The following is an 84,498-nucleotide window of genomic DNA, read 5'->3' as shown; positions in this document are numbered from 1 at the left end:
GAAGGCGATCCTGACTATAAAGTTAACTGCATATCACAGGCCTATAAGTATTTGTTTTGTAGGCAAAAAACTATTTTTAATTTTTAACAAAATGTTCACGATCTCGCCCTGAGCGAAACACTTAGCCGCTGAAAACAACTTTGATATGGCAATGACCATTATCATTTGCTTTAAACCCACAGCACTTTCCCTAGTATCTGGCAAAGGGATAACAGCAAACTGGCCTTTTGTGTTCATAGCGTGACTTGTTTCGTCTTTTATTTGTTGCAGAGTAGGATGCTTCATTTTGCACAAAAGTTTATAGTTGTGATAACAAAGCCTCCACGCTTGTTCAAAGTCTTTGCCACTTGGAGGATTGTTTTTTATTTCATCAAATAAATCTCTTTGTGCAGCCATCTTGGATAGCAGTTGAGGCTTCCATGGAACATCACCATTTTTATCGGCAAGAATTTCTTCGGCTAAATCATCTCTGCCGCTAATACAATTTACTACAAGAGCATTTTCATAAAGAGAGGACGCAACACATGCAGCTTGATACGGATAACCCCAATTAATAAGTAACCAAACCCCTCTGAAGTCACTCATTACTCTCTTTAGAAAAGCCGCAGCCAATTTAAGAGATTTACTGCCAGACTCTTCGCCTTTTAAAAATGGTGCTTTGATAGCAAGATTCATACATTTTTCGGCAAGCTCATCCCAAGGCTTTAAGGCGTGGTGATTTTTATCAATTGCATGAACCTCTAGCTGAGCAAGGTAATTCCAATAATGATCTGGCCAATTATCTGGTGTAATATCCATTTTTGAAAATCCTTTAAACCACTCTAGGCCACATAACAGTGATTAGATAGAAGGCGGCACTAATCTGATAGCAGAGCCTTCCATATAACTCCACTCTGCCCTGATAGTTGCCGCGATAATAATCAAATTAAATCAGAGCATTACCAATTTGATTCTGATGCATGAATATGCTCGTTTGACCCCCCTTGTTTAATGCTTCCATTGCCTTTTTATAAAGAAACAGTTCAGGAGCCGGCTACGGCAAATTCCAGCAAGGCTACCGCCCCTGAGTTCCAGCCCCCAGTTCGCTGCTTTTCACCTGCGAGATAGCAACCATCGCTGCCATGACGCCCTCCTGAGAGATGGATTGTTGTTTGGCCATCTTAAGGGGCCGGATTGAGACATGGAAAGAGGAAGTTGATAGAAACCTGAGCTGGTTCAACCAATTAGTGATGAACAGCTGCTTTGAGTGGGCTCTTGGGTTAGCAGAGGATGCAGATATTCCCCTCACCCCAACCCTCTCCCAAGGGGAGAGGGAGCTTGTCTGGGGTCAGACGGAGGCTGCGGGTTGGCACGGTGTTGATCCCTCTCTTATTCGCTGAGGTGAGCCCTCTTGTCCAGGCCGCGAGGAAGGATGCCGAGCGAGCGGCGTTGGGCCATGGGCAAAATCGGGAAAGGGCGAGCACAGCTCGACCCGATTTGGCGCGAGAACATGGATGTTCGAAGCGGGCTTTGGGCGAAGCCATGGATGGCGGAGGGCAAAGGCCCATCGGCGCGTGCCGTTGGACAAGAGGGTGAGCCGAAGGTACCCGACGTCAGTCGGGCGAATAAGCGGGGGTGGCCTTTCTTTTGGTGACTTTTCTTTGGCCACGCAAAGAAAAGTCACTCGCCCCGGCCCGAAGGGCGGGCGAAACCCCGTCGAGGGCAGGGCCCTCGCGTTCCATGCGGCGCAGCCGCATCAAGGGGCCTACCGCTGGCTCGAGCGTTCGGATTAACTCCGCCCGAATCGCGAACGTCCGAATACGCGACCCTATTCGAACCAAATCAGGGGAAATCCTGATTGCCCTCACCCTGACCCTCTCCCGGAGGGAGAGGGGACAAAGTGATAGGAAGCAAAAGAGATAAATAGAAAAGGGAGCCCAAGTGGGCTCCCATTATGCTGGCTGGCTGGCTGGCTGGCTGGCTGGCTGGCTGGCTGGCTGGTCAGGGTCAACGGCATCTGACCCCAAATCCAACCTTATCTATTGGTCGCGGCCTTCATCCCTTCCACAAACTCCTTCAGGCGAGTGAGCATATGCTCCGGGTTCTTGTGGTGGGTCTCGATGATCTTGACCACGGCGGAACCGGAGATGGCGCCGGCGGCGCCGGCCTTGATGGCCTCACGCACCTGGGCCGGTTCGCTGATGCCAAAGCCGAGCAGGGCGGGGGGAGCATTGAACTCGCGCAGGGTGTTGATGAGGCCATCCACTGGCATGCCGGCCTTGGTCTCTGCGCCGGTGACGCCGGCGCGGCTCACCAGATAGGTGTAACCGCTGCCAAGCTCGGCAACTGCCTTGAGCGTCTCGGTGTCACCGTTGGGCGGGGCGATAAAGATGCTGTCGATGCCGAACTTGTCGGCGGCCGCCTTGTAGGGGGCGCACATCTGCACCGGCACGTCGGCCACCAGCACCGAGTCCACCCCTGCCTGCTGGCACTTCTCGTAGAAGCCGTCGATGTGGCGCACATAGACCAGGTTCGCGTAGACCAGCAGGCCAATGGGGAGCTCTGGGTACTTGGCGCGGATTCGGGCAAGCAGGCCGAAGCAGTCGTCCGGGGTGGTGTGGCTGGCAAAGGCCCGCAGGGCGGCACCCTGAATGGTGGGGCCGTCCGCCACCGGATCGGAGAAGGGAATGCCGAGCTCCAGGGCATCGGCGCCCCCTTCGACCAGGGCATCGACGATGGCCAGGGACAATTCGGGGGTGGGGTCACCCAGCATCACGAACGGCACGAAGGCGCCCTGATTGGCCTTGTCCAGACGGGAGAAGAGTTGTGCGTAGCGATTCATGACAAGGTTCCTTCTTTCTCGAAAATGTCGGCAACGGTGAAGATGTCTTTGTCGCCACGGCCGGAGAGGTTGACGATGAGCACCTGCTCTTTCTCCGGTTCACTGCGGGCCATCTTGAGGGCGTGGGCCAGGGCGTGGGAGGACTCCAGCGCCGGTATGATGCCTTCGGATTTGGCCAGCTCCTGGAAGGCGTCCAGCGCCTCCTTGTCGGTCACCGAGGGGTACTCGGCGCGGCCGATGGCGGCCAGGTGGGCGTGCTGGGGGCCGACGGAGGGGAAGTCGAGACCCGCCGAGACGGAGTAGGACTCCTGGATCTGGCCCTGAGTGTCCTGCATCAGGTAGGAGTGCATGCCAAAGAAGACCCCCTTGCTGCCGTGGCCGAGCGGCGCACCATGCTCGCCGCTCTCGATGCCGTGACCACCCGGCTCGACCCCGATAAGGCGCACTGACGGCTCATCAATAAAGTCGGCAAACATGCCGATGGCATTGGATCCGCCGCCGACGCAGGCGATCACCGCATCGGGCAGGCGCTCTTCCTTCTTGAAGCACTGGGCCTTGGCCTCTTCCCCGATCATCTTCTGGAACTCCCGCACTATGGTGGGGAAGGGGTGAGGGCCGGCGGCGGTGCCGAGCAGGTAGTGGGCGCTGTCGTAGTTGGCGGCCCAGTCGCGCAGCGCCTCGTTGCAGGCATCTTTGAGGGTGGATGAGCCCGAGTGCACCGGAATGACGGTGGCCCCCATCAACTTCATGCGAAACACGTTGGGCTTCTGGCGCTCGCAATCCTTGGCACCCATATAGACCCGGCACTTGAGGCCGAGCAGGGCGCAGGCCAGCGCCGTCGCCACACCGTGCTGACCGGCACCGGTCTCGGCGATGATCTCGCTCTTGCCCATGCGCTTGGCGAGCAGGGCCTGGCCCAGCACCTGGTTGGTCTTGTGGGCGCCGCCGTGCAGCAGATCTTCACGTTTGAGGTAGAGCCGGGTCTTGGTCCCCTTGGTCAGATTGCGGGTGAGGGTCAAGGGCGTCGGGCGACCGGCATACTCGGTCAGCAGGGTCTGAAATTCGGCAATGAAGGCCGGGTCATCCTTGGCATCGACGAAGGCCTTCTCCAGCTGGAGCAGGGCGGGGATGAGGATCTGGGGCACATACATGCCACCAAATTCACCAAAAAACGGGTTGAGCAGGGTCATGGTTATCTTCCTTTACATTCTGCAATTGAGATCAGGTATGAGCCTTGGCGGGCTGAGGCGTATGGCTGGGGCACATACATGTCATCGACGAAATTCACCGAAAAACGGATTGAGCAGGGTCATACATTATTCCTTGTGCTTATAGGCAAACGCAGTTCATTAATTTGGTACATGTCACTAGAGGGTTCGCAGAGCGGCAAAGGCCGCCGCCAGCTTGTGTGCATCCTTCTGGCCCGGGGCACTCTCCACCCCGGAGTTGAAATCAAGGCCGAGGCAACCCACCCGGGCGGCCTGCAGGGCGTTGTCGGGATTGAGCCCCCCCGCCAGCATCAGCCTGGCTTTATCGAGACTTCCCAGCAGGGCCCAGTCGAACGCCTGGCCGGTGCCGCCGCTCTGGTTGCCCACTTTGGTATCGAGCAGCAGGCGATCCGCCGGGTAGTCGAGGGAGGGCAGGGGATCGCCGCTTGTGATGCCGACCGCTTTCCAGATCTGGCAGCCTGCCGGCAGCAGGGGGCGCAGGGTCTCGATATAGGCGGCGTCCTCATCCCCGTGCAGTTGCACCGCGGCCAGTCCCAGAGCTTCCACCGTCTTGGCGATGGTCTGGGGCTGGGCATTGCGAAACACCCCCACATAGGAGAGCGGCGCACCCGCCATGACGGCGCGGGCGGCGGGAATGTCCACGTAACGCGGGCTCTTGGCGACGAAGATAAGGCCACCGAACACGGCCCCCGCCTGATGGGCGGCGGCGGCATCCTCGGGGCGGGTGAGGCCGCACACCTTGTTCTGGCCGAGCACCAGCTTGCGCACCGCCGCCTCCAGATCCGGCTCGCTCATCAGGGAGGAGCCCACCAGGAAGCCCTTGGCATGGGCGCGCAGATCCGCCACCTGGGCGCGGTGGTTGATGCCGGACTCGCTGATGACCACCCGATCGGCGGGGATCTCGGCCGCCAGCTGCTTGGTGCGGGCGAGATCCACGCTCAAATCCCGCAGATCCCGGTTGTTGATGCCAATCACGGGGGCGCCGAGGGCGACGGCGCGATCCCGCTCCTCTGCATTGCTCACCTCGGTGAGCACCCCTAGACCTAACTCTTTCGCCACCTTGAACAGGGCGCGATAGCCCTCGTCGGTGAGCACGGAGAGCATCAGCAGGATGGCGTCTGCCTGATAGTGGCGGGCCAGATAGACCTGATAGGGGTCAATCATGAAGTCCTTGCAGAGTACCGGCTGCTTGACCCGGCCGCGCACCCTGGGCAGGAAGGCAAAATCCCCCTGGAAGAACTGCTCGTCCGTCAGCACCGAGATGGCGGTGGCGTAGTTGCCATAGATGTCGGCGATGGCCTCGGGGCTGAAGTCGTCGCGGATCAAGCCCTTGGAGGGGGAGGCCTTCTTGCATTCGAGAATGAAGCGGGTGGAGCCTGCACGCAGGTCCCCCTCGAAGTCCCGATCGCTTGGCACCAAGGCGCCCTGGAAGCTCTCCAGGGGCTGGGCCAGCTTGCGGGCCGCGACCCACTCCTGCTTGGCGGCCACGATTTTGCCGAGAATGGTCTGGTTGATGGACGCCCGATTCAGGAAGGCATCGGGGGAGGAGAGGGGGTCGAGCATCTCGATATCCTTGCTAAGAGTGGTACTGCCTTGTTGGCTGCCGTGAGTACTGACTGACATCATGCCTCCTGATGGCTCAGGGTGGCGAGGGCCTGGGCAAGCAGGCGGGTTTCACCGCTTGCAAGCTTGGCCAGCACCTGCGCGGCCGCCTGCTTGAAGTCCGGGGCCTTGCCCGCCATCACCAGCAGCGGCGCCACGTTGGCGGCGATGGCGGCGTTGTGGGCCGCAGTGCCTTCCCCTGCCAGGATGGCGTCCGTGATGGCGCGGTTCTCTTCCGGCTCCCCCCCTTGAATGGCGCTGACCGGGTAGGTCTCGAGGCCAAAGTCTGCCGGGGTGAGCAGGTATTCGCGAATTTCGCCGTCACGGATCTCGGCCACCTGGGTCGGACCGTGAATGGCCACTTCGTCCAGCCCGGCGCCGTGTACCACCATACCGGTTTTCAGCCCCAGTGCCAGCAGGGTTTCGGCGATGGGACGCACCAGCTCGGGGGCATAGACCCCCATCAGCTGGTAGCTGGGGCGGGCGGGGTTGATAAGCGGCCCCAGGACGTTAAACAGCGTCCTGGTTTTCAAGGCCTGGCGCACCGGCATGGCGTGGCGCACCCCGGCGTGGTACTGGGGGGCGAACAGGAAGCAGATGCCGAGCTCGTCCAGACAGCGGCGAGCCTGGGCCGGGCTCATGTCGAGCTTGATCCCCATCTTGTCCAGCAGATCGCTCGAACCGGACTTGCTCGAGACGGAGCGGTTGCCGTGCTTGGCCACCTTGAGGCCGCAGGCGGTGGCCACCAGGGCCGAGGTGGTGGAGACGTTGATGGTGTTGAGGCCATCGCCACCGGTGCCGACGATGTCGCAGAACCCATAGTCCGGGCGCGGGAAGGGACGAGCCTCCGCCAAGAGGGCCTCGGCGGCGCCGGCGATCTCCTCCGGGGTCTCCCCCTTGAGCTTGAGGGCGGTGAGCAGGCTCGCGAGGACGATGGGATCCACTTCGCCACGGACCACCTGGCCGAAGGCGTCGCGGGCGGCGTCGCGGGTGAGAGACTGCCCCTGATAGAGGGTGTTGAGATGTTGATGCATGGGGTCTCCTTACCGCGCGTCGCTTCGTGAGAAAAGGCTTTCTGGACGACAGATATGGGCGAGGGCCTGGGTCAGCAGGCGGGCCCCTTCCGAGGTCATGATGGATTCCGGGTGGAACTGGAAGCCCAGCACCCGCTCGTCCCGTTGCTCTATGGCCATGGGCATGCCCTGATAGTGGGCAATCACCTGCAACTCCTCCGGCACATAGGTCGCCACCAGGGAGTGGTAGCGGGCCACCGGCAGCGGGCTTTGCAGCCCCGCGAAGGCGCCGTGACCGTTGTGCTCAATCAGCGAGCGCTTGCCGTGGACTATCTCGCCCGCCGCCCCGACGGTGCCGCCGTAGGCTTCGCACAGGGCCTGATGACCGAGGCAGATGCCGAGGATGGGCACCCGGCCGCGGGCCAGCTTGATGAGATCGATGAGGCAACCGGCCTCATGGGGGGCGCCCGGTCCCGGGGAGAGCACCAGCACGGCGTCACCGTCGCAGGCTTCTATCTCCTGCATGATACGGGTCGCCGGCAGGCTGTTGCGGTAGATGCGCACCGGATAGCCCAGGGTGCGGAACTGGTCGACGAGGTTGTAGGTAAACGAATCGAAGTTATCGAGCAGGAAGATGTTAGTCATGGTGCTGCTCCTTCGAAGTGCGGAACTGATCGGCCAAGGCGCTGTAGGTAAAGGAGTCGAAGTTATCGAGCAGGAAGATGTTAGTCATGGCTCACGTCCTTATGTTGCTCCTGCTGGGCGCTCAGGGCTTGCAGGGAGGTGCCATGGCTGGCGGCGATGGCGGCCAGCACGGCGGCCGCCTTGGCGCGGGTTTCGTCCGCTTCGGCCTGGGGCTTGGAGTCATAGACCACGCCGGCACCGGCCTGGACATGGGCCAGACCCGCTTTCACGAAGGCGGAGCGGATGACGATGCAGGTGTCCATCTCCCCCGCGCCGTTGAGGTAGCCCACGGCGCCGCCGTAGCTGCCGCGGCGCTTGCCTTCCACCATGCGGATAAGCTCGCTGGCCCGCAGCTTGGGGGCGCCGGTCAGGGTGCCCATGTTCATGCAGGCCTGATAGGCGTGCAGGGCATCGAGATCCGAGCGAAGGCGGCCCACCACCCGGGAGACCAGGTGCATCACGTGGCTGTAGCGATCCACTTTCAGCAGATCCTTCACGTAGCGGGTACCGGGCTCGGAGATGCGGGCGATGTCGTTGCGACCCAGATCCACCAGCATCAGGTGCTCTGCCACCTCTTTCTCGTCCTGGCGCAGTTCGAGCTCGATGCGGCCGTCCAGATCCAGATTGATGCTGCCATCGGGGTTGAGGCCACGGCGGCGGGTGCCGGCGATGGGGTACATCTCCACCTGGCGGCTGGCGGCGCAGAACTTGACCGCGCTCTCCGGGGAGGCGCCAAACAGGGTGAAGCCCTCATCCTGCACATAGAACATGTAGGGGCTGGGGTTGGTCTGCTTGAGGCGGCGATAGGCGGCCAGCGGGTTGGGGCAGGGGAGGGAGAAGCTGCGGGACGGCACCACCTGGAAGATGTCGCCGCGGCGAATGAAGCCCTTGAGCTTCTCCACTTCGGCGCAGAACTGCTTGTCGCTCTTGTCGATATGGAGGTTGCCGGTGAGGGGCTTGGCGCCCTGCGCCACCGGTTGCGGCTGCTGGCAGGCCTGCTTGAAGGCCTCGAGGCGCGCAGTCAGCTGTGCGTAACGCTCATCGAGCTGGCTCTCGTCCTGCTCGCCGCCAAAGAGGCAGGCCAGCAGCGCCGTGCTCTGCTTGATGTGATCTATGGTGATCAGGGTCTCGGCCACATAGAAGCAGTAGTCGGGGCAGTCGTTGCTCCCTTCCGGCACCTCGGGCAGATCCTCAAAGGAGGCGATGAGGTCGTAGGCGAAGCTGCCTCCCATGAAGAGGGCCTCTTTACCCTGCTGGCACTGGAGCTCCTGTTGCAGGGTGCGCAGCACGTCCAGCACGCTGCTGCCCTTGAGGCGGCTGTCTTCATCAAGGGTGCGATCGGAGGCCGGGAAGTCGAGTTGCAGCGCGTCCGCCACCCGGGTCTGGGTGACGACGGCGCTCAGGCGCTGCTCGAGCAGGCGCTGCAGCGCGGCGCCGTTGCTGGTGAGGGCGCGAACCCGCACAGTGCGGCCACGGCACTCGATGCGCAGGCAGGCATCCACCAGCAGCAGGCTCTGGGTGCCGGCCTTTGAGTCGATCTCCACCGATTCCAGCAGCAGGTTGTTGGGGCTGTCCTGGCAGAGCCGAGTGTAGAGCGCCAGGGGATCTGTCACATAAGGGGCATTGAGCCTGATGGTATCGAATTCGCCCAGGGGTAACCGGGTCTTGTTGCCTGTCATAATGCCTTCCCTTGCATGTGTTGTGTGTAACCGATGGTCATGGCGTTTCTCTCGAATTGGGATTGGATTTTCGTCACGTCAGCGAGTTCGCCATCGCCATGTCAGTGCACTTGTCTGAATTGTCGGTTTCATCACAGGTCCATTTGCCGGATAATAAAAAAGCCCGCTGGGGTCAGCGGGCTTTTTCTTTGGGTTCTTAATTTGCTGTCAGATTACAGGTACAGCAACGACCACACGCCCGCATGTCAGGGAGTGTGCCACCACCAGATGGTCAGGATGGAAGTCGTTTGCATGATAGCGTCCTGTAAAAAGATGTTTGCAATGAAGTGCCTACAGAAAACGATAAAGCCGCGGCCAAGTCAAGTCGCTTTTTTGCCTTCTTTTCCCCAAGCAGGCCCCCTGATGAGAGCGAAACAAGCCGATGAGATTCGATCTTCACTGTCATACCACGGCCTCGGATGGCGTGCTGAGCCCCGCCGATCTGGTGCGCCGCGCCGCCGAGAAAGGGGTGGAGGTGTTAGCGGTCACTGACCACGATACCCTTGACGGGCTTGATGAAGTCCGTCAGACGATCCAGAACGAACAGTTGCCGCTGCGACTGGTGAGCGGGGTCGAGATCTCCACCGGGTGGGAGCACCACGAGATCCACATAGTGGCGCTCGGGGTGGATGAAAAAAATCCGCAGCTGACTGCCTTCCTGGCCGGCCAGCGGGCCCGCCGGGAGGCGCGTGCCCAGGAAATAGGGCGCCGTCTGGAAAAGTGCCAGATCCCGGGCACCTATGAAGAGGCCAAGGCCCTGGCCGGCGATGCCGCCGTGACCCGCGCCCATTTTGCCCGGGTGCTGGTGGCGCGCGGGGTGGCCGACAACATGCAAAAGGTATTCAAGAAGTACCTGAGCCGGGGCAACAAGGGCTATGTGCCCGCCGAGTGGCCCGAGATGGGGGAGGCTATCACCGCCATTCACGCCGCGGGCGGGCTGGCGGTGCTGGCCCACCCGAGCCGTTACGATCTTACCGCCAAGTGGATCAAGCGGCTGCTGGTGGCCTTCAAGGCGGCCGGTGGCGATGCCATGGAGGTCTCCCTGCCCCAGCAGAGCCCACAGGAGCGGGCCAACCTCGGTCAGTGGGCCAAGGATCACGACCTCTATATCTCGGTGGGGTCCGATTTTCACTTCCCCTCCAACTGGACCGAGCTGGGCCGCCATCTGTGGCTGCCCAAGGAGGGCATGCCGCTCTGGCTCGGACACCCCGATCACTTCGGGCTCAGCCAGGAGCAGCATGCCAGCCTGCTGGCCAGCCGCTGAGCACAATGGGCGGGCACGGATCTTTGGTACGGGCGAGTCTGTGCCAAACAGGTTAAGGTAGTGTCATGGGCCAAGGGGCCCGTGACCATGAGCGGGCACCCGGCGTGCCCCTATCGCGAGAAGAGCATATGAGTCAGCATTTTTACGTACATCCGGACAATCCCCAGGTTCGCCTCATCGGTCAGGCGGTGCAGATATTGCAAAGCGGCGGCGTCATCGTCTATCCCACCGACTCCGGCTATGCCCTGGGCTGCCAGATGGGCAACAAGGACGCGCTTGAGCGCATCTGCCGCATCCGCCGCATCGATCCGACCCACGACTTCACCCTGGTGTGCCGGGATCTCTCGGAGATCTCCACCTACGCCAAGGTGGACAACACCGCCTTCCGGCTGGTGAAGAACAACACCCCAGGGCCCTACACCTTCATCTTCAAGGCCACCAAGGAGGTGCCGCGCCGCCTCATGAACGAGAAGAAGAAGACCATCGGCATCCGGGTGCCCGCCAACAACATCGCCCTGGCCCTGTTGGAGGCGCTCGGTGAGCCGCTGCTCTCCACCACCCTGATCCTGCCGGGCTCCGAGATGGCGGAATTCGACCCCGAAGAGATCGCCGACAAGCTCGGCAAGCAGCTGGATCTGGTGGTCAACGGCGGCTATCTGGGCGAGCAGCCCACCACTGTGGTGGACTTCTCCGACGACGAGCCCGTGTTGCGCCGTCGCGGTGCCGGGGATCCGACGCCGTTTGAGTGATACTGCCGAGCCCGTACCCGAGGCGGTGATCGCGCCGGGTGCGACGGGGGAGGCCCTGCTTCCCCCGCCCATCGCGAAAGTGCTGGGGCAGCCCTACCATGAGCTGCCCCAGGATCTGTTTATTCCGCCCGATGCGCTGGAGGTGTTTCTCGACACCTTCGAGGGGCCGCTGGATCTGCTGCTCTACCTCATCCGCCGTCAGCAGCTCGACATCCTGAACCTGCCTATCCTGCAGATCACCGCCCAGTACATGGAGTACGTGGAGCTGATGCAGGGGCTCAATCTCGAGCTGGCGGCGGAATACCTGCTGATGGCGGCCTGGCTCGCGGAGATAAAATCCCGCCTGCTGTTGCCCAAGGCCCCTGAGCTGGAGGACGAGGAGGAGGGGGAAGACCCCCGCGTCACCCTGATCCGCCGGCTGCAGGAGTACGAGCGCTTCAAGCTGGGCGCGGAGCGGGTCAACGCCCTGCCGAGGCTGGAGCGGGAGATCTTCATCGCCACCGCCTTGCCACCGGATTTTGGCGCCTTGAAGCCGCTGGCCCCCGATGTTTCGCTGGTTGAGCTCGCCCTTTACATGCAAAGTGTGGTAAAACGCGCGACTCATTTTGAACATCACCAGATCCGCCGCGAGCAGATCCCGACCCGGGTGCGCATGGCGGAGATCCTCGCCATGCTCTCCCTGGGCCAGACCCTGCGCCTTGAGCAGGTGCTGCGGGCCGAAGAGGGACGCATGGGGGTGCTGGTGACCTTCCTGGCCCTGCTGGAGCTGTGCAAGGAGCAGCTTATCTGGATCCTGCAGGCCGAGCCCTTGGGGCCAATCCATTTTGCCCTGGCGAGCCAGGGGGAAGGGGGGGAGCATGAGCAGGTACACTGAGTGGCGGTTCGCCTCGGGCAGTCTGGACGGGGAGGGCAACCGTGGTGCTGCCCACTGAACGACTCAATACCCTGATTCAGGGAGGGATGCGTGATGGCGCTGCCTGCTGAACGTTTAAAAACTCTGATCGAGGCGGCGTTGTTCGTGGCCGGTCGTCCGCTCAATGTGAGCGAGCTGAAAAGCGGCGTGCTGGCCGATTATCCGGTGACCAGCCGCTATGTGCAGCTGCTGCTGGCGGAGCTCAGGCAGGACTACAGCGAGCGGGGGGTGGAGCTCAAGGAGGTCGCCTCCGGCTGGCGCTTCCAGGCCCGCCAGGAGTACGCCGAGGAGCTGTCGCGCCTGTGGAGCGAACGGGCGCCCCGCTATTCCCGTGCCGTGTTGGAAACCCTGACCCTGATTGCCTATCGTCAGCCCATCACCCGGGCCGAGATAGAAGCCATCCGCGGGGTGGCGGTATCGAGCCAGATCATCAATACCCTGAAAGAGCGCGGCTGGGTGCGCAGCATAGGTCACAAGGAGGTGGTGGGTCGCCCCGAGCTGCTCGCCACCACCCGAGAATTTCTGGACTATTTCAATCTGCAGAGTCTGGAGCAGCTCCCCGAGCTGGATCCCGAACTGCACTCCCCCTTGCCGGTCATGCTGGGCGAGGGGAGCGACGGTCAATAAGCGGCAGGCCGTCTTGAGAATGAACGTGGTGACGATGCCCGAGGGCGCGTCACAGGAGTCAATGTTGTCCGCTATGTCAGCGGGCAGCGATCAACAATCAGGTAAACCCGATGAGTGAAAAACTGCAAAAAGTATTGGCCCGCGCGGGTCAAGGCTCCCGTCGTGAGATGGAGGCCCTGATCACCGCAGGTCGGGTCAGCGTGGATGGCAAGGTCGCCATGCTGGGGGATCGCGTCGAAGTGAACGCCGTGATCCGGGTGGATGGTCACCAGGTCAAGACCCGTGCGGCCGAGGAGCAGATCTGCCGCGTGCTGGCGTACCACAAGCCCGAAGGGGAGATGTGTACCCGTCACGATCCGGAAGGTCGTCCCACCGTGTTTGATCGTCTGCCCAAGATGGACGGGGCCCGCTGGATTGCGGTGGGCCGCCTCGACGTCAACACCTCCGGCCTCTTGCTGTTCACCACAGACGGCGAGCTTGCCAACCGGCTGATGCACCCGAGCCACGAAGTGGAGCGGGAATACGCGGTGCGCGTCTTTGGCGAGATCACCGAAGCCATGCTGCAGCGCCTGCGCAAGGGCGTGCAGCTGGAAGACGGCATGGCCAGGTTCAACAAGATCAAGCCGGCCGGCGGTGAAGGGCTGAACCAGTGGTTCAACGTCACCCTGACCGAGGGTCGCAACCGTGAAGTGCGCCGCCTGTGGGAATCCCAGGAAGTGCAGGTGAGCCGCCTGATGCGTATTCGCTACGGTGACGTCACCCTGGATCGCGGCATCCCTCGCGGTGGCTGGCAGGAGCTCAAACTGCCCGAGGTGAACTACCTGCGCGGCCTGGTCAATCTGCCCAACGAGACCGAGTCCAAGGTCGACCTGCAGCAGGATGGCAAGAGCACCCGCCACAAGCAGGCCGCCCAGATCCGTCGCGCCGTCAAGCGCCACAAGGACATGCAGGGCAAGGAGCCGCGCGCCCGCAGCACCACGGCCCGTCGCAAGCCGCAAGCCTCGACTCGCAACTCCGGCACCGGCAGCAAGTAAGCCGCCGCCGTGGCCTGACATGGTCGGTCAAGGCAAGCCAAGAGCCCGCACCCCATGGTGCGGGCTTTTTGTTTGCGGCGATGCTCCTCCCCCTTTTGAAGGGGGAGGTCGGGAGGGGGTTGCTGTGGTTTACGCTGAAATGGTTTGTAGCCAAAGGAGCACAACTATGGGCGAGAGGCCAATCCGCATTTTCAACCGCGAAGCCACGCTGGACAAGCGGCGTGAGCAAAGAGGCAATTCGACAGCGCCCGAACGGCGACTGTGGCAGGTGCTGCGGGCTGGGCAACTGGGAGTCAAGTTTCGCCGTCAGCAGGGCATAGGCCCATACATTGCGGATTTTTACTGCCCCGAGCGGTTATTGGTCATAGAGGTTGATGGTGACAGCCATTTCGACGAGCAGGGCTTGAGCCATGACAAGCAACGGGATGCCTATATGGCGGGCCTGTCGTTGACGGTACTGAGATTTAGCAACAGGGAGGTGATGCAAAATCTACCCGGGGTGGTGGTATCGATTCGGGCATGGCTTGAGCACGTCTGACCCCACCCCAGCCCTCCCCTTGCCAGGGGAGGGGGCCAGAGTTGCCTCTTGGTGGGGAGGTGGTCGGTATTTTCCTCCCGTTGGTGAAGGGGGATGCAGCCAGAGTTGCCTCTGTGTGGGTTGGAGATCGGCATACTCCTCCCCCTTTTGAAGGGGGAGGCCGGGAGGGGGTTGCTGCTGTGGGATGTGCATCAGGATGGTTGCCCTGGCGGGGCGGGCTTGTTAGCCTTTCCCGCACTGAATACAGGAGATAAGAATGAGCAAGGTACTGGATGAGCTGCTGGCACTGCTGGCGCTGGAGAAAATAGAGGAGGGCCTGTTTCGGGGCCAGAGCCAGGATCTCGGTCTGCGGGCCGTGTTTGGCGGACAGGTAATGGGGCAGGCCTTGTCAGCTGCCAAGCAGACGGTGGCCAGCGATCGCCAGGTCCACAGCTTCCACTCCTACTTCCTGCGCCCCGGGGATGTGACTCGTCCCATCGTTTATGACGTAGAGAATATCCGTGACGGTCAGACAGTCTCCACCCGCCGGGTCAAGGCCATTCAGGGCGGCAAGCCCATCTTCTACCTCAACGCCTCGTTTCAGGTGGAGACCAGCGGCTTCGAGCATCAGGCCCAGATGCCGGTGGGGATCACCCCGCCTGAACTGCTCAAGAGCGAGCTGGAGCTGGTGCGTCCCTACGAGCAGCTGATCCCGGCCTCCCTGCGCGACAAGATCCTCTGCGAGCAGCCCATCGAGATCCGCCCGGTGACCCTGGTCGACCCCATCCGCCCGGCGATAGAGGCGCCCCTGCGCCACGTCTGGTTCAAGGCCAATGGGCAGATACCGGATGACCAGCGGGTGCACAACTACCTGCTGGCTTATGCCTCTGATTTCAACTTCCTGTTGACCGCCCTGCAGCCCCACGGGGTCTCCTATTGGGAGCCGGACATGCAGGTCGCTACCATAGATCACTCCATGTGGTTCCACCGGGAGTTCCGGCTGGATGACTGGCTGCTCTACGTGGTGGACAGCCCGAGCGCCAGCGGCGGCCGTGGTCTGGTACGCGGTCAGTTCTTCACCCGTGACGGCGTGCTGGTGGCGAGCACAGCGCAGGAGGGGGTGATCCGTCGCCGGGGCTGAGCCTTCCTTCACAGGCAGTCCATCGACAAAAACGGGAGCCAGTGGCTCCCGTTTTTTTATTGCGGCGCAGGCCCTCAGGCGGCGTCATGCTGCGGGGCGGCCAGGGTCTCTTCACCCCGGGCGAAGCGGTCGGCCCAGAGGGCGATGACGCCGTCACCGGTGACGTTGCAGGCGGTGCCGAAGCTGTCCTGGGCCAGGTAGAGGGCGATCATCAGGGCGATGGAAGCCTCCCCGAAGCCGAGCATGGAGGTGAGCAGGCCGAGCGCCGACATGACGCCGCCGCCGGGGGCGCCCGGCGCCGCAATCATGATGACGCCGAGCATCATGATGAAGGGCAGCATGGTGCCATAGCCCGGGATGGCCAGGTGCTCGGAGAGGAACATCACTGCGGTGGCGCAGGTCACCAGGGTGATGGTGGAGCCGCACAGGTGAATGGTGGCGCACAGGGGCACGGTGAAGTTGGCGATGCCGTCGCTCACGCCGTTGTTCTTGCTCGCTTGCAGGGCCACCGGGATGGTGGCGGCGCTGGACATGGTGCCCAGCGCGGTGAAGTAGGCGGGCAGCATGTTCTTGATGAGCATGGCGGGGGAGCGGCCCAGCGCCAGCCCGGTGCCGATGAAGAGCACGGAGAGCCAGAGCCAGTGCATGACGATGGCCATCACCAGCACCACGCCGAAGGTCTTGAGGGTGGCGAAGACGGTGCCTTCCACCGTCATCTCGACGAAGACGCCGGCGATGTAGAAGGGCAGCAGCGGGATGATCACGCGGGCCAGCAGGCGGTCGATGATGTCACGGCCCTGATCGGCGACCCGGCGCAGGTCGGTGGCCTGGGTGGCGCTGATGCCGATGCCGAACACGAAGGCAGCGGCCAGCGCCGACATCACCCCGAACAGCGGCGGGATCTCGAGATTGATGTAGGAGCTGAGCTTGATGGCGGCCTGGGCCGTGGGCTCGGCGGCCGTGGTCAGCTGCGGGATCAGCTGGCTCGCCACCGTGAAGGCGAACAGGCCGGCCAGTATGGTGGAGCAGTAGGAGAGGGCCACCGTCTTGCCGAGCAGCTTGCCGGAGTTCTTCGGCAGGCTGGCGATGCCGCTCATGATGAAGAACAGGATGATGAGCGGAATGGTGAAGGTGATCAGCTGACCTATCACTGTCTTGGCCGTGAACAGCCCCCGTGCGACCCATTCCGGGGCGTAGAGACCGAGCAGGAGACCGGCGAGGATGCCGGCAATCAGATTGAGGACGAGTTTCATGGGTAAATCCAGGTGTTAGTGTCTGATTTGTTATTTAATTTTGATTTTAATGCCGCTTTTTAACACAAATGCCGCATCTTGTCTGCCATCACCTGGTTAACTCAGAGTTAAATATTGTTATCTGGATGCTGAATCGCGTCGGGCACCCTGTCTGGATCGACGGCCGCGATATTGATTGATTGTGGCGGGATTGGGGTCGCGGATCAGCAGAGCATGGAGCCAGCGGCCGTGCACGGCATCGTCGCTGCACCAGCGCTGATGCAGCTCAAACGGCAGGGGGGCGATCAGTTGCTGCAAGCGGGCCTCATCGAGCCGGGTCAGCAGCGGGTATTCGTCCTGTGAGGGGGACAAGGGGCTGGCGGGTTCACTCTCGCCATAGGGGAAGGAGCAGTAGAGCGGCCCCTGGGGTTTGAGCAGGGCGGCGAGGTGCATCAGGGCGGGGGCAAGCTCATCCTCTGTCAGGCAGGGCAGCGAGCCGCTGGCCCAGATGCCGTCATAGGGCAGCACGTTGTGCATCTGCTCGAAGCGGCAGACCCGCACCGGCTGGCCGCACAGGCGCGAGGCGGCGCTGGCCTGGCTCAGGCTGGCATCGAAGGCGGTGACCATGAACCCCAGCTCCCGAAAATAGTGGAGATCTTCCCCCGCGCCGCAACCGGCTTCCAGCAGGTGAGCACCCGGCTGCAAGCGTGCCAGGAAGGGGGAGTGGGCCTGGCCGATGAGAGCGGGGCGCGGCGCCAGCGGGGCAGCGTTTTGAGTGTCTGGGGCGGGTGACTGTGACAGTGGCATAGGGCTCGTCTCTAAGGTGGGCGGCTACTCTAGCAAATTTGCCCCCTGATGTTCAGATCTGCTGAGGATCCTTCCCGGCCCTGCGTGGCATCAGGGGCGGCGCAAGAGCGAGGGAGAGGGGTTGGCGAGCAGACTGAACAGGGTGTCGAGCAGGAAGTCGGCCTCCCGAATCAGGTTGATGCGCTCCGGGAAGTGCAGCCAGTTGATGATGTAGCCGTCCAGAGTGCAGTGCAGCAGGGTGGTGGCACGGCGCAGATCCAGCCCCTGGGGCAGGTGGCCGAGGCGCACGGCGTTGCCCAGGGTGATCTCCAGATCCCGGAAGAAGTTGACCGATTGCAGGCGCATGTGATCCCTCAGGGCTTCGGCCTCTCCCTCCAGAGGCTCCAGGTTGAAGATGATGGTGAACATCTGCTGATGGGCGGGTTCTGTGCTGATCTTGCACATCACCTCCTTGAGGAAGATGCGCAGCTTGCCGAGGGGATCCGGCTCCTGCTCATCGACACAGGCATCGAGCTGGTGGGAGAGGGGGGCGCACAGCTCCTCCCACAAGGTGACGAACAGCTCCTCCTTGTTCTTGAAGTGCCAATAGATGGCGCCCCGGGTCAGGTCTGCCGCCTTGGCGATGTCGGTCAGGTTGGTCTTCGCCAATCCCTGTTGGCAGAACAGATTCAGGGCCGTGCTCATGATGTGGCAGCGGGTCTGCTGCGCTTCTTCTTTGGTTCTTCTGGCCATCGGATCTGTACCTGTTAAAAGGGGAAAAAGTTACTTACATACATTTATGAATGTATGTATATTGCCTCATCTTCGCAGTTTTACCAACAGGGGCCCTACAAACCCTGTGGTTTTGTGATTTTTTGTTTGAAACAGAGGCTCAGAAACTCCATGCATAAACACATTCTCGCACGTTCGGTGGGCCTTGCCTTGTTGGCAAGCGGTCTGCTGGCTGGTTGTGGCGACAAGGGCGAGGCCGGGCAAGGGGCGGGCGAGATGCCGCCTGCCGCCGTGGACGTGGTCACCCTCCATGCCGCACCGCTGCAACTGATGTCAGAGCTCACCGGTCGCACCGCCCCCCTGCGGGTGGCCGAGGTGCGCCCCCAGGTTAATGGCATCATCCTCAAGCGCCTGTTCACCGAAGGCAGCGACGTCAAGGCCGGTCAACTGCTGTACCAGATCGATCCCGCCGTCTATCAGGCTGCCGTCGCCAGCGCCAAGGCGAACCTGGCCAAGGCGCAGGCCAACGAGCAGAGCGCCCGCCTCAAGGCCCAGCGTTATGCCGAGCTGGTGAAGGTGAAAGCCATCAGCCGTCAGGAGTATGACGACGCCGACGCGGCCTGGAAGCAGCAGGTTGCCGAGATCGGGGCCGCCAAGGCCGCCCTGCAGAGCGCCAACATCAACCTGGCCTATACCAGGATCACCGCCCCCATCAGCGGCCGCATCGGCAAGTCTGCGGTGACCGAGGGTGCCCTGGTCACCGCCCAACAGGCGGACAGCCTCACCTCCATCTCGCAGCTCGATCCCATGTACGTGGACGTGCGTCAGTCCACCGCCGATCTGCTGCGCCTCAAGCGCCAGGTCGCCGCCGGCAAGCTGACCCAGGGCAAGCAGGATGGTGCCAAGGTCAGCTTCCAGCTGGAAGATGGCAGCCAGTACGGCGAGCAGGGGACCCTGCAGTTCTCCGACGTGACAGTGGACGAGACCACCGGCATGGTGACCCTGCGGGTCCTGGTCCCGAATCCCCATGATCTGCTGCTGCCCGGCATGTTCATGCGCGCCACCCTGCAGGAGGGCGAGCGCCCAGAAGGCCTGCTGGTGCCACAGACCGCCGTGACCCGCACGCCCAAAGGCGGTGCCACCGTCATGGTGGTGACCGCGGACAACAAGGTCGAGCTGCGGGAAGTGCAGCTCAGCCGCGTGGTCGGCGACAGCTGGGTGGTGGAGTCCGGCCTCGATGCCGGCGAGAAGGTGATAGTGGCCGGTCTGCAGAAGGTCAAACCCGGTGCCCTGGTGGCGCCCGCTGAGCGCACCAGCACCACCACGACCACACAGGCCGATCAGACCCCGGTCACCAAGCAGTAGGATGGAGTAGTCGCCTCATGGCACGATTTTTCATAGACAGACCCATTTTCGCCTGGGTAATCGCCCTGGTGATCATGCTGGCCGGGGCCATGGCCATCATAGGCCTGCCGATCGCCCAGTACCCGACCATAGCCCCGCCGGCCGTTGGCATTTCCGCCAGCTACCCGGGGGCGTCCGCCAAGACGGTGGAAGACTCGGTGACCCAGATCATCGAGCAGAACATGACGGGGCTGGATCACCTGCTCTACATGTCTGCCCAGTCTGATTCGTCCGGCAACGTCAGCGTGACCCTCACCTTCAAGCCGGGTACCGATCCCGACATCGCCCAGGTGCAGGTGCAAAACAAGCTGCAACAGGCCATGTCGCTCCTGCCCCAAGAGGTGCAGCAGCAGGGTGTGCGGGTCCAGAAGACCTCCAGCAGCTTCCTGATGGTGGCCGCCTTCATCTCCACCGACGGGTCCATGACCAACGATGACCTAGCGGATTACGTGGTGGCCAACATCAAGGAGCCCCTGAGCCGTCTGGACGGCGTGGGTGACATCACCTTGTTCGGCAGCCAGTACTCCATGCGTGTCTGGCTGGATCCCCACAAGCTCAACCGGGTGCAGATGACCCCGGGAGACGTGCAGGCCGCCATCCAGGCCCAGAATGCCCAGGTGGCCTTCGGCAAGCTGGGGGGCACCCCTGCGGTGAACGATCAGCAGTTCACCGCCACCATCATGGGGCAGACCCGGCTCTCCACCCCGGAGGAGTTCAACAACATACTGCTGCGGGTGAACCAGGATGGCTCCAAGGTGCTGCTCAAGGACGTGGCCCGGGTCGAGCTCGCCGGCGAAAACTACGATGCCTCCGCGCTCTACAACGGTCAGGCCACGGCGGCGGTCGCCATCAAGCTGGCCACCGGTGCCAATGCGCTGGATACCGCCGAGATGGTGCGGGCCAAGCTGGGTGAGCTTTCAGCCTATTTCCCGGCCAACATGGAGATCGTCTACCCCTACGACACCACGCCCTTCGTGAAGATCTCCATTGAGGAGGTGGTGCAGACGCTGATCGAGGCGATCTTCCTGGTGTTCTGCGTCATGTATCTGTTCCTGCAGAACTTCCGGGCGACCCTGATCCCGACTATCGCCGTGCCCGTGGTGCTGCTCGGTACCTTCGGGGTCATGGCGGCCTTCGGCTTCTCCATCAACACCCTGACCATGTTCGGTCTGGTGCTCGCCATCGGCTTGCTGGTGGATGACGCCATCGTAGTGGTGGAGAACGTGGAGCGCCTGATGAGCGAGGAGGGGCTCTCCCCGCTTGAAGCGACCCGCAAGTCCATGACCCAGATCACCGGCGCCCTGGTGGGCATCGCCCTGGTACTGTCTGCCGTGTTTGTGCCCATGGCCTTCTTCGGCGGCTCGACCGGCGCCATCTATCGCCAGTTCTCCCTCACCATCGTCTCGGCCATGGTGCTCTCTGTGCTGGTGGCGCTGATCCTGACCCCGGCGCTCTGTGCCACCCTGCTCAAACCCATGAAACACGGGGAGTTCGGTGCCCAGCGCGGCTTCTTCGGCTGGTTCAACCGCTTCTTCGACACCAATGCCAACCGTTACCAGAACGGCGTGCGCAAGGTGATCAAGCAGGGGACCCGTTACAGTATCATCTACCTGGCCATGCTGGCGGTGCTGGCGGTGCTCTTCATGCGCCTGCCCACCTCCTTCCTGCCGGAAGAGGATCAGGGGGTCATCATGTCCATGGTGCAGCTGCCGGTGGGGGCCACCAAGGAGCGTACCGAGGTGGTGCTGGCCGACATGCGCGACTACTTCCTCGAAAACGAGAAGGAGAACGTCGACTCCGTGCTGACGGTGGCGGGCTTCAGCTTCGCCGGTAGCGGCCAGAACAGCGGCATGGCCTTCATCAAGTTGAAGGACTGGAGCGAGCGTAAAGGCGAGGAGCGCAGTGCCAATGCCATCATTGGCCGCGCCATGGGCTATCTGTTCAGCATCAAGGAGGCCCAGGTGTTCGCCTTCAACCTGCCCCCCATCCCGGAACTCGGCACGGCCACCGGCTTCGACTTCTTCCTGCAGGACCGCGGTGGTCTGGGGCACGAGAAGCTGATGCAGGCACGCAACCAGCTGCTCGGCATGGCGGCGCAGGATCCCAACCTGGTGCGGGTACGCCCGAACGGGATGGAAGACACCCCCCAGCTCGACATCAAGATCGATTACGAGAAGGCGCTGGCCCAGGGGCTCTCCATCAGCGACATCAACAACACCCTGTCGGCGGCCTGGGGCTCCTCCTATGTGAACGACTTCGTCGACAGAGGCCGGGTCAAGAAGGTCTACCTGCAGGCGGATGCCCCCTTCCGGATGAACCCGGAGGATCTCAAGTTGTGGTACGTGCGCAACAGCGCGGGCCAGATGGTGCCCTTCTCCGCCTTCGCCAGCACCGAGTGGAGCTTCGGCTCGCCCCGTCTTGAGCGTTACAACGGCGTCTCCGCCATGGAGATCGTCGGTGAAGCGGCCCCCGGCAAGAGTACCGGTGACGCCATGGCGGCCATAGAGCAGATGGTGAAACAGCTGCCGGAAGGCATCGGCATCGAGTGGACCGGACTCTCCTTCCAGGAGCGTCAGGCAGGCTCCCAGGCGCCGGCGCTCTACGCCATCTCGCTGTTGGTGGTCTTCCTCTGTCTGGCGGCCCTCTACGAGAGCTGGAGCATTCCGTTCTCTGTCATGCTGGTGGTGCCGCTCGGGGTACTGGGCGCCATATTGGCGGCCACCATGCGTGGCCTGGAGAATGACGTCTATTTCCAGGTGGGCCTGCTCACCACTATCGGGCTCTCGGCCAAGAACGCCATCCTCATCGTGGAGTTCGCCAAGGAGCTCCACGACAAGGGGATGAAGCTCGGCGATGCGGTGGTGGAAGCCTCCCGCCAGCGTCTGCGTCCGATCCTGATGACGTCCCTTGCCTTCATCCTCGGCGTCTTGCCGCTGGTGATAAGCACAGGTGCCGGCGCCAGCAGCCGCAACGCCATCGGCACCGGCGTCATGGGGGGGATGATCACGGCCACAGTGCTCGCCATCTTCTTCGTGCCGCTCTTCTTCGTGCTGGTGATGCGTTACTTCACCAAGCAGAGTTCAGCCGAGGAGCGCGCCGCGCTGACCAAGGAGACCCAACATGACTAAGACCCTGGTCGCCCTGAGTGTGACGCTGCTGCTGGGGGCCTGCTCCATGGCCCCCGATTACCAACGCCCCGAGGTGCCGCAAGGCGCCTCCTGGCAAGAGAACCTCGCCACCCAGGGGGCGCTGGCACCCTGGCAGCAACAGTTCCTGGACCCGGCGCTGCAAAAGCTGATCGACACCGCCCTTGAGAACAACCGGGATCTGCGGCTCGCGGCCCTCAACGTCGAGGCCTATGAGGCCAGATACCGGATCCAGCGGGCGGCCCAGTTGCCGACCCTGGCCGCCAGCGGCTCCGGCACCCGTCAGCAGGGATCCGACGATCTCAGCAGCACGGGGCAGGGGAGCATCAGCAGCCAGTACGGCGCCGACATCGGCATCACCGCCTATGAGCTGGATCTGTTTGGCCGGATCCAGAGCCTGAAAGATCAGGCACTGGAGAACTACCTGGCGCAAATCGAGACCCAGCGCAGCACCCAGATAGCGCTGATCGCCTCGGTGGCGAATGCCTACCTCACCCTGCTGGCGGATCAGGAGCTGCTGGCGCTAAGCCAGGCGACGCTGGCGACCGAGCAGGAGAGCTATGCCCTGACCCAGCACAAGTACCGGCTGGGGGCGGCCTCCGAGATGGAGCTGGCGCAGGGGCGCACGGCCCTTGAGAACGCCCGGGTCAGCCAGGCGCAATACCAGCGCCAGGTGAAACAGGACAGAAACGGTCTGGCCCTGCTGCTCGGCACAGAGGTGCCGGTGCTGGAAGGGCAACCGGCGACCCTGGCCGAGGTGCAACTGGCCGCCATCCCGGTGGGGGCCCCCTCCAGCCTGCTGCAACAGCGGCCAGACATACTGGCGGCGGAGCACAACCTGAAGGCGGCCAACGCCAATATAGGCGCGGCCCGCGCCGCCTTCTTCCCGACCATCTCGCTGACCGCGACGGCGGGCACCGCCAGCAACCAGCTGAGCGGGTTGTTTGACGGTGGCACCGGCACCTGGACCTTCATGCCCCAGATAAACCTGCCCATCTTCGACGGTGGCAAGCGCGTGGCGGATCTGGACGTGGCTGAGGTCGGCACCAAACAGGCGGTGGCGAGCTACGAGAAGAGCATCCAGACCGCCTTCAAGGAGGTCGCGGATACGCTCGGCGCCCAGGCGGACTACCAGCAGCAGCTGCAGGCTCAGCAGGATCTGGTGGATGCCAACCAGACCTACTTCAAGCTGGCAGAGTTCCGCTACGAGCAGGGGGTGGACAGCTATCTCACCCGCCTCGATGCCCAGCGCTCCCTGTTCAGCGCCAGACAGGGGCTGATCAGCACCCGCCTGGCCCAGCTCAGCAACCAGGTCGCCCTCTACAAGGCGGTCGGTGGCGGCTGGCAGGCACCCAAGGAGGCCCCGGCGGCCTCCGAAGGGCAGGGCTAGTCTCTCTCGCCGACAACGTCACAGCCACAGGGCGAACCATCTGGTTCGCCCTGTTTTTTTAGGTGCGATTGACCATGCAAACCCCATCCTGGTTGCGGGGAGAAACCCGCCCAGACCGGGAGCAAGCGAGCACAGACGCTATCGATAATGTGCCCCTGCCGCCATCACTGGCCAGAGAAAACCGGCGGCCTAATCGCAGCCAACATTCGGCTCGTTCGCTGAGTCCTACCGAGGGGATGCCATTAATCGCATAAGCTGCGCACTAATTATTCTTTCAAAGAATAAGTGGGTGGCTCTTATAGTTGGTCACTCGACTCTCATTCCAAGGACGTGCAATGAAACGACTCGTGCCCGCCACCCTGTTCGCCGCAGGACTGGCCCTGGCCCCGCTGGCCCAGGCCGCCACCCTGCTCAACGCCTCTTACGACGTGATGCGTGACTTCTACAAGGACTACAACGCCGCCTTCCAGAAACACTGGCAGGCGGAAGGCGGCGAGCCGCTGCAGATCAATATGTCCCACGGCGGCTCGAGCAAGCAGGCGCGCGCCGTCATCGACGGCCTGCCCGCCGATGTCATCACCATGAACATGGCCACCGACATCAATGCCCTGGCCGAGCATGGCGGCCTGGTCCCGAAAGAGTGGGCGGCCCGCCTGCCGGACAACAGTGCGCCCTTCACCTCGGCCACTGTGTTCATCGTGCGCAAGGGCAATCCCAAGGGATTGAAGGACTGGCCTGATCTGCTCAAGGAGGGGGTGCAGGTGATAGTGCCCAACCCCAAGACCTCGGGGAACGGCCGCTACACCTACCTGTCGGCCTGGGGCTATGTACTGGAGCAGGGGGGCGACGAGAAGGCGGCCAGGGCGTTTGTCGGCAAGCTGTTCAAGCAAGTCCCCGTGCTCGATACCGGTGGCCGTGCGGCTACCACCACCTTCATCCAGAACCGCATAGGCGACGTGCTGGTCACCTTCGAGAACGAAGCCGAGATGATCGCCCGCGAGTTCGGTCGTGGCAGCTTCGAGGTGGTCTACCCGAGCGTCACCGCCGTGGCCGAGCTCCCGGTGGCGGTAGTCGACAAGGTGGTCGACAAGCAGGGCACCCGCAAGGAGGCCGAGGCCTACCTGACCTACCTGTGGTCTGACGAAGGCCAGCGCATCGCCGCCAACAACTACCTGCGTCCGCGAAGCCCGGCTATCCTCGCCGAATTTGCCGACCGCTTCCCGAACGCCACCTTCCTCAACGTGGTGAAGACCTTTGGCGAGTGGCCTGTTATCCAGAGCACCCACTTCAAGGAGGGCGGGGTGTTCGACCAGATCTATGCCGTGCGGTAAGAGGCGCCCGAGTGGCCAAAGCCCGGCCAGGTGCCGCCATCTTGGGGCCATTCGTCTTGGGCTCACGACTTGACTGCTCTGCCTCCCGGTTGGCGTGTCAGGGGCAGAATGGAAGAACCGGACATCGCCGATATATGAAAGAAATGGGCTGGGCGCTCGCGGGGACAATCAGGGGCCCTGGCGGGGGCCCACATCACAAAAAGCACAAAGGGTTAGCGTCTGAACGAAGCTAACCCTTTGTTTTACCTGGTGCCGGAAACAGGAGTCGAACCTGCGACCTTCGCATTACGAATGCGCTGCTCTACCAACTGAGCTACACCGGCTTGCCCCTAGATTCCCGAAAATGTGCAGGCAAGTCAATGATACCGGGCTGTTTTTATGAGCCTGCTCATGGAGTTACGGGTACACCTCAGAGATCGACGAATTCCGGAATGTGGGCGCGGCCACGGCTTTCGAGAAACGCGAGCAGGGCGCGGGGGGAGCGAGCCAGGATCCGCTCTTCTGGGAAGCCTGCCTCGGTCACCAGCCGGTGGCAGTGGTCAAAGTCCCCCAGGCTGAAGGCCACGTGGGAGTCGGAGCCAAAGGTGAGGTAGGCACCGAGGTCGCGCGCCGCCTCGACGATGGCGCGGCAGTTGCCCTCACTGCCCGGACGGGAGTGACTGAAGGAGGAGTTGTTGATCTCCAGCGCCACCCGGTATTCGGCGGCGGCCCTGACCACTGCCTGGATGTCGATGGGGAAGGCGGGGTTGCCCGGGTGGCTTATCATGTCGACCCGGCCGCTCTTGATGGCGTTGATCATGGCCTGGGTATGGGTTGCCTGATCGCAAGGGGGGAACACGGGCTCATGGAAGCCGGCCATGATCATGTCGAGGCGCGACTCGTAGCGCTCGGGGAAGTCTATTTCGCCGTCTATGTTCTTGATGTTGGCCTCGATGCCGCGCAGTATGCCGACCCCGTCCACCACCCGCGGCAGGACGTGCAGGTTGACGAAGTGCCAGAAGTGAGGGGCATCGGCCATGTCGGGGCCGTGATCCGTGGTGGCGAACAGCTTGATCCCCTTGGCCCTGGCAATGGGCAGGTAATCGTGAATGGTGCTGTAGGCGTGGGTGCTGGCGACGGTGTGCGTGTGGGTATCGACCTGGTACTTCATCTTCTCTCCCCTCTGGCATGAGGCGCCAGCATAGCAAAATTGGCGGACTCGGGCCATGTGGCGGCCTGCCATACTTTGTCACAAATTACGCCAGGACTGACAAAGTCTGACCACCTTTGTCTGCGAGCATAGCCCCATCGATGCAAGCCTGAACTCTCATCGATGAGTCGAAACTGGATGATTCGACTCACTTTTCCCCACCGTCGCCCCTGCGACGGTTTTTTTTCGCCCGCAATCTTCGCCGCCATCCGGATAAAAAAATGCCCAACTAGCATGGTGCAAGTTGGGCGAGACTTAATGTTTAATTGCAGTGGCATAGATATAGAGTCCGGCCTGGCCGCTAAGTTCCCATCTTGTTCCCGCTTTTTTGGTTGAAAACATTTCGCCAACACCTGTTCACATTCTCTTGACATGACTGGGCGTGAAACGTACTTTTTAAACATTCGTTTAAGTGAGGTGTCCAGTGAGTAAAATCGATACCAAAAACCGTATTCTCGATGCTGCCGAGGTGCTGTTTGCCGAGCGGGGATTCGCCGATACCTCGTTGCGTCTGATCACCAGCGAGGCCGATGTGAACCTGGCCTCGGTCAACTACCACTTCGGCTCCAAAAAGGAGCTGATCCAGGCTGTGCTCGATCGCTACCTTAGCCTCTTCATGCCGGCGCTGGATGCGCGCCTGCAGACCCTGATGGCGCAGGAGCAGCTGACTCTGCTGCAGGTGTTTGAAAGCTTCGTCGATCCCCTGATGAAGCTGGTGGCGGTGCGGGCCAACGGCCCGGCGCTCTTCATGCAGTTGCTGGGGCGCGGTTACATCGATAGCCAGGGCCACCTGCGTCGTTTCATCACCACCCACTACGGGGCGACCCTGCACGGGATCACCCAGGCGATTTCCAAGGCCAACCCGGCCCTGTCGCCGGCGGATCTCTTCTGGCGCCTGCACTTCACCCTGGGCACAGTCGTGTTCACCATGGCTTCCGCCGATGCCCTGCGGGACATCGCCCAGGCCGATTTTGGCCAGCAGCTCGATGTGGAAGGGCTGGTGCGCAACGTTATTCCTTATCTGGCGTCCGGTGTCGGGGCGCCCGTGGAGTCGACCAGGCTCTCCCTGGCCGTGTAACAACCAACAATAATCAACGGAAACAGTGAAATAGAAGGAACTTCGGTATGATCACATTGCTTGTCCTGCTGGTGCTGGCGATAGCCGTGGTGCTCGGCGTGCCCGCCATCCGTAAAAAGGTGGTAACCCGTCCTGTGTTCGGCATCTTCAAAAAGATACTGCCGCCCTTGTCGGCTACCGAGCGGGAGGCCATGGAAGCCGGCTCCGTCTGGTGGGATGGCGAGTTGTTTCGCGGCAACCCCGACTGGAAAAAACTGCACGGCTACGGCAAGGCCGAACTGAGCGCCGAAGAGCAGGCCTTCATCGACAATCAGGTCGAAACCCTGCTCGCCATGGTCGATGACTTCAAGATCGTCAACGAAACCAAAGACCTGCCGGAGCCGGTCTGGGACTATCTGAAGAAGGAAGGCTTCTTCTCCCTGATCATCCCGAAATCCTACGGCGGCCGTGAATTCTCGGCGATTGCCAACTCCACCATAGTCACCCGCATCGCCACCAAGAGCCTGAGCGTGGCGGTCACCGTCATGGTGCCCAACTCCCTCGGCCCGGGCGAGCTGCTGATGCACTACGGTACCCAGGCCCAGAAGGATTTCTGGCTGCCGGGGCTGGCCAACGGCAAGGAAGTCCCCTGCTTCGCTCTGACCGGTCCGGAGGCGGGCTCCGATGCCGGCGCCATCCCTGACAAGGGGATCGTCTGCAAGGGGATGCACAAGGGTGAAGAGGTGCTGGGTATTCGCCTCAACTGGAACAAGCGTTACATCACCCTGGCGCCGCGCGCTACCGTGCTGGGTCTGGCGTTCAAGCTGTATGACCCGGAAAAACTGCTGGGTGACAAGGAAGAGCTCGGCATCACCTGCGCGCTCATCCCCACCAGTCACCCTGGGGTGCGGGTTGGCGATCGCCACTACCCCATGGGTCTGGCGTTCCTGAACGGCCCGACCTTCGGCAAGGATGTGTTCATTCCGCTCGACTGGATCATCGGCGGCCCGGATTACGCCGGTCGTGGCTGGCGCATGCTGGTCGAATGCCTCTCCGCCGGTCGCGGCATCTCGCTGCCAGCCCTGGGTACCGCCTGTGGTCACATGGCGAGCCGCACCGTGGGGGCCTACTCCTACGTGCGCAAGCAGTTCGGCATGTCCATCGGCAAGTTTGAAGGTGTGCAGGAAGCGCTGGCCCGCATCGGCGGCCTCACCTATCAGCTGGAAGGGGCCCGTCGCATGACCGCAGGTTCGCTGGACTTGGGTCAGGCGCCGGCCATCGTTACCGCCATCTCCAAGTACCACATGACCGAGATGGCCCGTCAGGTGATGGATGACTCCATGGACATCCATGCCGGTCGCGCCATTCAGCTGGGCCCGAAAAACTACACCGGCTACGCCTACATGGGTATTCCGGTCGCCATCACGGTGGAAGGGGCCAACATCCTGACCCGTAACCTGATGATCTTCGGGCAGGGTGCCACCCGCTGCCACCCCTACGTCTTTGCCGAGCTGGAAGCGGCCGCCGACACCGATGTGGAGCGTGGCCTCGAGAAGTTTGATGCCCTGCTGATGAAACACATCGCGTTTGGCACCGGCAACTTCTTCGGCGCCCTGTTCCAGGGGCTGACCCTGGGGCAGTTCAACGGCTCCCCGGTGGGCGGCGAGACCGCGCGTTATTACAAGCAGCTGTCCCGCATGAGTAAAGGGCTGGCCCTGTGCGCCGACGTCTCCATGCTGATGCTGGGTGGCGATCTCAAGCGCAAGGAGATGATCTCCGCCCGTCTGGGGGACGTGCTGAGCCACCTCTACCTGGCCTCCGCCACCCTCAAGCACTACGAGGATCAGGGCCGCATGGTCTCGGATCTGCCGTTCGTGCAGTACGCGGTGGAGCGCAACCTCTACCTGATTGGCAAGGCGTTCGAGGGCTTCTTCCAGAACTTCCCGAACAAGGTGGTGGGCGCCGTGCTCAAACGCGTGGTCTTCCCGTTCGGCGTGGGCTACAAGATGCCGGCAGACGATCGCTGCCACGCCATCTGTCTGGCCATGATGACGCCGGGGGAGTTCCGCGACCGTCTGACCGCGCTCTGCTACGTGGGCAAGGATGACGCTGATCCGGTCGGTCTGATGGAGCGCGCCTTCCAGGCCATGGTGGCGGTGCAGCCCATCGAGAAGAAGCTGGTGCAGGCCCAGAAAGAGGGCAAGCTGCCCCGCAAGCTGGCGTTGCCGGAGCTGGTGGCCGCGGCCCTGTCCCAGTCCATCCTCGGCAAGGAGGAGGCCGACAAGCTGCTGGCCGCCGATGCCCTGCGCTACGAGGCGATCCAGGTGGACAACTTCGCCCCGGGCGAGTTGGAAGGGCTGTCTCAACCGAACCCGGTCGTGCACGCCGCCTGATCCCGAGAATGAACCGACAACCGGCCCATGTGGCCGGTTTTTTGTTTGTTAACCAGGCATTTACAACCTCGATTAATTCCAGTTAAATGCAATGGCCCCTCACCCTTGGGGCAGGAAGCAAGGCCAGCGGAATGGCCGATAACAACAACTCAGGAAGAGTGAATGAACCTCGCCAAAACGGCGATCGAGCGCCCCATCTGGGTGGCGGTCTCGGTCGTGCTCATTTTTTTGCTGGGTCTGCTCAGCATCCGGGGGCTGCCAGTCCAGCTGTTTCCCGACATTGACCGTCCTCACCTCAACATCTCGGTGGACTGGCGCTCGGCCTCGCCCCAGGAGATGGAGTCGGAAATCACCGATCCCATAGAGCAGGAGATGCAGGGGGTGCAGGGGCTCAAGAGCCTCACCAGCAACAGCTACCCCGGCTTCACCGAAATCGACATGGAGTTTGCCCTCGGCACCGACATGCAGCGGGCCCAGCTCGACGTCATCTCGCGCCTGAACCGGGTCTCCGGCCTGCCGGACAAGATCGGTGGTCCCTACGTCAACAACTACAGCAGCAACGACACCCTCACCTTCTTCTTCATCCAGCAGTTGCCTGGCGCCAAGGGGGAGATAGACGATCACCAGGCGCTGATCGAGGCGAGGGTCAAGCCGGAGCTTGAGCGCATCCCAGGGGTATCGACCGTGGCGGTGGAGGGGATCAACGAGCGCCAGATCCAGATCCGCTTCGACCCCTATCGCGCCGCCGAGCTGGGGGTGGAGATACCCGTGCTCGCCAGCCGGGCAACCACCGACTGGGATGTTTCTGCCGGTACCCTCGACATCGGCCGCTGGGAGTACAAGCTGCGCTTCGCCGGTCGCTACGATGTGACAACCCTGGGGGACAAGGTGGTGGACTGGCGGGACGGCCTGCCCATCTATCTGCGGGATGTGGCCGAGGTGCGGCTGGCCCGGGAGGAGAACCCTGTGCTGCGCATCCAGAACGGCAACACCGCCATCGCGGCGCAGATCTTCAAGGAGAGCGGGGCCAATGCCCTGGCGGCGCTGGAGGGGATCAAGCTCAAGGTGGAGGAGCTCAACCGGGAGGTGCTGGAGCCGGTCGGGCTGCACATGGAGCAGTCGTTCGACGCCTCCCTCTACATCAACCGGGCGGTGGGCATGGTGACCGCGAACCTGGGGCTGGGGGTGCTGCTCTCCTGCGCCATCCTCTGGGTCTTCCTGCGCCAGCTCAAGGCGACCCTGATGATAGCGATCGCCATCCCCATCAGCATCATGCTCACCTTCTGCCTGCTCAAGGTGATGGGCAGGACGCTGAACATCATCTCCCTGGCGGGGATCGCCTTCGCGGTCGGCATGGTGCTGGATGCAGCCATCGTGGTGCTGGAGAGCATCTACCGGCGCCACGAGAGGGGGGATCTGAGCAAGGCCGAGGCGGCGCTCGAAGGCACCAGCCGGGTGTGGACCGCCCTGGTGGCTTCCACTCTGACCACGGTCGCCATCTTCCTGCCGGTGCTCTTGCTCAACGATGTGGAGGGGCAGCTGTTTGCCGATCTCGCGCTCACCATCGCCTGCGCCGTCACCGTCTCCATGGTGGTGGCGGTGACAGTGCTGCCTGCCGTGGCGGCGCGCTGGATGGGGCGCGAGCGGTTGGTGGATCCTTATGACAACCTGTGGCAGCGCACCACCCGCCACGTTATCCGCTGGACCGGCACGGCCCCCCGGCGCTGGGCCCTTATCGCCCTGATGATGAGCGGGCCCGTGCTGGCCAGCTGGTTGCTGCTGCCCAAGATGAACTACCTGCCGGACGTGAAGCGTGACGCCATCGATGTGTGGATGAGCTTCACCCCGGGGGTCAACCTCAAGGCCCAGCGCGAAGAGGTGATAGACACCCTGATAGCCCGCCTAGACCCCTACATGAAGGGGGAGAAGGAGCCGGCCCTCAAGAACTACTACATATTGCGCTACCCGGGTGGCGCCCAGATCGGGGTGCGGCCAAAAGAGGAGAGTCAGATCAAGGCGCTGGAGCAGCTCCTGATGAAACAGCTGCTGGTGGGGATCCCCGATACCCGGGTCTTCGGCGGCCAGGGCTCCCTGTTTGGCGGCTTCGACAGCGAGAACAGTATCTCATTGCTTATTCAGGGGGGCACCCTGCCCGAGCTCTATCAGGCGGCCCGCGAGAGCATGGCCATAGTGCAAAAGGACCTGCCGGGGGCCCAGGTCAGGCCAGAGCCAGGTCTCGACTTCACCGCCCCCGAGCTGAGGCTGGTGCCGCAAGACAGGCGGCTGGCCGAGGTAGGCTGGGATCGCACCCCCATGCCCACCATCATCCAGACCTTCGGCGACGGCCTGCGGGTCGGCGAGTATTTCGATGGGGAAGACAGGCTGGACATCCTGCTGATAGGGCAGAGCTCGGCCAATCCGGATGAACTCAAGGCGGTGCCGCTTGCGACCCCATCCGGGCGCATCGTCCCCCTCGGCGAACTGTTGCGGGTGGAGCCTGCTCTCGGGCCGGAGAGCATCTTCCGGGCCGACGGGCGACGCAGCATCCAGCTCATGATCACCCCACCGGAAGGCATGAGCATGGAGCAGGTGCTGGAGACTCTGCAGAGCAAGAGTTTTGCCACCATCAGACCCATACTGCCGGCTGGCGGGGAGCTGCAGATCGCCGGCAATGCCGACAGCCTGCAACAGGCCCTGGACAACCTGGGCAGCATCTTCCTGTTTGCGGTGCTGATCCTGCTCATCCTGCTGTGGGGAGTGTTTGCCTCCCTCAAGGATGCCGTGCTGGTGCTGCTGACCTTGCCCCTTGCCGCCGTCGGCGGTGTGCTGGCGCTGCGTCTGAGCGGATTGCTGGTGCCGCTGCCGATGGATCTGCTCACTATCATCGGCTTCGTCATCCTGTTGGGGTTGGTGGTCAACAACGCCATCCTGCTGGTACACCAGACTCGCACGGCGGAGCGAGAGGGGATGAGTCGCCAGCTGGCGGTGGCCGATGCCCTGCAAAGCCGGATGCGTCCCATCGCCATGACCAGCCTCACCAGCATCTTCGGCATGTTGCCGCTGATGCTGAGCCCGAGCGAGGGGAGTGAAATCTACCGGGGGCTGGCTACCGTCATCGTCGGCGGCATGAGTTGCAGCACCCTGTTTACTCTGATCCTGTTGCCTGCCTTCCTGAGGCTGGGTGAGCGGGTCGACGCGCCGCATGCCATCCGGCAGCGGGCCTGAGCAAGGAGCTCATCAATGAAACCTGTATTCACAAGGATGATGGTGGCGGTGGTCCTGCTTGCCACAGTGTCGGTTGAAGCAAAGATGGTGACCCTGGCGGACGTGACCCAGGGGGAGGCGGGAGCCAGCATCTGGGTCAGCGGCACGGTGGCGAGTCGCCAGCAGGCGGCGCTCAGCGCCGAGGTGAGCGGCCGGGTGGAGTGGATAGCCGAATTCGGCAGCCGGGTGAAGGCGGGGGATGAGCTGCTGCGCCTGGACGCGGCCACCCTGCGCCTCTCCCTTGAACAGTCACGGGCCGAACAGGCGAGAGAGGCAAGCAACCTGCGCTACGCACGTGCCGAGTTCCAGCGGCTCGATCGACTGCACCAGCAGAAGAGCGCCTCCCAGAGTCAGTACGACAAGGCGCGTTACGACGTGGAGCAGGCCGAACTGGCCGAGCAACTGGCACGGGTACAGGTGCGCCAGATCGAGGCGCAACTGCAGAGGACCCACATCTTCGCCCCCTTCGATGGTGTGGTGAACGAGCACTTCATCCAGCCAGGAGAGCACGTGGATGCGGGGGAGCAGGCGCTGGAGCTGGTCAATCCGGATCAGCCGGATATCCGGCTGCGGGCCCCCATTGTCTGGGCCAGTCAGTTGGAAGATCAGGCCAGGTTGCGGGTCGAGGGGGAGCAGATCAGCAGCCACGCCACCTATTACCAGCGGGCGGCCAGCGCCGATCCCAAGTCGCGGCTCATCGAGCTGCGCCTCAGGCCCGAGCCGGGCAGTTTCATCATCGGCTCGCCGGTGCGGGTGGCGCTGCCGCTGGGGGAGCAGCAGACCATGCTGTTGCCACGGGATGCCCTGGTGCTCGGCACCGAGGGGAGCGTGGTCTATCAGGTGGAGCAGCGCGGCGAAGCGCTGACGGTGAACCGGGTGCCGGTGACCGTGCTGTTTGGCGACAACCGGCAGGTGGCGGTGAGCGGGGCGCTCAAGCTGGGGGACAGGGTGGTGGTGCGCGGGGCAGGCAGCCTGCAGGATGGGGACAAGGTGGAGCTGTTTCGTGGTTGAATCGGGTATGACGCCATAAAAAACGGCTCCCGCAGGAGCCGTTGTTGTCGATGTCCAAGTGAGGGATTACTCGACCATCATCACCTTGCAGGTGTTGGTACTGCCCACGGTTTCCATCTTGTCGCCATGGGTCAGCAGCACCATGTCGCCGCTCTGGACCAGTCCCTTGGCCTTGAGCACGTCGAGCGCCTCGCGGCACACCTCGTACACCGGCTTGCTCTCGTCGCCGTCGAACAGTACCGGGGTCACGCCACGGTAGAGGTTGGTCCATGCCAGAGTTTTGTTGTGGGGAGACATGGCGAAGATCGGCAGGCCGGAGCTGATGCGGGACATCAGCAGCGGGGTAGTGCCGGATTCGGTCAGCGCCACGATCGCCTTGACCCCTTCCAGGTGGTTGGCCGCGTACATGGTGGACATGGCGACGGCCTCTTCCACCGAGGTGAAGGTATAGCTCATGCGATGGTTGGAGACATTCAGGCTAGGGTGCTTTTCGGCGCCCACGCAGACGCTGGCCATGGAGGTCACGGTCTCGATGGGGAACTGGCCGGCGGCGGTCTCGGCGGAGAGCATCACCGCATCGGTGCCGTCCAGCACGGCGTTAGCCACGTCCATCACTTCGGCACGGGTCGGCAGCGGGGCGTTGATCATGGACTCCATCATCTGGGTGGCGGTGATGACCACGCGGTTCAGGCGACGGGAGTGGCGGATCAGCTTCTTCTGCACGCCAACCAGCTCGGGATCGCCGATCTCGACGCCGAGATCGCCCCGGGCCACCATGACGGCGTCGGAGCCAAGGATGATGTCTTCCATCGCCTCGTCGCTGGCAACGGTCTCGGCACGCTCGACCTTGGCCACGATCTTGGCGTTTGAGCCGGCTTCACGGGCCAGTTCGCGGGCGTAGCGCAGATCATCGCCGCTGCGGGGGAAGGAGACAGCCAGGTAGTCCACGTTCATGCGGGCGGCGGTCTTGATGTCTTCCTTGTCCTTCTCGGTCAGGGCCGGCGCGGAGAGACCACCCCCTTTCTTGTTGATGCCCTTGTTGTTGGAGAGCGGCCCGGCCACTGTGACTGTGGTGTGAATGCGAGTGCCTTCGACCTGCTCGACTTTGAGCTGTACGCGACCGTCGTCCAGCAGCAGGATGTCGCCGGCCACCACGTCGTTTGGCAGACTCTTGTAGTCGATGCCGACCTGCTCCTGGCAGCCTTCACCCTTGCCGAGGGCGGCATCGAGCACGAATTTGTCACCGATGGCGAGGTAGATCTTGCCATCCTTGAAGGTGGAAACGCGGATCTTGGGACCTTGCAGGTCCCCCATGATGGCCACATGACGGCCCAGCTTGGCGGCGATTTCACGCACCTGGTTGGCGCGCAGGATATGATCTTCAGGAGTGCCGTGAGAGAAGTTCATCCGCACCATGTCGGCACCGGCGCGGATGATCCCCTCGAGGATGCCGTCGCGATCGGTCGCCGGACCGAGTGTGGTTACAATCTTTGTACGTCTTGGCATGAAAGACTCCAATGTGAAGTTGATATGACTTGAAATACTGCCCCGTCAAGCATGTGGCATGGCGCCTGCTTGCAGGCCATCTGGGTGGCCTTGTGTTATTAAATTACGATACTACACCAAGCCCGGTGGCATAGACAGTCGGGGGCGGACCCCCGAATGATTCAGGAATTATGCGGGGTATCAAAGCGGGATTCGCGCAAACCTTCTTTGACTTTCTTCAGGTTTTCGCGAAATTTCATGCCACGGCGCAGGGTAAAGCCGGTTGCCAGCACGTCCACCAGAGCGAGCTGGGCGATGCGCGACGCCATGGGCATGTAGACGTCGGTGTCTTCCGGCACGTCCATGGAGAGCACCAGGTTGCACTCCCGGGCCAGGGGGGAGTCCTTGGCGGTCATGCCGATCACGGTGGCATCGTTTTCACGGGCCAGGGCTGCGATCTCTACCAGTGCCTTGGTGCGGCCGGTGTGGGAGATCAGCACCACCACATCCCCTTCACTGCTGTTGATGCAGCTCATGCGCATCATGACGATGTCCTCGAAGCTCACCACAGGGATGTTGAAGCGGAAGAACTTGTTCTGGGCATCGCGGGCCACGGCGGAAGAGGCGCCAAGACCGAAGAAGCTGATCTTCTTGGACTGGGTCAGGATGTCGACGCAGCGGTTGATGGCGGAGATGTCCAGGCTGTTCTTGGCTGCATCTAGGCAGGCCATGGTGGACTCGAAGATCTTGGCGGTATAGGTGTCGGGGCCGTCTTCCGCTTCCACGTGGCGGTTCACATAGGGGGTGCCGTTGGCCAGGCTCTGGGCCAGGTGCAGCTTGAAGTCGGGAAAGCCCTTGGTATCGAGACGACGGCAGAAGCGATTGACGGTCGGTTCGCTGACATCGGCCAGCTTGGCGAGGGTGGCAATGCTGGAGTGAATGGCGGTCTGGGGCGACGCCAGGATCACTTCAGCCACCTTACGCTCTGATTTACTGAAACTTTCCAAATTGTTCGTAATCTTATCGAGGGTATTCATCATTACCACCAGGCATTTTTGTAATTTAACTTCAGTGTCTGTGCACTAAATTCATAGCTCAAGCAGGTTTCCAATCTACTTGATGACTATACAAGACAAGCGCTTATCGGAACTAATCTCGTCCCCATAAAGTATGACTCATGTCTAATTATTTCGTGTTTTTGGTTACAAACTTCCATTCTGCCCTTGAAAACGCTTGCAAATGTTGCAAAGCAACAACACTGTGAGCGGGCGCACAGTTGCATTCATCCAACGCGCCGCAAGGGGAGGGGCTCGGGTAGTATTGCAACCAAATAACAAGGTCGGGACGGTAAGGGCCGCCCCGAGTCGGTAACGAAGGAGTTTGTTATGCAGCATACCCATGCGCTGGTGGGCGACGTAGGCGGTACCAATGCCCGGCTGGCCCTCTGTGAGCTGGCGACCGGCGCCATTTCCCAGGCAAAAACTTATTCAGGGCTGGCTTACCCCAGCCTGGAAGCCGTGGTGCGTCTCTATCTGGAGGAGCATGGCGTCAAGGTGGGCGAGGCCTGCATCGCCATCGCCTGCCCTATCAACGGCGACTGGGTCGCCATGACCAACCACAGCTGGGAGTTCTCCATCCGCGAGATGCAGAGCAATCTAGGGCTGGATCGCTTGCAGGTGATCAACGATTTTACCGCCGTCTCCATGGCGGTGCCCGTGCTGGCAGAGGCTGATCGCATCCAGCTGGGGGGCGCGGCGCCCGTGGCCGGCAAACCCATCGCCATCTATGGCGCAGGCACCGGCCTCGGGGTCGCCCACCTGGTGCAGGCTGGGGATCAGTGGCTCAGCCTGCCGGGGGAGGGCGGTCACGTGGACTTTGCCGCCAACTCGGAAGAGGAAGATGCGGTGCTGCAGGTGATGCGTGGCGAGCTGGGCCACGTCTCGGCGGAGCGCTTCCTCTCGGGCCCGGGACTGGTCAATCTCTATCGCGGTCTGGTGAAATCCGATGGCCGTGAACCCGAGCCCTTTGCCCCGAAAGACATCACCGAGCGGGCGCTGGCGGGTGATTGCCTGGATTGTCGCCGCACCCTGAGCCTGTTCTGCGTGCTGATGGGGCGTTTCGCCGGCAACCTGGCGCTCAACCTGGGCACCTTCGGCGGCGTCTACATCGCTGGCGGCATAGTGCCGCGCTTCCAGGAGTTCTTCATCGGCTCCGGCTTTCGGGTGGCGTTCGAAGACAAGGGTCGCTTCAAGCCTTACCTGAAGGACATTCCGGTGTTCCTCATCACCCACGAAGGCCCTGGCCTGCTCGGTGCCGGTGCCTATCTGCGCCAGTCCCTCGGGATCCGTCTCTGACAGGCTACGGAAACGATTTCATCGCGGTTCAGCCCTGATTCAGTGACCCTGGCGTAGAGTGAGATCACGTACTCAAGAGGGCAGGGTTTCACAGGGAATTGGAAGCTGTCTTCATCCGCTGGGTGCGAATTGTCACCTGACAAGCCTGAACTGTTTCACCGGCCCTTGCGGCCGGTTTTTTTATGTCTGTCGTTTCTGCTCGAGCATGGAGCTGAGGGGAGCGGCAGGCCAGCTTCTGATGGGGACGCAAGCTCGTCAGCCTCGTTGCCATGTTCTTGGCCTTGTCGAAGCAAAGGGAGTGAAGGCGTGAGACAGGGCAAGCGTCGGGATGGCCATGCCCGAATGCGGCAGGGGCCAGGCACTGGCCTGGCCCCAATCTGTCAGGGGAGGGTGATATGGAAGCGGGCACCGCCGAGCGGTGACTCGTCCACCCGGATCTTGCCGCCGTAGCTGTGCACGATCTCGGTCACTACCGCGAGCCCTATGCCCTGGCCGGGGGAGCTGTCTGCCCGCACGCCGCGCTGGAAGATCTGCTGCGATTTGCCGGGATCTATGCCGGGGCCGTCGTCTTCCACCACGATGAGCAGGCCGCTGCCCTCGCGGTTGACCCGCACCTGGATCTCGCTGATGGCGAACTTGCAGGCGTTGTCGAGCAAGTTGCCCATCAGCTCCATCAGATCGCCTTGTTCACCGTGGAAGAAGACGTCGTCATCAAACTGGAAGCCGGTTTGCAGCTTCTTGTGGCGGTAGACCTTGGTGAGGCTGGCCAGCAGCTTCTCGATGAGGGGCACCGGCTCGGTGCCCTTGCTGGCAAGGCGCTTTCGCCCCGTGACGGCACGGCGCAGCTGGTACTGGATGATCTGATCCATGGTGGTGATCTGTTCATTGATGTTGTCATGGATATCGTGGCCGAGCTTGAGCTCCTGGGCGGTGATCTGGATGAGCGCCAGCCGGGTTTTCAGGCTGTGGGCCAGATCATTGAGGGCGTGCTGGTAACGCTGGGTCTGCTGGCGCTCGTTTTCCAGCAGCTGGTTGACCGATTCGGTCAGCGGCGTCAGTTCCCGCTCGTAGTCGTTGGAGAGCGACTCCCGGGAGCCGGCGCGGATCTCGTCAATCTGCCGCGCCATGGTGCGCAGGGAGGAGAGACTCCAGAAGCTGGTCAGCAGCAGCAGGGCCCCGAGCAGGCAATAAGAGAGCAGTGCCTGACGAATGCAGCGGTAGAGATACTCCCTGGTCTGAGCCTGGTAACGCTTGGCGGAATCGACCATCACCACGTAGTAGGTGGTGGGGCCGTCGCCGTGATTGCGCAGGAAGCGCAGGCTGTAGATGAAGTAGCTCTCGCCGTTCTTGATGGTGTGCAGTTTGAAGAAATAGTCCTGATCCAGGCCGCCAAGGTACTTCATCAGATCCCGGCAGATGGTTCCCTTGATGGTGATCACCTCGGGCATGTGCAGGCTGGACCAGCTCAGCTCTCCGTCGGCGCGGCAGATCAGGGTGTCGAGATTGGGATCGATGGCATCCGGGGTGATGTTGCCGAGATCCGTGATGGCATGGGGATCAGGCTGCTTGGAGGAGAAGAGCTTGGAGAGATTCTCCTGCATGCGGATGCTGGCTTTCTGGGCCTGCTCCTCGGCGTGGCCAAGATAGAGGATATAGACCGAGAAGGTCATGATGAGCGCGATGACCAGCATGGCGCTCAACATCAGCTTGAGGTGCAGCGAGCGGTGGATCAGTTGCATGGGGCGCAGCATGAAAAGAGGCATCAGCTGCAGGAGAGGTTGAAGATGTAACCCTGTCGGCGGATGGTGGAGATGGGGGCGATGACCCCTTCCGGATCCAGTTTCTTGCGCAGTCGGCTCACCATGACCTCTATGGTGTTCGGATCCCCTTCGCCATCGCCATAGAGTTGATCCAGCAGCTGCTGCTTGGAAACCACCTGGCGGGCGTTGCGCATCAGGTATTCCAGGATCAGATACTCGAAGCTGGTGAGCACAGTGACTTCGCCGGCGACGGTCAGCTCCTTGCGGGAGAGGTCCAGCTCGTAGTCGCCCGCCTTCACTCTGGGGGAGATGAAACCGGCGCTGCGGCGCACCAGGGCATTGAGTCGGGCAAGCAGCTCGTCTTTCTGGAAGGGTTTGACCAGATAGTCGTCCGCCCCGGCTTCCAGCCCTTCCACCTTGTCCTGCCAGTTGCCCCGCGCGGTCAACACTATGATGGGGAAGGGGATCTGCTGCTCGCGCAGGCGGCTGATGAGCTGCAGGCCATCCATGTCCGGCAGGCCCAGATCGATGATGCCAACGTCGATGGGGTAGTCGGCCGCATAGTGCAGCGCCACCTGGGCACTGTCCGTGCTGTGAACTTGATTCTGGGCCTCGGTCAACAGCGTGGTGAGGTGATGATTGAGCAGCTTGTCGTCTTCGACCAGTAGGATTTTCATAAGATGCATGATGATAAGGGTCCAGGCTGTCAATTAGAGGGTGTCTAAGGGGGAGAGTCAATGTGGATCCTACATAACCCCCCTGTATCGGTACTGAATCGTGCCTACCTTTGTTTACGGCCCTTATTTTTGCAGCGGTAACCATGCCGCCTGAGCTTCCCTGTGATCAATGCCATCAAATCAGATGAGGAATGTTGGGTTCCATTGGTGACAACTTGCGACTGTTCTGATCGCATTGATGGGGATGGAGATGCGTTGTTCTGTCGAATCATTGCGCGTCATCACGACTGGTAGAAGTCATTCCGGTTGTCAGGTCGCAGCAGGCATGCTGTTGTAATCACCTGAATCGATTCAGTTTTATCGTTTGGCTCGAATGATTGGGACAGCTCCGAGCGTGGTGCAGAGAGGAATGTTTAGCGTGAAAGGCCGGAAGGCTGAATGGGAGGTTTTTTTGAATCCCTACCCTACGAGAGGTTTTCTGCGGTTATGACTATTCATCCCAGCACCAAACAAGATAGAATCTGGTCCAAAATCGGGTTTAGGGCTCTCTGTTGCCCAAGATATGAACAATGCTGCCGCCAGGAATCCCTGGCCAAGCAATGGATGCAGCTCCATTGTGAGACATCAACCAAAACAAAAAGCTGGAGGATATGATGACCAACAGCGCGCACAATCAGGTTAAAAGCAGCGTGTTGGGAGCTGTAACTCAGGGGCGGTAGCGTGATCATTTATCCATCTCAATCTTGCGTTGGTTCATAGTCGTTAATCCTCTTGCCTTGAGGACCTTTCTTCGTGCTTCGTGCAGACAGACAGACAGACAGACAGACAGACAGACAGACAGACAGACAGACAGACAGACAGACAGACAGACAGACAGACAGCAGACAGATAGTCCGCATGCCCACACAAATGCCACCGAGTGGATTCAAGCATTCGTGAACTGAGCGCAATCACTTTGTTCTATGAAGAAAAAGCCAGAGTGATACACAGCCGCAGAACCTAACTAAAAATCTTTCCTTTTTCATTAAATTGCAATCAGGAACCTTTCAATGAAGATCCTTGTCACCGGCGGCGCCGGTTTTATCGGTTCGGCTGTTGTTCGCCATATCATCCAGGATACCAACGACTCAGTTATCAACCTCGACAAGCTGACCTATGCGGGCAATCTGGAATCCTTGGCCAGTGTCGCAAACAGTGAACGTTATGCCTTTGAACAGGTGGATATCTGCAACCGCGCCGAACTGGACCGGGTGTTTGCCCAGCATCAACCGGATGCCGTGATGCACTTGGCGGCCGAGAGCCACGTCGATCGCTCCATTACCGGCCCTGCCGATTTCATCGAAACCAATATCGTTGGCACTTACATGTTGTTAGAAGCGGCCCGCGCCTATTGGAACGGTCTGGACGAGGCTCGCAAGGCGGCGTTCCGCTTCCACCATATCTCCACCGACGAGGTGTATGGCGATCTGCCCCATCCCGATGAGGCCGCTCTTGGCGAGGTGCTGCCGCTCTTTACTGAGAACACCCCCTATGCTCCCAGCAGCCCCTACTCTGCCTCCAAGGCCTCCAGCGACCATCTGGTGCGTGCTTGGCGCCGCACCTACGGGCTGCCCGTGCTGGTGACCAACTGTTCGAACAATTACGGGCCTTGGCAACATGCGGAAAAACTGATTTCACAAACCATAGCCCACGCCCTCGCGGGCAAGCCGATCCCTATTTATGGCAAGGGCGATCAGATCCGCGACTGGCTTTATGTGGAAGATCACGCCCGCGCGCTCTACACCGTGGTCACCACCGGCGTGATTGGCGAGACCTACAATATCGGCGGGCACAACGAGAAGCAGAACCTGGAAGTGGTGCACACCATCTGTGATCTGCTTGATGAAATGGTGCCTCTGGATCGTGTGAGCAAAGAGTCTCCCTCGCCCCTTGAGGGAGAGGGGCGGCGTGAGGGGAAAAGCTATCGCTCCCTTATTACCTATATCACCGATCGACCTGGCCATGACCGTCGTTACGCCATCGACGCCAGCAAGATGAGCTCCGAGCTCGATTGGCAGCCGCAAGAGACCTTCGAGTCAGGTATTCGCAAGACGGTGCCGTGGTATCTGGATAACCAGCAATGGGTGCTAAACGTGAAAATTGGGTTGTAATAAAAAATGAGTGGCTATTGCTTAGGAAAGACATTTTTAAGCAATGTTTATTCTAAATAGGTTTACATTTTATTTAATGAGCAACATTAGCAACAACCGCCGTATTGTTAAAAATACTTTGTTTCTTTATTTTAGAATGGTTTTGACCTTGGGGGTCACCCTGTATACCTCGCGGGTGGTGCTTAATAGTTTGGGGGTTGAAGATTTCGGTATTTATAACGTGGTCGGTGGGGTGGTGACCATGATGGCCTTTCTGAGTGGCGCCATGTCATCTGCTACCCAACGTTTTTTTTCGTTTGAATTGGGTCAGAATAACCTTGAGCAGTTAGCTAAAGTGTTTAAGATGAGCCTGAGTATTCACTGGTTGATCATCTTGATGATGGTATTGCTGGCACAAACCTTAGGGTTGTGGTTTGTTAATACACACTTAGTGATTCCGCCTGAACGTCTAATTGCCGCCAACTGGGTATTTCAGTGTGCCTTGTTCTCATTTTGCTGCACCGTGTTGGGGGTGCCATATAACGCAGCGATTATTGCCCATGAGAGGATGAGTGCATTCGCCTATATCAGCATTATCGATGTTCTCCTTAAACTGACAGTTGTATTTCTACTAGCAGAGCACTGCGGTGACCGGTTGCAATTTTATGCATTGCTAATGGTAGCAGTTAGTTTGCTAACACTTGGTTGCTATTACATCTATGCTCGCCGACAATTTGCAGTGACTAGATTCTCATTATATTGGGATGCTACGTTATTTAAAATATTGCTTAGCTATACTGGTTGGAATTTGTTTGGTAATTTGGCGGTTGTTATGTCTAACCAAGGCATAAATATATTACTAAATATATTTTTTGGTGCGCATGTAAATGCCGCAAGAGCTATTGCAATTCAGGTTAGCGGTGCAATTAGTGGTTTTGTAAATAGTTTACAGATGTCAATCAATCCACAGATAATAAAAGCATATGCGGTGGAAGATATGTTGTATATGCATAAATTGGTTTTTGCTGGCGCTAGATATACATTTTATTTCATGTTGTTATTATCTTCCCCGGTATTTATGGAAACGCAAGTTATACTTGAATTATGGCTTGGCGATGTCCCTCGATATACAAGTTTTTTTGTGCAGCTAGTATTAATCGAGTCTTGTCTTATTTGTCTGTCCGGCACCTTGATGACTTCAGCTCAGGCAACTGGCAATATTAAATTGTATCAAGTGGTTGTTGGTGGATTGCAACTTTGTAATTTACCCGTAGCATACCTACTGCTAAAAATAAATAAAACACCATTAGTGGTGTTCTATGTAAGTATTTTTATGATAATTTTATCATTTGTTGTGAGGCTTCTTTTTATGAAGAAGTTGATCAATTTGACAATTTCTGAATACATTAAAAATGTTTTAGTTTTATCAAGCAGAGTTATTTTAGTTGTTGTGGTTGTTAATTTTTCAATTGGTTATTTATTTTTCGATGTTTTTTTAGATGATAACCTTCATGTGTTAATTAAAATAATTATTTATCTAATAACAACGTCAGCAATCATTTATTGGATTGGGTTAAGAGCGGAAGAAAAGAGCTTTATAAATAAGTTGGTGCTCAAGGTTATTTCCAGATGAGAATTTTAAATGCATAAATATATTATTGGCTTTGTGAGAGCTTTATGAAAGGTATAATTATAGGTTGGTTTGGTAAAAACAACTTAGGTGATGACTTATTAGAAGAAATTGCTAGAGATCTCATTTTAAGTAATGTTATGTTAAAAACGCTGATTAGCGTACCTATCAGTGAACTACACAATAATAAAAACACGGAAAACCATATATCTGAAGCTGATATTGTTTTTATAGGCCCCGGAGGGTTAATAAATACAGGGACTAACTATATTGTAGAACCTTTGAAGAATGCAAAGAAAATAGTCCTAATTGGTATTTCTATAGAGGATTACACAGGAAGCAGTGATAGAGTATTACAGTTTTTAGCTGAAAAATCAGCAATAAGCCTTTTTCGTGATGCGGATAGTGTAAATTATTTTAAACGTTTTTCTCCTGTTGGTGTTGTTAGTTTAATTAGCGACCTTTTTTTATCAGCGAATGCAGAAATTTTCCCTAATGAAGTTTTATACACCTATGATAATAAAATAATGGCCCTTCCTCGTGGGTGGGATAAAAATATATTAAGGAATAAGTATTTTCATTATTTAAAAAATAAGATGAATAATCCAACGTGGATGTTACCATTAACTCAGAGTAATGAGATACTTTCTATGTGTGCAAGGTCAGATGAAATTTGTGTTATTGATCCTGCCGATAAAGATGCTTTTTGTTATTTAAGTAATAAACGTGGGAAAAAGTTCATCGGTTGCGCAACATCGGAAGCCGAACTTAGGCGTTGGATTACAAATAGAAATTTAATATCGGCAAGATACCATGGCACTCTTATTGCGTTAAAATATGGTGTATATACTGAAAGTTATTGCTACCAAAACAAATTAAGAAATTTATGTATGACTTACGATCTTCCTATTTATCAGAATAATACACCCCAAAAAATATCGCTTTCAAAGCTAAAAGATGATGGATTTAATTCTATGTTAGAGATCAAATCAAAATTAAGTTGTTTGTAAGTAGTAATCAAATTAAAAAAATCATTTGCAAATGACATAGAGGAATTTTTATGAAAATTCTAACAGTATTCGGCACTCGTCCAGAAGCCATTAAAATGGCGCCTTTAGTACATGCATTAACAGCGGATGATCGTTTTGAATCAAAGGTATGTGTAACTGCTCAGCATCGTGAAATGCTGGATCAGGTTTTATCATTATTTGAAATTACCCCTGATTATGACTTGAACCTGATGAAAGTAGGTCAAACACTAAATGATGTTACTACACGTATTTTGCTGGAGTTAAAGCCGGTATTGCAAGAATTTAAACCGGACGTGGTATTGGTACATGGCGATACGGCTACAACTTTTGCAGCAAGTTTAGCGGCTTACTACGAGCAAATTGCAGTTGGCCATGTTGAAGCGGGGCTGCGTACCGGCAATATTTATTCACCCTGGCCGGAAGAGGCTAACCGTAAACTAACAGGTGCGTTAGCGACCTATCACTTTGCCCCAACAGGTACATCAAAAGCCAATTTATTGAAAGAAGGCTATGATGCAAAAAATATCTTTATAACCGGTAATACGGTGATTGATGCGTTATTGATGGTGAAAGAGAAGATCGAAAATGATCAAGTTCTCAATACTAGGCTTGCCGCAAAGTTTCCGTTTTTGGATGAAAAGAAAAAGCTCATCTTGGTTACAGGCCATCGCCGAGAAAGTTTTGGCGGTGGTTTTGAGCGTATTTGTGAAGCGCTGGCTATCACGGCCAAAGCAAATTCAGATGTGCAAATTCTGTATCCTATGCACCTAAATCCGAATGTTCGTGAACCTGTTAACCGTATTTTGGGTAACATCGATAACATCATCTTGATTGAGCCACAGGAATATCTTCCGTTTATCTATTTAATGATGCGTGCACACATTATTTTAACTGATTCTGGTGGAATTCAAGAAGAGGCGCCATCACTTGGTAAGCCAGTTTTGGTGATGCGTGATACCACCGAGCGACCCGAGGCGGTAGCTGCGGGGACTGTTAAGTTAGTTGGTACCGATGTAGAAAAAATCGTTAATGGTTTAGCAGAGTTACTGAATGATAATGATGCCTATCAGGCGATGAGTTTTGCGCATAACCCATATGGAGATGGTTTCTCTAGCATGTGTATTATTGAGCAATTGATTCATTCAGAGAGAAAATAAAAAAAGGCTGCAGCATGAATATAAATAATTTATTAGTTTATTTACCTAAGTCAGAATATCTGAATGAAGCAACTTCGTTTTATATTGATATGTTGTGCGAAGGAATTTCTAATAAAGAATCTAAGATTGTGTATAAACTATCAGAGTTAAAAGGTTGTGATGCTGTTTTGGTTATTGATGTAAAGAGTTTTTTATTTGTTAAGTCTCGTTATCCATCGATGAAAGTTATAACTTGGTATCAAGGTATTGTACCAGAAGAAGGATTGATGTTTTTAAATAATAGTAAAATAAAATTTATTTACTGGTCATGCTTTGAATTTATTTGTCTTTGCTTTTCATTCCTTAATGTTTTTGTTTCAAAGGCGATGCATCAACATTATGTTAATAAATATAAATATAAGAGATTAGGTGGGGTGGTAATCCCATGTTTTAATAAAGGAATCGATCATAGTATCGCTAATCAAGATCGAGGATTTAGTTTTGTTTATGCTGGTAGCCTGCACAAGTGGCAATGCATAGAACGGATGCTTTCTATTTTTAGTGCTGTTCAAAAAAAAGAACCTATAGCAACCTTGGAATTCTATACATTCAGTGTTCATGATGCTGAAGAGTTGATCAAAAAATACAGTTTGAAAAATACAAATATTAAAAGGGTTGAGTTGAAGGACGTAGATAAAGAAATAAGTAAAAGTAAATATGGTTTTTTAATTAGAGAAGACCACATTGTAAATAATGTTGCTACACCAACTAAAATTAATACTTATTTGTCTGTTGGAACCAGGCCGATATTGACAGATGTGATTTTTGATTTCAAAGAAAAAATTGACAAAAACCTTTGTGTTTATGTGAGTTTACACGATGCTGATGAGCAGATTGCAGATCTCATTATTGCTGATTATAGGATTAAAATAAATGAATTATCTTTTGCATCAGCAAGGAAAAACGTTTTTGCCAACTACTATAATAGAGATGGGTACATTAAAATGTTAAGGGAGATATGAATGTACAAGTTATTTTATATTGCGATTTTTGTGTGATTCAATAGTCGATAAAAAGCTTAATGAGATTATTAATTAAGTAAAAAATTTAATCGAAGGGTTGGAATGAACATAATCTATTGTATACATGGTTTGAAAAATTCGGGTGGAATGGAACGAGTGATTACTACTAAAGCTAATTATTTGGCTGAATTTTATGGTGGTAAAATAACAATAGTAACACTCAATGGTTCAGAACAAAGCTTTTTCAAATTACATGAATCTATAGTAATAAAATCATTTTGTGTTGACCGGTTGGATTCGTTGAGAGACTATATAAATAAAAAAAAACCTGATGTGTTCATTTCTACTGGAGGTAAAGAAATAAGCATATTACCCACCCTGTCTTCTCATATTAAAAAGATTGTTGAAATACATTTTTGTTTTTATTTTTCTATCTTGAGAGAGATAGCGGCTGGCAGAGGAATGTCGTATCGCATATATGGCTTTTTGAAGCTGTTGCGTTATATATTTTTATTGAATTTTTCAGATGTTGTCGTTTCGCTTACATCAAAAGATAATTTAAGATGGCGACGATGTCTACCATTTACCAAAACAAGAACAATTAGTAATCCTGTGCCATTTATATCTAATGATCAATTTTCAACCTCTTTTTTGAGTGACCATATGGTTATTCGCTTTATCGCAATTGGACGATTAGATAATCAGAAGGGATTCAATGACTTGGTTGAAATATGCTACCTTTTTAAAGGTAAATATAAATCAAGACAATGGTCAGTGGATATTTATGGTGATGGTGAATTAAAGAGTTTTCTATTACATAAAATTGAGAAACTAGGCCTTCAAGAACATGTCAGAATACATGATGCAGTTAGTAACTTAGCACCTATATACCAAATGGCAACAGGATTACTTATGACTTCATATTATGAGGGTATGCCAATGGTGTTATTGGAGGCATTGTCGTTTGGTACACCATGCATCGCATTTGATTGTGATAGTGGGCCATCCGAACTTATACACAATGGACATAATGGTTTTTTAATCTCAAAGCGTAATAAACATCAATTTGTTTCTAGAATGCTTGATGTTGCAGAAATGGGTGCTGAACTATTTAATGATATGAGTTTGAATACACTAGGTGTAGTTGAGGCATATAGAATAGATAGAATAATGGTTGATTGGATTGATTTATTCAGAGGTAAACCGTGATCTCTTATTTATTTGTGGCAGGAGCGCTGTTAAGTTTTTCATTACGCTCAAATTTCCATTGTAATTATAAATTTAATGTTAGTTCTTTCATTTTATATTTTTTTACTGTGCTTTTTTTATTGATTTTTGCGGGTCTGCGTGAGAATGTTGGTTTTGATTTTTTTTCTTATAAAAATATTTTTTATGGGTATAATGATACACCAGTTGAACCACTCTATAACGCAATACAATTTATTACTAGGTTGACGGGTTCTTATACATTTCATCTGTTTTTTGTTGCTGGTATTTCATTTTTAATTAAAGTTTATTTTTTTAATAAAATCATTGATTACAAACTGCAGTATATAGTTCTTTTTTTTTATTTTACGTCTAGTTTTTTGATGTTGGAAATGGGTGTTATTAGGCAATCAATTGCTGCATCATTCGTACTTGGTGCTATATATTTCAATGCCACTAAAAAAACAAGTTTATTTGTGCTGTTTTCATTTTTGGCAACTTTATCTCATATCAGTGCATTAGCTATTGTTGGCTTGGTTTTGTTATTTAACGTTATAAGCTTATCTCGCGTAAATGTTCTTTTAATGTTGTCTTGCTCTTTTTTATTAATGAATTTGACAAATCTATTTTCTTCTGAAATAAGTGCAGTATTAGTTGGTTTTGGTGATAAATATGCTGTCTACACTCAAAATTTTGAACCTGTAGGATTAACGCCTGGTCTATTTTTGAAATTATTAGTTTTTTTTGTTATTTACGAAGTATTTAATAATAGAGTTAAGAATGATTTGGCTGGTTTGTTTGTTTTTATTTATTTTTGTGGTCTTTGTTTTTTTATCGCTTTCAATTCAGTACCCATTCTGGCTGCGCGTTTAACATCATATTTTAAAGTTGTTGAAGTGGTTGTTTTTATATTATTTCTTTTACAGTTTAGAGCGGGACCATCTCGTTTTTTTGTTTTTTGTATTTTATCTATATTTTCATTTGCTCAGTTAATTAAATTTTTGAATGAAGAGGCAGTAATAAAAGACTACTCTCATTATAGTAATTTTTTATTTAATGTTTTATGAGTTCCACTAAATACCACAATTATAAATATATGGGTGAGTATTATAATGAGTTGTGTATTTTTAGTTAGCGCCACGGCTTTATCCTCCGGTGGTGCACTAACTATCCTCCGACAATTTATCGCACATGCGGCATTAACGGATAAAAAGTATATTATCTTTTCGCCCGTTGGGGTGGCACTCGATACGCATGCCAATATTACCTATATTGAAGTGGATACCACGTCTTGGTTGAAACGGATTTGGTGGGATAGTATTGGTTTGAGGCGCTATATCAAGCAACACAATATCGAGTGTGAGTTGTGTATTTCATTGCAAAACACCTCAGTGAATGTTGATTGCCAACAATTAATTTACTTACACCAGCCTCTTCCTTTTACAACTATAAAATATGTTTTCAACAAAGAGACAGTGAAATACTTTTTATATAAATGGTTCTATAAGTTTTTTATTATCTTATTTATAACCAAAGCTACGCGGTTTGTGGTGCAAACACAGTGGATGAAGGCTGCTCTGGTGCAAAGTGGTGTGGCAGAAAACAATATTTCGGTATTTACACCGGATATCAAGTTGCCAGATGAATATCTGCCCAATAGCACTGAACAAGTACAAAGACCAGCCGCTGAGCAAATTCATTTTTTTTACCCAGCTTCATCGCTGTTTTATAAAAACCACGTCTTAATTCTTGATGCATTAGCGTTACTTAAAACAAGACAGTTAAAAAAGAAACCTATTTTTGCTGTAACATTAACCGTTGGTGATTACCCCGTATTTGATGAAAAAGTGCAGCAGTTAGGGCTGAGTGACAATGTTTCCTATTTAGGGGTTATGCCCTATGAGCAAGTGATTGAGTATTATATTTCAGCCGATGCAGTATTGTTTCCAAGCTACATAGAAACCTTTGGCTTACCACTTGCCGAGGCGGGGGTGTTAGGTAAAAAAATTATTTGTGCGGATTTACCTTATTCCAGAGATGTATTGACAGGTTACCAAGGGGCGAGCTTCTTGGATTATCAAGATGCAACAAAGTGGGCAGATGAAATGGCATCAGTTATGCGACTGAAAACTGTATTAAAATTTACGCCATTGTCATTTTCACAGTGCGCAACTTGGAAAGGTTTTTTTGATTTTATCTAAAGTTTAATCGGGTTGAGGTTTGTATGTTTAACAATAAAGTGCTTTTGATCACCGGTGGCACAGGTTCTTTTGGCAATGCCGTGCTGCGCCGTTTTTTAAATACCGAGATTAAAGAAATTCGCATATTTTCCCGTGATGAGAAAAAACAAGATGATATGCGCAAAAAATATCATAATGCTAAATTGAAGTTTTATATTGGCGATGTGCGTGATTATCAGAGCATCTTAAATGCTACCCGTGGAGTAGATTATGTCTACCACGCTGCGGCACTGAAACAGGTGCCATCGTGCGAGTTTTATCCGTTGGAAGCGGTAAAAACCAACGTGCTAGGAACTGAAAATGTGCTGGAAGCCGCGATTCAAAACGAAGTTAAACGTATTGTTTGTTTAAGCACCGACAAAGCAGTGTACCCGATCAATGCCATGGGCATTTCCAAGGCAATGATGGAAAAGGTGATTGTGGCTAAATCGCGAAATGTTGATCCGGCCAAAACGGTGATCAGTGCCACCCGTTATGGTAATGTGATGGCCTCGCGCGGCTCAGTGATCCCGTTGTTCTTGCGCCAAGTCATCAACGATCAGGCTATCACCGTCACGGACCCCAATATGACCCGCTTTATGATGACACTGAATGACGCGGTCGATCTAGTATTGCATGCCTTCGAACATGGCACTAACGGCGATATTTTTGTGCAGAAAGCCCCGGCGGCCACTATCGACGTGTTAGTCAAGGCACTGCTGCACATTACTCGTAAACCCGATCATCAAGTGAATGTCATTGGCACCCGTCATGGTGAAAAACTCTATGAAGCCTTGTGTAGCCGTGAAGAGATGTTCGTTGCCCAGGATCAAGGCAATTATTACCGTATTCCATCCGATAATCGTGATCTGAATTACGCCAAATTCCACGAGGAAGGTGAAAAAGATTTGTCGATAATTGAAGATTATAATTCTCACAATACTGAGCGTTTAGATGTGGCGGGAATGGTCAAATTGCTGCATAAGCTCGATTTTATCGCCGAAATAGAGGCCGGTAGTTTGGTCGTGCCCGAGGGCGTATAAATGAATATTCTTGTCACAGGGGCCAATGGCTTTATTGGCAAAAACTTGCGGGTGCGATTAAACGAGCAAGGCTTTCATCATGTGACGTGTTTTGAGCATGAACACAGCGATGTTGACTTGGCCAATATGGTGGCCAGCACCAATTTTGTGTTTCATTTGGCCGGTGTTAACCGGCCTAGAAATGAAATTGAATTTACCCAAGGTAATACGGATTTAACCGAGCAGCTGGTTGCGCTGCTCTGTGCGACTGGTCGTCAAATTCCGCTGGTATTAACCTCGTCTATTCAGGCCGAGCGCGATAATGCCTATGGCAAGAGTAAGGCCGCAGCCGAGCAGCTGGCCTTTGATTATATGCAGAAAACCGGCAGCGCTGCGTATGTGTATCGTCTGGCCAATGTGTTTGGTAAGTGGTGCCGCCCGAATTACAACTCGGCGGTAGCGACTTTTTGCCATAATACTGTGCATGATTTACCCATCACTATTCACGACGCCAATGCGCCTTTGTCTTTGGTGTATATCGATGATGTGTGCGCTAGCTTTATTAACTTGCTCGGCGCAGCGCAACCGGGTGGTTATCAACAGGTGGCACCGGTTTACCATACTACTGTGGGTGCGGTGGCTGAGGCTTTGCAGAAGTTTAAACAAAGTCGGGTTAACTTGATCACCGAAGAGGTGGGAACAGGGCTCATGCGTGCCCTTTATTCCACTTATTTAAGTTATTTTTCGCCCACTGATTTTGCTTATACGGTGCCAGGTTATACCGATGCGCGTGGCAGTTTTGTCGAGATGCTAAAAACCCCGTCTGCTGGGCAATTTTCTTTTTTTACTGCTTACCCAGGGGTTACCCGTGGTGGTCATTATCATCATAGCAAGAATGAAAAATTTTTAGTAATTAAAGGGCGGGCCAGCTATCGTTTTAAACAGATCATTACCGGTGAGGAATATACAATTACCGTGGATGCCTGTGAACATAAGATTATTGAAACGGTGCCCGGTTGGGCACATGACATTACTAATATTGGCGATGAAGAATTGATTGTGATGCTGTGGGCCAATGAAATATTTGATCGCAGCAGACCAGACACTATCGCTAACCCATTAGCATGAGTTTTTTGACTATGAACAAAAAAATGAAAGTAATGACGGTAGTTGGTACACGCCCCGAAATTATCCGTTTGTCTCGGGTCATTTCTGGATTGGATGAACACTGTGAGCATACGCTGGTTCATACTGGTCAAAATTATGATTTTGAATTAAACCAAGTGTTTTTTGATGACTTGGGTGTGCGCAAACCGGATTATTTTTTAAATGCAGCTGGTAGCACTGGTGCCGAGACTATTGGTAAAGTGATCATTGCTACTGACCAAGTCTTGGCTGAGGTTAACCCCGATGCCATGTTAGTGCTGGGCGATACCAATAGTTGTATGGCCGTGATCGCGGCCAAGCGCCGTAAAATTCCCACCTTCCATATGGAAGCGGGTAACCGCTGCTTTGATATGCGTGTGCCAGAAGAGATCAATCGCCGTATCGTTGATCACACCGCCGATATTAATTTAACCTACAGCAGTATTGCTCGTGATTATCTGTTGGCCGAAGGTATTCCCGCCGACCGTGTGATAAAAACCGGTAGCCCGATGTGTGAAGTGCTGCATTACTATATGCCGCAGATCGATGGCTCTGACGTGTTGACTCGCTTGCAATTGGATGCTGGTAAGTTCTTTGTTATCAGCGCTCACCGTGAAGAAAATGTCGACTCACCGAAAAATCTTATGAAATTAGGTCAGGTGTTGAATGGCTTGGCTGAAAAATATGGTTACCCCGTGATTGTTTCAACCCATCCACGTACTCGTAAGCGTATCGAGGAGCAAGGGCTTAAATTTAATCCTTTAGTGCAGTTGCTTAAGCCTCTGGGTTTTCATGATTATAACAAGTTGCAAAAATCTGCCAAGGCAGTACTTTCTGACAGCGGTACTATTAGTGAAGAGTCTTCCATTATGAACTTCCCTGCACTGAATATCCGTGAAGCTCATGAGCGGCCAGAAGCGTTTGAAGAAGCCTCAGTCATGATGGTAGGGTTAGAGGTTGAACGAGTATTCCAAGCCTTACACGTATTGAATTCCCAACCTGCTGGTGATAAACGGTTACTGCGACCTGTGTATGACTACAGTATGCCGAATGTGTCCGACAAGGTTGTACGCATTGTACACAGTTATCGTGATTATGTGATGCGAGTTGTTTGGAAGCAATATTAATGCGGCTAGCCTTGTTGATTGATGATTATTTACCAGACAGTACACGTGTTGGGGCAAAAATGTTTCACGAGTTGGCGGTGTGTTTGCAGCAGCAAGGTCACTATGTCATTGTGATTACACCCGAATGCAACCAAACTGATACACTCGTATGTGGTGAGCTGGATGGAATAAAAGTCTGGCGCTTTAAAAGCGGCGAAATTAAAAATATAGGAAAAATAAAACGCGCTATTAATGAAAGCATGTTGTTTTTACGTACTTGGTGGGCGGTTAGAGAAAAAATCGAAAAAGATACTTTTGATGGTGTCATTTATTATTCCCCCTCTATTTTTTGGGGGGGGGTAGTGCGCTGGCTGTGCCAGCGCTGCCAATGTCCGGCCTATTTGGTACTACGTGATTTGTTCCCCCGTTGGGCTATTGATGCTGGCATGATTGGTGAACGGTCTTTAATTACTCGATATTTTCGATTTTTTGAACACCTGAGTTATCGGCAGGCCAAGATGATTGGCCTGATGTCAGAGAACAATATCAAGGTGTTTAAAGAAGAGGGTAATCATTACCCTACCGAAGTGCTGCGAAATTGGGCCGCACTTGCACCTGTCACGCAATTTCCTACAGATTATGTGCCCCTTCGTCAGCGCCTGAAGCTGCAAGATAAAGTGATATTTTTCTATGGTGGAAATATTGGCCATGCGCAGGATATGGCCAATCTGATGCGTTTGACAAAGGCGATGAGCAACCATCCACAAGCACATTTTTTGTATGTTGGTCAAGGTGATGAAGTCGCACTAATAAATCAATTGTCTAGGGAGTGGAACCTAAGTAACTTTACTTACCTATCATCGGTCAACCAACACGAATTCAAGCTTATGCTTGCCGAGATAGATGTTGGGTTGTTTTCATTATCCGCTGACCATACTAGCCACAATTTCCCCGGTAAGTTGCTTGGTTATATGGTGCAAAATATTCCTATTCTTGGCAGTGTTAATCAGGGGAATGACTTGATGGAGCTTATAAATACTAATAGAGCTGGCATTATTAGAGTCAATGGTGATGATGTAGGCTTGTATGAGGCAGCTGAATCTTTGTTAAAAGATGATAGTTTTCGTCAGAGATTAGGCCGACAAGCGAATGAGTTGTTGCATCGGGAGTTCTCGGTGTCAACAGCTGCTGAAGTTATTTTAAAAGAATTTAAAAAAGATAATTTTTAGTCTAAGGTTTTTCGATGAAAATTTTAGAACCTGTGTTATTAAATCAGCTATACGATGATGCATCATCATCAGAACGGTTGCGCAGTCATTTTATGCTGCATGCTAACCATTCAGAAAAAGTGCAGAGGCTGATAATTGCTATGCTAAAAGGTAGTTATGTTGAGCCTCATTATCATGAACTACCCCATCAATGGGAAATGTTTATTCTTTTGCGTGGCAAAATACGTGTTTGCTTATATTCAATTACAGGGGAAGTCTCACGCGATTTGATTATAAGTGAGGATGATCCCTTACCTCTGGTTCAGTTCTTTCCTAGAGATATTCATAGCGTTGAGTGTCTATCAGAGAGGGCGCTATTACTAGAAGTTAAAGAGGGGCCTTTTGACCCACAGTATGCAAAGATAGTATGGAAAGGAGGATGGTAGTCGAGTTATGACCAAGCTAGATAAGTAATGATGACCTTAAAATATTCGAAGCCCATATGTTCATAGGGCTAAAATTTATAACTATAAATTTATATTTACGGAGTTTGGGATGGAGTATATTCTATTCTTTCTTGTTTCTTTTGTTATTCTTTTCTGTTTCAGGAAATTGGCAAAGAAAATAAATCTAGTGGATCGTCCTAATGAACGTAAATTACATCAGGGGCTTGTTCCTTTGGTGGGGGGGATTTCTATATATTTTACACTTATGTTAGCGCTGTGGTTTAAGCCAGACCTTCTTATCCATTCGGAAGTTTATGTACTTTGTGCCTCTGTCCTGGTTTTGATGGGAGCGTTTGACGACAAATATGATGTCGATTATAGGATCCGGTTGGTTGTGCAAATCCTTATTTCTTGTGCAATGATTTTTGCAGCAGGACTTTCGTTGAAAAGTCTTGGTCATATTATTTTCAGCTATGAAATAGATTTAGGGCCACTTGGTTATATCATAACCATTTTTGCTGTTCTTGGCGCGATTAATGCTTTCAATATGGTGGATGGCATTGATGGACTATTGGGTGGACTTACCATCGTTACCTTTGGGGCGCTCGCTTATATCAGCTATGTTGATGGTCAACTGCTGTTGGCTCGTTTTTGCCTGTTGATGATGATCGTTGTGATCCCCTATATTTGTCTGAACTTAGGCTTTCCTTTTGGCGTTCGTAAAAAGGTCTTTATGGGGGATGCGGGCAGCATGCTGATCGGTTTTACCGTAATTTGGGTGTTGTTGCAGGGTACTCAAGGACCCAAAGCACAAATGACCCCTGTTACCGCGCTTTGGCTGATTGCGATCCCACTGATGGATATGACTTGCACTATGGTTCGGCGTATACGCAAAGGAGTCTCGCCATTTAAGCCTGACCGCGAGCATTTACATCATATCTGCCTGCGGGCCGGACTCTCATCACATCAGGCTCTGGTCGTGATTTGCAGCATTGCCTCTTTGTTGGCGGCTGTAGGGATAAGCCTTGAATATAGATCTGTGCCAGAATGGATTAGTCTGCTGCTTTTTATTCTGGTCTTTTTTCTATATTATCAACTGCTTAACAATATATGGCGTGTTCTCGCCTGGATACGACCTAAGACACTCAATGAGCCTAATTGAGCAATATTCTTCCTTTTCATCGAACCCGCCGCTTCTCCTGCTATTGGGTGGGAATGGTCAGCTTGGACAGGCATTATGCCAGTTGATCGATAAGAGGGTCTTATTACTGCCTGAGCGGGCGGATGTAGTGCTACAGCATCCCGAGACATTGACTGATTTGGTTACGAGGTTACGCCCTGCGGTGATCATCAATGCCACCGCCTATACCCAAGTCGATCGGGCTGAAACTGAGCCCGACGTTGCTAACAGCATCAATCAGCAGGCGGTGGCGGTTTTGGCCGATGCAGCAACACGAGCAGGGGCTTTGTTGGTGCATTTTTCCACCGATTATGTCTTTGATGGCAGTGGTGACAGACCTTGGCGGGAGGAAGATAAGCCTGCGCCTTTGAATGTTTATGGTCTGAGCAAGTTGCAGGGGGAGCGGGCTATTCTGACCAGCGGTTGCCATCATTTGATCCTGCGCACTAGTTGGTTGCATAGCCCGTGGCGTCAGAATTTTATTAAAACCATGTTGTGCTTGGGGCAGGAACGGGAGTCTCTCTTTGTGGTTTGCGATCAGATAGGGGCCCCTACCTCGGCCACCATGCTGGCCAAGGTGACTCTGGAGGCGATCCAGCAGACTCTGGCCAATCCTGCATTATGTGGGCTCTATCATGTGACGGCCGATGGGGAGGTAAGCTGGTTTGACTATGCCCGCTTTATCTTTGCTGAGGCTAGGAGGTTAGGAAGTGAATTCAAGTTGAGCGAACTAAAACCTGTGCAGAGTAATGTCTATCCTGTCGCAGCTCGCAGGCCGCTTAACTCCCGTCTTGATACGGCAAAGTGTCGTGCTGCCTTTGGCATAGACCTACCGGATTGGCGAAATGGAGTGAGGGAGACACTTTGGCAACTCATCAAGTGATTAAGAGCCGTTAACAAAACTAAATAGCTGATCCGAATAGCGCTACACCTTGGCGGCACCATAACCATTCCCCGGGAAAGGTGACACGTTGTCCATAAAGTGTTTCACACGAGCCAGCCATCTGCACTGGTGATTGTGAATCGACCTACTTTCCAGACACCTCAAGAGCCTCAAACTGAGGTCATTCAGGAGGTGCCCCCGGGTGTCTACCAGATAAGCTGCATGCAGACAAGGGTTATGATTTTCGCCACTACCGCGCCTATCTGATGCGGCGGGGTATCAAGTCTCGCATTGCCAGACGCGGTGAAAGCAACGAGCGATTGGGTCGCCATCGCTGGATAGTAGAGTGAACTCATGGGTGGTTAGCAGGCTTTGGCAAGCTGTGAATTCGTTTTGAACGATGACTTGATATCCATCTAGCGTTACTGACGCTGGTTTGCGCCTCGTTGAGAGGCTTTATTAGCGGCTTTAAAAGGAATCTATATTGCTGATCTCTTCATCAATCGAATCGCGTAAAGGCATCATATTGGCCGGTGGTTCGGCTACCCGGCTCTACCCGGCGACCCTGGTCATCAGCAAGCAACTGCTGCCCGTTTACGACAAACCCATGATCTATTACCCGCTCTCTACCCTGATGCAGGCGGGGATTCGTGACATTCTGATCATCAGCACCCCGCTAGACCTGCCCCGTTTCGAGCTGTTGCTAGGCGATGGCAGCCAGTGGGGCATGCACCTGAGTTATGCGGTGCAGGAGGAACCCAATGGACTGGCGCAATCTTTGCTTATCGCCGAGCCTTTCTTGGCGGGCAACCCCTGTTGTCTCATCCTGGGGGACAATATCTTCTATGGCACCGAGCTGCCTCGCCAGTTGCAGCGTGCCTGCTCCAAGGTGCGAGGGGCTACCCTGTTTGCCTATCATGTGCAGGATCCCGAGCGCTATGGTGTGCTGGGGTTTGATGCGAAGGGGCAGGTAGATACTATCGTCGAGAAACCCGCCTCTCCGGCGAGTCAGTATGCGGTGACGGGCATCTATTTTTACGATGCTCAAGCGAGCGAGATCGCACGAAGCTTGCGTCCTTCGGCGCGGGGAGAGCTTGAGATCACCGACGTCAATCTGCACTATCTGGCGCAAAAGTGCCTTGAGGTTTGTTTCATGGGGCGAGGTTCGGCCTGGCTCGACACAGGCACCCACGACAGCCTGCAGGAGGCTAGTAGCTTCATCCAGACCCTGGAAAAACGCCAGGGACTCAAGGTGGCGGCTCTGGAGGAGATCGCCTGGCGCCGTGGCTGGGTATCCGATGAAGAGCTTGAGGCGCTGGCGCTTCCCCTTGCAAAGAGCGGCTATGGCGCCTATCTGTTGCGTCTGCTGCAAGAGCCTTTTGGCAAGACGCATCCTGATTGGGATTGATAATATTCTCTATTCAGTGATGCATCCTTGACCAACACACCAAAGAAAACACCTATGCACTTTATTTCATTGAAGATTCCGGATGTGCTCCTGATCCGCCACCAGCGTCATCAAGACGAGCGGGGCGACTTTATGGAGCTGTTTCGCCACGGGATCTTTACCCGGCGATGCGGTGACTTTTGCTTCGTTCAGGACAATTTGAGTCGCTCCCGGCAGGGGACACTGCGAGGGCTGCATTATCAGAGAGAGAAGCCTCAGGGCAAGTTGATACAAGTGATGGTCGGTACCATCTTCGATGTGGCGGTCGATATTCGAGCTGGCAGCCCAACTTGCGGCCAATGGGTTGGGCTGCAACTCTCGGCAGAGGAGGCCACATCACTGTGGATTCCCCCAGGGTTTGCTCATGGTTTTTATGTGCAGAGCGAATGGGCCCATGTGTTGTACAAATGTACTGACTATTATGCACCCCAGTTCGAGGGGACTCTCAACTGGTCAGATCCGACGCTGGCTATTGAGTGGCCCTTGATAGAAAATGTGCCATTAATTTTGTCTGACAAAGACCGTAACGCCCCTTTTTGGAAAAAACCTCATCTTTAGAGCTTCGTATGAACAAACAGGTACTCGATAATTCAGATAATAAGTTGCCGCAGGGTTGGCAGGCCTCAACGGGTGATGAGATTGATCTGCGCGAACTAGCGCTAGTACTGTGGCGGCAGAAGGTGCTGATCCTTATCGTCACAGTGCTATTTGCTGTTGTTGGGGTTGGCTATGCATTGACCGCCTCCGAGCAGTGGTCCAGCAAGGCTGTGATCACGGTTCCCAAGCCGGAAGATCTGTTGCCAATGCGAAAGATTGTGGTACAGGCAGAGGTCTTGGGGCTCAAGGGTTTTCCCAGCGGTAAGAGTCTTTATCAGGAGTTTGTTCAGGAGTTCAACGCCTACGAAAATCGCCGAGACTACCTGAAGGCCAGCCCCTTATTTGCCGAGCATGCGAAAGCGCTGGAGCTGGATGATAAGGCCCGCCGGCGCTGGTTGCGTGACTGGGCCAAGCTCGTGTCGGCAGCGCCTGTGGACAAGAAAGGGGAGGTGCCGGGCATCGAGATCAGCTTCTCAGCTCCCACCGCCGAGGACTCTCTGGCGATGCTGGAGGGCTATATCGACTACATCATCAAGTTGCAGCAACAGCGGATGGTCCATCGACTCAGTGAAGAGCGCAACCTCCAGCTGGAAGGAATCTCTACCCGTTATCTTTTGATGCAGGAAGATGCCAAGCGAGCGTTGCGACAGGATATTTCGGAGACCGAATTGGCCAACAGCATTGCTAAGGCCGCGGGCGTCAGTGCACCGCTGGAAAACTACAACAGCCGGGAACGTTTCTCAATCTCGCTAGGGGCCAAGGGGCTGGACGAAAGGCTAGCCTTACTCAAATCCCTTGATGTAGAGCTCTACAAGCCCGAGTTGCCAAGGCTGAAAGTGCAAATGGCACGCTTGAAACAGGTCTCTCTGGAAGGGATAAGCTTCCGTCCATTTTCCTATCTGGATTCTCCCGACGAACCGATGAGCCGTGACAAACCCAAGCGTCCCCTGATTGTGGTGCTGGCCACCTTGCTCGGTGGCATTCTGGGGGTTGGTATTGTCTTGGTGCGGCATGCCTTTCGCAGGCCAGAACAGGCATAATCGTTGCTAAGTGAATCAAAGGGGGCTCAGCCCCCTTTTTGCTTCTTGGGATGCTGGTGATGGTGCTATGAATCTGAGTGCGTGGGGGTCAGGGAAGATGAAGGTAACAATAAAGGCCTTTGGGATGGTCAGTGTGCTCTATTGGCTGCTGGGCATGCATTTCTTCATGCACAACCCGGGAGGGGCCGGGCTCTATCTGCCATTCAATGCCTGGGGCTGGATCTTTGCCAGTCTGGTCATCGGTGTGGGGCTGTGGCAGGTCACGCTGCAGCAGAAGCTGGTCTTCTCGTCACTGCAGGCCGGATTATGGCTGGGTGGATTGCTGCTGCTGTTGCCCATGGCATACCCCGGTTTCGAGCTCAAGGATTACGCCATTCCCCGTCTGCTGGGGCTGTTCACCGGCCTGCTGTTTTTGTTCTGCCTCTACCAGTGGCAACTGGCTCGCGAGGCGCGTGACAGGCTGCTCTATCTGCTGCTGGGGGCGGTGGCCATAGAGGCACTGCTCGGGCTGGTGCAGTACTACCTGCTGACGCCGGGCAACTGGCTCGGCTATGACACCCAGACCAATCGCCCTTACGGCATCTTTCAGCAACCCAATGTGATGGCCAGCTTTATGGCGACCGGGGTATCCCTCGCCATCTGGCTGGAGCTGCGGGGGCTGGCCAACGGCTGGCTGCGGGGACTGCGCTATGGCGTGATCCTGGCAGCCAGCCTGCTGTTGGTGGTGCTGCAGTCGCGGGTGGGGCAGCTTGGCGGGCTGTTGGCCTTGCTCCTGCTTGCGCCGCAGCTCTATCGCCAGCGACAACTAGGTCGGGTACTGGGGCTGGTTGGGCTGGGCATCGCCCTGGGGCTGGCATCCCAATACGGGATGGCGGGGGCCAAGCGGGGGCTGGAAATCTATCAGTCCGGCGGCATGCGTTCCATCTACTGGCCCTATGCCGCCAAGTTGATCGCCGAGGCGCCCTGGACCGGTTGGGGTTACGGCAGTTTCGAGCCCGTCTTCCTGCAGCACTACATGGCTGACAAGGCGCAGAATCCCGCCATGGTGCAGATCGAATATAACCTGGATCACCCCCACAACGAGTTTCTCTACTGGGCGGTGGAAGGGGGGCTTGCCTCCATGCTCGGCATGCTGCTGATGGCCGGTACCCTGCTGTGGCGACTGACCAAGGCCGGCTGGTCGCAGGGTCTGGCGCTGCTGGCCCTGATCACGCCCATCCTGCTGCACACCCAGACCGAGTATCCCCTCTACCACGCCATTGCCCTGTGGTGGGCGCTGCTGCTGCTCATTCATGTGCTGGATGCGGAGGTGGAGGAGCAGGCCCATGCCAACTGGCGGGAGTATGTCTGTCGTCCCTGGCTGCTGCTGCGCTTCGCGGCCATAGCCATCCTCCTCATCGTCGTGCCCTTTATGCTGACGGCCCTGCATACCGCCTGGGTGGTGACCAAGTATGAACGGGGAGGGTACAAGCAGCCGGCGCTGCTGCTCGACATCGTCAATCCCCTGGCCTGGTTGACCCGGGTGGAGTTTGACGTCAACGCGGTGCGCCTGATGGTGGGTTTGCAGGCCAACAACAAGGCGGAGCTGGAAGCCTACCTCGACTGGGGGCAGGCGTTCGTGCGCCATACCCCCAGGGCCAACATCTACGCCAACATGGTGATCGCCCTCAATGCGCTGGGGCGGGCCGAAGAGGCCGACCGTCTGCGGGCCGATGCGTTGGTGCTCTATCCTGGTGAGCCCTTGCTCACCGGCTCGGCGGCTAAGTCGGTCGCCGCGACACTGGAGCCCAAACCCTCCTCATGAGCGGGCTGGGCACCACTGTTCCTGACTCCATCACGGCCGCCTCGCGGCCGTGATCATTTCCATCCCAGGCAAGCTCACAGTCAGGATTGGCGGTGTAGTCTCCCGAATGGAGATGGCGGGCCGCGCAAGCGCGGTGCTGGCGCCATCGAGTCTCAGTCGTCATCGGAGTCGACATCGTGAAGAAGATTGCATCCATGGTTACCAGCCTGCTAATCCTGATGGGCACACCGGCCCTCGCGGGCACCAGCGCCCAGGTGGAATATGGCACAGTGCAAGAGAGCCGCATCCTGACCCAGGAGGCGACGCCTCAGCAGGGTGGAGCACGGCCACTGCGCACCATAGGAGCCGCCGCTCTGGGGGCTGCCGTCGGCAGCCAGTTTGGCGGTGGATCGGGCCAGACAGTCGCGACCACTGTGGGGGCCGTGGCGGGGGCCGAGGCCTCCCGTCGCCGCCAGGGCAACCAGCAGAGCGTGCAGGGCAAGCAGACGGTCGAGCTGTTGATCAAGACCGAGGCGGGAACACTGCTCAACGTGAAGCAGGATCAGGATCCCGCGCTCACGTTCAACAAGGGGGACAAGGTTCGCATCCTGACGACGGGAACGGATACCCGGGTCGACAAGTCCGTCTAGGGGCACAGCCTGGTGGCGGTATGATGCCAGGGCGAGCCCCCTTGCCGCGGCCGGATTGTACGATGTTTCATCAAGGGTTTCCTCGGCTCGCAAAAATGCGGTTCCGTGCTGGACGGCGAGATCGCCTTGGCTAAGATAACCGTCTTAACGTCTTGTTTGGCAAGGGAGTATGAAATGGAGATAGTACTAGGCCCATTAGAGGCTCGCGTGATCGGCTGTCTGATAGAGAAAGAGATCTGCACGCCGGATCAGTACCCTCTCTCTCTCAATGCACTGGTCAATGCCTGCAACCAGAAGAGCAATCGCGAACCCGTGCTCGAGCTCGCCGAGCTGGATATCCGCGCCGTCATCGACGAGCTGATCCGCCGCCGCCTGGTGGTCAACACCGCCGGCTTCAATGCCCGGGTGCCCCGCTATCAGCACCGTTTCTGCAACACCGAGTTTGGTGAACTGAAGTTCAGCGCCCAGGAGCTCGGCATTATCTGCGAGCTCCTGCTGCGGGGCCCCCAGACCCCGGGTGAGCTGCGCTCGCGCACCAACCGGCTGTGCAGCTTCGACGATGTGACCGAGGTGGATGCGGTGCTGGCCGCGCTGGTCGAGCGGGGACCCTATGTGGTCAAGTTGCCCCGGGAGCCGGGCAAGCGGGAATCCCGCTATGCCCACCTGTTTGGTGGCGAAATCGATCTGGACGCCCTGGCCGAGGCTGCTCCCGCCAGCAGCTATGCCTCTCCTGCCGCCGATCGCCTGAGCCAGCTGGAAGAGGAAGTTGAGCGCCTCAAGTCGCAGTTGCAGGCCCTGGAAGCCCGTCTGGCGCACCTGGAAAGCTGAATCCGGCGAGTTTGCTTACCCCATCAAGAGGCGCTGCGGCGCCTTTTTTCATGCCCTGCTGGCCGCCCGCAGAAGAGGGTCTGCCCGGCCCCTGTCCCCGCTTTTATGAGCCTGACCGCTTTTTTTGTACTAATTCGCGGTTAAGGGTCGAGCCGCCGCCGCTTTCCCGTTAAAATTCCGCCTTTGCACCTGCCCGCGAGTTCTGATGTCAGCCTTCACCCTCTCTTCGGATTGCCATGCCCTGCTCAGCGAGCTGCAACTGCAGCGCGCCGCCAGTACCCGTTATTTGCAAGACACGCTGTATGCGCAGCGCTCGCCCGGGCAGGCGCTGACGGACCGGCTTAACCAGTTGCAGCAGCAAGGGCTGATACGGCTGCGCACCGAGCAGCAGTGGAGTCTGACTGCGGAGGGCACCCTGACCCTGATCCTGGCGGTGCGATCAGGGGCCTGCCCCATGCCGGACTGGACACGGGTCCCCTCGGTCACCGGTCAGGAGATGGTACAAGGGGTGGTGCGCGAACTCTGCCTGGGGGAGGCGGGGCAGATCCCCGCCTACTACCAGAGCGCGGATCTCTTGAGCCTGCTCGACCAGCCCGATGCCCACCGCCTGCTGCCTGGCTCAAGCCCTGCCTGGCAACAGCTGATACTGGAACATTTCGCCCTGCAGACCCTGCTCGATGCCGAGCCTGAGGCGCGCTGGCCGCTGGCGCCCGTGACCAGGGCCTGCGTCCCCGCGCTGGCAAGCCACCTCGAGGCGCTGGCCAGCGAGTGGGCCTGGCTCTGCGGCCCGCTGGCTGGCGAGGTGACCACTCACTGGCCAGCTCTGCAACAGTTGGCCGAGCAGAGTGATGAACAACCTCTGGCGGAGCGGCTGCTTGCCGCGTTGGGGCAGGCGCCGGCGGCGCACGAGCCCTGGCCCAGGATGTTCAGCACCCTGCTTTGGCTTGGCTGGCTGCAGCAGGCCGATCCCGTGCTCGCCAGCGAGCAACGCAAGAAGTGGCAGCGCAGCCTTGGCAACCATTTCCCCCTGCTTTCGGATCTGCTGGGACAGTGGGCCGGTGATCGTCACGGTCAGGCGATAGGCCTGTTCGATACCCTGCAACTGCCGCTGGAGGAGCTCCACTGGGGCTACCTCTGGCTGGATCTCTGCGCCCTCGCACGCCACGGCGAGCAGAGCCCCCAGGTGGCCATACTGCACAAGTGGGATCTCTCCCACGTGCTGGAGGCCGAGCCCCGTCATCGCCTGATGGCTTTCTGTCAGGATCTGCTGCGCCTCTTGCTGGGAGAGGGGGCCGAGCGTCCCCCGTTGCAGCAACTGCGTGCCGCTCCGGCTCTCGATGCGATCAGCGACGCCGAGGATGAGGACAAGACCCCCGCCTCGGCCAGCTGGCTCAACTGGTTGCAGGGGCTGGGGCGCTCCAGCGGCGTGCGCAAGGCGCAGGAGCGGCTGGTGTGGCTGCTTCATGCGGAAGGGCCTGAGCTCGAGTGCAAGATCCAGAAGCAGAGCACCAAGGGGGAGTGGACCGCCGGGCGCCGGGTCGATCCTGCCCTGCTCTCCACCCAGTATGCCGCCCTGCTCGACGAGGCGGACTGGACGCTGGTGCGCACCCTGCCACGGGGCATGAGCAAGCTGCCGCGGGACGCCTGGGCTCCCCTGGCCAGCCATCCTCGCCTGTTCAACGCCAAGGGGCAGAAGCTGCAACTGGCCATCAGCGCCCCCTTGCTGCAGGTGGTCGCCACCGAGCATGGCATGAGCGCAGTCCTGAGCCCGGCCGCTGCGGCGCGAGGGGCGCACATAGTGCCCCTGGCCCAGGATCTGTGGCAGCTCATCCTGACCCCGCAGGCCCTGCTGGACAGACTCCCTGCGCTGGAATCCATCCCGCTGCTGCCGGCGGACGGGCTCGCCGAGCTGCAACGTACCCTGGACGCCATTCCCGAGCAGCCCTGGCACAGCCAGGTCGAGGGACTCAGTGGCAATGCCGAGCTGACCCCCTGGCCCGGAGTGCCTTCGGTCCAGCTGGACTGGCAGGATGGTCAGCTGGTGGTCCAGCTGGTGACCCGGGAGGGGGAGTTGCCGCCGTTACCGCTCGGCAAGGGGGAGGCCATAGTGCGCCAGGGGGTCAGAGACTATCACTACTGGCAACGGGATCTGGCCGCCGAGAAGGCCGAGGCCCAGTTGCTGCGCAACCAGTTGCCCATCGGCCTGCCGGGCAACGAATGGAAGCTGGATGGTGAGCAGGCACTGACCCTGGTCAATGCGCTGCCCGAGCTGGTGGACGCCGGAGTGGTCGTTCACTGGCATCAGGACAGCGCCCGTCTCAAGAGCCTCGACGAGGCGGCCCTGAGCCTGCGCATCGAGCGTCGCCAGGACTGGTTCCAGGTGGAGGGCGCGCTGGCGCTGGACGAGCACCAGATCCTCGATTTACGCCTCATCCTGCGCCAGCTGACTCCGGGTCAGCGCATCGTTCAGCTCGACGAGAAGACCAGTCTGATGCTGAGCGACAAGCTGGTGGAGCGGCTCACCATGCTGGGGGCCATGCTGGATACCGAGCAGCGCATCAACAACAAGCTGGCCTACCCTCTGGCCCGCTTGCTGTCGGCGGTGACCACGGCCGGGGATGATGCCTGGCACTCCCTGCAACAGGAGTGGCAGCAGGAGGTGGAGTGTGCCCCCGAGCTCTTGACGGCGCTGCGGGACTATCAGAAGGAGGGGGTGCGCTGGATGGCGACCCTGGCCCACCATGGCTTCGGTGCCTGTCTCGCCGATGACATGGGCCTTGGCAAGACGCTGCAGGCGCTCATGGTGCTGCGCATGCGCCAGCACCTCGGCCCCGCCCTGGTGGTGGTGCCCAAGTCCGTGGTCACCAACTGGCAGGAGGAGGTGACGCGGTTCGCCCCCGAGCTGGAAGTGGTGGTGTTCGAGAATCCTGCGGAGCGGGAGACCCTGATCCAGGAGGCCAGGGCGGGCCAGATCATCCTGGTCAACTACGGCATGCTCGGCAGCCTGGCCCAGTCCCTGAAGTCCCGCCGCTGGGCGAGCATGGTGCTGGACGAGGCGCAGCAGATCAAGAATGCCGGCACCCAGCGGGCCAAGCTGCTGTTCCAGCTCGAGGGGGATTTTCGCCTGGCCCTCTCCGGCACCCCCATCGAGAACCACCTGGGGGAGCTGTGGAGCCTGTTCACCTTCATCAACCCGGGCCTGCTCGGCAGCCTCGGCGAGTTCAAGCGCCGCTTCGGCAAGGCGGTGAAGGATCCCCAGCACATGGCGCTGTTGCGGGCGGTGATCAGCCCCTTCATCCTGCGACGCCTCAAGCAGCAGGTGCTGACCGAGCTGCCGGACAAGACCGAGATCATCCACCACATCAGCCTCTCCCCCGAGGAGCGTCAGCTCTATGAGGCGACCCGGCGCGAGGTGGTGCAGCAGGTGCAAAGCGCCGATGGTCGTGCCCTGATGCACGTGCTGAGCGGCCTGACCCGCCTGCGGCGGCTCTGCTGCTCCCCCAAGCTGGTGATGCCGGAGTGGTCCCAGACCAGCAGCAAGCTGGACGAGGCCATGGCGCTGCTGGACGAAGCCATCGATGGCGGGCACCGGGTGCTGGTGTTCAGCCAGTTCGTCGATCTGCTGAGCCTGTTGCGAGCCCGCATCGAGCTCAAAAAATGGGACTACTGCTACCTGGACGGGGGCTGCTCCGCCAAGTCCCGCCAGGAGTCCATACTGCGTTTTCGTCATGAACCGGTTCCCCTGTTCCTCATCAGCCTCAAGGCGGGGGGCACAGGCCTCAACCTGACCCAGGCCGATACCGTGTTGCACCTGGATCCCTGGTGGAACCCGGCGGTGGAGGATCAGGCGAGCGATCGGGCCCATCGCATGGGGCAGACCCAGCCGGTGACCGTCTATCGACTGGTGTGTGAGCAGACGGTGGAAGAGAAGATAGTGGCGCTGCACGACGAGAAGCGGGCCCTGGCCGATGGCCTCTTGAGCGGCCAGTCCGAGGTGCGCGGCCTGGATGTGGAGAGCTTGCGCGCCCTGCTGATGAGCTAGGAGCTGTGCTGGTTGCCTGTGTGCGAGAGGGGGATGGTCCTGGTGGCCATCCCCCTCTCTGTTTCAGGGACTCATGGCTCTGGCCAGGAGGCGCTAGCCCTGATAACGGTAGAGGTGCAGCCGCTCTATGATGGCTTCGCCGCCAATCTTGCGATCCCGCCGCGCCTGGCGCAGCTTGGGCGGATAGTGGCCCAGATGGGTGACGGCGGGTTGGGTATCCGAGCAAAGCAGCAGGGGCAGGCTCGCCTTGAGCTGCTGCTTGCGCGGCGCCCTGTCCTGCCAGAGCAGGTTGATCATGGGATGGGTCTTGACCGGCCGGCGGATCCGCAGCTGCACATCCGCAGGTAGGCGGCGGATGTCATACACCTCCTGATCCACCATCTTGCTCCACTCCTCGTTGCTGGAGAGTGCCGGCACATAGCGGCGGCTGCGCTCCAGCATTTCCAGCACCTGCTCGCGGCTGAGGCGGCTGATGCTCTGCTTGTCGGCCCAGGTGAAGCCGAGGGAATGCAGCTCTCCGGTGAGCAGAGTGAGCTTGCGATAGACCTGCAGGGTGATGACCCCGGGTAGAGCGCCGTGCACCAGTTCGAACTTCTCGTCCCGCCCGCCGGCGGTCTGCACCAGGGCCTTGAAGGCGAGCTTGTGGCCGTTGATCTCGTCGAGCAGCGGCTGCAACAGGGAGGCGCAGGCGGCGGGGAAGCGCAACCAGCCAGGCAGCCGGTGAGTCGCCTTGGTGGAGCAGCCGGGGCGGGCGCTGTGATCCTGATAGGCGGTCAGGGTGGCGGCCAGCGCCTCCTCCCCCGAGAGATAGCCCACTTCGATGGCCTCGATGGGATCGTGCTCTTCCCCTTGCGGCACGGCGGGCAGGAGATAGACATGGGCCTCCAGCAACTCGAGCTGGCCGAGCTGTCTGGCGAGACGGGCAAGGGCGTCTTCCAGTTCGTCCATCTGTTGACGCAGGGCGGCGGTGGGGGTAAAGGTGTCCATCGGCATATCCTGTCTGTTCCCCCAATTCGTCGCCCTAAAGTGACGATCAGGGGGCATGATTAAAGTACTGTATAAATAACCATACCAGTATGACGGGAAGGCGCCAAGTGCCGCCTTTCAAGCGCCGTCCGGAGGCGGCAGCCCTGGTCGCCTTCCGAGGGTTGCCTGTCTGTATCATCCTGTTAAATAACGATCTTTAAGTGATCTAATGATTAACAATTGGCGCCTGGGCCGAGGTAGCCACGCCCTGCCTGGCACTCGGGCTCTGCATAGCTAACGTGGGAAACTGCATACTTAGAAGCAGATGATGCAGGAGAAAATGCTGTTGGGCAGAGGGAGGGAATGTCTGGTTAATATTTTACATATAAATCAACGCTTTGTGTTTCACCCCATGGCGAGATTAGCCATTACTTTTACTAATCCCATGTATCAAAATTCGTCAATTGAGGCACCTCCTCGCCCTGACTAAGCTTTGCGCATCAAATCCGAGCCTTGCGCAGAACTAGAGAGAGGAGCCATATCATGGCCAACATGACTTATACCGAAGCCGGTTACCAGGATTCCAGCGAATCGAATCTGGTTGCTCGCGTCAAGATGACCGTCCTGACCTGGCTGGAACGCAGCCGCAGTCGTCGCCAGCTCTCCGAGCTGCCCGCCTACCTGCTCAAGGACATCGGTCTGAACGAAGCCGACCGCTATCAAGAGACCACCAAGCCGTTCTGGCGTGGTTGATCAGCCGGGCATGGATGCCTCGTTTTCTTGCTGATCTGAACTACTCTGCCTGATGCTCTTCGCCCCCAGACGGGCCTGATTTTTCCCCTGTTGCCGCTTCCTGTTTTCCCCCTTGTCTGTTTTTCCTTCTGTTTGCCCCCTGCGGCATGATTTGTCATCATCCCTCGCCAACTTTGTATCCTTACTGTTTGAATTTGTTTAAAAATTGATTTTAAGCCCGGCTGCCTTGCGTATAATCCGGCCATAGCATTCCAGACAAGAGGGTGAGATGGATGATTCCCCAGCATGACTTTTTGGCTCTGACCCGCCGCCACGAGTGGCAGCTCGATCCTTTTGCCTTCGACCTGGCCAACGGCACCCGGGTGAGTGTGTGGGACACTGGTGTACTCTGCCTGGAGCCCACAGGGACGTCGCCTGGCGGGCGCAAGGACATAGTGCTCTCCTGCGGCATTCATGGTAACGAAACCGCCCCCATCGAGATCTGCAACCAGTTGCTGACCCGGCTGCTCAGCGGGGAGATCCAGGCCTGCCACCGGGTGCTGTTCCTCTTTGGCAACCCCGCCGCCATGAACCAGGGTGTGCGAGAGGTGGAAGAGAACATGAACCGGCTCTTCTCGGGCGCTCACAGCAAGGGGGAGGGGCTGTGCAACAGGGAGCGCATTCGCGCCATGCGTCTGGAGCAGTATGTGAGCCGCTTCTTTGCCGACCCCGCCAGGCCCCGTTATCACTACGATCTGCACACCGCCATTCGCGGCTCCCGCCACGAGAAGTTTGCCGTCTATCCCTTCCCCCACGAGCGGCCACACTGCAAGGAGCAGGTGCAGTTCCTCGGGGCTTGCGGGGTGCGCACCATTTTGCTCTCGAGCGGTCCTACCACTACCTTCAGCTATTACAGCTCGCACCAGCATGGCGCCCATGCCTTCACGGTGGAGCTCGGCAAGGTGCGCCCCTTTGGCGAGAACGACATGACCCGCTTCATCGAAGTGCGTCAGGCGTTGCAGGAGCTGGTGACCCGGGATGAGGTGATGCTAGAGCCCTGGCGGGCGGATGACTTCACTATTTTTGCCATCGATAGGGTGATCAACAAGCAAACGGCCGAGTTTCGTTTCCTGTTTGCCAGCGACGTGGACAATTTCACCGAATTTCCCCAGGGGTTTGTGCTGGCGGAAGACGGAGATCGGCAATACAGGGTAGAGAAACCGCGGGAAGCGGTGGTCTTCCCCAACGCCAACGTGGCCATCGGCCAGCGGACCATGCTGCTGGTGGTGCCGACCCGTTTGTGGGAGTGATCTGAGCCCATTTCTTCACGCCAATCCAGCGCCCTTGGCGGCGTGCCAAATACGGGCGTGATCCCGAACCCGCTCCGACAGGGAGCCCGAAAGGGCTCCCTTCTTCGTTTCTGCTCGCCGAAAATCTCATCTTCTTTCTGAAATTAAAGAAGTTTCTACTGGTCTTACCTGACTGAATCTCGTTGCCCTTTGCTTAACATATTATTTACATTCTAAGGGTCACCTCATGGTGGTGACGCTGACAACGGCAAGGAGCCAGTTATGACCCATGTCGACATCCCCTTCCTTCGTTACCTCGATGAGGAGGGGCGCCCGGTCGCGACACTACCGACCTGGCTGGACAAGGCGATGCTGCATACCTTCTACCGCAACATGGTGATGGTGCGCAGTTACGACAAGAAAGCGATAGCACTGCAGCGAACCGGCAAACTCGGCACCTTTCCCTCCCATCTGGGGGCAGAGGCGGTGGGGATTGGGGTCGGTCTCGCCATGCGGCCGGAGGATGTCTATGTGCCCTACTACCGGGACATGCCCACCCTCTATGTGCGGGGCGTGCCCATGGAGCAGAACCTGCAATATTGGGGCGGAGATGAAAGGGGCAGTGTCTTCTACAAGGCCGATGGCGAGTTGTCGGAAGACTTGCCCATCTGCGTTCCCATCGCCACCCAGATCACTCATGCCGCTGGCATAGCGGCCGCCTTCAAGCTGCGCAACCAGCCCAGGGTCGCCGTGGTGACCATAGGCGATGGCGGCACCTCCAAGGGGGATTTTCTCGAAGGGCTCAACTGCGCCGGTGTCTGGCACCTGCCCATGGTGATGATCATCAACAACAACCAGTGGGCCATCTCGGTGCCACGCAAGCTGCAGTCGAGCGCGCCTACCCTGGCCCAGAAAGGCATAGGGGCCGGAGTGCGCAGCCTGCAGGTCGATGGCAACGACGTGGTGGCCGTCTATGAGGCGACCCGCGCCGCCATCGAGCGGGCCCGCAGCGGCAAGGGGCCTACCCTGATCGAGGCGGTGAGCTATCGGCTGGGGGATCACACCACGGCCGATGATGCGACCCGCTATCGGGATGCGGCCGAAGTGGAAGCTGCCTGGGCCAAGGAACCGGTCAAGCGGCTGCGCCAGTTCATGTTTGAGCAGGGCTGGTGGGACGAGCAGCAGGAGCAGGCATTGCTGGCCGAGGCGGCCCGCGAGGTCGAACGCGCGGTGGCCGTTTATGAAGGCACAACGGCGCAGGCGCCGGAAACCCTGCTCGATTATCAGTTTGCCGAGCTGCCGAGGGAGTATCGTGCCCAGCGTCAGCGCATCATCGCCAAGGGCATGCAGCAGCGCGGCGGGGAGACACACCATGAGTGACATGACACTGCTCGAAGCGGTCAATCTGGCATTGCACCATGAGATGGAGCACGACCCCAATGTGGTGGTGTTGGGTGAAGATGTGGGAGTCAACGGTGGGGTGTTTCGCGCCACCGTGGGCCTGCGGGACAAGTTCGGCTTCAAGCGGGTGATCGACACGCCGCTGGCAGAGGGACTGATCGCCGGGGTGGCGGTCGGCATGGCGACCCAGGGGCTCAAACCCGTTGCCGAATTCCAGTTCCAGGGCTTCATCTTCCCCGGCATGGAGCAGATCATCTGCCAGGCGGCGCGCATGCGAAACCGCACCCGCGGCCGGCTCTCCTGCCCCATCGTCTACCGCTCCCCCTACGGTGCCGGTATTCATTCGCCCGAGCACCACAGCGAGAGTGTGGAGGCGCTGTTTGCCCATATTCCGGGCCTGCGGGTGGTCATCCCCTCCAGCCCGAGGCGGGCATATGGCCTGTTGCTGTCGGCCATTCGCGACCCGGATCCCGTGATGTTCTTCGAGCCGGACCGCATCTATCGCTCCATGAAGTCGGACGTGGTGGATGACGGCGTTGGCCTGCCGCTGGATGTGTGTTTCACCCTGCGACCCGGACGGGATCTCACCGTGGTCGCGTGGGGGGCCTGCATCCAGGAGGTGATGCGAGCCGCCGCCTTGCTGGCGGAACAGGATATCCAATGCGAGGTGCTGGATCTTGCCACCATCAAGCCGCTGGACATGGAAAGCATCCTGGCCTCGGTGCGCAAGACAGGGCGTCTGCTGGTGGTGCACGAGGCGTGCGGCAGCTTCGGGGTCGGTGCCGAAATCGTGGCACGGGTCACCGAGGAGGCGTTGACCTCCCTCAAGGCGCCGCCAAAGCGCCTCACTGGGGTGGATGCCGCCGTCCCCTACTACCGCAACGAGGAGTATTACCTCATCACCGAGCAGGATATCGCGGATGCGGCTCACCAACTGATGGAGAACAAGTGGCTATGACGTCTCTCAACTGTTGGCGCCCAGGCGCCCGAGCAAGGAAGAGCCATGAAGTCGGTCAATCTTTGGTGATGTCCCCGCGGATGGAGAACTGGTCATGAAATTTTTCAAATTACCGGATCTGGGTGAAGGATTGGCCGAGGCCGAGATCGTCGAATGGAAGGTCAGCGCCGGCGACACCGTGAGTGTCGATCAGGTGCTGCTGTCGGTGGAAACTGCCAAGGCGCTGGTGGATGTGCCCTCGCCGGTGGCGGGGGTGATCGCCAGGTTGTGTGGTGCCGAGGGGGATATTCTTCACATCGGTGCCCCCCTGGTTGAGTTCGAAGGCGGCGAGGATGACGGCACCGTGGTGGGCAAGGTCAGCGCCCATCAGCACCACATCGAGGATCACTTCGTGGTGGGTGCCATGGCGCCCGGTGGCACCCTGGTGCAGGCCATGCCGGCGGTGCGTCTGCTGGCGCAAAAGCTGGGGCTGGACATCGACAGGCTCAAGGGTACCGGCAGTGCTGGCATGGTGACCGAGCAGGACGTGCAGAGCGCCTTCGAAGCGCTGCAAAGCAGCGGCAACGAATTTCTCAAGGGGTCGCGCCGAGCCATGGCAAAGGCGATGGAGCACTCTCATCAGACGGTGGTGCCAGTCAGCATTACCGACGAGGTGGACTTGCGCCACTGGCGGGTAGACGAGGACGTAACTGTGCGCCTCATCAAGGCCATCGGGGTTGCCTGCCGTGCCGAACCCTCCATGAATGCCTGGTTTGACGGGGATACTCTGTCGAGGCGATTGTTCAGGGAAGTCAATGTGGCCATCGCCGTCGACTCCAAACACGGGCTCTATGTGCCGGTCATGGAGAACGTGGCCGAGCGGGAGAGGGCGGACATTCGGCACGGACTGGATAGGATGATCGCCGATGTGAAGGCGCGCGCCGTGCCGCGGGAGATGTTGCAGGGGGCGACCATCACCCTGACCAACTTCGGTGCCATCGCAGGCCGTTATGCCAGCCCTATCGTCACGCCACCCCAGGTGGCCATCATAGGGGCGGGCAAGCTGTTCGAGAAGGTGGTCTTCATCCATGGGGAAGCGCGGCCGGTCCGGGCACTGCCCTTGTCGATGACATTTGACCACAGAGCCTGTACCGGCGGGGAGGCTGCGCGCTTCCTCAAAGCCCTGGTTCAGGCACTGGAAGCGGCGGAGGCGTAAGCGATTGCACCCTGCTCCTGGCGGGGTGCAAATTTGGTTGCGTAATCGACAAAGGCACGTATAATCTAAACCAGCTTGAAAGGGCGTTAGTTATGTCAATGAATATGATGTTTTGCATCTTTTCCTGTTGTTCATAAGTTAATCCCGTTTTTGAGCTTTACCCGCTGAAAAGCATAAGTAATTATTTTGAATACAGGTTAAAGATATGTCTAACATGATCACCGGTACCGTTAAGTTTTTCAACGAAACCAAAGGTTTTGGCTTCATCCAGCAAGAAAACGGCCCGGACGTTTTCGTTCACTTCAGCGCTATCAGCGGTAACGGTTTCCGTACCCTGGCTGAAGGTCAGCGCGTACAGTTCTCTGTGACCCAAGGTCAGAAAGGCCCGCAGGCTGAGAACGTAACTGCTCTGTAATTCTTACAGAATTTAAGAAAGCCGTGGTACCTCTGGTGCCACGGCTTTTTGTTTTATGGCATATTCATAAATCACCTTTGCCAATGACCATCATCATGCTCCCATCACTTTTGTTGACCGTGGTGCTTGCCAATACTCCCGTGCCGGATCCCGCGGCCAGCGAGGCTGTAACCGTGTGCCAGCAATTCGTGCAGGTCCGTTTGGGCAAGGCAGAGCAGCCCGAGGAGATCAAGGCACAGCCTGTCCCAAAGCGGGCGGGGGAGTGGCTGATCGATGGCAAGGTAAAAGGACCCGAAGGTCCTTTGTTGTTTGCTTGTCTGCTGCGGCAGGGAAAGCGCTGGGAATTGCTCAACTTCTCGCTCTGGGCGCCGCAGGAACTCAATTCGGCTTGAGTGCCACCAGCAGGTGTTGAAGATGCTCCAGCATGGTCATGCCGAAGGGGGTCAGATAGCCGCCATCGACGGCACTGATCATGCCTTGGCTGTGCAGGCGCTGCGCCGCCAGGCACAGCTCTTCAGACATGTCGCTGCGTAACTTGATCCCCAGACTCATGTTCGCCGGATCAAAGCATGCCAGTATTTTCAGCTCATTCACAAAATCGTCAGAAACCTGGTCGATCCCACTCATGGATGCACTCCTTACGCTAAAGATGTATGCAAACTAGCATTCCCGGTTTGACTTTAGTGGGCGCTGGCTCAAAGTATTGGGCTTTGTCTGGGCTGGCTGTGCCCGAACGCTGCTTTTTTGGTCGGAAGCATCACGCCCAGGCTGGCTGGACGAGCAGAGTCCGCGTGCCGCTAAACATGGTAGAATGGTCCCTCTTTTGTCCCCCTGGCCAGGTATGAACCCAGGTCTTCCAGCTCAAGGCGCGTCTCATGATCACTGTCACTCTGGTATCTCTGCTGCACACCCTAGGTCCCCGCTTTCCTGTTTATGCTCCGTCCTTGTTGCTCCCCTTGCTCGATGAGCATCAGGGGGATCTCTGGCTGCCTTCCATCAAGGGGGTGGATGTCGCCGCCCTGCGCCAGCATGGCAAGGGGGCCCAGACCCTGGCCCCTCTGGCGGCGGGGTGGTGCGACTTCGGGACCGGCGGCGAGGGGGAGACTCCCGAGTTGGATGCACTGGCCAGTTACGACGAAGAGATGCTGGACAACCTGCTGATGTACTGGCACAGCCCAGGCAAGATCAACAGCCCGATCACCGATAACCTGTTCGAGCTGCGCCGCGAGGTGGTGGATGAAGCCCATGGCACCAGGCTGGCGACCGCCTGGCAGCAGCAGCAACAGGCGCGCTTCGAGCAGATCATGCAAGGTGTGCAGGCCGGGCGGGATCAGCTCTGTTTCGTCGAGGTGGAGTCCGCCTACTGGCTGCGCCAGCGTTTCTGCGAGACGGCGGAGATCACCCTGGTGACCCCGGCGCTGGGCTGAGATAGCCGAAACAGGAGCGACTGAGCACTCTTGCTGGACAAGGCGCCAGCAAGATGTGAACATGTCGCCCTTTATTGAATGGGAGACTTGACCAATGAGCTATGAACTTAGCGACACCGAGCGCAATGCTGCGCTGCAACTGAACGCCGACTACCGCTTTGATCACTTCATCAGCAAGCTGGTCGAGCACGAAGAGCTGTTTGTTCTGACCGACGAGCACGGCGTCATGATGCTGACCACCGAAGACGAAGACTGTATCCCTGTCTGGCCGCATCCGGAATACGCTAAGGCCTGGGCCGAAGGCGAGTGGGCAGATTGCAAGCCGCAGTCCATCACCCTCAAGGTGTGGCTGGATCGCTGGGTCGACGGCATGGAGCAGGACGAACTCTGCGTGGCCGTGTTCCCGACCCCGGAGCAGGAAGGCATAGTGCTGGATCCGGCCGATGTGGCCGACGCCATCGCGCAAAAGCAGGCCAAGCGCGGCTAAGTCCCGTCCAGGCGCTGCTGCCACAAAAAAGACCCCGCCACAGTGCGGGGTCTTTTGTTTGCGCCGAGCCAGAGCGTGGAGCCGGCTCAGGGTTGTTGATAGCGGGTGTCGATTACAGTGACGGGAGGGAAGGTCTTGCCCTGCTTGATGGCGGCTTTCGTCTCCGCTTTCAGCTGCTCGTCAATCCAGAGCAGGCCGCCGAAGCTGTAGCCCGAGTTGGCGCCATCCAGGGGCCAGTAGAGCAGATCGCTCTGGGGCGTTGCCGGCGTCTTGGGCAGTTTTATCCAGCGCCAGGCGCCTGCCCGGGTATAGGGGACCTGATAGGCAGGGACGAAGCTGGCCAGCTCATAGAGCCGCTGCTGGATCTGCCGTGAGAGCTCGGCCTTCTTGCCGAAGTCGAAGGCCTTGTCGTATTGCTCCACCAGGGCCGAGATGGCGTCGTCATCGAGGTTCATGATGTTATTGGTCTGGGGCTTGTTGGCGTTGACCTTGTGGAAGTGCTCCCAGTAGGCGGGATAGCGGCCACTGCTCCAGGCCATCCAGGCGCTCTGATGCTTCTTCTCCAGCATGGATTTGAAGCCGGCGGAGGCATCCATCAGGTTCAGCTCCAGATTGAGACCCGCCTTCTTCGCCTCTTCCCGCAGCAGGGTCAGGCGCTGGGCATGCTCGGCCGTGGTGTAGGTGATGCTGAGGGAGAGGGGCTGGCCCCTGTCGTTTTGCAAGATGCCATCCGGCCCCGTCTTGGTGAAGCCCGCCTTGGCGAAGTAGTCCCGTGCGAGCCTGGGATCGAAGGGGCGTGCCTTGATGTCGGTGTTGGTGAAGGCCCCCTGGCCCGAGCCGTAGCTGTTGAGGCGCTGGTAGTCTCCCCGCAGCAGGGTGGCGATCATCTTGTCGAGGGCGAGGGCGTACTGGATGCCGAGCCGCACATTGAGATCCTTGAGCAGCGGGTCTGCTGTGTTGAGGTAAAGCCCCATGGGGGACTGCGGGGTCTGGTTGTAGAACCAGAGCCGCTCGATATAGCCCTTCTCGAATTCGGCTGTCTTGCTCTTGTCGTGCCACCAGTTGGGCATGACCAGCGGGAAGCTGTCGAGATCGCCACGCAGGAAGTGCTGCCAGGCGATGTTCTGATCCCTGAGCACCTTGATCTCTATCCGGTCCGGGTTGAAGCGGTGCTGGAAGTAGCGCTCCCCGTCACCCCACCAATCCTTGACCCGGTTGAAGGTGACCGACTTGCCCTTCTTCAGCTCGCCAATCTGGTAGGCACCGGTGACCGGCAGCACCTTCCAGTTGTACTCCTTGACCCAGTTGGCCGTGAGCTTGATGGCATGGCTCGGCTCCGGGCTGAACGGCAGGGATTCCAGCAAATCCTCCCGGCTCTTCTCGGTGCCGCTGGTGATGGCGAGGGTGTGATCGTCGAACCTGGTCACCTCGCTTATCTGGGTGCTGTAGTAGTTGTTGTACCAGGGGTCGCTTATCTCCTTGCTGCGCATCATCTTGAGGGTAAAGAGCCAGTCATCGGCGGTGACGGGTTGGCCGTCCGACCAGCGCGCCCTGGGGTTGAGGCGAAAATAGAGGGTCTTGTGATCGGCGCCGAAGGCCCACTGGTTGGCCAGCATGGGGATGGGATTGCCGGTCACCGGATGGGTGGCGAGCAGGGGCAGATTGGTTTCACGAACGTAACCGGCGAAGCTGCCGTTGGAGTCGGGCCCGTACTTGCGCAAGGTGAGCGGGAAGCTCGACATGAAGTCACGGAAGGTGCCGCCCCGTTTGGCCTGTGGATCGGCATAGACGGGGTCTGTGTCGTTGCTCTCCCACTTGAGATCCGCCGGCAGGGTGGCGCTCCAGCTGAAGGCGCTCCAGCAAAGGGGGAGCATCATGGCCGCGACCCGTATGACACGCGGCAAAGTGGGGATGACCGAGGGTGAACTGTGCAGCATGTCCTTGCTCTCCTGATGGTTGGCGTCCTGCCGGGGTCAAGCTGTGAGGCCCGTGAGGGCCTGATCCATCATGGGAAGTTTCCCCATCGAGGTCAATGTTCGGCTTGTGCCTTGAACAGCCTCATTTTTCCGCCCAGCAGATGAACCACGAAGCCGAGCAGCACCAGGCCCGAGCCCAGCCACTGCAGGGTCGTGGGGTGTTCATCGAGCAGCAGGGCGGCCGCCACCATGCCGACGCAGGGCACCAGCAGGGAGAGTGGCGCCACCTGGGCCACCGGATAGCGCATCAGCAGCCGCCCCCAGAGGCCGTAGCCAAGCCAGGTGGCGACCAGCGACAGATAGAGCACGCACAAGAGCCCCTGCCAGCTGAAGTTGAGCAGGCTGGTGGCAATGACATCGGGCCCCTCGAACAGCCAGGAGAGCGCGAAGAAGGGCAGTATGGGCACCAGGCCGCCCCAGGCGATGAGGCTGGGTAATGAGGTCTGATAGCGTAGCCCAATCTGGCGATTGATGACGTTGCCAAGGCCCCAGCAGGCGGCGGCGCACAGGGTCAGCACGAAGCCGAGCAGGGTCAGGTTGCCCTCGCCGTTGGTGGCGATGAGATAGAGGCCGGCCCCCGCCAGCGGCAGCGCCACCCAGTGGTGGGGCTGCCAGCGCTCCCCCAGCCAGATCATGGCGAACAGCAGGGTGAACACCACCTGGGATTGCAGCACCAGGGAGGCCATGCCCGCCGGCATGCCGAACTTCATGGCGCAGAACAGGAAGGCAAACTGCCCCAGGCTGATGGCACCGCCATAGGCCAGCAGCCAGCGCCAGGGCATGGCGGGTCTGGGCACCAGCAAGATGGCGGGGAAGACAACGCCGACGAAGCGCAGCGCTCCCAGCAGCAGCGGCGGTATGCCCTCCAGCCCCCATTTGATCGCCACGAAGTTGAGTCCCCAGCAGAGAATGACCAGGGCGGCCAGACACTTGTCCTTGGCTTGCATACAGCGTCCTTGTGTGAGAAGCAGGGCCATGAGATGGCGCCGGAAGGGAACGAGCATACCCTCGATGGGGTGGTCGGCGTCAAGCCGCAAGCGGGGTGGCGTGCGATCGCGCCGGGTGGTTCGGGAGGAGAGGGCGGCATGTCGGGGGAGGACTAAGCTAGTAGGAGAGCGCTCGATGTGACGGGCGAGTATCTATGGCTGACTGGAGGTGTACCATGAGCGACCATACCCTGCTGCCCCATGGTGAGGATCTGCGCCGCGCCGTACGCTGGCTCAGCGAACACCATGAACACGACATCCGGGCCATCGAAGAGGCCTGCGTCCGCTTCGATCTCTCCCCGCTGGATGAAGAGTTCCTTCTCCGCTACTGCCGCGAGCAGGCACCTGAGTCCCAGGCTCGCTAGACGAAGTTGGCCAGGTTGATGCCAACTCCTTGGGATCGACCGTGCTCTCTATGCTCTCCTGCCCCCCGTTTCTGGCGAGATCCAGCCACTGCACCTCGAGGTAGTGGCGCTGGGTGGCGTGATAGATCACCTTGACCACCGGCTTGAGCGGTTGCTGTTCGTTGCGCTGCATCACGACCGCCAGCCGCTGGTTGGAGAGCTGCACCAGGGTGCCCACCGGATAGACCCCCATGCACTTGATGAACTTGGTGACCAGCTCGGCATCAAAGTGCTGATCGATGCCTTTGAGCAGGATGCGAAACGCCTGGGTCGGTTGCATCCCCTGCTTGTAGACCCTGTCTGCCGTCACCGCATCGTAGACATCGACGATGCCGCTCATGCGGGTATAGAGGGATAGCTGTTCCCCCTTGAGCCGCTGGGGATAGCCGGTGCCATCGAGGCGCTCGTGGTGGTTGGCGGCCACCTCCAGCATGGTGGGGGTGATGCCGGCGGTATTGCTGAGGATGTCGTAGCTGTGCACCACGTGCTGACGCATCACGCCAAACTCCTCGTCGGTCAGCTTGCCCGGCTTGTTGAGCACCTCGTCCGGAGTCATGATCTTGCCCACGTCGTGGAGCAGGCCGCCCAGGGTCAGCTCCTTGAGCACGTTGCGCTCAAGCCCGAGATAACGGCCGAAGTTCGCCAAGAGGATGGCCACGTTCATGGAGTGTTCCATCAGGTAGGCATCCTTGGCCCGGATCCGCGCCAGACAGAGCATGGCGTCGCCATGGGTGAACATGGTGTCCACCATCTCCTCGGCGACCGCCGCCAGCGGGGTGATGTCGATGGGCTCCCCCGCCTTGAGGTGGCGAATGAACTTGCCCTGCAGCTCACGGGCCTCCTGATAGAGACGGCGGATCTTGAGCTCGCGCCCTTCGCCACTGCCTGCGGGACGCGCCGAGCCGGCGCTGTGGGCCGGGCTCGGGGAGACGACCTGCTCTATCCCGGGCAGCTTGCTGCGGGCGAGATCCACCCGCACCGTCAGCACGCCGCGCCGGATCAGCGCATCCACCTGCTGACGGTTGGTCACCAACCCCGTCTGGGCGATTTCCATGGCGCCGGTCTGGCTGGCGATGGCTAGTACGTACATGCCAGGTTGCAACTGGTTGACGGGGATGACGGGATGAGGCTGAGTCGGCTTCATGGGGGCTTCCTGGGATTATTATTATGCGTGGTGTCGGCGATCTGTCGGCAGTCTATCACAGGCACATCATGGCGTCAGGCGCCATCTGCCTAACTTCTCCCTTAGTGCTGGCGTTGTGAGGTTCGGCCTATATAATGACGCCCCTTGATAACGTTGGATTCCGAGGTTTTGTGCATGCGGCTCGATAAATTTCTTTGCGATTGCTCCGATTTGACCCGTTCCCAGGCGGGCAAGCTGATCCGTCAGGGGGAGGTGATGGTGGACGGTATCCTGGTCAAGCAGCCCGCCTTCCACATCAATGAGCAGAGCCTGATCGAGTTTGATGGCGTGACCTTGACCCTGAATCAGCAGAATCGCTACTTCATGCTGCACAAGCCGGAAGGCTACGTTTGCTCCAACGAGGACCCCGATCACGCCACCGTCTTCCACCTGCTGGATGAGCCCGCCATGGGCAAGCTGCACGTGGTGGGCCGGCTCGATCTCGACACCACAGGCCTGGTGCTGATCACCGACGACGGCAAGTGGTCCCACCGCATCACCTCGCCGCGCCACGAGTGTGCCAAGACCTATCATGTCTGGCTGGCCGACCCCGTGAGCGAGGATGCCATCTCGCTGTTTGAAGATGGCGTCTACCTGCGCAACGAGACCGACAAGACCCGCCCCGCCCAGCTGGAGATCCTGGGGGAGTGCGAGGCGCGCCTCACCATTCACGAGGGCAAGTACCACCAGGTGAAGCGGATGTTTGCCGCCATCGGCAACAAGGTGATAGGGCTGCATCGGGAGCGGATCGGGGCGCTCGGCCTGGACGACCAGCTGGCACCGGGGGAATACCGGGAGCTGACCGCCGAGGAAGTGGCCCAGTTTTAATCGCGCCATCCGACGGCGAACGTTCGCAATGATGTTACCGCGTCCGATTACGCCGCGACGCGGCTAATCGAACCTGCAGAACCAATTGAATTTTGTAGATTCGAATAGCGAAGCCTGTTCGGACGATCCTGAGGATTGGGTGTAGGTTGGCGCGAAGCGGAGCTAAGCCCAACATCAACCCCCGACTTACCCCGCTCCCAATACCATGGCCGTGCCCAGGGTGGCCAGCAGGGCACCGGCCCAGGCGGGCAGGGCAGGGCGCATCCCTGAGTGCCACCACAGCAGGGGCAGCAGTATGACCGGGGTGGTGGAGGATAGGATGGCCACCATGCCCACGTCCCCCTGGCGCAGGGCAACCAGGATGAGCGTCATTCCGAGCGCCATCGCCAGGAAACCGTTGATGCCTATCATGCCCAGCACCTGGCGGTTGATGGGGTTGTGCGGCATGGCGAGCGGCACCCGCAGCACCCGCAAGGCACAGTGCGCCAGCAGGGCGCTCCCCATGCGGATGCCGGAGGCGCTCACCGCGTCCACGTTGCCAGCCATCATCACCGGCTTGGCGATGATGGCCCCCAGGCTCTGACACAGGGCCGCGGTCAGGCCAAGCGCGATGCCGACGGCGAGGTGGCCGCGCACCTGCTCCCACTCGTTGTGCTGTTGCGCCTGCTGCGGGTTGCCACGGCGGCCGAACAGGATGGCAAGCATGACCCCGGCCAGCACCAGCAAGGCCCCCACCAGACGCCAGCCACCGAGTTGTTCGCCGAACAGCCAGAGCCCGAGCAGGGCGGAGAAGAGCGCATGGCAGGAGAACAGCAAGCCGCTGCGCCTGGGGCCAAGCCGGTTCATGCAGGCGAACAGGGCGGTGTCTCCGACGAAGATGCCGATGAGCCCCGACAACGCCAGCAGTGGCAGGGCGCTCTCCGTGAGGGTCTGCCAGCCCCCCGTGACCAGGCTGGCGCTGGCCAGCATCAGGCTGACCAGAAACATCCGCCAGCGGCTGTAGGCAAAGGCCCCCAGATGGCGCGCCGGTTTGACGGAAATCAGGGCCGCGACCGCCCATAAACTGGCGGCAGCCAGCGCCAGCCACTCATACCCCATAAAGACCCCTGAAACGGTAAAAATCAGCCGGGCTGATGCCAGTATCGAGCGCCATGGCGGCCTGACTGACCTTCATGCGAGGCGAGTCGAGGGTGCCGTCAGGCGATCTTGCGCACCCATGGCTGATAGTTGGGAAAAATCCCCTGAAAAAAATAGCCCGAAAGACTCCATCTGCCGGGCAAGCCCGATACAATACGGGGCGTCTTCGGGGATAACAAGCGCGGCATCATGCATTCGTTTTAAGGCGCGCCGCCGGCCTTCCCCTTCTTGAAATAAAGTGAATTGAACGAGGTTGATGTCATGCTTTACCGTTTCGCCGCCCGGCCAGCCCGTCGCTGGCTCTCTCCCTTGCTGCTCGGACTGATGCTGGCGCCGCCGTTGCAGGCGACCACAGTGGTGCAGCAGCCTGCGCTCTCCGACAGACAGACTCTGGTCAAGGGCAACGGCGCCGAACCCGAGTCCCTCGACCCTGCCCAGATCCGCTCCGGTTTCCCGGGGGAGGTGGTGCTGGTGGACTTGTTCGAGGGGCTGGTCAGCGAGGATGGGCAGGGCAGGATAGTACCGGCTCAGGCCCAGCGCTGGGAGACGCGCGAGGATGGCCTGGTGTGGCGCTTCTTCCTGCGTCCGCAGCTCAAGTGGTCCAACGGCGAGCCGCTCACCGCCCGGGATTTCGTCTACGCCTGGCGGCGTCTGCTGAGCCCGGCGCAGGCCTCGCCCTCCGCCGGTCTCTTGCTGGCGACCGGCATCAACAACGCCCAGTCCATCTATGCCGGAGCCCTCGATCTCGATGCCCTGGGGGTGGAGGCCGAGAGCGATCAGATCCTCAAGGTGACCCTGGAGCGGCCCGTGCCCTACTTCCTGCAGCTCATCAGCCAGCGC

General features: G+C 57.6%; 70 protein-coding genes, 1 tRNA gene and 3 pseudogenes (1 of these 74 cut by a window edge). 51 read left to right on the top strand and 23 right to left on the bottom strand.

The annotated features are described in order from the left end of the window. Nucleotides 1-33: 33 nt before the first annotated feature. From ACB030_RS06015 to ACB030_RS05985, 7 genes are all read right to left on the bottom strand, one after another. Nucleotides 34-798, bottom strand: coding sequence for a hypothetical protein (locus ACB030_RS06015; protein ID WP_371158609.1), 765 nt, complete (start codon nt 796-798; stop codon nt 34-36). A gap of 1,216 nt (nt 799-2,014) precedes the next feature. After that, nucleotides 2,015-2,821, bottom strand: coding sequence for a tryptophan synthase subunit alpha (gene trpA, locus ACB030_RS06010; RefSeq protein WP_371158608.1), 807 nt, complete (start codon nt 2,819-2,821; stop codon nt 2,015-2,017). Beyond that, complete coding sequence (trpB, locus tag ACB030_RS06005) at nt 2,818-4,011, bottom strand: tryptophan synthase subunit beta (RefSeq protein WP_371158607.1); 1,194 nt, start codon at nt 4,009-4,011, stop codon at nt 2,818-2,820. Before trpB ends, trpA begins: the two co-directional genes overlap by 4 nt. A gap of 177 nt (nt 4,012-4,188) precedes the next feature. Further along, the gene (gene trpCF, locus ACB030_RS06000) at nt 4,189-5,676 is read right to left on the bottom strand and encodes a bifunctional indole-3-glycerol-phosphate synthase TrpC/phosphoribosylanthranilate isomerase TrpF (protein WP_371158606.1); all 1,488 of its coding nucleotides are present in this window, start codon (nt 5,674-5,676) and stop codon (nt 4,189-4,191) included. Beyond that, nucleotides 5,673-6,686: an anthranilate phosphoribosyltransferase gene (trpD, locus tag ACB030_RS05995; RefSeq protein ID WP_371158605.1), complete on the bottom strand. Its 1,014-nt coding sequence runs from the start codon at nt 6,684-6,686 to the stop codon at nt 5,673-5,675. The genes trpCF and trpD overlap by 4 nt, the downstream gene beginning before the upstream one ends. A 9-nt stretch (nt 6,687-6,695) precedes the next feature. Beyond that, a complete protein-coding gene (locus ACB030_RS05990; protein WP_371158604.1) occupies nt 6,696-7,310 on the bottom strand; it encodes an aminodeoxychorismate/anthranilate synthase component II in 615 nt (204 codons plus the stop codon). Between the two features lie 80 nt (nt 7,311-7,390). Then, nucleotides 7,391-9,028 carry an anthranilate synthase component 1 gene (locus tag ACB030_RS05985; RefSeq protein WP_371158603.1) on the bottom strand — a complete coding sequence of 546 codons (1,638 nt, stop codon included), beginning with the start codon at nt 9,026-9,028 and terminating at the stop codon, nt 7,391-7,393. Nucleotides 9,029-9,449: 421 nt separating this feature from the next. Between ACB030_RS05985 and ACB030_RS05980 the strand changes: the two genes are divergently transcribed. The 7 genes from ACB030_RS05980 (at nt 9,450) to tesB (ending at nt 15,312) form a co-directional block, all read left to right on the top strand. Further along, a complete protein-coding gene (locus ACB030_RS05980) occupies nt 9,450-10,331 on the top strand; it encodes a PHP domain-containing protein (RefSeq protein WP_371158602.1) in 882 nt (293 codons plus the stop codon). 128 nt (nt 10,332-10,459) lie between these two features. Next, complete coding sequence (locus tag ACB030_RS05975; RefSeq protein ID WP_371158601.1) at nt 10,460-11,080, top strand: L-threonylcarbamoyladenylate synthase; 621 nt, start codon at nt 10,460-10,462, stop codon at nt 11,078-11,080. After that, a complete protein-coding gene (locus ACB030_RS05970; RefSeq protein ID WP_371158600.1) occupies nt 11,073-11,954 on the top strand; it encodes a ScpA family protein in 882 nt (293 codons plus the stop codon). The genes ACB030_RS05975 and ACB030_RS05970 overlap by 8 nt, the downstream gene beginning before the upstream one ends. A 93-nt stretch (nt 11,955-12,047) precedes the next feature. Beyond that, complete coding sequence (scpB, locus tag ACB030_RS05965) at nt 12,048-12,620, top strand: SMC-Scp complex subunit ScpB (protein ID WP_005323473.1); 573 nt, start codon at nt 12,048-12,050, stop codon at nt 12,618-12,620. Between the two features lie 110 nt (nt 12,621-12,730). Then, nucleotides 12,731-13,654 carry a 23S rRNA pseudouridine(2605) synthase RluB gene (gene rluB / locus ACB030_RS05960; protein WP_103244558.1) on the top strand — a complete coding sequence of 308 codons (924 nt, stop codon included), beginning with the start codon at nt 12,731-12,733 and terminating at the stop codon, nt 13,652-13,654. A gap of 166 nt (nt 13,655-13,820) precedes the next feature. After that, nucleotides 13,821-14,192: an endonuclease domain-containing protein gene (locus ACB030_RS05955; protein ID WP_371158599.1), complete on the top strand. Its 372-nt coding sequence runs from the start codon at nt 13,821-13,823 to the stop codon at nt 14,190-14,192. Between the two features lie 256 nt (nt 14,193-14,448). Further along, the gene (gene tesB / locus ACB030_RS05950) at nt 14,449-15,312 is read left to right on the top strand and encodes an acyl-CoA thioesterase II (protein WP_371158598.1); all 864 of its coding nucleotides are present in this window, start codon (nt 14,449-14,451) and stop codon (nt 15,310-15,312) included. A 74-nt stretch (nt 15,313-15,386) separates the two neighbouring features. Here tesB and ACB030_RS05945 read toward each other — a convergent pair whose 3' ends face one another. The 3 genes from ACB030_RS05945 to ACB030_RS05935 all read right to left on the bottom strand — a co-directional run bounded on the left by ACB030_RS05945 (nt 15,387) and on the right by ACB030_RS05935 (nt 18,083). Further along, nucleotides 15,387-16,565: a dicarboxylate/amino acid:cation symporter gene (locus ACB030_RS05945; RefSeq protein WP_205642101.1), complete on the bottom strand. Its 1,179-nt coding sequence runs from the start codon at nt 16,563-16,565 to the stop codon at nt 15,387-15,389. A gap of 117 nt (nt 16,566-16,682) precedes the next feature. Beyond that, entirely contained in the window at nt 16,683-17,351 is a 669-nt protein-coding gene (locus ACB030_RS05940; protein WP_371158597.1) for a class I SAM-dependent methyltransferase, read from the bottom strand. 90 nt (nt 17,352-17,441) lie between these two features. Beyond that, nucleotides 17,442-18,083 carry a TetR family transcriptional regulator gene (locus tag ACB030_RS05935; RefSeq protein WP_205642099.1) on the bottom strand — a complete coding sequence of 214 codons (642 nt, stop codon included), beginning with the start codon at nt 18,081-18,083 and terminating at the stop codon, nt 17,442-17,444. Nucleotides 18,084-18,233: 150 nt separating this feature from the next. Between ACB030_RS05935 and ACB030_RS05930 the strand changes: the two genes are divergently transcribed. The 4 genes from ACB030_RS05930 to ACB030_RS05915 all read left to right on the top strand — a co-directional run bounded on the left by ACB030_RS05930 (nt 18,234) and on the right by ACB030_RS05915 (nt 25,333). Continuing rightward, complete coding sequence (locus tag ACB030_RS05930) at nt 18,234-19,427, top strand: efflux RND transporter periplasmic adaptor subunit (RefSeq protein WP_371158596.1); 1,194 nt, start codon at nt 18,234-18,236, stop codon at nt 19,425-19,427. A 17-nt stretch (nt 19,428-19,444) separates the two neighbouring features. Then, on the top strand, nt 19,445-22,594 hold the full coding sequence (locus tag ACB030_RS05925) for an efflux RND transporter permease subunit (protein WP_371158595.1): 3,150 nt from the start codon (nt 19,445-19,447) through the stop codon (nt 22,592-22,594). Next, nucleotides 22,587-24,002, top strand: coding sequence for an efflux transporter outer membrane subunit (locus ACB030_RS05920; protein ID WP_371158594.1), 1,416 nt, complete (start codon nt 22,587-22,589; stop codon nt 24,000-24,002). The genes ACB030_RS05925 and ACB030_RS05920 overlap by 8 nt, the downstream gene beginning before the upstream one ends. Nucleotides 24,003-24,337: 335 nt before the next feature. Then, a complete protein-coding gene (locus tag ACB030_RS05915; protein WP_371158593.1) occupies nt 24,338-25,333 on the top strand; it encodes a sulfate ABC transporter substrate-binding protein in 996 nt (331 codons plus the stop codon). A gap of 247 nt (nt 25,334-25,580) precedes the next feature. Here the strand turns inward: ACB030_RS05915 and ACB030_RS05910 are convergent. Further along, nucleotides 25,581-25,656: transfer RNA gene (locus tag ACB030_RS05910), tRNA-Thr, on the bottom strand. A gap of 86 nt (nt 25,657-25,742) precedes the next feature. Beyond that, nucleotides 25,743-26,483 carry a phosphatase gene (locus tag ACB030_RS05905; protein ID WP_371158592.1) on the bottom strand — a complete coding sequence of 247 codons (741 nt, stop codon included), beginning with the start codon at nt 26,481-26,483 and terminating at the stop codon, nt 25,743-25,745. Nucleotides 26,484-26,946: 463 nt separating this feature from the next. Here ACB030_RS05905 and ACB030_RS05900 point away from each other — a divergent pair, with 463 nt between their 5' ends. The 4 genes from ACB030_RS05900 to ACB030_RS05885 all read left to right on the top strand — a co-directional run bounded on the left by ACB030_RS05900 (nt 26,947) and on the right by ACB030_RS05885 (nt 34,247). Then, nucleotides 26,947-27,600, top strand: coding sequence for a TetR/AcrR family transcriptional regulator (locus ACB030_RS05900; RefSeq protein WP_371158591.1), 654 nt, complete (start codon nt 26,947-26,949; stop codon nt 27,598-27,600). A gap of 47 nt (nt 27,601-27,647) precedes the next feature. Further along, nucleotides 27,648-29,972, top strand: a complete 2,325-nt coding sequence (locus ACB030_RS05895) for an acyl-CoA dehydrogenase (RefSeq protein ID WP_371158590.1) — start codon at nt 27,648-27,650, stop codon at nt 29,970-29,972. A 162-nt stretch (nt 29,973-30,134) separates the two neighbouring features. Continuing rightward, on the top strand, nt 30,135-33,197 hold the full coding sequence (locus ACB030_RS05890; RefSeq protein ID WP_371158589.1) for an efflux RND transporter permease subunit: 3,063 nt from the start codon (nt 30,135-30,137) through the stop codon (nt 33,195-33,197). A 15-nt stretch (nt 33,198-33,212) separates the two neighbouring features. Next, a complete protein-coding gene (locus tag ACB030_RS05885; RefSeq protein WP_371158588.1) occupies nt 33,213-34,247 on the top strand; it encodes an efflux RND transporter periplasmic adaptor subunit in 1,035 nt (344 codons plus the stop codon). A 66-nt stretch (nt 34,248-34,313) separates the two neighbouring features. Here ACB030_RS05885 and pyk read toward each other — a convergent pair whose 3' ends face one another. Both pyk and ACB030_RS05875 read right to left on the bottom strand, forming a co-directional pair. Continuing rightward, the gene (gene pyk / locus ACB030_RS05880; protein ID WP_368168901.1) at nt 34,314-35,753 is read right to left on the bottom strand and encodes a pyruvate kinase; all 1,440 of its coding nucleotides are present in this window, start codon (nt 35,751-35,753) and stop codon (nt 34,314-34,316) included. Nucleotides 35,754-35,914: 161 nt separating this feature from the next. Next, on the bottom strand, nt 35,915-36,772 hold the full coding sequence (locus ACB030_RS05875) for a MurR/RpiR family transcriptional regulator (protein ID WP_042649694.1): 858 nt from the start codon (nt 36,770-36,772) through the stop codon (nt 35,915-35,917). Nucleotides 36,773-37,117: 345 nt separating this feature from the next. Between ACB030_RS05875 and glk the strand changes: the two genes are divergently transcribed. Next, the gene (gene glk, locus ACB030_RS05870; RefSeq protein WP_371158587.1) at nt 37,118-38,086 is read left to right on the top strand and encodes a glucokinase; all 969 of its coding nucleotides are present in this window, start codon (nt 37,118-37,120) and stop codon (nt 38,084-38,086) included. Between the two features lie 380 nt (nt 38,087-38,466). On the opposite strand, the gene ACB030_RS05865 is transcribed toward glk, so the two are convergent. Together ACB030_RS05865 and ACB030_RS05860 are read right to left on the bottom strand one after the other, a co-directional pair. After that, complete coding sequence (locus ACB030_RS05865; RefSeq protein ID WP_371158586.1) at nt 38,467-39,849, bottom strand: ATP-binding protein; 1,383 nt, start codon at nt 39,847-39,849, stop codon at nt 38,467-38,469. Next, nucleotides 39,849-40,523: a response regulator gene (locus ACB030_RS05860; RefSeq protein ID WP_025327574.1), complete on the bottom strand. Its 675-nt coding sequence runs from the start codon at nt 40,521-40,523 to the stop codon at nt 39,849-39,851. The genes ACB030_RS05865 and ACB030_RS05860 overlap by 1 nt, the downstream gene beginning before the upstream one ends. Before the next feature lie 1,049 nt (nt 40,524-41,572). Between ACB030_RS05860 and rfbB the strand changes: the two genes are divergently transcribed. The 15 genes from rfbB (at nt 41,573) to rfbD (ending at nt 57,887) form a co-directional block, all read left to right on the top strand. Beyond that, nucleotides 41,573-42,673, top strand: coding sequence for a dTDP-glucose 4,6-dehydratase (gene rfbB / locus ACB030_RS05855; protein ID WP_371158585.1), 1,101 nt, complete (start codon nt 41,573-41,575; stop codon nt 42,671-42,673). 76 nt (nt 42,674-42,749) lie between these two features. Then, nucleotides 42,750-44,285, top strand: a complete 1,536-nt coding sequence (locus ACB030_RS05850; protein ID WP_371158584.1) for a lipopolysaccharide biosynthesis protein — start codon at nt 42,750-42,752, stop codon at nt 44,283-44,285. Between the two features lie 44 nt (nt 44,286-44,329). Then, complete coding sequence (locus ACB030_RS05845) at nt 44,330-45,292, top strand: polysaccharide pyruvyl transferase family protein (RefSeq protein ID WP_371158583.1); 963 nt, start codon at nt 44,330-44,332, stop codon at nt 45,290-45,292. 50 nt (nt 45,293-45,342) lie between these two features. Then, entirely contained in the window at nt 45,343-46,470 is a 1,128-nt protein-coding gene (wecB, locus tag ACB030_RS05840) for a non-hydrolyzing UDP-N-acetylglucosamine 2-epimerase (protein WP_371158582.1), read from the top strand. Between the two features lie 14 nt (nt 46,471-46,484). Beyond that, complete coding sequence (locus tag ACB030_RS05835) at nt 46,485-47,471, top strand: hypothetical protein (protein WP_371158581.1); 987 nt, start codon at nt 46,485-46,487, stop codon at nt 47,469-47,471. A 102-nt stretch (nt 47,472-47,573) separates the two neighbouring features. After that, nucleotides 47,574-48,680 (top strand): glycosyltransferase, encoded by a 1,107-nt coding sequence (locus tag ACB030_RS05830; RefSeq protein WP_371158580.1) that lies wholly within the window; start codon nt 47,574-47,576, stop codon nt 48,678-48,680. After that, complete coding sequence (locus ACB030_RS05825; protein WP_371158579.1) at nt 48,677-49,744, top strand: EpsG family protein; 1,068 nt, start codon at nt 48,677-48,679, stop codon at nt 49,742-49,744. Before ACB030_RS05830 ends, ACB030_RS05825 begins: the two co-directional genes overlap by 4 nt. A gap of 45 nt (nt 49,745-49,789) precedes the next feature. Then, a complete protein-coding gene (locus tag ACB030_RS05820; protein WP_371158578.1) occupies nt 49,790-50,878 on the top strand; it encodes a glycosyltransferase in 1,089 nt (362 codons plus the stop codon). A gap of 23 nt (nt 50,879-50,901) precedes the next feature. Beyond that, a complete protein-coding gene (locus tag ACB030_RS05815; protein ID WP_371158577.1) occupies nt 50,902-51,939 on the top strand; it encodes a polysaccharide biosynthesis protein in 1,038 nt (345 codons plus the stop codon). Further along, nucleotides 51,940-53,046: a capsular polysaccharide biosynthesis protein CapF gene (locus ACB030_RS05810; RefSeq protein ID WP_371158576.1), complete on the top strand. Its 1,107-nt coding sequence runs from the start codon at nt 51,940-51,942 to the stop codon at nt 53,044-53,046. 11 nt (nt 53,047-53,057) lie between these two features. Then, nucleotides 53,058-54,191, top strand: coding sequence for a non-hydrolyzing UDP-N-acetylglucosamine 2-epimerase (wecB, locus tag ACB030_RS05805; RefSeq protein ID WP_371158575.1), 1,134 nt, complete (start codon nt 53,058-53,060; stop codon nt 54,189-54,191). After that, nucleotides 54,176-55,399 carry a glycosyltransferase family 4 protein gene (locus ACB030_RS05800; RefSeq protein ID WP_371158574.1) on the top strand — a complete coding sequence of 408 codons (1,224 nt, stop codon included), beginning with the start codon at nt 54,176-54,178 and terminating at the stop codon, nt 55,397-55,399. Before wecB (ACB030_RS05805) ends, ACB030_RS05800 begins: the two co-directional genes overlap by 16 nt. 14 nt (nt 55,400-55,413) lie before the next feature. Then, nucleotides 55,414-55,824 (top strand): WbuC family cupin fold metalloprotein, encoded by a 411-nt coding sequence (locus tag ACB030_RS05795; RefSeq protein WP_268428319.1) that lies wholly within the window; start codon nt 55,414-55,416, stop codon nt 55,822-55,824. A gap of 109 nt (nt 55,825-55,933) precedes the next feature. Further along, nucleotides 55,934-56,986, top strand: a complete 1,053-nt coding sequence (gene wecA / locus ACB030_RS05790; RefSeq protein WP_371158573.1) for a UDP-N-acetylglucosamine--undecaprenyl-phosphate N-acetylglucosaminephosphotransferase — start codon at nt 55,934-55,936, stop codon at nt 56,984-56,986. Further along, nucleotides 56,973-57,887: a dTDP-4-dehydrorhamnose reductase gene (gene rfbD / locus ACB030_RS05785; protein ID WP_371158572.1), complete on the top strand. Its 915-nt coding sequence runs from the start codon at nt 56,973-56,975 to the stop codon at nt 57,885-57,887. Before wecA ends, rfbD begins: the two co-directional genes overlap by 14 nt. Before the next feature lie 42 nt (nt 57,888-57,929). On the opposite strand, the pseudogene ACB030_RS05780 reads toward rfbD, so the two are convergent. Further along, a pseudogene (locus ACB030_RS05780) lies at nt 57,930-58,058 on the bottom strand (IS630 family transposase); the annotation flags it as partial. A 20-nt stretch (nt 58,059-58,078) separates the two neighbouring features. Here ACB030_RS05780 and ACB030_RS05775 point away from each other — a divergent pair. The 8 genes and pseudogenes from ACB030_RS05775 to ACB030_RS05740 form a co-directional block, all read left to right on the top strand. Next, nucleotides 58,079-58,378 (top strand): annotated as a pseudogene (locus tag ACB030_RS05775) (transposase); the annotation flags it as partial. 11 nt (nt 58,379-58,389) lie between these two features. Continuing rightward, nucleotides 58,390-59,295, top strand: a complete 906-nt coding sequence (rfbA, locus tag ACB030_RS05770; protein ID WP_371158614.1) for a glucose-1-phosphate thymidylyltransferase RfbA — start codon at nt 58,390-58,392, stop codon at nt 59,293-59,295. Nucleotides 59,296-59,322: 27 nt separating this feature from the next. Beyond that, nucleotides 59,323-59,892, top strand: a complete 570-nt coding sequence (rfbC, locus tag ACB030_RS05765) for a dTDP-4-dehydrorhamnose 3,5-epimerase (protein ID WP_371158571.1) — start codon at nt 59,323-59,325, stop codon at nt 59,890-59,892. 8 nt (nt 59,893-59,900) lie between these two features. Next, on the top strand, nt 59,901-60,971 hold the full coding sequence (locus ACB030_RS05760) for an LPS O-antigen chain length determinant protein WzzB (protein WP_371158570.1): 1,071 nt from the start codon (nt 59,901-59,903) through the stop codon (nt 60,969-60,971). A 124-nt stretch (nt 60,972-61,095) separates the two neighbouring features. Next, nucleotides 61,096-62,775 (top strand): Wzy polymerase domain-containing protein, encoded by a 1,680-nt coding sequence (locus ACB030_RS05755; RefSeq protein WP_371158569.1) that lies wholly within the window; start codon nt 61,096-61,098, stop codon nt 62,773-62,775. A gap of 176 nt (nt 62,776-62,951) precedes the next feature. Next, nucleotides 62,952-63,404 carry a glycine zipper 2TM domain-containing protein gene (locus tag ACB030_RS05750; RefSeq protein ID WP_323980737.1) on the top strand — a complete coding sequence of 151 codons (453 nt, stop codon included), beginning with the start codon at nt 62,952-62,954 and terminating at the stop codon, nt 63,402-63,404. Between the two features lie 174 nt (nt 63,405-63,578). Next, nucleotides 63,579-64,232, top strand: coding sequence for a YceH family protein (locus ACB030_RS05745; protein ID WP_371158568.1), 654 nt, complete (start codon nt 63,579-63,581; stop codon nt 64,230-64,232). A 205-nt stretch (nt 64,233-64,437) separates the two neighbouring features. Next, a complete protein-coding gene (locus tag ACB030_RS05740) occupies nt 64,438-68,274 on the top strand; it encodes a DEAD/DEAH box helicase (protein WP_371158567.1) in 3,837 nt (1,278 codons plus the stop codon). Nucleotides 68,275-68,367: 93 nt separating this feature from the next. On the opposite strand, the gene ACB030_RS05735 is transcribed toward ACB030_RS05740, so the two are convergent. After that, nucleotides 68,368-69,261 (bottom strand): DNA replication terminus site-binding protein, encoded by an 894-nt coding sequence (locus tag ACB030_RS05735; protein WP_371158566.1) that lies wholly within the window; start codon nt 69,259-69,261, stop codon nt 68,368-68,370. 522 nt (nt 69,262-69,783) lie between these two features. On the opposite strand from ACB030_RS05735, the gene ACB030_RS05730 reads away from it, so the two are divergent. The 7 genes from ACB030_RS05730 (at nt 69,784) to ACB030_RS05700 (ending at nt 75,622) form a co-directional block, all read left to right on the top strand. Further along, nucleotides 69,784-69,993: a DUF1127 domain-containing protein gene (locus tag ACB030_RS05730; RefSeq protein ID WP_005331430.1), complete on the top strand. Its 210-nt coding sequence runs from the start codon at nt 69,784-69,786 to the stop codon at nt 69,991-69,993. A 272-nt stretch (nt 69,994-70,265) separates the two neighbouring features. After that, nucleotides 70,266-71,282, top strand: coding sequence for a succinylglutamate desuccinylase (gene astE / locus ACB030_RS05725; protein WP_103244600.1), 1,017 nt, complete (start codon nt 70,266-70,268; stop codon nt 71,280-71,282). Nucleotides 71,283-71,543: 261 nt separating this feature from the next. Then, nucleotides 71,544-72,641, top strand: coding sequence for a pyruvate dehydrogenase (acetyl-transferring) E1 component subunit alpha (gene pdhA / locus ACB030_RS05720; protein ID WP_268434169.1), 1,098 nt, complete (start codon nt 71,544-71,546; stop codon nt 72,639-72,641). Beyond that, on the top strand, nt 72,634-73,620 hold the full coding sequence (locus ACB030_RS05715) for an alpha-ketoacid dehydrogenase subunit beta (RefSeq protein ID WP_371158565.1): 987 nt from the start codon (nt 72,634-72,636) through the stop codon (nt 73,618-73,620). The genes pdhA and ACB030_RS05715 overlap by 8 nt, the downstream gene beginning before the upstream one ends. Nucleotides 73,621-73,714: 94 nt before the next feature. After that, nucleotides 73,715-74,815: a dihydrolipoamide acetyltransferase family protein gene (locus ACB030_RS05710; RefSeq protein ID WP_226172228.1), complete on the top strand. Its 1,101-nt coding sequence runs from the start codon at nt 73,715-73,717 to the stop codon at nt 74,813-74,815. Between the two features lie 205 nt (nt 74,816-75,020). Beyond that, nucleotides 75,021-75,230 (top strand): cold-shock protein, encoded by a 210-nt coding sequence (locus ACB030_RS05705; protein WP_005331438.1) that lies wholly within the window; start codon nt 75,021-75,023, stop codon nt 75,228-75,230. A 95-nt stretch (nt 75,231-75,325) separates the two neighbouring features. Beyond that, nucleotides 75,326-75,622 carry a hypothetical protein gene (locus ACB030_RS05700; RefSeq protein ID WP_139434913.1) on the top strand — a complete coding sequence of 99 codons (297 nt, stop codon included), beginning with the start codon at nt 75,326-75,328 and terminating at the stop codon, nt 75,620-75,622. Here the strand turns inward: ACB030_RS05700 and ACB030_RS05695 are convergent. Beyond that, nucleotides 75,609-75,857, bottom strand: a complete 249-nt coding sequence (locus ACB030_RS05695; RefSeq protein ID WP_139434838.1) for a TIGR02647 family protein — start codon at nt 75,855-75,857, stop codon at nt 75,609-75,611. The genes ACB030_RS05700 and ACB030_RS05695 overlap by 14 nt on opposite strands. A gap of 248 nt (nt 75,858-76,105) precedes the next feature. On the opposite strand from ACB030_RS05695, the gene ACB030_RS05690 reads away from it, so the two are divergent. Both ACB030_RS05690 and ACB030_RS05685 read left to right on the top strand, forming a co-directional pair. Continuing rightward, nucleotides 76,106-76,657 (top strand): hypothetical protein, encoded by a 552-nt coding sequence (locus ACB030_RS05690; RefSeq protein WP_371158564.1) that lies wholly within the window; start codon nt 76,106-76,108, stop codon nt 76,655-76,657. A 94-nt stretch (nt 76,658-76,751) separates the two neighbouring features. Beyond that, a complete protein-coding gene (locus tag ACB030_RS05685) occupies nt 76,752-77,144 on the top strand; it encodes a DUF2750 domain-containing protein (protein WP_005331447.1) in 393 nt (130 codons plus the stop codon). Between the two features lie 86 nt (nt 77,145-77,230). On the opposite strand, the gene ACB030_RS05680 is transcribed toward ACB030_RS05685, so the two are convergent. Next, nucleotides 77,231-79,021 carry an extracellular solute-binding protein gene (locus ACB030_RS05680; RefSeq protein ID WP_371158613.1) on the bottom strand — a complete coding sequence of 597 codons (1,791 nt, stop codon included), beginning with the start codon at nt 79,019-79,021 and terminating at the stop codon, nt 77,231-77,233. A 152-nt stretch (nt 79,022-79,173) separates the two neighbouring features. Further along, nucleotides 79,174-80,067, bottom strand: coding sequence for an EamA family transporter (locus ACB030_RS05675; RefSeq protein ID WP_005331452.1), 894 nt, complete (start codon nt 80,065-80,067; stop codon nt 79,174-79,176). 215 nt (nt 80,068-80,282) lie between these two features. Here ACB030_RS05675 and ACB030_RS05670 point away from each other — a divergent pair, with 215 nt between their 5' ends. Further along, the gene (locus ACB030_RS05670) at nt 80,283-80,471 is read left to right on the top strand and encodes a hypothetical protein (RefSeq protein ID WP_005331455.1); all 189 of its coding nucleotides are present in this window, start codon (nt 80,283-80,285) and stop codon (nt 80,469-80,471) included. Here ACB030_RS05670 and ACB030_RS05665 read toward each other — a convergent pair. Further along, nucleotides 80,468-81,654: pseudogene (locus ACB030_RS05665) on the bottom strand (HD-GYP domain-containing protein). The gene ACB030_RS05670 and the pseudogene ACB030_RS05665 overlap by 4 nt on opposite strands. A gap of 174 nt (nt 81,655-81,828) precedes the next feature. Here ACB030_RS05665 and rsuA point away from each other — a divergent pair. Further along, nucleotides 81,829-82,521: a 16S rRNA pseudouridine(516) synthase RsuA gene (rsuA, locus tag ACB030_RS05660; protein WP_368168873.1), complete on the top strand. Its 693-nt coding sequence runs from the start codon at nt 81,829-81,831 to the stop codon at nt 82,519-82,521. A 186-nt stretch (nt 82,522-82,707) separates the two neighbouring features. On the opposite strand, the gene ACB030_RS05655 is transcribed toward rsuA, so the two are convergent. Next, entirely contained in the window at nt 82,708-83,619 is a 912-nt protein-coding gene (locus tag ACB030_RS05655) for a DMT family transporter (RefSeq protein WP_139744494.1), read from the bottom strand. 300 nt (nt 83,620-83,919) lie between these two features. On the opposite strand from ACB030_RS05655, the gene ACB030_RS05650 reads away from it, so the two are divergent. Continuing rightward, on the top strand, nt 83,920-84,498 hold the beginning of the coding sequence (locus tag ACB030_RS05650) for a peptide ABC transporter substrate-binding protein (protein ID WP_371158563.1). 1,059 nt of this gene lie beyond the right edge of the window; the window shows 579 of its 1,638 coding nt (coding positions 1-579); it begins with the start codon at nt 83,920-83,922; its stop codon lies off the right edge, out of view.

The organism is Aeromonas sp. S16(2024) (assembly GCF_041403065.1).
In the GTDB taxonomy this organism is placed as follows: domain Bacteria; phylum Pseudomonadota; class Gammaproteobacteria; order Enterobacterales; family Aeromonadaceae; genus Aeromonas.
Note: the sequence above shows the minus strand (reverse complement) of the source record. Positions and strands in the feature narration are given on the sequence as shown.

Excerpts from the sequence above, each read along its gene's own strand:
- ACB030_RS05740 (WP_371158567.1), top strand. The coding sequence starts at position 64,438 with ATGTCAGCCTTCACCCTCTCTTCGGATTGCCATGCCCTGCTCAGCGAG.
- ACB030_RS05980 (WP_371158602.1), top strand. The coding sequence starts at position 9,450 with ATGAGATTCGATCTTCACTGTCATACCACGGCCTCGGATGGCGTGCTG.
- ACB030_RS05865 (WP_371158586.1), bottom strand. The coding sequence starts at position 39,849 with ATGCCTCTTTTCATGCTGCGCCCCATGCAACTGATCCACCGCTCGCTG.
- ACB030_RS05695 (WP_139434838.1), bottom strand. The coding sequence starts at position 75,857 with ATGAGTGGGATCGACCAGGTTTCTGACGATTTTGTGAATGAGCTGAAA.
- ACB030_RS05710 (WP_226172228.1), top strand. The coding sequence starts at position 73,715 with ATGAAATTTTTCAAATTACCGGATCTGGGTGAAGGATTGGCCGAGGCC.
- ACB030_RS05860 (WP_025327574.1), bottom strand. The coding sequence starts at position 40,523 with ATGAAAATCCTACTGGTCGAAGACGACAAGCTGCTCAATCATCACCTC.
- ACB030_RS05925 (WP_371158595.1), top strand. The coding sequence starts at position 19,445 with ATGGCACGATTTTTCATAGACAGACCCATTTTCGCCTGGGTAATCGCC.
- ACB030_RS05820 (WP_371158578.1), top strand. The coding sequence starts at position 49,790 with ATGAGTTGTGTATTTTTAGTTAGCGCCACGGCTTTATCCTCCGGTGGT.
- ACB030_RS05675 (WP_005331452.1), bottom strand. The coding sequence starts at position 80,067 with ATGCAAGCCAAGGACAAGTGTCTGGCCGCCCTGGTCATTCTCTGCTGG.
- ACB030_RS05945 (WP_205642101.1), bottom strand. The coding sequence starts at position 16,565 with ATGAAACTCGTCCTCAATCTGATTGCCGGCATCCTCGCCGGTCTCCTG.
- ACB030_RS05920 (WP_371158594.1), top strand. The coding sequence starts at position 22,587 with ATGACTAAGACCCTGGTCGCCCTGAGTGTGACGCTGCTGCTGGGGGCC.
- scpB (WP_005323473.1), top strand. The coding sequence starts at position 12,048 with ATGGCGCTGCCTGCTGAACGTTTAAAAACTCTGATCGAGGCGGCGTTG.
- glk (WP_371158587.1), top strand. The coding sequence starts at position 37,118 with ATGCAGCATACCCATGCGCTGGTGGGCGACGTAGGCGGTACCAATGCC.
- pyk (WP_368168901.1), bottom strand. The coding sequence starts at position 35,753 with ATGCCAAGACGTACAAAGATTGTAACCACACTCGGTCCGGCGACCGAT.
- ACB030_RS05810 (WP_371158576.1), top strand. The coding sequence starts at position 51,940 with ATGAATATTCTTGTCACAGGGGCCAATGGCTTTATTGGCAAAAACTTG.
- ACB030_RS05730 (WP_005331430.1), top strand. The coding sequence starts at position 69,784 with ATGGCCAACATGACTTATACCGAAGCCGGTTACCAGGATTCCAGCGAA.
- ACB030_RS05895 (WP_371158590.1), top strand. The coding sequence starts at position 27,648 with ATGATCACATTGCTTGTCCTGCTGGTGCTGGCGATAGCCGTGGTGCTC.
- rfbD (WP_371158572.1), top strand. The coding sequence starts at position 56,973 with ATGAGCCTAATTGAGCAATATTCTTCCTTTTCATCGAACCCGCCGCTT.
- pdhA (WP_268434169.1), top strand. The coding sequence starts at position 71,544 with ATGACCCATGTCGACATCCCCTTCCTTCGTTACCTCGATGAGGAGGGG.
- ACB030_RS05735 (WP_371158566.1), bottom strand. The coding sequence starts at position 69,261 with ATGGACACCTTTACCCCCACCGCCGCCCTGCGTCAACAGATGGACGAA.
- ACB030_RS05655 (WP_139744494.1), bottom strand. The coding sequence starts at position 83,619 with ATGGGGTATGAGTGGCTGGCGCTGGCTGCCGCCAGTTTATGGGCGGTC.
- wecB (WP_371158582.1), top strand. The coding sequence starts at position 45,343 with ATGAAAATTCTAACAGTATTCGGCACTCGTCCAGAAGCCATTAAAATG.
- ACB030_RS05755 (WP_371158569.1), top strand. The coding sequence starts at position 61,096 with ATGGTCAGTGTGCTCTATTGGCTGCTGGGCATGCATTTCTTCATGCAC.
- ACB030_RS05685 (WP_005331447.1), top strand. The coding sequence starts at position 76,752 with ATGAGCTATGAACTTAGCGACACCGAGCGCAATGCTGCGCTGCAACTG.
- ACB030_RS05700 (WP_139434913.1), top strand. The coding sequence starts at position 75,326 with ATGCTCCCATCACTTTTGTTGACCGTGGTGCTTGCCAATACTCCCGTG.
- ACB030_RS05815 (WP_371158577.1), top strand. The coding sequence starts at position 50,902 with ATGTTTAACAATAAAGTGCTTTTGATCACCGGTGGCACAGGTTCTTTT.
- ACB030_RS05915 (WP_371158593.1), top strand. The coding sequence starts at position 24,338 with ATGAAACGACTCGTGCCCGCCACCCTGTTCGCCGCAGGACTGGCCCTG.
- ACB030_RS05885 (WP_371158588.1), top strand. The coding sequence starts at position 33,213 with ATGAAACCTGTATTCACAAGGATGATGGTGGCGGTGGTCCTGCTTGCC.
- ACB030_RS05760 (WP_371158570.1), top strand. The coding sequence starts at position 59,901 with ATGAACAAACAGGTACTCGATAATTCAGATAATAAGTTGCCGCAGGGT.
- trpD (WP_371158605.1), bottom strand. The coding sequence starts at position 6,686 with ATGCATCAACATCTCAACACCCTCTATCAGGGGCAGTCTCTCACCCGC.
- trpB (WP_371158607.1), bottom strand. The coding sequence starts at position 4,011 with ATGACCCTGCTCAACCCGTTTTTTGGTGAATTTGGTGGCATGTATGTG.
- ACB030_RS05990 (WP_371158604.1), bottom strand. The coding sequence starts at position 7,310 with ATGACTAACATCTTCCTGCTCGATAACTTCGATTCGTTTACCTACAAC.
- ACB030_RS05985 (WP_371158603.1), bottom strand. The coding sequence starts at position 9,028 with ATGACAGGCAACAAGACCCGGTTACCCCTGGGCGAATTCGATACCATC.
- tesB (WP_371158598.1), top strand. The coding sequence starts at position 14,449 with ATGAGCAAGGTACTGGATGAGCTGCTGGCACTGCTGGCGCTGGAGAAA.
- trpA (WP_371158608.1), bottom strand. The coding sequence starts at position 2,821 with ATGAATCGCTACGCACAACTCTTCTCCCGTCTGGACAAGGCCAATCAG.
- ACB030_RS05715 (WP_371158565.1), top strand. The coding sequence starts at position 72,634 with ATGAGTGACATGACACTGCTCGAAGCGGTCAATCTGGCATTGCACCAT.
- ACB030_RS05935 (WP_205642099.1), bottom strand. The coding sequence starts at position 18,083 with ATGGCCAGAAGAACCAAAGAAGAAGCGCAGCAGACCCGCTGCCACATC.
- ACB030_RS05680 (WP_371158613.1), bottom strand. The coding sequence starts at position 79,021 with ATGATGCTCCCCCTTTGCTGGAGCGCCTTCAGCTGGAGCGCCACCCTG.
- ACB030_RS05940 (WP_371158597.1), bottom strand. The coding sequence starts at position 17,351 with ATGCCACTGTCACAGTCACCCGCCCCAGACACTCAAAACGCTGCCCCG.
- ACB030_RS05905 (WP_371158592.1), bottom strand. The coding sequence starts at position 26,483 with ATGAAGTACCAGGTCGATACCCACACGCACACCGTCGCCAGCACCCAC.
- rfbB (WP_371158585.1), top strand. The coding sequence starts at position 41,573 with ATGAAGATCCTTGTCACCGGCGGCGCCGGTTTTATCGGTTCGGCTGTT.
- ACB030_RS05845 (WP_371158583.1), top strand. The coding sequence starts at position 44,330 with ATGAAAGGTATAATTATAGGTTGGTTTGGTAAAAACAACTTAGGTGAT.
- ACB030_RS05930 (WP_371158596.1), top strand. The coding sequence starts at position 18,234 with ATGCATAAACACATTCTCGCACGTTCGGTGGGCCTTGCCTTGTTGGCA.
- astE (WP_103244600.1), top strand. The coding sequence starts at position 70,266 with ATGATTCCCCAGCATGACTTTTTGGCTCTGACCCGCCGCCACGAGTGG.
- ACB030_RS05745 (WP_371158568.1), top strand. The coding sequence starts at position 63,579 with ATGGAGATAGTACTAGGCCCATTAGAGGCTCGCGTGATCGGCTGTCTG.
- ACB030_RS05670 (WP_005331455.1), top strand. The coding sequence starts at position 80,283 with ATGAGCGACCATACCCTGCTGCCCCATGGTGAGGATCTGCGCCGCGCC.
- ACB030_RS05830 (WP_371158580.1), top strand. The coding sequence starts at position 47,574 with ATGAACATAATCTATTGTATACATGGTTTGAAAAATTCGGGTGGAATG.
- ACB030_RS05890 (WP_371158589.1), top strand. The coding sequence starts at position 30,135 with ATGAACCTCGCCAAAACGGCGATCGAGCGCCCCATCTGGGTGGCGGTC.
- ACB030_RS06015 (WP_371158609.1), bottom strand. The coding sequence starts at position 798 with ATGGATATTACACCAGATAATTGGCCAGATCATTATTGGAATTACCTT.
- ACB030_RS05975 (WP_371158601.1), top strand. The coding sequence starts at position 10,460 with ATGAGTCAGCATTTTTACGTACATCCGGACAATCCCCAGGTTCGCCTC.
- ACB030_RS05795 (WP_268428319.1), top strand. The coding sequence starts at position 55,414 with ATGAAAATTTTAGAACCTGTGTTATTAAATCAGCTATACGATGATGCA.
- ACB030_RS05875 (WP_042649694.1), bottom strand. The coding sequence starts at position 36,772 with ATGATGAATACCCTCGATAAGATTACGAACAATTTGGAAAGTTTCAGT.
- ACB030_RS05690 (WP_371158564.1), top strand. The coding sequence starts at position 76,106 with ATGATCACTGTCACTCTGGTATCTCTGCTGCACACCCTAGGTCCCCGC.
- rluB (WP_103244558.1), top strand. The coding sequence starts at position 12,731 with ATGAGTGAAAAACTGCAAAAAGTATTGGCCCGCGCGGGTCAAGGCTCC.
- ACB030_RS05850 (WP_371158584.1), top strand. The coding sequence starts at position 42,750 with ATGAGCAACATTAGCAACAACCGCCGTATTGTTAAAAATACTTTGTTT.
- rsuA (WP_368168873.1), top strand. The coding sequence starts at position 81,829 with ATGCGGCTCGATAAATTTCTTTGCGATTGCTCCGATTTGACCCGTTCC.
- ACB030_RS05955 (WP_371158599.1), top strand. The coding sequence starts at position 13,821 with ATGGGCGAGAGGCCAATCCGCATTTTCAACCGCGAAGCCACGCTGGAC.
- wecB (WP_371158575.1), top strand. The coding sequence starts at position 53,058 with ATGAACAAAAAAATGAAAGTAATGACGGTAGTTGGTACACGCCCCGAA.
- ACB030_RS05835 (WP_371158581.1), top strand. The coding sequence starts at position 46,485 with ATGAATATAAATAATTTATTAGTTTATTTACCTAAGTCAGAATATCTG.
- ACB030_RS05705 (WP_005331438.1), top strand. The coding sequence starts at position 75,021 with ATGTCTAACATGATCACCGGTACCGTTAAGTTTTTCAACGAAACCAAA.
- trpCF (WP_371158606.1), bottom strand. The coding sequence starts at position 5,676 with ATGATGTCAGTCAGTACTCACGGCAGCCAACAAGGCAGTACCACTCTT.
- wecA (WP_371158573.1), top strand. The coding sequence starts at position 55,934 with ATGGAGTATATTCTATTCTTTCTTGTTTCTTTTGTTATTCTTTTCTGT.